Consider the following 115,343-nt stretch of genomic DNA (forward strand, 5'->3'; position numbering starts at 1 on the left):
GGGCGTAGGTGGGCGTCACGTTGACGACGTCGACGCGCTCCCTGTCGCAGTAGGCGACCAGGGCCTCGGCGTCGCGCCGCAGGTGCTCGTCACAGACGTGGACCTCGTGCCCCTCGACCAGCCACAGCAGTTCCTCCCACGACATGTCGAAGGCGAAGGAGACCGTGTGCGCGATGCGCAGCCGCCGCCCCCCACCGGCGGCGATCGCCGGCTCGAAGATGGCTTCGCGGTGGTTGAACTGCATGTTCGTCAGGCCCCTGTACGGCGTGACGACGCCCTTCGGCCGGCCGGTGGACCCCGAGGTGAAGATCACGTAGGCGGGGTGCTCGAGCCGGTGCGGCAGGTCGCGGGCGAAGCGGGGCCGCTCGGCGTCGGTCAGCTCGCCCCGCGGCAGCTCCGCCAGCCGCGCGGAGGTGGCGGGATCGTCGAGAACGAGGCGGGGCACGCCGGTCTCCGGCAGGGCCACGGACCCGGTGGTCACCACGCACGCGGGCGAGGTGTCCTCCAACATGAACGACAGCCGCTCCGCCGGGTACTCCAGGTCCAGTGGAAGGTAGGCGGCGCCGGTCTGGAGCACGGCGAACAGCGCCACGACCATGTCGGCCGAGCGGGGCAGCGCGAGCGCGACCACCCTCTCGGGCGCCGCGCCGTACTCGATCAGCAGCCTGGCCATCCGGTTGATCCGGGCGTCGAGCTCGGCGTAGGTCAGCCGCTCCTCGCCGAAGACCAGCGCCACCTCCGCCGGCGTGCGGGCCGCCTGCTCGGCGAGCAGTTCGGCCACCGTCGCCCGCGGCAGCGGCCTGGGCGGGTCCGCTTCCCCGCGCTCGCCTTCCAGCAGCAGGTCCATGGTGCCGACCGGGGCGTGCGGCGCCGCGACCATGCGGGCGAGCACGGCGGCGAAGCGGTCGACCACCCTGCCCGCCTCCTGTCCGCCGAACACGTCGGGCCGGTACGACAGCGTCACCCGCAGGCGGGCGCCCTGCGTCACGATGAGCGTGAGCGGGTAGTGGGTGGCGTCGACGGCCGTCACGTTCACGATGCCGTGACGGCCGGTGAACTCGGCCATCCGCTCCTCTCCGCCTGCCTCGCGCAGCACGAAGAGGGTGTCGAAGAGCCGCCGGTGACCGCTCTCCCTCTGCAACTCGCCGAGTCCCACATGCTCGTACGGCATCAGCGCCACACGCTCGTCCTGCATCCGCCCGGCCAGCTCGAGCACCGACTCGCGGGGGTCGAAGGCGATCCGCACGGGCACCGTGTTGAGGAACATCCCGACGATGCTCTCCACCTCGGCGACCGCGACCGGCCTGCCGGCCACGGCGGCGCCGAACACCACGTCGTCGCGGCCGACCGTGGCCGTGAGCACGAGCCCCCACGCCGCGTTGAGCAGCGTGTTGAGCGTCAGCCCCGTCTCGCGCGCCATCGCGCGGAGGCCGTCGCCCAGCTCGGCGGGCAGCACGACGTCCAGGTCGACGGGGATGGCCGGCCGCAGGCCGTCGTCGGCCGGCCGGACGAGCGTCGGCTCGTCCAGTCCCGACAGGGCCGTGCGCCACGCGGCGAGCGCCTCGCCGTCCGGCTGCGTGGCCAGCCACGCGAGGTAGTCGCGGTAGGTGCCGGGGGCGGGGAGGGCGGCCGCGTCGCCGAGGAGTTGTTCGAGCACCAGCCAGCCCGACCAGCCGTCCCACAGGATGAGGTGGTGGCTGAGCACCAGCAGGTCGCGGTCGCCGCACCGGATCAGCAGCAGCCGCATGAGCGGAGGGCGGGCCAGGTCGAACCGTGTGGTCCTGTCCTCGGCCAGCAGTTCGGCCACGGTCCTGTCGCGCTCGTCGCGCGGCATGCCGGACAGGTCGACCTCGCGCAGCGGGACCTCCACCTCGGCTGCGACGAACTGCACGGGACGCGACAGCCCTTCGGCGGTGAAACCCGCCCTCATGCTCGTGTTGCGCGCCAGCATCGCCGCGCAGGCCGCGCGCAGCCGGTCGGCATCGACGGGCCGCTCGAACGCGAAGACGTCCTGCGAGGTGTAGACGTCGACGGCGTCGGCGTCGTAGCTGGAGTGGAAGTGGATCCCCTCCTGCAGCGGGGACAGCGGCCAGACGTCCTCGACGGCGACGTCGACGGCGCGTCGTACGCGCTCGCTCTCCTCGTCGGTCAGCGCGACGAGGTCGGCCGTGGCCGTCGGCTCGGTCGCCTCGGCCGTCGCCGCCGCCAGCGCCGCGGGGGTGCGGCGGGCGAAGACGTCACGGGGGCTGAGCGCCAGACCCGCCCTGCGGGCCCGGCCCGAGACCGCGATCGAGGCGATGCTGTCGCCGCCGAGCGAAAAGAAGTCGTCGTCCACGCCGACCTCGGCGCCGAGCACCTCGGCGAAGATGTCGCAGAACAGCCGCTCGCGCTCGGTCCGCGGCGCGCGCACGCTCCTGGGCCCCGTCTCAGGGACGGGCAGGGCCTCGCGGTCCAGCTTGCCGTTGATGGTCAGCGGCAACCTGTCCAGCGTCACGACCGCGCTCGGCACCATCGGCGCGGGAAGCGCCGCGGCGAGCGCGGCGCGCAACTCCGCGCCGTCGACCCCCGCCCCGTTCTCGGGGACGGCGTAGCCGATCAGGCGCGTGGCGCCGCCGTGGTCGCGGGCGACGACCACGGCCTCCGCGACGCCTTCGAGGGCCGCCAGCCGCGTCTCGATCTCGCCGAGTTCGACGCGGTTACCATGGATCTTGACCTGGTGGTCGGTCCTGCCGACGTACTCGAGCGCGCCGTCGGGGCGCAGCCGTACCAGGTCGCCGGTGCGGTACATGCGCGTGCCCGGCGGGCCGAACGGATCGGCGACGAACCGCTCGGCGGTGAGCGGGAGCCTGCCGTGGTAGCCGAGGGCCAGTTGCTCGCCCGAGACGTAGAGCTCGCCCTCCGCCGCGGGGCGCAGGCACACGTCCAGAACGTAGAGCCCGGTGTTCCAGACGGGTCCGCCGATCGGCACCGCCTCGCCGCCGTCGTCCTCCCCGTCCCACCAGGTGACCTGGACGGTCGCCTCGGTGGGGCCGTAGGCGTTGTCGACGGGCACGCCGGTCAGCTCCCGCCAGCGGCGCGCCAGCTCGCCGGTCAGCGCCTCGGCCCCGCCGAAGACCCTGCGCAGGCTCGCCGCCCAGCCGGGATCCCGTGTGACCTCGTCGGTGACCAGGAATGCCCTGATCATCGAGGGCACGATGTCGAGGACGCTCACCCGCCTGTCCCTGATGAGCCCCGCCAGATAGGCGGGGTCGGCGTGCCCGCCCGGCTCGGCGAGCACGACGGCGGCGCCCGAGCACAGCGGCCAGAAGATCTGCCAGACGGAGGCGTCGAAGCTCGCCGAGGCCTGCTGCAGCATCCTGTCGCTGGCGTCCATGGCGAACAGGTCCTGCGCCCACGCCAGGTGGCCGACGATCGACCGGTGCGTGACGACCACGCCCTTGGGCAGGCCGGTCGAGCCCGAGGTGTAGATCAGGTAGGCGGGGTCGCCCTGCCCCGCCGGGCGCGGAGCGGCCACCGTCCGGTCGGCCACCGTCCGGTCGGGCGCCGTCCGGTCGGGTTCGCCGACGACGAGGCGCTCCACCCCCTCGTGCTCGGGGAAGGAGGCCACGGTGACCACCACGCGGGCGCCGCAGTCGCCGAGCATGTACGTCAGCCGCTCGGCCGGATGGTCGGGGTCGAGCGGCACGTAAGCCGCGCCGGCCTTGAGCACCCCGAGGATGGCGACGAGCAGATCGGGCGAGCGCGGCAGCGCCACCGCCACGAACTGGCCAGGGCCGACCCCTCGCCCCGCCAGCCGTACGGCCAGGGCCCCCGCCCTGCGGTCCAGTTCGGCGTAGGAGATCTCGTCGGCGCCGAAGAACACGGCAGGCGCGTCCGGCGTCCTGGCGGCCTGGGCCGTGAACGCGCTCGCCAGCGTCGTGGCCGGCGCCTCACGCGGGCCTCCCACCAGGCGCGCCGCGTCGAGGTCCATCAGGTCCAGGCGGCCCACCGGACGGTCGGCGTCGGCGATCATCCCTTCCAGCAGGCGCTTCAGCCCTTCGGCCACACGGGCGGCGGCCGTCTCGCCGATGGCGTGGTCGAGCCTGAACGCGACCCGCCGCCCCGGCACGACGGTGAGCGACAGCGGGTAGTGGGAGCCGTCGCGGACGTCGACGCCCGAGATCGCTCCCGTCCCGCCCTCGACGGGATAGTTCTCGACTGCCACCAGCGTGTCGAAAAGGGTGGCGAACCCGCTGATCCGCTGGATCTCGGCCAGCCCGAGGTGCTGGTGGTCGAGCAGTTCGGCCTGCGCGTCCTGGAGCCGGGACAGCAGGTCGGCGGGCCGATCCTCTGGGCGCCATGCCAGCCGTACGGGGACGGTGTTGACCAGGAGGCCGACCATCGACTCGACGCCCTCGACGTCGGCCTGCCTGCCGGAGACCGTGCTGCCGAAGACCACGTCGCGGCGTCCGGTCAGCCTGCCGAGCAGCAGTCCCCAGGCTCCCTGCACGACCGTGCTCAGCGTCAGCCCGCGCGCCCGCGACCACGCGGCCAGGTCCGCGCCGATCTCGAAGGAGATCCGGCCCGCCGGGCCCGTCTCGCTCGGCGCGCCGAGCAGCGTCGGCTCGTCGAGCCCTGCCATGGCCCGCCGCCACGCCTGCCTCGCCGCCTCGTCGTCACGGCTCAGCAGCCAGGTGAAGTAGTCGCGGTAGGGCGTGACGTCACCGAGGCGCTCGCCCGCCAGCTCACGCAGCATGATCGGCACCGACCAGCCGTCGGCGACCAGGTGGTGCAGCGTCAGGACGAGCGTCCGCCCGTTGACCAGGGCGGCTCTGAGCAGGGGCGGCGCGGCGAGGTCGAAGGGACGCGCGCGCTCGCGTTCGGCGACCTCCTCGACGTCGGCGGAGGAGACCTCCTCCCACGGGACGACGGCGTGGCGGACGACGTGCTGCGCCACCCTGCCGTCGGCGCGGTGCAGGAAGCCCGCGCGCAGCGGCGCGTGCCGGTCCACCAGACGCTGCACCGCGCCGCGCAGCCTGGCGGGGTCGACGTCCCCCGCGAGTTCGATGACCTGCTGGACGGTGTAGACGTCGGGGTCGGACAGCGAGTGGAAGAACAGGCCCTGCTGGAGCGGCGTCACGGGAAGGACGTCTTCGAGATCGCGCGGGAGCGCGTCGATCTCCTCCTGGCCGAGCGTCACCATGGGGAAGTCGGACGGCGTGTGCCCGCCCGTGGAAGGCTCCGCCACGTGGGCGGTGATCCCGCGCAGCGCCTCCAGCCACGCGTCGGCCAGCCCGGCGACGTCGCCGGGATCGAGGACCCCTTCGGGCCACGACCAGGTCGCGCTCAGCTCGGGCCCCCACGCGCCGTCCCTGACGATGGCGTTGATCTCCAGAGAGTGCGTCAGCGGCATCCCGGGGTCGCGCCCCGCCGACAGCGGGTCGGCGTCGCCCACGGGTTCCCAGTCGGCGTCGCCTCCCGCCCTGAAACGCCCGAGGTAGTTGAAGAGCAGCTCCGGCGCGGGCAGGTCGCCGAGCACCGGGCGCAGCAGGCCGAAGCCGAGGCCCGACGAGGGGACGGCGCGCAACTGCTCCTTGACCCGCTTGAGCGCGTCGCCCACCCCTGGGCCGCCCGAGCGGAACTCCTCCCAGGCCAGGTCGCCTGCCTCGATCCGCACGGGGAACAGGCTGGTGAACCAGCCGACCGTGCGGGTCACGTCCGCCTCGCCCGCCACCTGGTCCTGCTCGCGACCATGTCCCTCCAGGTCGGCCAGCAGCCCTCCGGGACCGCGGCGGCGGAAGAAGGCGGCGGCGAGCGCGGTCAGCAGGACGTCGTTGATGTTGCCGTGGTAGGCGGCGGGGGCATCGGTCAGCAGCGGGGCCGTCTGCTCGACGGGCAGGGCGACCGTCAGCCTGCGCTCGCGCGCGGCCGTGTCGGCCGAGGGGTCGAGGGGCCGTGATCCGAGGGGCTCGGCGGGCTCGGCGAGCGTCGGCCGCCATCGCTCCAGCTCGGCCTGCCGGGACGGGGACAGCGCCTCCTCGCCCAGCAGCCGCGACCACCGCGCGAACGAGGTGGCGACCGGAGGCAGCTCGACCGGTTCGCCCGCGGCGAGCGCCTGCGCCGCCTGCGCCAGGTCGGCCAGCAGGATGCGCCAGGAGACGCCGTCGACGACGAGATGGTGGGCCACCAGCGACAGCCGCCGCCCGGCCGGCGACCACACCGCCTGCAGCATCACGCCCGACGCGGGATCCAGCCGCGCCACGGCGGCGTCGGTGTCGGTCTCGCTGTCGGAGCCGGCAAGGGTCAGGAGGCCGGCGGCCCGTACGGCACCGGGCGGCGGCACCTCCATGCGCCAGCCGTCCTCGCCGCGCAGCAGCCGGGCGCGCAGCATGCCGTGGTGGTCGAGGACGGCCTGCAGCGCCCCGGTGAGCACACCCTCGCCGAGATCGGCGGGCACGCGGACCGTCACCGACTGGTGGAAGCCGTCGATCGGCCCGCCCGCCTCGCGCAGCAGGCCGACGATCGGCGTCTCCTCCACGAGGCCGACCCCAGGATCGTGGGCCCGCTCGGGCAGGGCCCCTTCCCTGCCCTGCGCCAGCGCGGCCACGGTCCTGTGCTGGAAGACCTCGCGGGGCGTGATCGCCAGACCCGCCCGCCTTGCCTTGTTGACCAGCTGGATCGCGACGATGCTGTCGCCGCCGAGCTCGAAGAAGCTGTCGTGCACGCCCACCGAGGGCAGGCCGAGCACCTCGGCGAACAGCCCGGCGAGCGTCCGCTCCGCCGGGGTGGCGGGCGCGGCGCCGCCCGGCTGGGCCGTCCACGCGGGCTGGGGAAGCGCCCGCCTGTCCAGCTTGCCGTTCGGCGTCAGCGGCAGCGGCCCGTCCAGCACGACGATCGTGCCGGGCACCATGTACTCGGGCAGCGCGCTCGCCGCCAGCCGCCGCAGCGGCGCGGGGTCGATGTCGCCCTCGCCGCTCACGTAGCCGACCAGCCGCTTGACGCCCCTGTGGTCCTCGACGGCGGTGACCGCCGCCTGGGCGACCGAGGGGTAGCTCATCAGGACGCTCTCGACCTCGCCGGGCTCGATGCGGTAGCCGCGGATCTTGAGCTGGCCGTCCTCGCGGCCGAGGAAGTCGATGGTGCCGTCGGCACGCCGGCGGGCCCTGTCGCCCGTGCGGTACATGCGGGCGCCAGGCTCGCCGAACGGGTCGGCGACGAACCGCTCGGCGGTCAGCGCCTGCCTGCCCAGGTAGCCCCTGGCCAGGCCGCGCCCGCCGACGTACAGCTCGCCGGTGACGCCAGGCGCGACGGGGCGCAGGGCGGAGTCGAGGATGTGGCAGCGCGTGCCGGGGTCGGGCACGCCGATCGGCACAGGGCCCGTCCAGTCGCGCTCGGCGAGCCAGAGCGTGGAGTTGACCGTCGCCTCGGTCAGGCCGTAGGCGACCACGACCCGCATCCGGTCGCCCCAGCGGGCCACCAGCTCGGCGGGGACGGTCTCGGTGCCAACGACGAGCACGCCGCCCTCCGGCAGCTCGCACTCGGCGGGCAGCGCGGCCACCAGTGACGGCGGCAGGATCATGTGGGTGACCTGGTGCTCGGTGAGGTAGCCGGTCAGCTCCACGCCCGCCACCCGCCGCTCGGACGGCACGACGACGACCGTCCCTCCCACGCACAGCGACATGACGAGATCCCACACGGCCACGTCGAAGCCCACGGAGGCGAACTGCGCGACCCTGCTGGAGGCATCGACCCCCAACCGTTCCGCGGCGGTGGCGATGAGGGCGCCGACACCGTCATGGGAGATCACGACGCCCTTGGGACGGCCCGTCGAGCCCGAGGTGTAGATGACGTAGGCGGCCCTGTCCAGCTCTCCTTCGGGCAGGTCGCCCTCCTGCCCCCGCGGCAGGTCGTCCATGAGCAGGCGGGGCAGCGGCAGGTCGACGGCCTCGCCGGTCACCGTCACGAGCAGGCGCGCCCCCGCGTCGTCCACCATGTACGCCAGCCGGTCGGCCGGGTGGTCGGCGTCCAGCGGCAGGTAGGCGGCGCCCGCCTTCATGACGCCGAGCAGCGCGGCGACCATGTCCGCCGAGCGGGGCACGGCCACCGCGACGACGTCCTCGGCACCGACGCCTTCGGCGCGCAGCGCGTGGGCGAGCCTGTCGGCCCTGGCGTCCAGCTCGCCGTAGGTCAGCCGCTCCGACTCGCAGATCACCGCGACCTTGCCGGGCGTGAGCGCGGCCCGCCGCCGGAAGGCCGCCGTCCACGAGACCTCCCGCAGATCGGGCAGAGCCGCGAACGGCGGGACCGGCGCCAGGTCGATGACGCCCAGCGGCAGGTCGGGCCGCTCGGCCATCGACTCCAGCACGTGGAGGAAGCGGCGCTCGTGCTCGGCGAGCTCGCCGGGCCCGCAGACGGCGGCGTCCGCGTCGAAGTCGATCCGCAACCCCTGCCCCGCGGGCCGGTCGTAGACCGCCACGGACAGGTCGCTGACGGGTCCGAGCGAGAGGTAGCCGATGGAGCAGCCGCCGTCACCGAACCTGATCTCCTCGTGGTACGGCATGACGTTCACGGTGGGCCCGATGAGCGAGCGCAGCCCCTCGGCCCTGCCGAGTTCCCTGGCCAGGTCCTCGCCCCGGTAGCGGGCGTGCGCGGCCACCCGCCTGACCTCCTCGGCCACCGCCGCCACCAGCTCGGCCCCCGTGGTCCACGGGCCCACGGCGAGCCTGAGCGGCAGCACGTTGGACATCAGCGCGGGGGAGTCCTCACCTCGGAGCCTGCCGGTGACGGGAAGGCCGAGGACCACGTCGCGCTCGCCGCTCGCCCTGTGCAGGTAGGCGGCGACGGCGGCGATGGCCAGCCGCGACAGGCGGGAGCCCAGCGCGGCGGCCGACGCCCTCAACCGGTCGGAGCGCTCCGACGACAGGTGCACGGTGCGCCGGAGGGAGCCGACCGCCTGGGCGGGTGGGCACTCCACCAGCCTGGCGGGCTCGTCGGGCAGGCCCTTCAGCCTGTCGTGCCAGAAGTCGGCGTCCGCCGCGTGCTCGGCCGAGGCGCGGTGGTCCACGTCGGCCGCGACCAGCCTGGGAAACGACCAGTCGACGTCGGCGTGGGGGCCGTCGCCGTACAGGTGGGCCACGCGCTGGATGAGGCGCAGTACGCCGGTGCCGTCGGTGACCAGGTGGTGGTAGCGCTGATACCACCACACCCGGCCGTCGCCGAGCCTCAGCAGCACGTGGGCGAACATCGGGCCGCGGGCGAGGTCGACGGGCCGCGCCAGGTCGGCCGTCATCCACGCGCGGGCGGCCGCCTCCGTCAGGTCGAGCACGGGAAGCGGCCACTGGCCCGCGGGCCTGGTCATCTGGACGGGGCGTCCCTCGTCCTGGGCGAACACCACGTGCAGGCTCTCCGCCTCGCTCACGGCTCGCCTGATCGCGTCGGCGAGCCGTGACGTGTCGGCCGACAGCTCCACGTAGCAGCCGATGGTGTAGGCCGGGCTGTCCGGCTCTATCTGCTGGGCCAGCCAGATTCCGGTCTGGGCTCCGGTCAGCGGAAGTACGGACATCTGGCTGCCTTTCACGTCACTTCTTGAGAAGCGGGACGACCTGGTCGATGGCGTAGGGGATGCTGAGCACCGTGTTGAAGGACAGCGCCGCGCCGACCGGCGGGTCCTGGTAGGTCAGGAAGAGGTCGCGGCCCTGCTTGGCGACCTTCAACTCCTTGTAGACGCTGTCGTTCCTGATTCGCTCCCACGGCTCCTTGCCGGTGGTGAGCCAGACGAGGCGGTCGACTTCGAGCAGGTTCAGGCCCTCGGAGCCGAACTCGGCGACGTTGGACTTGCCCGCCTGCTCGGTGATCCGCTCGGGGATGGTGAAGCCGAGCTCTGCCAGGAAGGCCGATTTGGGATCGCCCTTCTGGAAGGCCGAGTACTGCCCCGCCTTGAAACTGTCGGCGGCGACCGCCGTCAGCCCCTTCCACTGCGGGTTGTCCGCGCGGACCTTCGCGAACCTGTCGGCGATGCCGGCGATGAGCTCCTGCGCCCTGGCCTCCTCGCCCAGCGCGCGGCCCGCCAGCAGCGTCATCTCCTGCCACGGGGCGGCGTAGGGGTCGTAGCCCTTCGGCTGGGCGACGACGGGAGCGATCTGCGACAGCTTGTCGTAGTGCTCCTTCTGGATGCCCGAGTACATGGCGAAGATCAGGTCGGGCTTGAGCGCGACCAGCTTCTCGAACTTGACGCCGTCCTCGCGCAGGCCGAGCACGGTGGGCTCGGTGCCGCCCCACATGGCCTTGGCCCACGGCCAGTCGGAGAAGGGGCTGCGCTGGAACCAGTCCACGACGCCGATCGGCTTGAAGCCCAGCGCCAGAACGGGCTCGTGGTCGCTGAGGCCGATGGTGACGATCCGCTCGGGCCTCTTGGCGATCTCGGTCGTGCCGTAGATGTGCTCGACCTTCACGGGGAAGGCCGCTCCCGACGGCGGGGCGGCCGTGGCCGTTGCGGGTGCGGACGCCGCCGTACCCGGCGGGGGGCTCGAGGTGCCGCAGCCGGCGGCGGCGGTCAGCGCCAGGGCGGCGAGCACCGCCGAGAGACGTTTGAACATGGATTCCTCTTCCGGATCTGGAGTGTCACCGGAACGCAGACTAAGGTAAGCCTTACCTATCTTCAATCGCCGGAAAAGTCTTGCGCGAGGCGCTTGAGTGAGGTATGCCTTACCTAAATGCGCAGCCAGATCGGATCTTCGTGACACAGCAGAAAACCGCCGCGGCACGGCGTCCGCTTCTCATCGCGGCGAGTGCGGGGGTCCTGGTCGCGCTCTGCGCGCTGTCCCTCGCCGTGGGCAGCAGGCCGCTGCCGCTCGACCAGGTCTGGACGGCCCTCGTCCACCCCGCGGGCGTCGACCCCGAGGTCGCGGCCATCGTCGCAGGGACCAGGATGATCCGCACCCTGGTCGCCGTCATGGCGGGCGCGGCCCTCGGCCTCGCCGGAGCGCTCATGCAGGGCCTGACCCGCAACCCGCTGGCCGACCCAGGGCTCCTCGGCGTCAGCGCGGGCGCCGCGTTCGGCATCGTGGTCGCCGCGGCCGCGCTAGGCGTGAGCGGTCTGGGGTCAGCGGTCTGGTTCGCCTTCGGCGGCGCCGCGCTCGCCGGCGCCGTGGTCTATCTGCTCGGCAGCAGGGGCAGGGGCGGGGCCTCTCCGGTCAAGCTCGCGCTGGCCGGCGTCGCCGTGACCTACCTGCTCGACTCCCTGACCGGCGGGATCGCGCTGACCGACCCCGAGGCGCTCGACCGCTACAGATACTGGTCGGCGGGCTCGCTCACCGGTCACGACGGCACGACGCTGCTGGCGGTGCTGCCGTTCCTGGCCGTCGGCGCGCTGCTGGCGCTGAGCACCGCGCCCGCGCTCAACAGCCTCTCCCTCGGCGACGACGTCGCCACCGCGCTGGGCCGCCGCCTGATCCTGGTACGGCTGCGCGGCGCGCTCGCCGTCACCGTGCTGACCGGGGCGACGGTGGCCGTCACGGGGCCGATCGTCTTCGTCGGGCTCGTCGTCCCGCACGTGGTGAGAATGATCACAGGCCCGGACCACCGCTGGCTGCTACCCGCCTCCATGACGCTCGCGCCGTGCCTGCTGCTCGTGGCCGACATCCTCGGCCGCGTCGTCGTGCGCCCCACCGAGCTCGACGTGAGCCTGGTGGCCGCCTTCCTCGGCGCCCCCTTCTTCATCGCCCTGGTCCGCCGCCGCAGGCTCGCGGAGCTGTAGCCGATGTCCGGACTCCACCTGACCCGCTCTCGCGGACGCCTGGCCTTCCGCGTGGACAGGCCCGCCGTCTCCGGCGTGCTGCGGCCGCGGCTCGTGCTGACCTGGCTCGTGCTCGCCTTCGTCGTGTTCGCCGCGCTCTGCCTGACCGTCGGAGTGGGCGCGGGCGACTACGCGATCTCGCCTGCCGCTGTCGTGCGCGCCCTGGGGGGAGAGGGCGAGCGCGCCGACCTGTTCGTCGTCCGGGAGCTGCGCCTGCCGAGGGCGGTCGTGGGCCTGCTGGCGGGCGCCGCCTTCGGCCTGTCGGGCGCCATCTTCCAGGCGATCACCCGCAACCCCCTGGCCAGCCCTGACATGCTCGGCATCACCCAGGGGGCCGGTGCGGCCGTCGCCGCGGGCATCGTGCTCGGCCTCGGCGCGGGTCTCGGACTGCAGGGCCTCGGGTTCGCCGGAGCCGTCGCCACCGGGCTGCTGATCTACCTGCTGGCCTGGAAGCGCGGCACCACCGGCTACCGGATCGTCCTGGTGGGCATCGGCGTCAGCTGGATGTGCGTCAGCCTCACCTCCTACCTGCTGAGCAGGGCCGAGCTCTACCAGGCGCACAAGGTCCTGGGCTGGCTGGTCGGCAACCTCAACGACAGGGGATGGGCGCACGCGGGACCCCTCGCCGTGGCGCTGGCCGTCCTGCTCCCCGTGGTGCTCCTGCTCGTACGGCTGCAGCGCACGCTCCGCCTGGGCGACGAGGTCGCCGGAGGGCTCGGCACCCCCGTGCAGCGCACCCGCCTGGCCCTCCTGCTGTGCGGCGCGGCCTTCGCCGCCTTCGCCACCGCCGCCGCGGGACCGATTCTTTTCGTCTCGCTGGCCGCGCCCCAGATCGCCCAGCGCATGGCCCGCACGGCCGCCCCGCCCGCCACCGCCGCGGCACTCACAGGGGCGGCGATCGTCCTCGTCGGCGACCTGATCAGCCAGCGGCTCATGGCCGACTCCGTCCTGCCCGTGGGGGTGGTGACAGGTGTGCTCGGCGCGCCTTTCCTGTTGTGGCAACTCGCCCGCGCCAACCGCATGGGCACTGGAGGATGAACACGTGACGCACCCGTCGCTGCGGGCCGCCGGGCTCAAGCTCGCCTATGACGACCGCGTCGTGGTCGACGGCCTGGACCTGGAGGTGCCGCCCGGCAGGATCAGCGCCATCATCGGCGCGAACGCCTGCGGCAAGTCCACGCTGCTGCGTGCCATGGCCAGGCTGCTGTCGCCTCGGGAAGGCGCCGTGCACCTCGACGGCCGCGCCGTTCACACCATGCCGACCCGCCAGGTCGCCCAGCGCCTCGGCATCCTGCCGCAGTCACCCGTCGCGCCCGAGGGGCTGACCGTCACCGACCTGGTCGGGCAGGGCAGGTCGCCGCACCAGACCTGGTGGCGGCAATGGTCGTCCCAGGACCAGGACGCGGTCACCGAGGCCCTGACGGCCACCGGCATGCTCGAACACGCCGACCGGCCGCTCGACGAGCTGTCGGGCGGTCAGCGGCAGCGGGCCTGGATCGCCATGGCGGTCGCGCAGGGCACGCCCGTGCTGCTGCTCGACGAGCCGACCACGTTCCTCGACCTGGCGCACCAGATCGACGTCCTCGACCTGGTCGTCGACCTCAACCGCACCCGGAACCGGACCATCGTCATGGTGCTGCACGACCTCAACCAGGCCTGCAGGTACGCCGACCAGCTGATCGTGATGAAGGCCGGCCGGATCGTCGCCGAGGGCCCGCCCGCCGAGGTGATCGACGCGGAGCTGGTGGAGCACGTCTTCGGCATGCGCTGCCAGGTGGCGGCGGACCCGGTCAGCGGAACCCCGCTGATCATCCCGATCGGCCGCCACCACACCGGCTCCGTCAGCGCCGGCCCGCGTACGAACGCTCGCGGGTGATCGAGCTCACGATCTCGCCCACCCGTACGGCGGTGTTCGACAGCAGGGTCGAGGTGATGCCGTGCGTGTGCTCGGTGGCTCCCTGCACGTAGATGCCGCAGCGCATCGCCTCCGTGGTGGCCAGTCGGTAGTCACGCTCGACGCGCAGGCCGCCGTCCGGCAGCCGCAGGCAGTGCTCGCCCGCCTCGCCCAGCAGCGTCAGCGGATCGCCGGGCCGGTAGCCGGTGGCGTACACGAGGAGGTCGGCGTCCAGCACCGTGCGCTCTCCCGTCGGCAGGAACTCGACCGTGACCCGAGGCCCCTCCGCGACCTCGGCCACCCGGGAGGCGTTGAAGATCCGCAACCGCTCCACGCCGCGCACCTTCTCCTGGTAGTGCCGCCGGTAGAGCTCGTCGATGAGCTCCAGGTCGACCACCGAGTAGTTCGTGGAGGCGTGGTAGTCCAGCAGCCGCCGTTTCACCGCGTCGGGGGCGGTGTAGAAGTGGTCGACGGCGGCGGGGTCGAAGATCCGGTTGGCGAAGGAGCTGTCGTCGGCCGGGGTGTAACCGTACTTGGCGAAGACCGCGCACACCTCCGTGTCGGGGAAGGTGGCGTGCAGGTGGTCGGTCACCTCGGCCGCGCTCTGCCCCGCACCGACCACGACCACCCGGCGCGGGTCGCGCAGCGCGGGCAGCCGGTCGAGCAGTTCCTCGCTGTGCCAGACGCGCTCGCCGCTCACCACACCGGGCGGCAGGACGGGCTCCAGACCCGCCGCGATCACCACGTTCCTGGTCCTTCTGGTCGTCAGCTCGTCGGAGCAGCCGCCCTGTCGTACGACCACGTCGAGGTACTCGATCACGCCGTCGACGCTCACCGGGGTGACCGCGACGACCTCGGACCTGTACTCCACCTGGTCGGTGAAGGAGGCCGCCGCCCACTCGAGATAGTCGTGGAACTCCAGCCGCGAGGGGAACATCGTCTTGTGGTTGATGAAGTCGACGAGCCTGTCCTTCTCGCGCAGGTAGCTCAGGAAGCTGAACTCGCTGCCCGGGTTGCGCATGGTGACCAGGTCCTTCAGGAAGGACACCTGCATCGTCGTGCCGTCCATCAGCATGCCGCGATGCCATCCGAAGGCCGGCTGCTTCTCGAGGAAGACCGCGTCGAGCGGAGCGTGCTCTCGTAAGGCGATCGCCAGCGCGAGGTTGGAGGGACCGAAACCGATGCCCACGAGATCGTGGACGTGCTGCTCCGACGGGGGCATTGATGACCTTCCAGGGTTAGGTTAGCCTGACCTAATTAAGGGGAGCCTAACTCGTTCCGATCGCCCCTACAAGGAGACGCCATGCGGGTCGTGATGTTCGGCTACCAGACCTGGGGCCACCGCACGCTGCGAGCGCTGCTGGACTCAGGTCACGAGGTGGCCCTCGTCGTGACGCATCCCAAGAGCGAGCACGCGTACGAACGGATCTGGAGCGATTCGGTCGCCGACCTCGCCGAGGAGCACGGTGTCCCCGTGCTGATCCGTAACAGGCCCGACGACGAGGAGTTGATGGTCAGGCTCAAGGCGGCCGACCCCGACCTCATCGTCGCCAACAACTGGCGCACCTGGATCCCGCCGGAGATCTTCGCTCTGCCCCGCCACGGAACCCTCAACGTGCACGACTCGCTGCTGCCCGCCTACGCCGGGTTCTCGCCGATCATCTGGGCGCTCATCAACGGCGAGAAGGAGGTCGGCGTCACCGCGCACATGATGGACGCCGAACTCGACGCGGGCGACATCGTGCTCCAGCGGGCCGTACCCGTCGGTCCCGACGACACCGCCACCGACCTGTTCCACCGCACCGTCGACCTGATCGGGCCCATCGTCGCCGAATCGCTGGAGCTCATCGCCTCGGGGCGCAAGGACTGGACGCCCCAGGACCGATCAAAGGCCAGCTTCTTCCACAAGCGGGCGATCGAGGACAGCCGGATCGACTGGACGTGGACCGCCGAGGAGATCGCCCGGCTGGTCCGCGCCCAGTCCGACCCGTATCCCAACGCGTTCACCCACTATGACGGCGAGCGGATCAGGGTGCTGAAGGCGTCGGTCTCCCGGGGCAGGTACGGCGGCACGCCCGGCAGGGTGTTCATCCGCGAGGGCGACGGCGTGGTCATCGTCGCGGGATCCGACGCCCGCCGGGGCCGCAGCCACGGCCTGGTGATCGAGCGGGTCCGCACGGAGGACGGCCGCGACCTGCCCGCCACCGAGGTCTTCACGACGATGGGCGGCTACCTCCGTTAGCCGTGCCTGGACCGCTGTCCGGGCAACCCGTTCTCGGACGGCGGTCCAGACGCCACCCGAGGGAGAGGCTCTGGGGGTTCTCGCCCCACGTCCCTCGCCTCGGGCTTCAGGTCAGGGCCGGCACGACGGCGCTGACCCCGCCGGCGAACAGCACGCCGCCTTCTGGGGGTGCCCTCGAGTTCGGTGGGATGGAGCCATGGCGACTGGAGCAAGGCCGTTGCGGGCCGACGCCGCGCGCAACCGAGACAAGCTGCTGGTCACCGCCACCCAGCTGTTCGGCGAGCGCGGCCTTGACGTGCCGTTGGAAGAGATCGCCCGCAGGGCCGGTGTCAGCATCGGCACGCTCTACAACCACTTCCCCACGAGGGAGGCGTTCTTCGACGCGATCTTCCCTGAGCGGCTGACGGCCCTTGACCGGATCGCCGAGGCCGCGCTGGCCCATCCTGATCCGTGGGACGGGTTCGCCGGCTTCCTCGAAGGGCTCTTCGCATTGCAGGCCGAGGACCAGGGGCTCAACGACGCGCTGGCCCGGCGGTTCCCCGTGCCCGCCGAGGTGACCGACGCCTGCCACCGCGGGTTGCGGCACGTGGATCGGATCATCGCGCGGGCGAAGGACGCGGGGCGGCTGCGTGGGCAACTGGACGAAGTGATCCAGAGGTCGGCGAACCGTCCCTGAGGCGGCCGGGCGCGGAACCCGGCCGCCTCGTGGCGGAACGCGACGCTGGAAGGTGAACGGCGGGTCCTCGGCGGGTGCCCGTGCCGTCAGACCAGGGCCTTCGCGCTGAGCTTCCTGGCGTGGTCGCGGGCGGCGGCGTGCGCGGCGGCCTGCGAGGCGGCCGCGGCCTCGCGCAGGGGCGCCATCGCGGGGACGGAGTCGGCCAGCGTCAGCTCGGCGGTGATCACGTGCAGGTCGAGACCGAACACCTCGGTCAGAATCTTGCGCAGGTAGGGGTCGGCGAAGTCCCAGCCCTCCCTCGGCGTGCCGGGGCCGTACGCGCCGCCCCGCGACAGGACGAGTGTCGCGGGCCGTCCCGCGATGGGGCTCTCGGCCGGCGTCATCCCGAACGTCCTTCCGGCGATCATGACCTGGTCCAGCCACGCCTTGAACGTCGAGGGGGCGCCGTAGTTGTACATCGGCACCGCGAACAGGTACGCGTCGGCCTCCTCCAGTTCCCTGGCGAGCCCGTCCTGCAGGAACGCGGCCGTCGCCTGCTCGGCGTCGTGGTCCGCGGCGGCCGCGAAGCGGGCGCTGATGCCCGCGGCGGTGAGGTGCGGGATCGGTCGCGCGCCCAGGTCGCGGTAGGTGACGGTGCCTTCCCACGCGTCCCTGAACGTCCCGGCCACGCCACGCGAGATCGATCCGCTCGGTACGGCGGACGCGTCGATGTGAAGCAGGTGGGGCATGATGATCCTCTCATCGGTGAGGCAGATAATCTGTAAAACAGATTGTCTGTTCGACCGCTTATCTGTCAAGTGAAGTAGAATCCGACCATGAAGACTGAGCGCGAGCTGCCGACCGGACTCGACGACTCGATGGGCTGGCTCCTCGGTCAGGTCTTCCACGCCCATCTGACGTGCTCGCAGGAGGCGCTCGCCGACTTCCCCGGCACGCAGCGCGGCTACATGGTGGTCAACGCGGCCGCCAACGGCTGCGCGCGCAACCAGATCGACATGGCCAACCAGCTCCGCCTCGACCGCACGGTGATGGTCTACCTGGTCGACCAGCTCGTGGCCGCGGGCCTGGTCGAGCGCGTGCCCGACCCCAACGACAGGCGCAGCAGGATCATCGTCGCCACGGACGACGGCAGGGCCAGACTGGCCGAGGCGACGCAGAAACTGCGCCGCGTCGACGACCACGTGTTCGGCGCGCTCGGCGCCGAGGAGCGCCGGCGCTTCCGCGACATGCTCCAGCGCGTCACCGCCCACCACCTGGCCGGTGGAGGCGACGCGCACGAGGCCTGCGCGGTCGCGGCGGCCGCCATGGACAATTAGGGATATTTCCCTACAGCTCGCGCGAGGCTCACGGGTACGCTCATGACCTCGTGAAGAGCACCCCCGTGGGCCGCTGGCTGCCCGCCTTCCTCCTGCTCGCCCTCATCTGGGGCAACAGCTTCTTCTTCATCAAGGTGGCCGTCAGCGCGCTGCACCCCCTCCAGGTCTCGTTCGGCCGGATGGCCATCGGCGCGGCCACCCTGCTGGTCGCGCTGGCCGTCACCCGCAAGGCGCTGCCCCGCGATCCCCGCCTGTGGGGCCACTTCCAGGTGGCCTCCGTGGTGCTCACGACGGTGCCCTTCACCCTCTTCGCGTACGGCGAGCAGTACGTCTCCTCTGTCGTGGCCGCCATCTGGAACGCCACCACCCCGCTGTGCACGCTCGCCTTCACGCTGCTGCTGCGCGCGGAGAAGGCGAACGCGAGCAGGGTGGCGGGGCTCGGAATCGGATTCGCGGGCGTGATGGTGGTCCTCGGGGTGTGGCAGCCCATGGACGGCGGCCGGCTCGGCGGCAGCCTGGCCTGCTTCGGCGCCGCGCTCTGCTACGGCATCGGCGGCTCCTACCTCGGCCGCTTCGTCACGGGCCGCCGCACGGAGGCGCCCGTCGTCCTCGCCGCGGGACAACTGTTGAGCGGCACGCTCCAGCTCGCGATCATCACCCCGCTGGCGGGGGTGGCACTGGTCGACCTCTCGGCGCCGCCCGCCGTCTGGTGGAGCATGCTCGGCCTCGGCGCTCTCGGCACCGGCATCGCCTACCTGCTGCTGTACGGCGTGCAGGCCCGGGCGGGGGTGACCACCACCTCGACGGTGACCTACCTGCTGCCGGTGGTCGCCGCCGCGTCAGGGGTGATCGTGCTGGGGGAGAGCATCACCTGGAACCAGCCGGTGGGCGCGCTGGTGATCCTGATGGCCATCGCGATGACCCAGGGCCTGGTCCGTCTGAGCCGCGCCCCTTCGGCCGCCGTCCCCCAGGGCGAGCCCACCAGAACCTGACAACGGGCCCGATCGCCCCGCCTCCAGAACCCGACAGCGGGCGCCCGGCCCGCCTCACCAGAACCGACAGCCGATGGGGCCGCGTCCCCTGTCTCACTCGGCCGGGTCGGCGGGCTTTCTCGACCGGCCGCGCCCGCCCCTGGCGGTGCTCGTGGCCTTCCTGCCCGCCACGAGCGTGTCGCCCGGCAGCGGCGGCTCCGACGTCTCCTCCGCCGAGGCGCGCGGCCGCGGGTGCGGCGCCGTGTCCTCGCCGGGCCCGCCGTCACTCTCGTCCGCCGCGGGCGGGGCACCGGCGGCGGGCGCTCGCGATGCCGGCCGGGCGGGGGCGGGTTCGCCCGTGCCGTGCTCGTGGAAGGATTCGGGGTCGCGCAGGGACTCCGGGTCGCGGAAGGACTCGGGGTCGCGCAAAGAGGCGATGACGGTGTCGGCCTCGTTGTCCGAGGCGAACTCGTCGGCCGCCTGGGCCTCCCTGCGCCTGATCACCACCATGTGGTCCACCGAGATCCGTCCGGCGGCGGTCACGGCCAGCAGTACCGAGGCCGCTCCCAGCGCCACGATCAGGTTGGTGTCGATCGGGTTCAGCGGCCTGGCGACCAGGAAAACCGCCAGCGTCTCGGCGAACAGCACCAGTCCCATCACGGGGGTGAACAGGCCGGCCACCAGTAACGCGCCGCCGATCAGCTCGGTGAGCATGGTGACCGCGGCCCACGCGCCGGGCGCAGGCGCGCCCTGCGCGGCGAACTGGGCGCCGGTGGCGGTGAGGCCGACTTCGAGCTTGTGCCAGCCGTTGGCGAAGAACAGCCCGCCGACCCCTACCCGGGCGGCGAGCGTGGCGAGATCGTGGAGGGTCCGTCTCACGGTATTCCTGTGACCTGATCGGGTCATTCCAAACCTCAGTCGCGTCGGATGAGCACGGCCACGGCGGCCGCGGTGGCTGCGAGCAGCACGACGCTGACGACGATCGTCGTGTGGAGCGCGTGAACGAACGCCCACCGTGCCGCCTCGAGCAGCGCGGCCCCCGCCTCGCCGCCCGTCTGCCGCGCCACGTGCGCGGCGCCTGCCATCGACTGCCGCGCCTGCTCCATCCCCTGCGCGGGCACCCCGCTCACGGAGGGGACGCCCGGCGCGTAGACGACCGCGGTGATCGTGCCGAGGACCGCGACCCCGAGCCCGGCGCCGAGCTCGTAGGCGGTCTCCTCGATCGCGGCCGCGCCGCCCGCCCTGGACTCCGGCGCGGCCGACATGATCGTGTCGGAGGCGGCCAGCAGTGCCACCTGCAGCCCGAAGCCGATGCCGACGAAGCAGATCGCCAGCATGAACGAGTGGGGCTCCACCCCCCACGCCAGCGGCGGCGTCAGTGACACCGCGACCAGCGCCAGCCCGCCGCTCATCGTGGCGCGCATGCCGATCCTGCGCAGCACGGACGCCGCCGCGAGGCCTCCCGCGATCGCCGACAGCACCAGAGGCAGCATCCTCAGCGCGGCGCCCAGCGGGCTGTCGCCGAGGACGAGCTGGAGGTACTGGGCGAGCATGAGCTGCAGGCCGACCAGGGAGAAGACGCCGAACAGCACGCCTGCCACGCCGGTGGCGAAGGCCCTGTCCTTGAAGAGGCCGACGTCGAGCAGGGGGTGGGGCAGGCGCCGTTGCCGCCGTACGAACCAGCAGAGCAGGCCGGCGCCCACCAGCAGGACGAGCAGGGCGGCCGGATGGCCCGCGCCGGCCTCCTTGAGTCCGAAGACGACGGCCAGGATGCCGAGCACCGACAGGACGGCGCTGGTCCCGTCCCACGGACGGCTCGTGCCCTGCCTCGACTCGGGCAGCAGCCGACGGGCGGCGGGGAGCAGCCCCAGCAGGATCGGCACGTTGATGAGGAAGACGGCGCCCCACCAGAGGTGCTCGACCAGCAGCCCGCCGACGAGCGGGCCGACGGCCGCGCCCGCGGCGGCCACCGCGCTCCAGACCCCGAGCGCGATCGCCCGCTCGCGCCGGTCGGTGAAGACCTGGCGGATGATCGACAGGGTGGCCGGCATGATCATCGCGCCGCCCACCCCGAGCAGGCCCCTGGCCAGGATCAGCGTCAGCGGTGTCGGCGCGAAGGCGGCGCCCGCCGAGGCCAGTCCGAACACGACGAAACCCCACAGGACCAGGCGTTTTCGGCCGTAGCGATCGCCAAGCGTGCCGAACATGATCAGAAGAGGCGCGACGACCAGCGAATAGGCGTCTATGATCCACAACAGCTCGACGGAGGACGGCTCCAGCGCCGCCGTCAGCGCGGGGACGGCGATGTGCAGGACCGTGGCATCGACGGTGATGAGGAGCAGGCTGAGGCAGAGCAGGACCAGAATTGACCAGCGGTTGGCCCCGCGTACGCCCTCGGCCCGCCGCACACCTGGCGCGCTTTGCAGGATCGTCATGCGGCGTCCATGACGGGCTTGGCTCGGTCATGGAACATGCGTGGCAGCTTAGGCGATGTCCGGCACGTCGCACACCCGTATCGACTGATCACATGGCGTGCTCCCACCTCTCTAGAGAGATACAGCAATATGTCCTGATCTATCGCGACAACGTGGGCGAACGGATCATGGAGTGGTGGGGAGCGACGGCGAGGACCCGGATTCCGCTGCCGGATTGTGTGCCGTCGCTCTCACCCACCTGTCCGCCGACCGGCCGGAGGCCGCGCTGACCGCCGCCCGGCGGGCCGTCGCCCTCGACCCTTCCCGCGAATGGGCCCACCGCCTGGCCAGCCTCGCGCTCGAACGTCTCGGCAGCGACGCCGAGGCCGTGCGGGAGGCGGAGGAGGCCGCGCGGCTCGCCCCGGGCTCCTGGCAGGCGCGGCTGCGGCTCGGCGCCGCGCTGCGTCGCGTGCCGGGACGCTGGAGGGAGGCCGCCGACAGCATCGCGGCCGCGGCCAGGTTCGCCCCCGAGGAGCCTGAGCCGCACGCCATGTCCGGTGACCTGGCCCTCCTGCGCGGCGAGCACCGGCCCGCCGAGGCCGCCTACCTGGCCGCCCTGCGCAGGAACGGCGGGCACACGCCCGCGCGCGTCAACTACGGGCTGGCCCTGCTGCGGTGGGACCCGCCCCGCGCCCACCACGACCCCGCCTGGAGCATCGACCCGCGCGAGACGGGCAGGGCGCGGCGCGCGCTCGAGGTCTGGTCGCGCCAGGCCCGCCTGCTCCCCGCCGTCGCCACCGCGGTCTCGGGCGCGCTGGTGGTCACGGGCCCCGTCCCCGACGTGCCGCTGGGCCTGGCAGGGGCCATCGCCCTGGTCCTGGTGGGCACGGCGACGGTCCGCCAGGCGCGCAGGGTGCGGATCTGGTCCACGGTCCCCGTCATGCTCGGCCGCGACCGGTGGCTCGGCCTGTCGGTCGCGACGGCGTGCATCGCCGTCGTCGCCTACACCGCCTCCCTGCTCGTCCCCCTCGCCGACCCGATCTGGGCGGGGCTCGCCGGGATCGTGCTGCTCAACGCCCCCGCTCTGGCCGTCCTGCGCGTGCTGACGGAGGCGTGGCGCGGCAGGCCGGTGCTCGCGCTGGCCCAGCTGTCGACGGCGTACGGCGAGCGCGCGGCCCGCCGCGACCTCGGCGTCACGCTCTGGATCGTGCTGGCGAGGGCGTGGTCGGGGCTGGCGGCGCTCGCGGTCACCGCCATCGTGGCGCATCCCGTCGTGGGGCTGGGCGCTCTCGCCGTGCCGTACCTGCTGGTCAGGGTCTGGGGCAGGGGAGGGCTGGCGGGCCTCGGGGCGCTGCGCGCCGACAGGTGGCTGGCCGTGGCCGCGGGGCTCGCGCTCACCGCCGCGCTCGCCTGCGTCGCCGCCGCCGTGTCGAGCCTGGTGGCGGCGTTCGCCGGCGGGGGAGAGCCGGTGGGCGTGTGGGCGTGGCGGGTCGCGTTCGGCGCGACGGGGGCCGTGGCCGCCGTCTTCGCGCTGCGCGCCCTGCGCGCATGGTGGCGCGGCGCGCCAGGCCCGTGGCGAGCCTCCCTGATCATGGCGGAGCCGGTCATGGACGGGGTGCGGGAGCCGGTGACGCTCACCCCGGAGATAATGAAAGCCTTCACTTTCTCCCGCGAGGTCGTGCTCGCCTGCGCCGACCCGCTCGGCCCCCGCGCGCTGGCCGTGGGGGCCGTCGTCTCCGTCACCCCCTCGGGCGAGCTGCGCCTGATCGCCGGAGCCGAGGCGTGGGAGGCGGCCGAGCGCGACCCCCGCGTCGCCCTGTTCGCCGCCGATCCGCTCCACCGGCGCTTCTGGGCGGAGGTGCGGGGCGTGGCGCTTCCCGACCCCGAAACCGACGTCCTGCGCGTGACGCCCAAACAGGTTCTGGTGGGGGAGTTCCCCGGACGGCACCAGCGCCGATAGCGACTCCCCCAATCGCCGCATTCACGCGCGCCGTATAGCGCGTCGCCCGCGCCCGTGCGGTATAACCGGGGGCGAACCGGGGAGGCGTGATGCGGGACTCCGACAGGACTCGCTCTGCGGGGCGGGCCGCGGCGCGAGATCTGTTTGAACAGGTACGGCTGCGCTATTTCCACCTTCCCCCCGCCATACGCAGGGTGATGCACGTCGGGATCCTGGTCGGAGCCGTCGGACTGGCGGCCGCGATGGGCTGGGACCTGTTCAAGACCTTCCTGGTCACGCTCGTCCTGCTCGGCTTCGTCTCGCTCACCCTGCGCTTCCCCCGCGCCGCGGCCACCGCGCTCGTGCTGCTGGGGTGGGCGTGCCTGCTTCCGGTGTTCATGGCGCTGTTCCCCGAGCGGTCGATGTCGCCCACCTTCATGATGGTGCTCGCGCTGCCCGTCGCCGCGGGCGCGCACCTGATCCGCTGGGTGACGCCGTGGGTGACCACGCTGATGGCGCTCGTGCCCGCCGGGGCGCTGGCGGCCGCGCTGTCACCCGTCTCCGAGGGCACCGCCGTCTGGGCGGCGTACGGCGCGGCCGCCGCCATCCTCGTCTACCGGTTCGTCCAGGCCCGAAGGGCCCGCGCCGACCTGGTGGAGGAGGAGCCCGTCAGGGTGCGCGCGCGGGAGTTCCAGCAGGGCCACCAGCAGCAGGCCGACAGGACCGCGCCGCCCCCGCCGATCTCGGTGGAGGACGCGCTCGCCGAACTGGAGGGCATGGTCGGCCTGGCGCCCGTGAAGGAGCAGGTCCGCTCCATCGCCGCCTCCATCGAGGCCTCCAGGCTGCGCGCCGAGGCCGGCTACCCTGCTGACCGGCCGACCAGGCACTTCGTGTTCGTCGGGCCGCCCGGCACCGGCAAGACCAGCGTCGCCCGCTCGGTGGCCAAGATCTTCTACGCCTTCGGCCTCCTCGAGACGCCCTACGTGGTCGAGGCGCAGCGGGCCGACCTGGTGGGGGAGTTCCTCGGCGCGACCGCGATCAAGACCAACGAGCTGGTCGACAGGGCGCTGGGCGGCGTGCTGTTCATCGACGAGGCCTACAGCCTCATCAACTCCTCCGAAGGACAGCCCGACAGGTTCGGTTCGGAGGCCGTCCAGACGCTGCTGAAGCGAGCGGAGGACGACCGCGAGCACCTGATCATCATCCTGGCGGGATACGAGCAGGAGATGACCTCCTTCCTGGCCTCCAACCCGGGGCTGTCGTCCAGGTTCGCCACCAGGGTCCGCTTTCCCAGCTACTCGCCCGCCGAGCTGCTGGAGATCACCGATCTGCTGCAGAAGCGGCGCGGCGACCGGCTCGCCCCCGAGGCAAGGCCCGCGCTGCTCGGCCTGTTCGAGGACGTCCAGCGCCGCGGCCTGGTCGACGAGCTCGGCAACGCGCGCTTCGTGCGCAGCCTGGTCGAGGCCGCCGCGCAGGCCCGCGACGTGCGGGTGGTGGGAGCGGGAGGCACGCCGACGACCGAGGACCTCACGACCACGACGGTCGCCGACGTCACCAAGGCCTTCAACGAGCTGACCGCCCGCTTCCGCGGCTACGCCGCCACGCCCACGCTGGAGGAGGCGCTGGCCGACCTCGACCGCATGGCGGGGCTCGAACCCGTCAAGCGGCAGGTTCACGCCATCGCAGCCCAACTCCAGGTGGCTCGCATGCGGCAGGAGCGGGGGCTGCCCACGCCGCCACAGATGCGGCACTTCGTCTTCGTCGGCCCGCCCGGCACAGGCAAGACCACCGTCGCCCGCGTCATCGGCCGCATCTTCGCCGCGCTCGGCCTGCTGGCCAGGCCCGACGTGGTCGAGGCGCAGCGCGCCGACCTGGTCGGCCAGCACCTCGGCGCGACCGCGATCAAGACCAACGAGCTGGTCGACAGGGCCCTGGGCGGCGTGCTGTTCGTCGACGAGGCCTACAGCCTGGTCAACCCCGGCTACGCCGGCGGTGACGCCTTCGGCGCCGAGGCGGTGCAGACGCTGCTCAAGCGCGCCGAGGACGACCGCGACAGGCTCGTCGTCATCCTGGCCGGATACGAGCGGGAGATGGACAGGTTCCTGTCCACCAATCCGGGCCTGGCCAGCCGCTTCAACCAGAAGGTCGCCTTCCCCAGTTACGCGCCGCGCGAGCTGGCCGAGATCGCCGTCCTGCTGGCCGAGCGCTCGGGAGACCGCTTCGACGAGGCCGCCCGCACCGACCTGGACGAGGTGTTCACCTGGGTGTGCGGCGAACGGCTCATCGACGGATTGGGCAACGGGCGCTTCGCCCGCTCCCTGTTCGAACGGGCGGCCATGCGCAGGGACGTACGGCTGGCCGCGCTGGGCGACACGGCCAGCGAGTCCGAGCTGACCACCATCACCAGCGACGACGTCCGCGCCGCCGTGGACGAGCTTTCCGGCCGCTGAACGTACCTGTCTTCGACGCTTCGCCGCCACACTCCGATCACATGGTGTAGCAATACGGCTACGATCAGTGGGCATCGGGAGGGGGGACGATGGCGCTGTTCCTGCTGCGCAGGCTGCTCAACTACGTGGTGCTCGTCGTCGTCGCCACCAGCCTGGCCTACATGCTGGCGGCCGGCGCTCTCGACCCGCGCGCCAACTACGAGGGCCGCAACCCGCCGCTGCCGCCCGCCGTGATCGACGCCAGGCTGGACGAGCTCAACCTCAACCCGGCCACCCCGCTGTTCGAGCGCTACCTCACCTGGGCGGCAGGCGTCCTCCACGGCGACTTCGGCAAGACCGTCGACGGCGACGCGGTCAACCGCGATCTCGCACGGCGCGCGGGCGTCACCTTCCGGCTGATCATCCTCGGCGTCGTCTTCGGCAGCCTGCTCGGCGTGGCCGTGGGCGCCTTCGCGGCCGTCAGGCAGTACGGCTGGTTCGACAGGATCACCACCACGCTCGCGTTCGTCGCGCTGGCCGTGCCGGTCGTCGTGCTGGCCAACATCCTCATCCTGGCGGGTGTGGCGTTCAACGACGCGGTCGTGCGCGTCTTCGAGGTGAGCGGCGAGTACACCCCCGGCCTCGAGGGCGGCTTCCTCGACCATGCCGTCGACAGGGTGAAACACCTGCTTCTGCCGACGATCTCGCTGTCGCTCCCGCTGATCGCCACCTTCAGCCGCTACCAGCGCAACATGATGCTCGACGTGCTGGGCGCCGACTTCGTCCGCACCGCGATGGCCAAGGGCCTGTCCAGGCGGGCCGCGCTCACCAGGCACGCGCTGCGCACGGCCCTCATCCCCGCCGCCACCTACTTCGCCTTCACCTTCGGCTCGCTGCTGGTGGGCGCCACGATCACCGAGACGATCTTCGGCTGGCACGGCCTCGGCGAGCAGCTCATCGGCTCCATCAACAGGAGCGACGTCAACACCGTCGCCGCGATCGCGTGCCTGACCGCCCTGTCGGTGCTGGCCGCCTCGCTCCTGTCCGACGTGCTGACGGCCGCGCTGGACCCGCGGGTGAGGGTGGCCTGACGGTGAGCATCGCGGACGAGGAGCAGGCCGAGCAGGCCGGCAGGATCAGGGCGCCCTCCAGGGGCAGGGTCGTGGCAGGGCGCTTCTTCCGGATGCGGCAGGGGCGGCTCGGCTTCGCGCTGCTCGCGCTCATGTTCGTGCTGGCCTTCGCGGGGCCCCACCTGACCCGCTGGACCTACACCGACAAGGACTTCACCGCCTTCCTCCAGCCGCCGTCGGCCCTCCACTACTGGGGGACGCTGCAAACGGGCGCCGACGTCTTCGCCGTGACGCTGCGCGGCATGCAGAAGTCACTGATCGTCGGCCTGCTGGTGGCGGCCGTCGCCACCGCGCTGGCCGCCATCGTCGGCGCGTTCGCCGGTTACTTCCTCGGCTGGACGGACAGGGTGCTGATGTGGGCGGTCGACCTGCTGCTCGTCCTGCCGAGCTTCCTCATCCTGGCGATCATGTCGCCGCTGTTCGCCGGTGGCGCGTGGCTGCTGTTCGTCCTCATGCTCGCGCTGTTCCTGTGGATGATCACCTCGAAGGTCGTGCGCGGGATGACGGTGTCGCTCAAGGAGCGCGAGTTCGTCAGCGCCGCCAGGTTCATGGGGGTGCCCGCGCCCACGATCATCTTCCGGCACATCATCCCCAACCTGTCGTCGCTGCTGATCGTCGACGCCACGCTCAACGTCAGCGCGGCGATCCTCACCGAGACCACGCTGTCCTACTTCGGCTTCGGCATCCAGCCGCCCGACGTCTCCCTCGGCAGCCTGATCGCCGACGGCTCCAAGACGGCCGTGTTCGCGCCGTGGACGTTCTGGTTCGCCGCCGGTCTGCTGACGGTGACCGTCCTCGCGGTCAACCTCATCGGCGACTCGCTGCGCGACGCCTTCGACCCGACCGCCGCGAGGGCCTCATGACCTCGCCCGTGCTCCAGGTCGGCGACCTGCACGTGCGCTTCGGCGACCTGCACGCGGTGCGCGGCGTCGGCTTCGAGGTCGGCGCGGGGGAGGTGCTCGGCATCGTCGGTGAGTCGGGCTCGGGCAAGTCGGTGACCTCGCTGGCCGTGATGGGCCTGCTACCGGCGCACGCGCGGGTGTCCGGGTCGGTCAGGGTGCACGGCACCGAGCTCCTCGGCGCCAAGGAGCGGACCCTCACCCGCCTGCGCGGCCGGACGATCTCCATGGTCTTCCAGGACCCGCTGTCGGCCCTGACCCCCGTCTACCGGGTGGGCGACCAGATCGCCGAGGCGGTCAGGATCCACCAGAAGGTCACCAGGGAACAGGCCGCCTCCAGGGCGGTCGAGCTGCTCGACCTGGTCGGCATACCCAGCCCGCGCCAGCGGGCCAAGGCCTTCCCGCACGAGTTCTCCGGCGGCATGCGGCAGCGCGCGATGATCGCCATGGCGATCGCCAACGACCCCGACGTCATCATCTGCGACGAGCCGACGACCGCGCTCGACGTCACCATCCAGGCGCAGGTGCTCGACGTGCTGAGGACCGCGCGGAGGGAGACCGGCGCGGCGATCGTGATGATCACCCACGACCTGGGGGTGGTGGCGGGGCTGGCCGACCGGGTGCTGGTGATGTACGCGGGGCGGGTGGTCGAGACGGGCCCGGTCGACGACGTCTACTACCGCACGCGCATGCCGTACACGATGGGGTTGCTCGCCTCCATCCCGCGCCTCGACGAGGGCGGACGGCAGGCGCTCGTTCCGATCAAGGGGCAGCCGCCCTCGCCGGCCGCGCTCCCACCGGGCTGCCCCTTCCATCCGCGCTGCCCGCACGCGGTCGAGGCGTGTGTGAAGGCGGAGCCCGCGCTGGAGCCCGTCGACACGCCACGACACCTGGCCGCCTGCATCAGGGCGGCCGAGCTCTCCGCGCCCGAACCCGAACTCGCCGAACCCGAACCCGCCGCGGCCGAACCAGCCGCGCCCGAACCTGCGGCGGCCGAGCCTCGACCCGCCGCGCCCGCGCCCGTGTCCGAGGCCGTGCCGGCCGGGCCCGCAGTGCCGCGGGGCGGTCGCGAGGTCGTGCTCGCGGTCGACGGCCTGGTCAGGCACTACCCGCTGATGAAGGGCGCGGTGTTCAGGCGCAGGATAGGAACCGTCCACGCGGTCGACGGGGTCACATTCGACCTGCGCGAAGGCGAGACGCTCGGCCTGGTGGGGGAGTCGGGCTCGGGCAAGACGACCGCGCTCATGCAGATCCTGGAGCTCACGAGGCCGCAGCGGGGCCGGATCGTGGTGCTCGGCCGCGACGTGGCGGACATCGGCGGCCGCGAACGGGCCGCGATGCGACGCCACCTGCAGGTCGTCTTCCAGGACCCGCTGGCCTCGCTCGACCCCAGGATGACCGTCTACGACATCCTGGCCGAACCGCTGCGCACCCACGGCAGGCGCGACCAGGGGCGGCGGGTGCTCGAGCTGCTCGACCTCGTCGGCCTCGACCCCACGCACGCCTCCCGCCATCCGCAGGACTTCTCCGGCGGCCAGCGCCAGCGCATCGGCATCGCCAGGGCGCTGGCGCTCGAACCGAGGCTCGTCGTGCTCGACGAGCCCGTCTCCGCCCTGGACGTGTCGATCCAGGCGGGCGTGATCAACCTGCTGCGCGACCTCAGGCGCAGGCTCGGGCTGTCCTACCTGTTCGTCGCCCACGACCTGGCCGTCGTCCGGCACATCGCCGACAGGGTGGCCGTGATGTACCTCGGCAGGATCGCCGAGATCGGCGGCGTCGAGCAGGTCTACACGACGCCCCTGCACCCCTACACCCAGGCCCTGCTGTCGGCCGTGCCGCTGCCCGACCCGAGGAAGGAACGTTCCAGGCGGCGGATCCTGCTCGAGGGCGACCTGCCGAGTCCGGCCCATCCCCCGTCGGGATGCCGCTTCCGCACCCGATGCCCCCTGTTCATGACCCTCACGGAGGCCGAACGCATCCCTTGCGTGACGGTCGAGCCCGAGATCAGGCAGCTCGGCGCGGACCATGGCGTGGCCTGCCACTACGCCGCCCAACCCGACTAGGAGGAACACGTGAGAACATCCAGGCTCATCGCGGTCATGGCCGTGGCAGGTGCGATGGCCATGACGGGCTGCGGAGGCGGCGACAGGGGCGCCGCCGTCAGCGGGCCACAGTCACAGGGGGCCGCGGTCAGGGCCTTCGACATCCACGCCGTCGGCCGTGCTCAAGTCAAGGACGGCGGCACGCTGCGCTGGGGGATCAACCAGTATCCCACCCAGTGGAACCTCAACCACGTCGACGGCAACCTCGCCTACGTCAAGAGCGTCGTCGACGCGCTCCTTCCCTCGCCTTTCCGCAGCGACGAGAAGGCGGTCATCAGCGCCAATCCCGACTATCTCGTCGACGGCAAGGTCACCGCCCGCGACCCCAAGCAGGTCGTCACGCTGACGCTCAACCCCAAGGCCAGATGGTCGGACGGCAAGCCCGTCACCTGGCGGGACTACGAGGCGCAGTGGAAGGCGATGAACGGGAAGAACACCGACTTCCGTGTCAGCTCGACCACCGGCTACCAGGACATCGCGTCCGTCGCCAGGGGCAAGGGCGACTACGAGGTGGTCATCACCTTCAAGAACGACTTCGGGGACTGGCAGTCGCTGTTCGCCCCGCTCTATCCCAAGGCCACCAACGACACGGCGGCGACGTTCAACAACGCGTGGCTGAACAAGATCCCGGTCAGCGCGGGGCCGTTCAGGTTCAAGGCCTTCGACCAGACCGCCAAGACCATCACCCTCGTCCGCGACCCGGCGTGGTGGGGTGAGCCCGCCAAGCTCGACCAGATCATCTTCCGGGCGATGGAGAGCGACTCGCTCGTCGGCGCCTTCAGCAACGGCGAGATCGACACCTTCGACATCGGCCCCTCCGCTCCGGACTACGCCAGGGCGAAGGCCACCCAGGGGGCCGTCGTCCGGCAGGCGGCAGGTCCCGACTTCCGGCACATCACGATGAACGGCGAGAGCGCCATCCTGTCCGACGTCAACGTGCGCAGGGCGCTCGCGACGGCGATCAACAGGCAGGCGATCGCCCAGTCGGACCTGCAGGGCCTCGACTGGCCGATCACGCTGCTGGGCAACCACTTCTTCATGAACACCCAGGAGGGCTACCAGGACAACGCGGGCGCGCTGGGCAGCTATGACCCGGAGCGGGCCAAGGCGGCGCTCGACGCGGCGGGCTGGAAGCTGAGCGGGCAGACGCGCGCCAAGGGCGGAAAGGAGATGAACCTGCGGTTCGTCATGCCGTCGGGGCTGCAGCTGACCAAGTCGGAGGGCGAGCTGGTGCAGAACATGCTGATCCAGCTCGGGGTGAAGGTGACGCTGCAGGCGGTGCCGGCCGACGACTACTTCACGAAGTACATCATTCCCGGCAATTACGACCTAACGTCCTTTTCCTATGTCGGCACCCCCTATCCGGTTTCGAGCGGGTACGGCATCTACGCCAACGCGACGACCGACGCCAAGGGCGTGCGGCAGTGGAACGCGAACCTGGGACGCATCGGATCGCCCGAGATCGACCTGGCGATGCAGCGGGCAACGGCGGAGCTGGACGTCGCCAAGGCGCGCGAGGCGACCAACCAGGCCGACAAGCTGATCTGGGACGCCGTCAACGTCCTGCCCCTCTACCAGCGGCCGCAGAACGTCGCGGTGAAGGCGACGCTGGCCAACCTGGGGGCACGCGGGTTCTACGACCTCCGATACCAGGACATCGGCTTCACCGGCTGACCCTCTTGCCTGCGCCCCGCCGCCACGGGGCGCAGGCAAGCCCTGGGCCCGCAGGAGTCGCCCCGCGCTCCCGGAGTGGCCGCGAGCGCGGGCCGTACCGCGTGGCGCAGATGTCGGTGGCGCGGTGTAGAAGTGACCTGTGAATCTCACCTGGCCCCACGTTCTCGCCTGGCGGCTGCGCCGCCAGTTCGTCACCGCCGCCGACGGGCCCGGCGCGGTGGAGATCGCCCGCAGGCTCTGCGGCCTGCAGAACCAGGTCGCCTCCAGCACCAGGCAGGCCGTCGCCGTCCGCAGCGCCGCCCCCGATCCCGGCGAGCTCGACCGCGCCCTCTGGCAGGACCGCACCCTGGTGAAGACCTGGCTCATGCGCGGCACCCTCCACCTGGTCCCCTCCGAGGAGTTGGCGAGCTACTGCGCGGCGCTCGGCACGCTGCGCTTCTGGGAGAAGGGCTCGTGGCAGCGCGGCCACGGCGTCACCGCCGCCGAGACCGAGGCGATCATCGACGCCGTCCCCAAGGTGCTCGAAGGCGCCCACCTGACCCGCGAGGAGCTGGTGGAGGCCGTCGTCGAGCTCACCGGCGACGACCACCTCAGGCAGGCCCTCACCTCGGGCTGGGGCGTGCTGCTCAAGCCGCTGGCCCGGCTCGGCGAGCTCTGCTACGGCCCGCCCAGGGACGGCAAGGTGACCTTCACCTCCCCCCGCGCATGGGTGCCGTCGTGGCCCGCCGAGCCGCCGCGCCCCGAGGAGGCCGGGGTACGGCTGGCCCGCGCCTTCCTCGCCGCCCACGGTCCCGCCACGCCCGAGGCGTTCGACACCTGGCTGTTCGGCGGTGTGGCGAGGAAGGCCGTGCTCAAGGGCTGGTTCCGCGACCTGGCCCCTGAACTCACCGAGGTCGACGTGGACGGCACCCCGCTGCTCGCCCTCACCGAGCACCTCGACGACCTCGCCGCCACCGAGCCCTCCCAGGACGTCCACCTGCTGCCCGGCTTCGATCAGTACATCCTGGGCGCTCCCCGCAACCTGGAGCCGCTCATCCCCTCCGCGGTCAAGGCGAAGGTGAGCAGGGCCGCGGGCTGGATCTCGCCCGTCGTCATCTACCAGGGCCGCGTGGCCGGCGTGTGGGAGGCCAAGGACGGCGAGCCCGCTCTGGAGCTCTTCGAGGCGGTCCCCGAGCGGCCGCTCGCCGACGCCGTCGCCAGGCTGCGGGCCGCGACCGCGCCCGGCTCCGTCGGCTGAAGCAGGCCGGGCTCCGTCGGTTGACGCACGCGGGCCCCTTCGGCCGACGCGGCGGGACTTTAGCGGTTGACGCCGGCTGGGCGGGGCGCGGGTCAGCGCCTGACGAGCCTGAAGGACAGGCGGTCGCCCGGACGCGCCTGGGCGGCGACCGGCAGATCGGCGGCGAGCACGACGCCGATCACCGGGTAGCCGCCGGTCGGCGGGTGGTCGGCGAGGAAGACGATCGGCTGCCCGTTCGGCGGCACCTGCACGGCGCCCGTCACCATACCCTCGCTCGGCAGCTCGCCCTGGCGCGCCCACGCCAGCGTGGTGCCGCGCAGCCGTACGCCGACCCTGTTGCTGTCCTGGCTGACCTCGTACGGCCGCGCGCACAGCCCGGCCGACGCGTCATCGGCGAACCAGTCGTCACGCGGCCCCGCGAGTACCCGCAGCACCGGCGGCGCGGGCGGGAGCGGGGGCGCCTGGTCCGCGCAGATCGCGGGTAGCGAGCCCGTGGCGCCGACGGGCAGCGTCGTGCCCGCCCGCAGGGGAGGAGGTCCGAGCCCCGACAGCGAGTCGGTCGACCGGCTGCCGAGCACGGGCTCCACGTCGATCCCGCCGCGGACGGCCACGTACGTGCGCAGGCCCGCCGCGGGCGTGCCGACCCTCAGCTCGGCGCCGCGCGGCATCCAGAAGGGCGCCCCCATGCCCTGCGCGCCCGCCTCGGACGAGGCCGTCAGCGGGCAGGGCGCCCCGGTGACCGCGATCCACGTCCCCGCCAGGAAGCGCAGCCTGGCGCCGCCGAACGTCAGCTCCAGCCCCGCGCTTCCCTCGGGGTTGCCGACCAGGCGGTTGGCCAGCCGCAGGCTCGCGGCGTCGGCGGCTCCCGAGCGGGGCACCCCCAGGTGCGCGTAGCCGGGACGGCCCAGGTCCTGAACCGTCGCATAGGGACCGGGGACGAGCACTTCGATCATGTCGCCTCGAAGCGTACGCGGGTGCCGGGCGGCAGCAGCGACGGCGGGTCGGCCCGCACATCCCACACCCGCAGCGACGTGCGCCCCAGCAGCCGCCATCCGCCGGGTGAGGCCGTGGGATAGACCGCCGCGTACGGCCCGGCGATCGCCACCGAGCCGGCGGCCACCGAGGTGCGCGGCGTGCTCAGGCGCGGCACGCGCAGCGCCGGGTCCAGCCCTGTGAGGTAGGCGAAGCCGGGCGCGAACCCCAGCCAGCCCACCACCAGCTCCGTGCCCGTGTGCCTGGCGATCACCTCGGACACCGTCATCCCCGCCTCGTCGGCGACCGAGGCCAGATCCGCCCCGTCATAGACGACGGGAATCGTCACGACCCTCTCCGACGGCGCGGGGGAATCGCCGGCCGCCGACGCCAGGTCGGCCAGCGCCGCCAGATGCGCGCGCAGCCTCGCCTGGTCGCCGCCCCTTGCCACCACCAGGACCGTCTCGGGCCCCGGCACGACCTCCTCGACCCCCGCGGGCCGTTCGGCCCTCAGCAGCGCGTCCAGCCGATGGGAGGCCGCCAGCGACCCCGTCTCCACCAGCAGCCCGTGCTCTCCCGCGTCTCTGATCACACTCATGCGAAGGACTGGATGGCCACCCCGGCCTCCAGCAGCCCATCGCGTACGGCGCGGGCCAGCCGTACCGCGTCGGGGGTGTCACCGTGGACGCACATCGACCTGGCCCCGACGGAGACCTCCGACCCGTCGACCGCGATCACCGTGCCCTCCACGGCCATGCGCACCGCCCGCGCGGCCACCTGGCCGGGGTCGTGGATGACCGCCCCCTCCTCGCGCCGCGACACCAGCGTCCCTGACGGCGTGTAGGCCCGGTCGGCGAACGCCTCGGTGACGGTGGAGATCCCCGCCTCGGCCGCCGCCGCGTGCACGGCGGAGCCGGGCAGGGTCAGCACGGGCAGGGTGGCGTCGTAGTCGAGGACCGCGTCGACGAGCGCGGCCGCCTGCACGGGATCGCGCACCACCCGGTTGTACAGGGCGCCGTGCGGCTTGACGTAGGCGACCCTGCCACCCATCGCCCGCGCGATGCCGTCGACGGCGGCCAGCTGGTAGAGCACCTCGGCGCACAGCTCCTCGGGCTCGACGTCCATCTCCCTGCGCCCGAAGCCCGCCAGGTCCCTGTAGGACACCTGGGCCCCGATCGTCACGCCCCTGTCGACGGCGGCGGCGCAGGTGCGCCTGATCGTCACGGGGTCGCCCGCGTGGAAACCGCACGCGACGTTGGCGGAGGTGACGATGTCGAGCAGCGCGAGATCGTCGCCGAGCCGCCAGATCCCGAAGCCTTCTCCGAGGTCAGCGTTGAGGTCGATCACCATAGGTCATGACGCTACAGCCCGTCGGGGATGTCCGCGATGTCATCCAGCGCGGACGCGAGTTCCTCCGGATCGGCGCCGATGCGCTCGACGATCTCGATGAGCACATGGAGCACCTCGTGCCGGTCGTGGCCCAGGTCGAGCAGCCGCTGCGCCGCCTCCCACAGCTGCGGGGGATCGCCCTCCCAGAGCCTCGTGGCGATCTCCTCGTGCCAGGCCAGGTGCTGCTCGTCGATCTCGCCGACGTGGTCGATCTCCAGCAGGATGCGCCGGTCGGCCTCGTCGGCGGGATTGAGCGTGTCGAGGTCGACGTCGCCGTGCCTGCCCTGCAGGAAGGGGAACGCGAACACCCGTCTGGCCAGCGCCGACAGGTCGCCGTCCGGCAGCAGCCGCTCCATCAGCGCCATGTCGAGCCCGAAGGAGGCGGGATCGCGGTAGGCCTCGGGGAAGCGGGCCGTGGCCTCCCACACCCCGTCGAGGGTGGCGGTGATCCCCGGCTCCGGCAGCCCGGTACGGCGGGCGGCGAACCGTACCCACGCCGCCAGCACGTGCGGCATCGCCTCCTGTTCGGCGTGGCTCAGCATGACCTTGCGCGGCAGCCACTCCAGCAGGAACGTCTCGCACTTGGTGGGGCTGACCCGCAGCGGCCGGTCGAAGTCCTGCTCGCAGCCGTAGTCGATGATGTGGTCGGCGCACCGCGAGGCCGCCGAAGGATCGGACAGGTGCTCGGCGGCGTCGGAGGAGAGGAACTCGGCGGCCAGCATCGCCCTGCGCTCCCTGCTGTAGGGCGCCTCGCTGTGCAGCGGGGCCGGCCGCTTGCGCCCCGGCGGCAGCGCCTTCAGCCTGGACCTGGCGAAGGCGTGGTAGGCGCTGTAGCTGTCGCTCACGGGCGGCGGGTTCTTCGGCTCGCGGGTGGCCCGCATCGCCGACTCCAGCAGCGCTCTGGCCTGCTGCGGCTCGACCTCCTCGAACAGCAGCATCGGGTTGGCGTCCGCCTCCGCGCGGGCCTCCTCGACCAGCTTGTCGACATGGGAGGACACCCACGCGTCGCGCGCCATGCCCGACATGTTGTAGTCGACCACCATGACCAGAGCGTGCCTGTCCTGGGCGGCGGCCGCGTGCGCGCCCTCCGACCGCTCCTCGCTCCATCGGTAGCCGAAGGTGCAGATCACCGTGTCCTGGTCGCCGTAGGCGTCGCGCGAGACGTAGCAGCCCGTCGGCTTCACCGCGCCCACCCTGTCGGCCCAGCCGGGCCTCGCCACGCCCGACTCCATCATCGCCAGCGCGGCGCCCTCGGCCTTGGCGCCCTGGCGGGCGGTGCCCAGATAGGCCAGGCAGATCAGCAGCGTCAGCGACGCGGGCGTGCCCGCCTTCGCCGCGTAGTCGACCAGCCCCTCGCCCAGGACCTGCTCGACGTCACCACCTCGCACCCTGCGGCCCCACCAGGCGCCGACCATGTCGGAGACCATCAGCTCGGCGTCGAGAGGACTGCGCACGGCCAGCAGCTCACGGGCCGCCTGCACCATCTCGGCGAACACGTCGTCCGGCGGAGTGCTCTCCCTTGGTTCTCGTCGGTGTCGGCGCACGCCCTCCACTCTCTCGCATTCCAGGCGGAAACGGTGCGTTTACCAATGAGAAACCGCGCTTGACCGGCCTCCGTCCCGCCGGGCGAACGGGGGCCGAGGCCCCGATGCTATCGGGGAGGGCGCGGCGGCGGCGCGGAGTTGACGATGGCGAGCAGGTGCTCGCGGGCGATGCGCTCGACGATGTCAGGCGTCGCCTCGATGCCGAGATGCTCGGCGCAGGCGAGAGCGTCGGCCACACAACGGTCGACGGTCTCGATCGGGACGGTCAGGAATTCGGAGGCCAAGCGGAGGCTCACCGGTTCCCGTATGAGTCGAGTGGCCAGTGCGAGCATAGGAGTGAGATTCCTCTGAAGCCACGGGGCAAAACCCCAAGAACGGTCAAGCTGGGGAGTGCGTTCCCATTCCATCGGTTCTCGGGCAGCTGTCAAGCCTCCGAGCCGCCTGTGTTCGCTTCTCGGGAGAGCCATTCGTGCGAAGCTGGTCTCATGCGCATCCAGCTCGCCCAGCGGACGGAGGCCGACGAGCTGCTCGGCCGCAGCCCGCTCGCCCTGCTCGTCGGCATGCTGCTCGATCAGCAGATCCCGATGGAGTGGGCCTTCTCAGGTCCTCACACCATCTCGGAGAGATTGGGTCATGACCTGACGGCCGAGGAGGTGGCGGCCTATGATCCGGAGGCGTTCGCGGCGTTGCTCGCCGAGAAGCCCGCCGTTCACCGCTACCCCAAGTCCATGGCCGAGCGGGTGCAGCGACTGGCCGCCTACCTCGTCGAGCACTACGACGGCAGGCCCGAGCAGGTGTGGGCGGGCGTCACCGACGGCAGGGAGCTGTTCAGGCGGCTGCAGGACCTGCCCGGGTACGGCAGGCAGAAGGCCCAGATCTTCCTGGCCCTACTGGGCAAGCAGCTCGGCGTCCAGCCCGATGGCTGGCGCGAGGCGGCAGGACTCTACGGTGAGGAGGGGTCGTTCCGCTCCGTGGCCGACGTCGTCGACGCCGAGAGCCTGGAGAAGGTGCGGGCCACCAAACAGGAGGCCAAAAAGGCGGCCAAGGGCAAGTAGCCTGATCTTGCTGCGCACAGTGGAGCGACTTTGACAGGATGCGTTGACCGTATGGCGGCCGGGGCTTCCGTCCGTGCATGCCCATCGCCGATGATGTACAGCAGAATCCGGTCGCCCGGAGCTGCGCTACACCGATACACAGTTATGGAGATGTGCCGCGTGGGAGACCCTGGCACGCGACGGAGGTGCCGACCATGAGCGCCGAGACCTCCGTGCCCCGTCCCCGGGAGTCGGGTGTGGACATCTCAGACTCCGGCCTGTTCAAGGGTCTGATGTCGGAGGCGGAGTTCGCTTTCGCCTTCTTCGACCCCGAGGGTCGCTTCGAGCGGGCCAATGAGGTGTTCAGCGATGTCGTCGGTGTGCCTGCGGACCGGCTCGCCGGCCGTACCCCCGCCGAGACCCTCACCGCCGACCTCAGTCAGCTGATCACGCACGCCGTGCAGGGCGTGGTGGAGAGCGACGGCCCCGTCACCGAGGGCCGCGTGCGGGTGCGCACCACCGAGGGCGACACCAGGCACTGGTCGCTGTCGTTCTCGCCGGTCCACGACGACCAGGGCGAGCTGCGCGCCGTCGCGCTCGTCGGCGCGGACGTCACCGAGAGCCGCCAGACCGAGGAGGACCTGCGGCGCAGCGAGGAGCGCTACCGCTCGCTCGTCGAGGCGCAGTCGCAGCTCGTGTGGATCACCTCGCCCACCGGGGCGGTCGTCGAGGACGCGCCGCAGTGGCGCGCCATCACCGGCCAGGGCCTGGAGGAGTACCTCGCCCACGGCTGGCTCGAGGCCGTTCACCCCGACGAGCGCCAGCACACCGAGGAGGTGTGGAAGGAGGCGCTGCGCGGACGCACCATGTTCGAGTGGAACTATCGGGTCCGCACCAGGGCCAGCGGCTTCCGCCACTTCGAGGTGCGGGCCGTCCCGATCATCAGGCACGGGCGCGTGGTCGAGTGGGTCGGCGCCAACACCGACGTCACGCCGCAGCGCGAGGCCGAGGAGATGCGCGGCAGGCTGACCGACCAGCTCGGCGCGGCCGCGCTGCGCACGGCCAGGCTCCAGGGCGCCACCGCGATGCTCGCCGAGGCGCTGACGGTCGAGCAGGTGGTGCAGGTCATCATCGACGTCGGCCGTACGGCCCTGGCCGCCGACCGGTCGGCGGTCGCGCTGCTCGACCTCGACAGGGCGGTGCTCAAGCTGGTCAACGGCGGCGGCGTGCCCGAGGCGCCGGGCGCCACGGGCGAGGAGGTGCCGCTGTCGCACTCCAGCGTCCTCACCATGGCGGTCAACAGCCGCCGCCCCGTCTTCGCCGAGTCGCCAGAGAGCCTCAAGGCCCAGCTGCTGGACGCCGGAGGCGACGAGGACGTCCTGACGGCCTTCCTGGCCCACAGCGACGAGCGGGCGTGGGTGGGCCTGCCCCTGCTGGCCGCCGGGCGCGCCCTGGGCGCACTGCGCTTCTCCTTTACCAGGCCGCAGAAGATCTCGCAGGAGGACGGCGTCTTCCTGGAGGCGCTGGCAGGGCAGTGCGCGCTGGCCGTCGAGCGGGCCACGCTGTTCGAGCGCGAGCACCGCACCGCCGAGACGCTCCAGCGCAGCCTGCTGCCGGACCGGCTGCCCGTCGTCAAGGGGCTGGTGCTGGCCCAGCGCTTCCGTTCGGGAAGCCGTCACGTGCAGGTCGGCGGCGACTGGTACGACGCGTTCGTGCTGCAGGACGGCAGGGTCGCCGCGGTCGTCGGCGACGTCATGGGCAAGGGCGTCAAGGCCGCGGCGGGCATGGGCCGCATCCGCAACGCCATGCGCGCCCTCGCGCTGACCAACCCGCCTCCCGCGGCCGTGCTGACAGGGCTCGACAGGGTCTTCGACGCCACCGAGGAGGAGGAGCAGGTCACCACGCTGGCGTACATGGTCGTGGAGCCCGGCACCGGCGAGGGCACGCTCGCGCTGGCAGGGCACCCGCCACCCGTGCTCGTCTCACCGCAGGGCACGGCGATCCTGTGCGACGCCGAGCCCGGCACGCCGCTCGGCTGGCCGACCTCGCGCCGGCAGTTCAGGTTCGTGGTGCCGCCCGGGCACACGGCCGTGCTGTACTCCGACGGCTTGGTCGAGAACCGCAAACGAGGCCTGGACGCGGGACTCGCGGAACTTTGCGCGGTTGTGACCGAAGCGCCACCTGAGGTCGTGAACAATCCGCACATGCTCCTAGATTTCCTCGTAGATCGCATGTTGTCCGGTTATGAGCAGGACGATGACGTCACCGCGCTCGCAATTCACGTTCCTCCGGCCACGAAGAGTGACTGAATGAAACAGTCATAAGGGTTGCTTTCGGGTATCAGTGCACCGCTTCCGTACGCACTACTGTTCCGGTCGGCCTAGGGTGGAGGTCAACCGCCGGGAGGTGGCCGTATGGAGTGCCGGGTCGTGCCAGAATGCTGGATGGTCCGTTTGCGCTCCGCACGGCCGCACAGACCTACTAGAGAGGCATAGCCCCCCAGCGGGCATCTGGGTCCATTGTCGCCACGCGTTCGTTCGAGAGGTGTTCGTGTCGCCTGCAAGTTCGACTCGCTCGAAGCCATCAGAGCTGAACGAGCCCGTCATTCAGCGACTGCTCGAGCGTGGGCGCTCGCAGGGGTTCCTCGAGTCCGAGGATGTCCGTCAGGCCTTTGAGGAGGCGGACATCCCCATGTCGCAAGCCGCGGGGGTCCTGCGGACGCTCAGCAAAGAGGGCGTCGTCGTCCGGCTGACCGCCGCTGACTCGGCGGCTCCGAAGAAGTCTCGTGGTCCAGCAAAGCGCCGTACCGCTGCCCCCGTCAAGACGAGAACCGCAGCGGCCGCAAAGGAGCAGCAGCCGGAGACCGTGACCGCGGTCGTCGCCGCTGAGGCAGCCTCCGCAGAGGGGCCCGCCGCGAAGAAGGCCGAGCCCGCCAGGAAGGCCGCCCCGGCGGCCAAGAAGGCGGCAGCGCCTGCCAAGAAGGAAGCCAAGCCCGAGGCGTCCGCCAACGGGCCCGCACCGACCAAGCCCAAGTCGCCCGAAGGCGTCGACGAGGACGACATCGACCTCGAGGGCGACGTCGAGCTCGAGGACCTCGACGACCTGGAAGAGGTCGAGGTCGAGGTAGAGGCCGAGGCGGAGGCCGAAACCGAGACCGAGGAAGAGCCCGACGAGGAGCCCAAGCCCGAGGTCGTCGTCGCCAGCGACGACGAGGTGCTGATCCTCTCCGACGACGACGATGACGCCCCCGTGGCGCAGGTCGCCGCCGCGGGCGCCACCGCCGACCCGGTCAAGGACTACCTCAAGCAGATCGGCAAGGTCCCCCTGCTCAACGCCGAGCAGGAGGTCGAGCTGGCCAAGCGCATCGAGGCGGGCCTGTTCGCCGAGGAGCAGCTCGGCGGCGGCGAGGTCGACAAGCTGCCCGTCGACGTCAGGGCAGAGCTCGAGTGGATCGCCGAGGACGGTCGCAGGGCCAAGAACCACCTGCTGGAGGCCAACCTCCGACTGGTGGTCTCGCTGGCCAAGCGCTACACCGGTCGCGGCATGCTGTTCCTGGATCTGATCCAGGAGGGCAACCTCGGTCTGATCCGCGCGGTGGAGAAGTTCGACTACACCAAGGGCTACAAGTTCTCCACCTACGCCACGTGGTGGATCCGCCAGGCGATCACCCGCGCCATGGCCGACCAGGCGAGGACCATCCGTATCCCCGTCCACATGGTCGAAGTGATCAACAAGCTGGCCAGGGTTCAGCGGCAGATGCTGCAGGACCTCGGCCGCGAGCCCACGCCCGAGGAGCTGGCCCGCGAGCTGGACATGACGCCCGAGAAGGTCGTCGAGGTCCAGAAGTACGGCCGCGAGCCCATCTCGCTGCACACCCCCCTCGGTGAGGAGGGCGACAGCGAGTTCGGCGACCTCATCGAAGACTCCGAGGCCATCGTTCCGGCCGACGCCGTCAGCTTCACGCTGCTCCAGGAGCAGCTCCACTCCGTTCTCGACACGCTGTCGGAGCGGGAGGCGGGCGTCGTGTCGATGCGGTTCGGCCTCACCGACGGGCAGCCGAAGACACTGGACGAGATCGGCAAGGTCTACGGGGTGACGCGCGAGCGCATCCGGCAGATCGAGTCGAAGACGATGTCCAAGCTTCGTCACCCGTCGCGTTCTCAGGTTCTGCGCGACTACCTCGACTAGGTGTCGCGACGGAACAGGGGTGCGGTCCGCTCGGGCCGCACCCCTGTTTCTTTGTCCGCGCTTCCTGGCCCGTGTTTCCTGGCCCGTGCTTCGTGGTCCGCACGGGCGCTCCGCCCGGCCGTCCTCAGGCCGTCCTGCGGCCACGGCGGCGTCGTCCTCGGGGTTATCAGGTCTTGCGGTGCCTCATGGGTGTCCCGCGTGCCGGCGGCTCAGGTGACGTCCACGTCGATCCGGCCGGGAGCGAGCCGTACGGCGTAGCCCAGGTCGTCCAGCACCTTCGCCAGCTCGTCGGGCGTCGCGGGATCGGCGGCGCTCTCCAGCAGCCTCCGAGCGATCTCACCACGGGTCGCCTTCGCCATGTGGCTGACCACCTTGCCGTCCTTCAGCACCCGCACCGCCACACCGCGCGCCCCCGCCTTCCACGCGCCCGCGTACGTGGACGAACGCATGTCGACGGCCAGCCCGGGGACCCGGTCCAGCTCCCTGGTCACCAGCGGCCGCCAGAACGCCGCCAGACCGCCCAGCGGCGGCAGGCTGACCCCCATGGACAGCCGATACGGCGGCACGCGGTCGGTGACCCGCAGCACGCCCCACAGCCCCGAGAAGATCACAACGGACTCCTCCGCCCTGGCCCTGGCCAGGTCGTCCAGCGTGGCCAGGCCGAGGTTGTCGTAGAGGACGCCGGTGTAGAGCTCGGCGGCGGGCAGCGTCGCGGCCGTCTTGAGCGCCTGGTTCTTGTCCAGCTCGGCGGCCTGGCCCTGGCTGAGGCCGAGCACGTCGAGGGCGTCGCGGCGCTTGGAGGCCTTGACGAGGGCGCTCAGCACGCGGGTGCGGGGCCTGGCGAGGGTGGGGAAGGACAGGTCGCCGACAGCGGGACCGGTGCCGAGGTCGGCCTTGCCTTCGGACGGCGGGAGCAGAATGAGCACGGGTACGGGTTTACCACCTGGGCGGCTGACGTGCGACGTTGCGGGCCTCAGCCGGAGTCCTGCTGGAGTGGCGTGCCTGGACGGGCCGGTGGCGGTGACCGCGGTGGGCTGGGGCTCGCGTGCGGTACCCGAAGATCGGGACGCTAGGCTGCACCGATGGATTTCGACCGCCTTGTGGACGAGGCCTGGCCGGCGCTCGAACGCGTCGAGCTCGACGGGTGGACGCTTCGCCACGCCGAAGGGGTGACCAAACGGGCCAACTCCGTGCTGGTCACGGGTACACCGGCCGATCTCGGCGGCGCCATCGAGTCCGCCGAGGCGTTCTACGCCGACAGGGGTCTGCCGGCGGTCTTCTCGCTGGGGTCCCGCGCGGCGGCTCTCGACCCCGTGCTGGAGGAACGCGGCTACCGCCTGGTCGACCCCGTGCTGGTCATGGTGGCGTCCTCGAGCCCCGGCCCTGCCGCCCACGAGGTGCGCATCGAGGACGCCCCCTGGCAGGGCTGGCTGGAGTCGTGGTGGGCGGTCGACGGCCGCTACGGCGAGGGCATGGAGGCGGCGGAGAAGATCTGCACAGGAGTGCCCGCCTGGTACGCGGCGGTGGAGGAGGACGGCGTGGCGCTCGCCGTCGGCAGAGGCGTTCCCCAGGGTGACACGCTGGGCGTCTACTGCATGGCGACGCTCCCGCAGGCGCGCCGCCGCGGCCTGGCCCGCAGCGTCCTGCGAGCGCTGGTACGGCACGCGGGCCTGGCCTCGTCCTATCTGGTGACGAAGGCCGACAACGCGGCCGGCGTGGAGTTCTACCGCGGCGAGGGCTTCGCCGACGCCGGCGGCTACCACTACCGGGTCGCATGACAGCGCAGGCGACGGACCGGGAACACCGGGCCGCCGCCTGCGTTTGATGCCATATGGGGTTATGTCTTAAGACGAGCGCTTGATCAGCGTTCGTCGGGTCGTGCGTTTGTAGGGGTTTCGCTGAGCCGAGCCGACTCGTCCAGGATTTCGGCGCCCTTCTCGCGCAACACGGCCACGTGCTGACGCCCATGGTGGGCGCAGAACAGCAGCTCCCCGCCCACGGGCAGGGTCGCGCGAATGTAGGCCTGGGCGCCGCAACGGTCGCAACGGTCGAGGGCCGTCAGCGGCTTAACGGGGGCGAGAGCTCCAGTCACGTATCGCCTTTCGGGTCACCCCCGCCGAAGCGAGGATCTGGCGTCAGTCACTTGAGACAACATCTAACCGGACCTGGACGTTCCCAATCACCGCCGCGCTACGCCGAGAGCGGAATATGGCGGAAGGTAACGTCGGACGCGCCGTTGGTAACGCCAAACGTGACCTGATGGCAAGCTTGTACGCGCACGGACGGGAAGAACGGTAAGCTACGCACACGTGTTCGATGCTTGACCAGAGGAGCTGGAGTGACGGTAGTGGAGGCGGGTTACACAGCTCGTCACCTGTCGGTGCTTGAGGGCCTCGAGGCGGTCCGCAAGCGCCCTGGGATGTACATCGGGTCCACCGACAGCCGCGGGCTCATGCATTGCCTCTGGGAGATCGTGGACAACGGCGTCGACGAGGCGCTGGCGGGCCACTGCACGCGCATCGAGGTCGAGCTGCACGCCGACGGCTCGATCGAGGTGCGCGACGACGGCCGCGGCATCCCGGTCGACATCGAACCCAAGTCCGGCCTCGCGGGCGTCGAGCTCGTCTACACCAAGCTCCACGCGGGCGGAAAGTTCGGCGGCGGCTCCTACGCCGCCTCCGGCGGCCTTCACGGCGTCGGCGCCTCCGTGGTCAACGCGCTGTCCTCCCGCCTCGACGTCGAGGTCGACCGCGACGGCCAGGTCCACCTGATCAGCTTCAGGCGCGGCGTGCCCGGCGTGTTCGACGGCGAGGGCCCCACGGCCAAGTTCAAGAAGAAGTCGGGCCTGCGCGACGGCGGCAAGCTGCGCAAGAACGTCACGGGCACCCGCGTCAGGTTCTGGGCCGACAAGCAGATCTTCCTGCCCGACGCCGAGGTCTCCATCGACGAGATCCACGTCCGGCTGCGCCAGACGGCCTTCCTCGTACCGGGGCTCACGCTCGCCCTCATCCACGAGGGCAGGACCGAGGAGTTCCGCTTCGACGGCGGCATCTCCGAGTTCACCGAGTTCCTCGCCCGCGACGAGGCGGTCTGCGAGGTCCTGCGCATGCAGGGCGTCGGCCATTTCCACGAGACCGTGCCCGTCCTCGACGACCAGGGCCACATGACGCCCACGGAGGTGCAGCGCGAGCTCACCGTCGACGTGGCGATCCGCTGGGGCAAGGGCTACGACTCGACCGTCCGCTCCTTCGTCAACGTCATCGCCACGCCCAAGGGCGGCACCCACGTCACGGGGTTCGAGCGAGGTCTGGTCCGCACGCTCAACGAGCTGCTGCGCGAGACCAGGCTGCTGAAGAACGGCGACGACCCCGTCACCAAGGAGGACATCCTCGAGGGCCTGACCGGTGTGGTGACCGTCCGCGTGCCGGAGCCGCAGTTCGAGGGCCAGACCAAGGAGGTCCTCGGCACCTCGGCGGCCACCCGCATCGTCTCCCACGTCGTCTCGCGCGAGCTCAGGGAGCTGTTCGCCAACCCGCCGCGCGGCTTCAAGCAGCAGCTGCGCGCCGTACTCGAGAAGATCGTCGCGGCCGCCAAGGCGCGCATCGCGGCCCGCGAGCACCGCGACAACCAGCGGCGCAAGAGCGTGCTGGAGAACTCCGCGCTGCCCGCCAAGCTCGTCGACTGCCGCAGCGACGACGTCGACCGCAGCGAGCTGTTCATCGTCGAGGGAGACTCCGCGCTCGGCACCGCCAAGCTGGCGCGCGACTCGGAGTTCCAGGCGCTGCTGCCGATCCGCGGCAAGATTCTCAACGTTCAGAAGGCCTCCGTGGCCGACATGCTGAAGAACGCCGAGTGCGCCGCGATCATCCAGGTGGTGGGCGCGGGCTCGGGGCGCAGCTTCGACCTCGACGCGGCCCGCTACGGCAAGATCATCCTGATGGCCGACGCCGACGTCGACGGCGCGCACATCCGCTGCCTGCTGCTGACCCTCTTCCACCGCTACATGCGGCCGATGGTCGAGGCGGGGCGCGTCTTCGCCGCCGTGCCGCCGCTGCACCGCATCGAGCTGACCAACCCGGGGCGGGGGCAGGAGAAGTACATCTACTGCTACTCCGACGCCGAGCTGCACAAGGTGCTGCGGGATCTCGAACGGCGCGGCAAGCGCTGGAAGGACCCGGTGCAGCGCTACAAGGGTCTGGGCGAGATGGACGCCGACCAGCTGGCCGAGACCACCATGGACCCCCGCCACCGCATCCTGCGCCGCGTGCGCATCGAGGACGCCGAGGCGGGCGAGCGCATCTTCGACCTGCTGATGGGCAGCGACGTGGCACCGCGCAGGGAGTTCATCGTGAGCAGCGCGGCCGAGGTCGACCGGGATCACATCGACGCGTAAAGGCCCGGCCCTCGCCGCCCGCGGCTCGGGCCGGCCTCTCGGGGAACCTGACTCCCCCCGAGCAGGTGACCTCCCCACCGCTGGAGTGGCCTGCAGGCCATCTGGCGATGGCCTGCCCGCGTACTCCTTGACGGCCGCCTGCTCGCCTCCTTGATGGCGGCCTCCCCGCCGTTTTGGCGGTGGCCTGCCCGTCTCCTTGCCGGTGGCCTGTCAGACCTCTCGACGGTGGCCTTGCCGGACCTTTCGGCGGTGGCCAGCCGGTCGCCTCTTCTGCGGTCCGCCGGTCCCCCACCCCGGTCGTGTGGGCGGCTGCGGGGCTTACCTCGGCGGCTCGCTGCGCTCCGGCAGGGGATCCACGAGAGGCGGGAACACTCGCTCGGCGCGGCCGACCATGCTGGGGGTTGCGGTGAGCCGTCATGTGTCGCGACCGGCGACATCGAGCGGATGAGCCGTTACGCCGTCTCGCGCACGATTCCGTTGAAGGCCTGACTCACTCGAACCTCCAGCGTGTCGCGGTCAGGCCGTCCACGCCATAGCCGAAGGCGCGCGTGGGCGTGATCCGGTAGAAGCCGTACTCGGGCGAGCCGGGAAGCGCGTCCTCATGGACGGAGCCGTCGCGCACCGCGAGGTCCCACTCGTACTTCGCCTTGAAGGCGGCGGCCACCCGCAGGAGCTCGGCTTCGTCCCACGCTCGTACGGCCTTGCCTTCGACCACGAGGTCGAGGGCCTCGCTTCCCACAGTGACGACGCAATTGGCGTTTCCTGCGAGGTTCCTGCCCTTGCGGGACGTCGGTCGGGTCGTGATCCAGGGGGCGTCGTCGACCCACACCAGCAACACGGGCATGGCGTGCGCGCGACCGTCGGGCCGGACCGTCGACAACCACGCCTTCGGCGCGGCCTCGAGGCAGGTGCGCGCGTCGTCCCACGACTTCACCGTCGCCTCGTTCGTGCTGATCGGCGTCGCGTCGGCTTCGCCGAAGAGGAGTTCGGCAGTGGGTGTCGCTCTGGTCATTTTGAGGTCTCCTTCGCGGGTCTCGGCTCTGCGCCAGGCGCCGATCACCGTCGGGTGATCGGCGCTACGTAGCCGCTCTTCCTCTGCTGAGGCTGGGAGGGCGCCTAGCGCATTCCCTCAAGGAACTGACAGGGGAGACGCTAACAGAGACCATTCCTTAAGGGAACCCTCTCGCCTAGACTGGCGTCATGCAACGAACCCCGTTCGGCGACATGGCCTGTTCGATCGCCCGCACACTGGACGTCATCGGCGAGCCGTGGTCGCCGCTGATCCTGCGGAACGTCTTCGTCGGCATCACCCGTTTCGAGCGGCTCCAGCAGAATCTGGGCATCTCGCGCAAGGTGCTCGCGGAGCGGCTCAAGTGGCTGGTCGAGAACGGCGTGCTGGAACGGCAGGAGTACTCGAGCCGGCCGCCGCGCCACGAGTACACGCTCACCACCAAGGGCATGGAACTGTGCGACCTGCTCTTGGTGATGGTGCGCTGGGGCGACCGCTGGACGGCGGGCGAGGCCGGGCCGCCCGTGCTCTACCGGCACCACGCCTGCGGCGAGATCAGCCACGTCGAACTGCACTGCGCGGTATGCGACCGGCCCATGCGCGCGTCCGACATCGACGTCCTGCCCGGACCGGGGGCGGAGGTCCCGACCGCCTCAGCCTGAAGCCCCTGAGACCGGCCACGCATCACTCCATGTGTCCTGGAGGGACGGGATGGGTACGGCGGGGCCGAAGGCGGGCCCCCGCCGTACGCGTGCGTCAGGGAATCTCCACCGGCATCAGCTTGCCGGTGTGGACGTCGTAGATCGCGCCCGCGATCGGCATGCCGGGCGGCAGGAAGGGGCTGGTCCGGATCCGGGTCAGGTCGTGCCGGAGCGCCGCGTCCTGGTCGGGCACGGTGTGGAACTCCAGGCTCCTGGTGTCCACCCCGCGTTCCTGTGTCAGCGCGTGCACGTCGGGGTCGGTGACCTTGGCCATGCCGCAGTCGGTGTGCGGCATGACGAGCACCCGCTCGACGCCAAGCAGGTACACGGCCAGCACGAGCGTGCGCAGGACGTCGTCGGTGACCCTGGCGCCCGCGTTGCGCAGGATCTTGGCGTCGCCCGCGCGCAGGCCGAGCAGGCCCAGTGGGTCGATGCGGGAGTCCATGCACGTCACCACAGCCAGGCCACGCGCCGCCTTGCCGGTGAGACCGGAGTAGGCGAACGTCCGCGCGTAGGTCTCGTTGGCCGCGAGCAGGTCGTCGAACGCAGTCATGCCTCGATAATTCCGCATGACCGTTTCGTAATGGTTTCCGGGGTGCGAGTTGGCGAGCAAGTTGGCGAACGCCACACGATCATTACTCACTTTGCGTGATGATGTTGTAGCCCAACGTGTGTGATCTAAGAGGATGACGTGAGTAGGACCGAATCACTCGGCGCGTACCTGCGCGCTCAGGGACGTCGCCGGTTGGACCGGGTCGAGGTCTCCGACAACGGGCGCAACGCCCGGTGCGCGCTTGCGTTGCTCGACGCCGCGGCCTACGCCGAGGGTCTTCCTGAGGACGATCCGCTCGTCGAGATGCTGGAGCAGGCGGGATGTTTCGGGCCGCTGGGGTTCGACGAGTTCTCGCCTGGCGAGGAGGCCGCTCGCTTCATCCGCGAGTGGACGGGCAGCGAGCCGTACGAGCTCCTGCTCGCCCTTCCCGCTGTCTCCGCGTCCGCCTGACACCGGGGCTGAGGGTCGCGATTCACCCGCGCACGGGTCGGTACGGGCACCCCTCCATCACGCCCATGCCGTCCGCCCTCAGCTCCGGGCCCTTCACCCCAGTTCCGGCGCGTCCCTGCCCGCAGGCTCCACGAACGTCATCGCAGCTTCGGCGACCTGGCGCCCGCGGGTCCCGCGAACGCACCGCCGCATCGGCCCGTTCCTGCTCTCAGGCTTCGGGAACGTCGTCGCGGCGTCGGCCCGTTCCTGCTCTCGGGTTTCGGGAACGTCGTCGCGGCGTCGGCCTGTCCCTGTCTGCAGGCTCCAGGAACGTCGTCGCAGGTTCGACACGTCCTGATGCCCGCTGGTCCCGCTAACGCGCGTATGAGGCCCCGCCTGGGGGGAAGGGAAGCCTCATGGCAGGAATCGCGCGGATGCGCTCGACGGTCATCGACTGCGCCGACCCCCAGAGCCTGGCCAGGTTCTACGCCGAGTTGATCGGCTGGGACGTCACCTCCGACGAGGGGGACTGGGTCGTCGTCAGCGACGGCGGGCGTTTCCCGCGTCTCGCCTTCCAGCAGGTCGACGATCACCGGCCGCCGGTCTGGCCGAGCGCCGAGATGCCGCAGCAGTTCCATCTCGACGTCACCGTGGACGACATGGACAAGGCCGAGGCGCGGGTTCTCGCGCTGGGGGCGACCAAGCACGAGTACCAGCCGAGCGAGGATGACGACTTCCGCGTCTTCCTCGACCCGGCGGGGCACACGTTCTGCCTGTGCATCGGCGAAGACGGCTGACCCGCGCCGGTTTGTGTCCGGGTGCCGAGGGCGGCTGCCTCGCACCGGTTCGTGCCTGGGCGCCGAGGGCGGCTGGCCCGCGCCGCATCGTGCCTGTGCCGAGGGCGGCTGGCCCGGTTCGTGCCTGGGCGGGCGCCGAGGGCGACTGACCGAGGGTGGCTGACCGAGGGCGGGTGACCCGCGTCGGTTCGGGCCCCGGAGCGAGGGCGGGTGCCTCCACCAGCCGGCCCTGCGCGGGATTCGGCCTGGCCGCCCAGGAGCCGAGAGTGGTTGCTCCGGAGTTCGAGGCAGCTACCGGCAGGGGGCCGCACCCGGCTCAGGGGTCGGGTCTGAGCCGGGTGCGGGCGCGGTCGGTCAGCGGGCCGCCTGGGCCAGCAGGTCGACCGCCTTCCTGAGATTGCCTGACGCCAGCTCGTGGTCGGCCAGCGCCTGCAGATCGGTACGGCGTCCCGCGGCCTGGGCGATGTCCCTGGCCACCGACACCACCGCGTCGTCCTGCGCGAACGTGTCGCTGTTCGACCGTTCGAGCAGGGCCGCCGCCACGCCGAGCGCCGTCAGCACGACGCGGGTGTCCCGTGCCGTCCCGTCGGCGTTCCAGTTGCGCGAGGCCAGCGCCACGCTCAGCGCCGCCGCGGCTCCCCTGGAGGCCGCGTCACCCTTGGCCAGCGTGTCCCGCGTCGCCTTCAACCTGGAACGGCCCTGGTCGGTGCGCAGTCCCCAGCCGTAGGGGTAGAGCGGGTCGTAGGCGGCGTCGCCGACGTTGATCGGCAGCTGCTCCGGGGTGCGGAACCAGGTGAAGGGCAGCCTCCCGGTGTACGGCACGGCCCCGAACAGCGGGTCGCTCACGCCCGCCCCCTCGGAGCCGGGCAGCCATGACGCGACGACCGCCTCGACGCCGGACAGGTCGCCCAGTGACAGTGGCCGTCCCGACACCACGAGCACGACGCACTTGAGCGCCCCGCACACCTTGTCGACGGCCGCGCGGTCGGCCGGTGACAGCTCGAGCGTGCGGCCCTGGCGGCCGACGTCGCCGAACCCTTCGGCGTACGGGCGCTCGCCCACGACGACCACGCCCACGTCGTGCCCGGCCGTCGGCGCGGAGGCGTCGGCGGAGTGGGTGACGGAGGCCGCGCGGGAGCGGATGCCCTGCAGGATCGTGGTGCCCTCGGTGATGGGCCCCGGCGAGCCCTGCCAGCTGATCGTCCAGCCGCCCATCTGGTTGCCGAGGTCGTCGGCGTTGGAGCCCGCGACGTAGACCTTCGCCGAGGGCCGCAGCGGGAGCAGCCCGCCGTCGTTCTTGAGCAGCACCTGCGACTTGGCGGCGGCGGTGCGGGCCACGGCGCGGTGCGCGGCCGAGCCGACGTCGGGCAGGTCGCTCCGGTCGGCGAAGGGGTGCTCGAACAGGCCGAGCGCGAACTTCTGGGTGAGGATGCGGGAGACCGCGTCGTCGATCCGTGCCTGCGTGACCCGCCCGGCGCCGACCTCGGCGGTCAGCGCCCCGATGAAGCCCGTGTAGGCGTAGGGCACCATGATCATGTCGAGTCCCGCGTTGATCGAGGTGCGCACGTCGCCGGCGTAGTCGCCGGGGATCTGGTCGATGGCCTGCCAGTCGCTGATCACGAAGCCCTTGAAGCCGAGCCGCTCCTTGAGCACTCCGGTGATCAGTTCCTGGTGGGCGTGCATCTTGGTGTCGCCGACGCTGGAGAAGGACGGCATGACGGTGCCGACGCCGCGCTTGACGGCCTCGACGAACGGCGCGAGGTGGACGGCCTCGAGCTCGGCCCTGTCACCGGTGTAGACGCCCTGGTCGATGGTGTAGTCGCCGGTGGTGGACGAGCCGTAGGCGGTGCCGCCGTCGGCCACGTAGTGCTTGGCCGTGGCCAGCACGCCGTTCTTCTGCAGCCCCGTCACGATGGTGGCCATACGCGAGACCAGCGCAGGGTCCTCGCCGAAGGACTCGTAGGCCCTGCCCCAGCGGTCGTCGCGGGAGACGCACAGGCACGGGGCGAAGTCCCACGGGATGCCGGTCGCCTTGACCTCCGTGGCCGTGGTCCTGCCCGCCTGCTCGACGAGGGCGGGGTCGCGGGTGGCGCCCAGCCCCACGTTGTGCGGGAAGATCGTCGCGCCGACCACGTTGTTGTGGCCGTGGACGGCGTCGACACCGTAGATCAGCGGGATCTGCAGCCTGGTCTGCCGGGCGCGCAGCTGGTAGCCGTCGACCATGTCCGCCCAGCCCTTGGGCGTGTTGGTGGCGGGCGCGGAGCCGCCGCCCGACAGCAGGGAGCCCAGCAGGTAGGTGGCGATGTCGTCCTGCTTGGCCAGCGCGCCGCGCTCGGCCTGCGTCATCTGGCCGACCTTCTCGGCCAGGGTCATCCGCCCCAGGAGGTCGGCGACTCGCTGTTTCACGGGCCTGCGGGCGTCGAGGTACGGCAGGCCGTGCGCGTCGATCACCACGACCGCGTCGTCGGCGGGCGGGGTGACGCCCTCTCCCGACAGCACGACCGGGATGGTCTCGGCGACCTCGGCCTCGGAGTCGCCCCTGGTGGCGACGGTGAAGGTCTTCACCGTCCCGGCGGGCGAGCCCGCGGGAAACACCAGCGTCCCCTCGGTGGGCGTGTAGTCGGCGCCCGCGGTCGCGGTGCCCGATCCGGTCGCGTAGTGGACGGTCAGATCGGTGGGTGGCACGGCGGAGATGGCCACGCCGACCTGCGCCGAGCCCTTCTCCTTGACCGGGTAGACGGGCGCGGTCGTGGTCAGGCGCACGGGGCGGGGCGGCGCGGTGCCGTACACCTGGACGTCGTCCCAGAGCAGGGTGCCCGACGCCCCGGACGGCAGGCGCATCGAGTAGCCCCACATCGTCTCCAGGTCGAGCTGCCCGTCGGTCGGGGCGCCGCCCGGCTGGTAGTCGCCGCGCCTGACGAAGTCGGCGAACTTCACCTCGATCCGCCGCCAGCCCGCCTCGGTGTCGGTGAACGACGACTCGAACAGCTCCGAGCTGCCGGGCCCGCCGCCCCCGTCCTTGACCTCGAAGAAGATCTTCTGGCCTGACCCTGTTCCCTTCACCGAGAACGCGAAGCCCTCGTAGGGCGTCCAGTCCTGGGCGGCAGGGAGGTCGTGTGACCAGCCGCCCCACTGGCTGACGTTGTAGACGGTCTTCAGCACGCGGCTGGTGTCGGTCTCGATGGTGAGGGTGGGGGTGGACGCGCCGTCGTTGCCCCACGCGACGACGCCGGGCGGCAGCGTGTCGCTCTCGAAGTCCGTGATGGTCAACGGGGCGGCCGCGTGCGCGGCGGGGGCGAGACAGGTGGATAAGAGCAGCGCGATCGCGCTGAGGGCGCCGATACGTCGGGGGGTCACTGCGCCTCCTGGCCGAAGAGAGCGCTCTCTTGAGCGCACCATCCTGAATTCAAGGGGTGAGGGAATCTCACGTCAAGGCGTTCTTTCTGATCACGTCGCGCAGCCAGAGCGCGCTCTCCTTCGGGGTGCGGCGCTGCGTCGCGTAGTCCACGTGCACGATGCCGAACCTGGGCTCGTAGCCCCACGCCCACTCGAAGTTGTCCAGGAACGACCACACCAGGTAGCCGGTCAGCGGGGCGCCCTGGGCGATCGCCGCGTGGGCGGCGGCCAGATGGTCGCGCAGGAAGATCAGCCGGTCGGCGTCGTCCTCGAAGGCGGCGCCGTTCTCGGTGATCATCAAGGGGGTGCCCGGATAGTCGCGGTGCAGCCGGACCAGCAGGTCGGTCAGGCCATGGGGGGCGATCGCCCAGTCCATCGCGGTGCGTGGCAGGTCGGGCTCGGTGAAGTCCACGCCCTCGCTGCCGGGAAAGGCGGCGTTGGGCGGCCGGCCGATCGTGGTGCTCACCCAGGTCGGGCGGTAGTAGTTGACGCCGAGCAGGTCGATGGGCGCGGCGATGACGGCGGGGTCGCCCTGCCGTACGTGATCGAGGCCCGCGAACCTGTCGATCACCGGCAGCAGGTCCTCCGGGTAGGAGCCGCGCAGGATCGGGTCGAGGAACAGCCGGTTGTGCAGGCCGTCGATCCTGCGGGCCGCCTCGCCATCGCCGACGACGGGGGAGAGGTTGAGCGTGATCGACAGCTCGCGCGCGCCCGCCTCCCGCAGTGCCTGAACGGCCAGACCGTGCGCCAGCAGCAGGTGGTGCGCGGCCACGAACGCCGCTCCAGGTTCGGTACGGCCGGGCGCGTGCGCCCCGCTGGCGTAGCCGAGGAAGGCCGAGCACCATGGCTCGTTCAGCGTCGTCCATGTCCTGGCCCTGTCGCCGAGGCGGGCGTGCACGGCCGAGGCCAGGTCGGCGAAGTGGAAGGCGGTGTCGCGCAGCGTCCAGCCGCCCAGATCCTCCAGCGTCTGCGGCAGGTCCCAGTGATAGAGCGTGACCATCGGCTCCACGCCGGCGGCCAGCAACTCGTCGACCAGCCGGTCGTAGAAGTCCAGGCCGCGCGGGTTGACGGGGCCGCCGCCGTCCGGCTTGATCCGCGGCCAGGAGATCGAGAAGCGGTAGGTCGGCAGGCCGAGCTCGGACATCAGCGCGACGTCCTCGCGATAGCGGTGGTAGTGGTCGCAGGCGACGTCGCCGGTGTGTCCGAGGTGGACGCGGCCCGGGGTGCGGGCGAAGACGTCCCAGATGGAGGGGCCGCGGCCGTCCTCTGTGGCGGCTCCCTCGATCTGGTAGGCCGCGGTGGCGGCCCCCCAACGGAATCCGTCGGGAAAGCGTCGTTCCTGGGTCATCCCTTGAGGGCTCCTTGCATGATTCCTGCGATGATCTGCTTGCCGAACAGCACCGCAACGATGAGCAGCGGGATCGTGGCGACGGTCGTGGCCGCGAGCGTGAAGGAGTAGTCGACGGAGTAGCCGCTGGAGATCGACGACAGGCTCACCTGGACGGTCGGGTTCTCGGGGGTGAGGACCACCAGGGGCCAGAAGAAGTCGTTCCAGGCGTTCATGAAGGTCAACATGCCGAGCACCGCGGCCGCGGGCCGCGCCAGTGGCAGCACCACGCGCCAGAACAGGCCGAACGTCGTGCACCCGTCGACCCTGCCCGCCTCCAGCAGCTCGGTGGGGATGGCGGCCGACAGGTACTGTGCCATGAAGAACACGCCGAACGCGCTGATCAGGTTGGGCGCGATGACCGCGTACAGGGTGTCGATCCAGCCGATGTCGGCCATCAGCATGTACAGCGGGATGATCCCGAGCTGCGTCGGCACCATCATGGTCGCCACGACCGCCAGGTAGAGCCCGTTGCGGCCGCGGAAGCGCAGCTTGGCGAACGCGAACCCGGCCAGCGTCGACAGCAGCACCACGCTCACCGTGATCGACGTGGCGACGATCGCAGAGTTGAGGAGCGCGGTGGCGAAGGAGACGTTCGTGAAGACGCGCTCGATGTTGGCGATCAGGTTGCCGCCCGGCAGGAACGGCGGGGGCACCTGGCCGAGCGCCGAGTTGTCCAGCGAGCCGACGACCGCGCTGTAGTAGAGCGGGAACGCGGAGAAGAACGCGATGGCGGTCAGCGTGAGATAGGTCAGGCGGCCGGGCCTGGGCAGTCCCCTGCGCCTGACCTGGACGAGGGTCTGGGTGAGTGTCGCCATCAACTGCTCCGGATCCTGCGGACGAACAGGTAGTTGATCCCGGCAGCGATGACGATCACGATGAACATCAGCCAGGCGGTCGCCGAGGCGTAGCCGAAGTCGAACCTGCCGAACCCCGCCTCGAACAGGTAGAGGGTCAGTGTCTGGAACTGGTGGTCGTTGCCGCCCGTCGGCATGCCCCCGCCGAACAGCAGCGGCTCGGCCAGCATCTGCATGCCGCCGATCGTCGAGACGATGACGGTGAAGATGATCGTCGGTCTGATCGCCGGGATGGTGATCTTCCAGAGGCGCTGCATCGAGGTGGCCCCGTCGATGATCGCCGCCTCGTGCAGCGACTGGGGAACGGCCTGCATCGCCGCCAGGTAGATCAGGGCGTTGTAGCCGGTCCAGCGCCAGATGACCATGGTCGCGATGGCGATGTGCGAGGTCGCGGTGCCCGCCGCCCAGTCGATCTGGCCCGCGCCGAAAAGGCCGAGGATCCAGTTGACGACGCCGTAGTCGCGGCCGAACAGCTGGCCGAAGATGATCGCGACGGCGACCACGCTGGTGATGTTGGGCAGCAGCACGCTGACCCGCCAGAACGTCTGGCCGCGCAGCCTGCCGTTCAGCACGTGGGCCAGGACCAGGGCCATGAGCAGTTGCGGCACGGTGGACAGGATGAGGATGGAGATGGTGTTGAACAGCGCGTTCCAGAAGTAGGAGTCGCCGAGCAGCGTGAGGTAGTTCTCCAGGCCGAGGAAGGTGTGCCGGTCCTCCAGCAGGCTCCAGTCGTGCAGTGAGACCCAGCCGGTGTAGAGGATGGGAAAGGCGCCGAGGGCGGCGAAGAGCACGAAGAACGGCAGGATGTAGGCGTAGGGGGACGCCTTTACGTCGATACGGTACAGCCACGAACGGATCACGAAATTTCCTCCCAAACGTGGGCGGCCTCGTGTGGCCGCCGTCGCCGGGTGTTTTCCGGGGGAACGGGTCGGGCCGGGTGTGTCCCGTACGGCGGGACACACCCGCCGGGCGGCGTCAGAGGATCTTCTTGACCTCCACCATCGCCTGGCTCCACGCGTCGCCGGGGGACTGCTTGCCCTGCTCGACCCGTCCCAGCGCGTTGTTGATCGCCGTGTTGATGTCACCGGCCTTCGGGCCGAGGTACTGCGCCTTCATCGTCGCCACGGACTCGGAGAAGATCTTGCCGACCGGCGCGTTGTTGAAGAACGGGTTCTTGAAGTCGGTGATGACAGGGTCGCTGTAGAGGGCACTGGTGGAGGGGAAGTTGCCCTTGTTCCTGAAGACCTTCGCCTGCTGCTCGGGCGCGGTCAGCCAGCTCGCCAGCTCGAACGCCTTCTGCTGGTTCTTGCCCTGCTTCGGCATGGTCAGGAAGGACCCGCCCCAGTTGCCGGTGCCGCCGGGGATCTTGGCGATGTCCCACTTGCCCGCGGCGTTCTTGGCCTGCTCCTGGATGAACCCCATCATCCACGAGGGGCAGGCGATGGTCGCGAACGAGCCGCGCTGGAAGCCGGCGTTCCAGTTGGCCGACCACGCGGTGATCTTCGCGGACAGGCCCGCGTTGATGGCCTCGATCGTCTTGTCGTAGGCGGCGCGCACCGCGGGGTTGGTCTCGACGACCACAGTGTCGTTGTTGTCGTACAGGCCGACGTCGGCCTGGCCCAGGATCGACCGGTACATGACGACCGGCCCGTCGAAGAAGGCGGTCTTGGGCAGCTTGGCGGCGGCGAACTTCTTGCCGGTCTCGATGTAGCCGTCCCATGTCGGCCACAGGGCGGAGACCTCGTCACGGTCGGTCGGCAGTCCCGCCTGCTTGAACAGGTCGGTCCGGTAGCACATGGCCATGCCGCCCACGTCGGTGCCGAGCCCGATCTGCTTGCCGTCCTTGGACAGGGAGGTCTGCCACTTCCAGTCGGGCCAGCGGCTCTTGAGCTTGTCCGCGCCCAGGTCGAGAAGGTTGGCGAACCTGTCGGGCTGGGCCTTGAACTGGCCGATCCAGCCCTCCTCGATCGCCTCGATGTCGGCCGCGCCCTTGCCCGTCGCCAGATTGGTGGCGATCCGCCGGTGGTGGTCCTCGGCCGCGGTGACGCGCTCGACGATGTCGACGTCCGGGTGAAGCTTCTCGTACTCCTGGTAGAGGCTCTGGTAACCGAACTCGCCGAACGTGGCGACCACGAGCTTGGTCTTGGCGGTTCCCTGGCTGGTGGCCGGACCGCCACCGCCGCCGCAGGCGGCGAGGGTGGCGACGAGCAAGGCGGTGACGGCTGGAGCGATCATTCCACGCATCGCGCAGCACCTCCGAAGTCGGGGGGAAATTGCCCAGACCATACGGCGGCTTAGATCGGACTTCAATATAAGACGTAAAAAAAGCCGGGTAACGCTGCTGTAACGAGCTCTCCGGCGTCAGCGCAGGAAGCTCTCCACCACGAGCGTCGCCGCGCCGAGCGCCACCGCGTCGGGACCGAGCTCGCCCAGCTCGATCGTGGTCTGCCCGAACGGCAGGGCCAGCGCGTGGCGCCCGGCCGCCTCGCGGAGCGCGGGCAGGTGCCTGCGTCCCAGCAGCAGCCCCGCCCATCCGCCGACCACGATCCGCTCGGGGTTGAACAGGTTGATCAGGTTGCCCAGGCCCGCGCCAAGGAAGGTGACGGTCTCCTCGACCACCCGCCGGGCCGCGGGGGAGTCGTCCTCCAGCAGCGCGGCCAGCGCGGTCTGCTCGTCGCCCGTGGCGATGGCGCCGCCGGCCTCCACATGGCGGCCGAGGATGCCCTCGGCGCCGACATAGGCCTCCAGGCAACCGAGCGAGCCGCACCTGCACCTGCGCCCGCCGACGGCGACGGTCGTGTGGCCCCACTCGCCCGCGCTGCCCGTCGCGCCCCTGTAGGTGTCGGAGTCGGTGACGATGTTGGCGCCCACGCCCGAGCCCACCAGTGCCACGACCGCGTGCCTGGCGCCCCTTCCCGCGCCGAACCACAGCTCGGCCTGGCCCATGGTCTTGGCCCCGTTGTCGATGAACAGCGGAAGGTCCGTGCCCTGGCGTAGGAGCGCTCCCAGCGGAACCGACTCCCACCCGAAGGTCTGGGCGTGGATGACCGACTCGGGGCCCTGCTCGACGATGCCGGGCACGCCGATGCCGACGCCGAGCACGCGCTCGCGCCCCACCCCCGCCTCGGCGAGCACGACGTCGATGCCGGCCAGGATGTGCCTGGCCACCAGCTCCGCCTCGTGCCTCGCAGGGCGCAGCGCGTAGTCGGCCTTGGCGCGCTCGGTCATCGCCAGGTCGAACAGCTCGACCCGCACGTGCGTCTCCCCGACGTCCACGCCGATCGCGTAGCCGTGCTCGGGGTTGACCCGCAGCAGCACGCGGGGACGGCCGCCGTCGGACTCCACCTGGCCCGCCTCGACGATCACGCCCTCGGCCAGCAGATCGCCGGTCACGTTGCTGACCGTGGCGGCGCTGAGCCCCGTCGAGCCGGTGAGCTCCTGCCGGGAGGCGGGTCCGCCGAAGTAGAGCGCGCGCAGCAGCACGGCCCTGTTGCCCCGTCTGAGGTCTCTGACGGTCCTGCGCTGTGGTCCCGACATCATGGCCGCCATCCTCCCCGATCGCTGCGGCCATCTTAGGTCACGATGTGAATTAAGTCAGCGCGAGGTGTAGCGAGTTACTGCGAGATGTGAAATAAGTGCCGCTATGAGCATTGAGGTTCGCGAGGGTGTGGTCGTGGTCGACGGCACGCCCAGAGTGCTGGTGACCGCTGACTACCCCTATTACAGGGACCGGCCCTCGGACTGGGCCGGCAGGTTGCGGGCGCTCCGCGACGATCTGGGCGTGGAAGTGATCACGAGCTACATCCCGTGGCGGCACCACCAGCCCGATCCCGATGTGGCTCCCGACTTCACCGACGTGATCGCCTTCTTCGGGCTCTGCCATGAGCTGGGGCTGAAGGTGATCGCCAAGCCCGGCCCCTTCATCCACGCGGAGACCAACTACGGCGGGCTGCCCGACTGGGTCGCCTCCTACGAGCCCGTGCTGGACTCCGCAGGGGAGCCGTTGCGCTGGGGCGGCCTGCCGCTGCCCGCGCCGCTGGGCGCCGCCTTCTTCGACAGGACCGCGCAGTGGCTCGCGGCGGTCGGCAAGGAGGTACTGGACGCCGCCACCCACCCCGACGGCCCTGTGATCATGATGCAGATCGCCAACGAGGGCCTGTACACCAACGGCGCGCTGCCCCTGACCTCCTACGACTACAGCGACTCCGGCCTGGCGTTCTTCCGGTCCAGACTCCAGCACTGGTACGGCACGCCGCAGGAGTACAACCGCCTGCACGACGCCACGATCACCTCATGGGAACAGGTCCCGCCCACCGGCGCCGACTGGGGCCGCTTCCACGCCGACTACCTCGCCGAGGTCTACCGGCGATGGGCCGACGCGGTCGGCTGCCGCGTGCCGGTGGTCGTCAACCTCAACCCGCCGACGGTCGCGCACCTGGACGACTGGCTGGCCAGGGTACGCCCCGCCACCTGGGACGACATCCACTACGGCTTCACCAACTGGATGGGCGTGGTCTCCGCCGACGCCGACGCGCACGCCCGCTACGTGATCGCCGCCAAGCTCGCCCCCGGTCCCAACATGGAGGAGAACTGGGGCTTCTCCGAGCTCTACGACCGCGCCTACGCCGACGCGACGACGAGCTTCCACCAGACGCTGCTGGCGATGGCGGCAGGGGCCACCGGGTTCAACGTCTACACCGGCGTGAACACCTCGTGGTGGACGGATGAGCTGGACGCCGGGCACGCTCCGCCGTACCCGGACTGCGCCCCCATCGCCGCGGACGGGACCGCCACGGAGAAGGCGCCGGTGGTCAAGGCCCTGGCGGACTTCTTCGGCAGGCACGGGGCGGAGTTCCTGGAGTGCGTGCCGGCCACAGGCGGCGCCTTCGGGCTCTACCTGCCGTACGCGGGGACCGGGGCGTGCGGGGCGGCGCTGCGGGCCTACCACGACAGGATGCGCGCGGCAGGGCTGGACTACGCGCTGCTCGACCTGCAGCACACCACGGCCGAGCGGCTGGCGGCGCACGGAACGGTGACGGTGCCGGGCGGGAGGCGCATGCACCGGGCCGTCCAGCGACTGCTGGCCGACCACGCCGCCGGTGGCGGGCGGGTGCTGGTCGACGGCGAGGTCCCGGTCGAGGACGAGGACGCGCGGCCGTGCGCGGTGCTGGCCGGCGCGCTGTCAGGTGAGGCGCAGCCCTTGCCCGTCCCTGCCGCGCGAGTGGTGCGCGGCAGGGCCGACGTCTACCTCAGGGCGCATCCGTCGAGCGGCGTCCGCTACCTCACGGTCCTCGCGCACAGCGACAACGACGAGCCGATCGGGGTGGAGGTGGGTGGCGACAGGCTGGAGGTCGTCACCTGCCGCGGTGGCGCGGCCGTGGCCAGGCTGGCCGGAGGGAGGCTCGACGATCACCTGGTCAAGGGGGTCAACAGCTTCCTCGACTCCGCCGTTTCCGCCGCCATCGCGTTCGGGGGCACGCGGTTCGCCGCGGTCGAGGCGGGCGACCTCTACTCCCTGTGACGTTCCCTGCGACCCTGGCCCCCGCTCGAAAGCGGGGGCCAGGGCCGGCGCTCAGGCGGGCTGGGGCTCCTCGGGCGCGGCCGGCGGCTCCTCGCCCCCGACCGCTCGCAGCGCTCCGCCGATCGCGGCGATCGTGTGGGTCAGGCGCAGCCCCGACCCGTCGCGCCTGCCGATCTCCTCGGGCAGCGGCACCGGCTTGCCCACCGCCGACACCGCCTTCGCCGGCCCGGGGCCCGCCCACGCCAGCAGCAGCACGTCCTCACCCTTGAGGAAGCGCTGCGCCCGCACGCCTCCCGTCGCCCTGCCCTTCGGCGGGAACTCCGCGTAGTCGGACACCTTGCCGCCGCCCACCTGCGTGCCGGGCAACGCCGTCGCCGATCCGGCGATCGTCACCACCTGTGAGGGCTGGGCGGGGTCGACCGCGCCGAACCAGACGACCGTGGCCCCGCCGTCGAGCCTGATGCCGGCCATGCCGCCCGCCGGGCGGCCCTGCGGGCGCACCACCGAGGCCTGGTAGCGCAGCAGCTGCGCGTCGGAGGTGATGAACACCAGGTCGTGCTCCTCCGATTCCAGCTCCACCGCGCCGACGACCACGTCGCCGTCCTTCAGCCCGATGACCTCGAAGTCGTCGCGGTTGCCCGGGTAGTCGGGCACGACCCGCTTCACCACGCCCTGCGCGGTGCCCAGCGCGAGCCCTGGACTGTCGGGATCGAGCGAGCCCAGGCCGACCACGACCTCGTCGGGGTTGAGCGAGACGTACTCGGCGATCGGATGGCCGCCCGACAGCGAGGGCGGATTCGCCGAGGGCGGCAGAGTCGGCAGGTCGACCACGTTGACGCGGATCATCCGGCCATGGGAGGTCACCACGCCCACGTCGCCTCTGACGGAGCTGCGCACCGCCGAGACCAGCACGTCATGGGCCGACCGCTCGGCGCCACCGGCCAGCGGCGAGGCGTCGCTGGTGCGGGCCAGCAGCCCCGTCGACGACAGCAGCACCAGGCAGGGGTCGTCGGCGACCTCCAGCGTCACCGCGGCGCTGCGCGTCACGCCCGACGACTCCAGCAGCACGGTACGGCGCGGCGTGCCGTACTTCTTGGCCACGTCGGCCAGCTCGCCGGAGACCACCTGGCGCAGCCGGGCATCGGAGGACAGGATGTCGCTCAGATCGGCGATCTCCTCCGACAGCGTCTGCTTCTCCCTGTCGAGCTCCAGCTTGTCGAAGCGGGTCAGGCGGCGCAGCGGCGTGTCGAGGATGTAGGCGGCCTGGATCTCCGACAGGTCGAAGACCTCCATCAGGCGGGCGCGCGCCTGCGCGGAGTCGTCGCTGGAGCGGATGACCTGGATGACCTCGTCGATGTTGAGCAGCGCGATGATCAGGCCGTCGACCAGGTGCAGGCGCTCCTCGCGCTTGCGCTTGCGGTGCTCGGAGCGGCGCCGCACGACCTCGAGCCGGTGCTCGACGTAGACCTTCAGCAGCTCGCGCAGGCCCAGCGTGCGCGGCTCGCCGTCGACCAGCGCGACGTTGTTGATGCCGAAGGACTCCTCCATCGGCGTCAGCCGGTAGAGCTCCTCCAGCACGGCCTCGGGGATGAAGCCGTTCTTGATCTCGATGACCAGGCGCAGGCCCTTGTGCCGGTCGGTGAGGTCCTTCAGGTCGGCGATGCCCTGGAGCTTCTTGGCGTTGACCAGCTCCTTGATCTTGCCGATCACGCGCTCGGGGCCGACGTTGAACGGCAGTTCGGTGACGACGATGCCCTTGCGGCGCGGGGTCGTCTGCTCCACGGCGCACTTGGCGCGCATGCGGAAGGTGCCGCGCCCGCTCTCGTAGGCGTCGCGGACCCCCTGCAGCCCGATGATCGTGCCGCCCGTCGGCAGGTCGGGCCCCGGCACGTACTTCATCAGCTCGTCGAGCGTCGCGTCGGGCTTCTTGATCAGATGGCGGGCGGCCGCGACGACCTCGACGAGGTTGTGCGGCGCCATGTTGGTCGCCATGCCGACCGCGATGCCGGTCGTGCCGTTGACCAGCAGGTTCGGGAAGGCCGACGGCAGGACGGTCGGCTCGGTCTCCTGGCCGTCGTAGTTGGGCTTGAAGTCGACGGTGTCCTCGTCGATCGACTGCACCATCAGCATGGCGGCGGGCGCCAGCCTGGCCTCGGTGTACCGCATGGCGGCCGGCAGGTCGTCGGGCGAGCCGAAGTTGCCGTGGCCGTCGACCAGCGGGATGCGCATGGAGAACGGCTGGGCGCACCGCACCAGCGCGTCGTAGATGGCGCTGTCGCCATGGGGGTGGAGCTTGCCCATGACGTCGCCGACGACGCGCGAGGACTTCACGTGCCCGCGGTCGGGGCGCAGGCCCATCTCGCTCATCGAGTAGAGGATGCGCCGCTGGACGGGCTTGAGCCCGTCGCGCGCGTCGGGCAGCGCGCGCTGGTAGATCACCGAGTAGGCGTACTCGAGGAAGCTCGTGCGCATCTCAGCGGAAACGTCGATGTCGACGATCCGCTCCTCGAAGTCCTCGTCAGGTGGGGGTGTGGTCGTCCGTCGGGCCATGTCGAACATTGTGCCGAAGAATCTTGGGTGCACGCGACTCAGCCACGTGTTTGCCCGGCTCGCGGTCGAAAGTGCCCCTGCGCGTCAGGATGGTCGGTGTGCGCCGGGCCACGGTCCCGGGGTCTCGCCCTCGTCCACGTCGCCGGGCTCGTTCAGCCGCTCGTCGTACACCTGGAAGCCGCGTGCCAGGTAGTTCGCCAGAGCGGCAGGCCCGTCGAGCGAGCAGGTGTGCAGCCACACGCGTTCGGTGGCGGGAAGCCCTGGCCAGCGTGAGGCCAGGTCCCATGCGCGTGCCGTACCGACCGAGAGCAGGTGGCCGCCCACGCCCCCGCCCATCGCGAACGGCAGCAGCCCGAAGTAGGCGATCTCCACCTGCGCGCCCTGCTGCGGCTCCAGTTCGACGTAGCCGGCGGGGGTGCCCCTGTGCCAGGCGACCCAGGTCTCGATGCCGGGCCTGGTCAGGTACTCCATCCACTGGTCGTAGGTCCAGGTGAGGCGTCCCGTCCACTGCCAGTCGCCGCCGACGGCCGTGTACAGGAACCGGCTGAACTCGGGAGAGGGCACCTCGGCCCGCACCACCTCGACCGGCAGCCGAGGTGGTTTGGCCGGGATCAGCGCGTCGGGCGAGCGTTGCTCGAGATACGAGGTGATGACATCCACGCCCGATATTTCAGCACGTGGTCCCCTTGGCAGGGACGACCAGGTCCGTCAGGTAGCGGTTGACGTGGTCCCTGGCGCAGGCGTTGCTCGGGTAGAGCGTGTGACCCGGCCCCTCGTGCCGTACCAGGCCGCTGCCCGGCACCTGCGCCAGCACCCGCGCCACGGCGTCCGACTCGCCCCAGGCGCCCGCGCCGAGCAGCGGCGGCAGCCCCTTCGGCAGCGGGCTCGGCGGGTTGGTCACCTTCACCGGCCACCCCACGCAGGTGAGGGTGGCCGTCGCCAGCGTGTTCGCGGTGCCGGCGCTCGGCGCGATCGCGTTCAGCCTGGCCACCGTCGCGGCCATCTCCTTGCGCGTGCCGAAGCGCGGCCAGTCGACGCACTCGGTGACGCCCGTCGCGACGTCCGGGTAGCGCAGGCCGCGCGGCGGCACGAAGCCCGACGCGTCGCCGCGTGCGGCCTTCTCGATCGCCGCGGTCAGCGTCTTCCAGCCCTCCGGTCCCTGCCGGACGAACCCCATCGCCAGCCCCTGCAGGTCGCGGCCGTCGTAGGCGACGCTCGCCCCGGCGGGGACGGGGGAGCGGTCGGCCCTGGCGACGAGCCGGCGCCAGAAGGACGGCTTGCACGCCGCCGCCTCGCACGAGGCGAAGTATCGGCCCATGGCCTGCTCGTTCTGCCGCGCGGTGTCCTCCAGCTCCCGGGTCCAGTCGGCGGTGGCGTGGTTCCATGTGCCGTCCAGGACCATCGCCCGGACCTTGCCGGGGAACAGCCTGGCGTAGGCCTGGCCGTAGAAGCCGGCGTAGGAGGCGCCGTAGAAGGTGAGCTTCGGCTCGCCGAGGGCCTTCCTGATCGCCTCCATGTCCCTGGCGTGGTCGGCCGAGCTCATGTTCGCGAACAGTTCGGGGTCGCGGTTGCGGCAGGCCTCGGCGATGCCCCTGTTGGTGTCGGTCATCCTGGCGAACTCGGCGTCGTCGCGCGGGAAGGCGGGGATCGGAACGCGCGTCCAGACGCACGGCAGTCCCGTGCTGGTGCCCTGGAACTGCTCGCCGTAGCCGCGGGTGTCCCAGGTGACGATGTCCATCCGCTTGCGCAGGTCGGCCCACATCTGGGGCATGGACTCCGTCAGCCTGATCCCTGGGGCGCCGGGCCCGCCGTACGCGATGAGGACCGACCCGGCCGACCGGCCCGTGGCGCGCAGCCTGCCGACCTTGAGAGTGAGGCTGCGCCCTTCGGGCTTGGACCAGTCGACGGGGACGGTGACCTCCAGCCTCTCCATCCGTTCGGCGGGCACGGAGGCCGAGGCGGAGGGGGCGGGAGAGGGATCGAGGGCGGCCGAGGGCATGGGCCCCAGCAGCGCAAGAGTCAGAACGGCGTGTGCGATCATGCCGGACACGCTGCCGAATCCCCTGGTTCCCGCACATCAGACCACGGTCTGACATCACTCACCCGCCGTTGTCTTGACCAAGCAATTGCTTGGCAAGTACGGTCCCGGAGAGGAGATCCCCTGGAGGCGTCATGATCGAGTTCCATCCGGTGACCAAGCACATCGGCGCCGAGGTGACCGGCGTCGACCTGCGCAAACCGCTATCGCCGGAAGAGGTCGCCACCATCAGGCAAGGCTGGCTCACCCACCTCGTGCTCTTCTTCCGCGACCAGCACATCGACGACGAGCAGCACCTGCAGTTCGCGCTGAACTTCGGCACGCTGAACCATCCCGCCTTCAAGAAGGACGGCGCCAGCCCCATCCACGTGCTCGACCAGACCGACCCCAAAGGCGAGGGCGGCGACGAGTGGCACAGCGACAACACCTTCGAGCCGACCCCGCCGATGGGTTCCCTGCTGCGCTGCGTCCAACTGCCCAGCGTCGGGGGCGACACGCTCTGGGCCAACACCTACCTCGCCTACGAGACCCTCTCGCCACCTCTGCAACGCCTGTGCGACGAGCTGACAGCCGTGCACGACATCACGGCCTCCATGAAGAAGGCCATCTCGAAGGGGCACCCCTTCGACCTGGCCGAAGTCCAGGCCAAGTGGCCGCCGCTGGTACGCCCCGTGGTCCGCACCCACGCCGAGACGGGACGCAAGGCGCTGTTCGTCAACCGGTCGTCCACGACCCGCCTGGTCGGCCTCTCTGACAGGGAGAACGAGGCGCTGCTCCCGCTGCTGATCGACCACATCCGCTCCGCCGAGTACCAGGTGCGGCTGAGATGGCGTCCCGGCACGCTCGCCTTCTGGGACAACCGCTCCACCCAGCACTACGCCGTCGCCGACTACACCGAGCGGCGTCGCATGCACCGCGTCACCGTCAACGCCTTCCCCGAGCACGCCGACCCCGCCTGATCCGCCTCGCCGGGCCGCGGGCGGGCGCGGCCCGGAGAGCGCCGGTCCTGTCCTGGAACACCGCTCGCGGGAGAATTCGTCGGCGGGACCTGGTAACAAGGAGCACATGACTGAAGCGGTCGCGATGATGCGGGAAGAAGCCGAAGCCCATCTCCGCGCTCTGGCGGGTGATCACGCGCGGCTGCGTGACGACCAGTGGTCGGCGATCGAGGCGCTCGTCGTCGACCGGCGCAGGGTCCTAGTCGTGCAGCGCACCGGCTGGGGCAAGTCGGCCGTCTACTTCGTCGCCACCGCGCTGCTCAGGGAGCTGGGCGAGGGGCCGACCGTCATCGTCTCCCCGCTGCTGGCGCTGATGCGCAACCAGATCGCCGCCGCCGAGCGCGCCGGCATCCGCGCCGTCACCATCAACTCGGCCAACCCCGAGGAGTGGGAGGAGATCTACGGGCGCGTCGCCGAGGGCATGGTCGACGTGCTCCTGGTCAGCCCCGAGCGGCTCAACAATCCCGACTTCCGCGACAACGTCCTGCCCGAGCTGGCCGAGAGCGCGGGGCTCGTGGTCGTCGACGAGGCCCACTGCATCTCCGACTGGGGCCACGACTTCCGCCCCGACTACCGCAGGCTGGCGACCCTGTTCGAGGACCTGCCGCCCGGCATCCCCGTGCTCGCCACCACCGCCACCGCCAACGCGCGCGTCACCCGCGACGTGGCCGAGCAACTGGGCGGCGACGACGCGCTGGTCCTGCGCGGGCCGCTCGAGCGCGACAGCCTCCACCTGTCCGTCGTACGGCTGGCCGGCGCCGAGCAGCGCCTGGCCTGGCTCGCCCAGACCCTCAACGAGCTGCCGGGGTCCGGCATCGTCTACACCCTCACCGTCGCGGCCGCCCACGAGATCGCCGGCCACCTGCGCGACCAGGGTCACGAGGTGGCCGCCTACTCCGGCCAGACCGAGCCCGCCGAGCGCCTGGCCGCCGAGGAGGCCCTGCTCAACAACAAGATCAAGGCGCTGGTGGCGACCAGCGCGCTCGGCATGGGCTTCGACAAGCCCGACCTGGGCTTCGTCATCCACGTCGGCGCTCCGCAGTCGCCCGTGGCCTACTACCAGCAGGTCGGCCGTGCGGGCCGCGGCGTGGAGCGAGCCGAGGTCATCCTGCTGCCCGGCACCGAGGACCGCGACATCTGGGCGTACTTCACCTCGCTCGCCTTCCCGCCCGAGCCGGTCGTCCGGGCCACGCTCCAGGCGCTGGAGCAGAACGGCGGTGTGATGTCCACCCAGGCCCTCGAGACGGTCGTCGACCTCAGCCGCAGCCGCCTGGAGATGATGCTGAAGGTCCTCGACGTCGACGGTGCGGTCCGCAGGGTCAAGGGCGGCTGGACGGCGACCGGCGAGGAGTGGGCCTACGACGCCGAGCGGTACGCCAGGATCGCCGCCGAACGCCGGTCCGAGCAGGAGGCCATGCTCGGTTACCTGACCACGACCGAGTGCAGGGAGGAGTACCTGCGCAGGCGGCTCGACGACGAGGCGGCCACGCCGTGCGGGCGGTGCGACAACTGCACGGGCGCGCACCGCTCGCCGGAGATCGCCGCGGTGGCCGTGGAGAGCGCCAGGCAGGCGCTGAGCAGGCCGGGCGTCGAGGTCGAGGCGCGCAGGCAGTGGCCGACAGGGCTGGCCGACCTGTCCGGGCGCATCAAGCCGGAGCTGGGCGCCGAACCCGGCAGGGCGCTCGGCAGGCTGACCGACATCGGGTGGGGCAACAGGCTGCGCGAGCTGTTCAACGCGCCCGACGCGCCCATGGCCGACGACATGTTCAAGGCGGTCGTCCACGTGCTGGCCGCCTGGGAGTGGAAGCAGCGGCCCGTCGCGGTGGTGAACGTGCCGTCGGCGTCGCGCCCGCTGCTGGTCAGGGGATTCGCCGAACGCCTGGCACAGGTGGGCAGGCTCACCTACCTCGGCGAGCTGGGCTACCGGGCGGGCTCGCCCGGCCAGCAGTTCAACAGTGCCAAGCGGGTGCAGGCGATCAGAGGGACGCTGGCGATGCCCAAGGAGCTGGGAGCGGCGATCGCGCAGTGCGGCGGGCCTGTGCTGCTGATCGACGACCGGGTCGACACCGGGTGGACGATGACGCTCGCCGCGGCGCTGGTCCGGCACGCGGGCGCGCCCGCCGTCCTGCCCCTGGCCCTGGCCACCACCTCCTGACCGACGGGCGTCAGGGGGCGACGCCCATCGTCGTGACGTCGTAGTCGTGGTAGACGGCGCTGACGTGCACGTTCGTCGCCCCCTTCCCCCTGATCAACCCTCCCTTGATCCACAGCAGCGGCAGCACCAGTCCCTCCTCCAGCACCAGCCGCTCGGCCTGCCGCCACGTCCGAGCCCTGGCCTCCGGGTCGAGCGTCCTGCGCGACTGGTCGATCAGGCGGTCCACCTGGGTCAGCCGCACTCCCAGGTTGGTGGAGAACCCGCTTTCGACGATCTCCCTGCTGTCGATCAGCGGCGACAGCATCGGGTCGGCGTCCGGCCAGTCCGGGGACCACCGCCGCATCACCAGCCCGACCTTCTGCTTGGTGTGCGCCGCCGGGTTGCCGAGCGTGTCGATCTCCTCCAGCAGCGGCACGTTCTTGACCGTGACCTCGATACCCGCGGCCGCGAGGTTGTCACGGATCACGTTGCCCGCCGAGACGTCCGTCTCGCCGTCCCTGGTCAGCAGCGTGAACGAGACCTTCCCGCACGACTCGGGCGGCCGGGCCGCCGACGCCAGGGGGCGCGGGTCGTCCAGCTCGCCCCGTCCCGGCATCGACGGCGGCTGCAGGCGGGTGGCGATCTCGGTGCCGAAGGGGCCGTCGCCGTACACCCGGTGCAGCGCCGCCCTGTCGACGGCGGCCAGGACCGCCTTGCGGCACTCGGCCCTGTCCAACGGCGCGAGGCGCGTGTTGACGGCGAGGAAACGCAGGAAGTTCATCGACGGCGCGTCGCTCCGGACGTTGAGCGCCGGATCGGCCCTGACCTTGTCGAGGGTGGCGCTCGCCGGTGTCGACATCACCTCCAGCTCGCCCGAGAGGAGCTTCCTGCCGGCCTCCTCGGCGTTCATGTTCCAGGTGAGCTCGACCCGGTCAGGCAACGCCGTCCTGTGAGGGTCGCCGGCGCCGCTCCAGTGGGCGTTGCGGACCAGCGTGACGGAGGTGCCGCTCCTCGCCCCCACCTTGTAGGGGCCGGAGGAGAGCGGCTTCGTGGAGCCCATGCGCACCGGCATGGTGACGGGCAGCGTCGCGAGCTGGTTGAAGCTGGACATCGGGTGCTTCAGCCTGAAGACGACGGTCCTGGCGTCAGGGGTGCTGATCGCCTTGCCCGCGTCGGCGGCGGTGTAGGCACCGGGCATGTCGAGCAGCCGCACGATCGCATCGGTGCCGTTGGGCATGAGCTCCCTGTCCGCCGACCGCATGACCGCGTACTTCACGTCCGCCGAGGTGATCGGCGTGCCGTCCTCGAACAGCAGCCCGTCCCTGAGGGTGAACGTCCAGGTCCTGCCGTCGTCGGAGGTCTCGCCCAGCTTCTCGGCCAGGTCGGGGACCACCTCGGTGCCCGCGGCTCCCGGTGCGGGCCTGTACATGGTCAGCGACCGCCCGTAGAGGCGGCCGTAGTTCCACAGCTCGGTGTTGAAGCTGTTGGCGGGGTCGATGTCGTCCAGGGCGGCGGTGGTGCCGATGCGCAGCGTGCCGCCCTTCCTGGTGGACGGGGCGACCACCCCGGTCAGCGCCGCGTTGAAGGCCGCCGGCCGATGCGTCGGGGCGGACTGGGGTGTCACCTGGCCGCCACCGTCCGCGTTCGTGCGCGGCCACGCCCACACCGCGACCCCCAGCAGGACGGTCATCGCCGCCGCCCCGATCGGCACCAGCACCTTCGGCCACCGGCCCGGCTTCTCCGCCACCGCCCCCGACACCGGATACCTGGCGGGAGGCAGAGGGGCGGGCGGGCCGTGCGGGTACCGCGGAGCGGTCGCCGGCGTCACCCCGTGCGGCAGCGGGGGGTAGGGCGGCGCGGGGACCGGTGCCTGGGCGCCCGAGCCGAACCCGATCAGCGCCCGCACCAGCTGCTCGGCCGTCGGCCGCGCCGCGGGGTCCTTGGCCAGCGACGCCCACAGCAGCTCCCGCAGCGGCTCTCCCACGCCCGACAAGTCGGGCTCCAGCGCCAGGATCCGATGCATCACCACCGGCAGCGACCCGAACCCGAAGGCCCCGCGCCCCGTGGCCGCGTAGGCCATCGTCCCCGCCCACGAGAAGACGTCGCCCGCGGGTGTGGTGTCGCCGTGGAACTGCTCGGGCGCCATGTAGGCGGGCGTCCCCACCACGCTCGTCGTCAGGCTCTGGCTCATGTCCAGCGCCCGCGCGATGCCGAAGTCGATCACCCTGGGGCCGTCGGCGGCCAGCAGCACGTTGCTCGGCTTGAAGTCGCGGTGGACGACCCCCGCCCGGTGGATCGCCGCCAGCGCGGTGGCCGTCGTGACCGCCAGCCGTACCAGAGAGGCGCCCGTCAGCGGCCCCGACTCGGCAACCTGCCGCTGCAGCGAAGGGCCGTCGACGAACTCGCTGACGATGTACGGCTGGTCGTCGAGCGCGCCGACCTCCAGCACCTTGGCCGTGCAGAACTCCGCGACCCTGCGCGCCGCCTCGGCCTCGCGCCTGAAGCGCCGCACCGCCGAGGCGTCGTCGGCGAACCTGGCGTGCAGCATCTTGATCGCGACCGGTTCGCCCGAGGGGGCGAGACCGAGGTAGACGCTGCCCTGGCCGCCCTCACCGAGGAACCCGGTGACCTGGTAGGCGCCGACCATGTGCGGATCGCCCGGCCGTAACGCACGCACGCGGGTTCTTCACTCCCTTGTCGCGACATCAGGAGTATCCACCATAGGTGGCGCTAGAGGCGGGGGCGAGCCCCGAGGTGAGAGATCGCCTTCGAGGCCAGGCGGCAGCCCGCCGCCAGCGCCTCGGCGGGCGGCTTACCGGCCAGCCACTCGGGCAGGAACCCCGCGGCGAACGCGTCGCCCGCGCCGGTGCCGTCGACCACCCGGTCCACCGGCTCGGCGGCGACCTTGACCGGCTCCGGCCTGCCGTTGGTGTACCAGAGGGCGCCGTCGACGTTCATCTTGATGACGACCTGCGGGAACCACGCGGTGAGCACCTTGACGGCCGCCTCGGGGTCGTCGCGCCCGGTGAGCACCTTGGCCTGGTCGGCGTTGGCGAACAGCAGCTTGGCGCCGTTGGTCCACTCGAGGAACGGCTCGGCGCCCGTGCGCTCCAGCGGCGCGGAGGAGGAGCAGTCGACCGAGATCGACATGCCGGACCTGCGGGCCATCTCGAGGGCGGCCAGACCGGCCTCGCGGGAGCCCTCGTTGATCAGCGTGTAACCGGACAGATGGAGGTGGCCACCCGAGTTGAACAGGTCGCGCGGCAGGTCCTCCGGCGACAATGCGGCGTTGGCGCCAGGATCGGACAGCATGGTGCGCTCGCCCTTGTGCGTGACGAGCACCACGCAGGTGCCCGTGGGACGCTCGGGATCCATCACGAGCCTGGCGTCGACGCCGTAGCCCATGAGCTCCATGTCGCGGTTGCGTCCGGTGATGTCGGCGCCTCGGCGGCCGATGAAAGCGACCTCCGCACCCTCGACCGCAAGCCACGAGGCGATGTTGGCCCCCGAGCCGCCACCATGCATGGTGACGATCGCCGGGGTGTCGCTCGCCCTGGCCAGCGCGTAGCGGGCGCGCGCGACCGCATCGGTCATGAGATCGCCCACCACCACGACCCGCGTCATGATGTCACCGCCTTGCTGCAATCCTTCGCGCCTGACGCCGAAAAACTTAACAGCTTCAGGCCTGCTCGTGGGGCAGACACCGGACACGCGTTCATAGTCGATGCACAAGCGTTGCCCAACGGGCGCCGCACCTGGGGCGCAGGTCTACGCTCGGGACTGTGGAGGCAACCCAGTATCCGGCCCATTGGGAGGCGGACGTCGTCCTGGCCGACGGGGGCACCGCGCACGTGCGCCCGATCAGGCCCGCCGACGGCGACCGGCTCCGCGCGTTCTACTCCAGGCTGTCGGCCGAGTCGATCTACTTCCGCTACTTCGGGCCGCGGCCCAGGCTGTCGGACAGGGAAGTGACCTTCTTCACCAACGTCGACTACGTCGACAGGGTCGCGCTCATCGCCACCATCGGCACCGAGATGGTGGCCGTCGTCCGCTACGACAGGGTCAGCCCCGCCGAGGCCGAGGTCGCCTTCCTCGTCGAGGACGCCCACCAGGGCAGAGGCGTGGCCTCCGTCATGCTGGAACACCTGGCCGCCACCGCCCGCGAGCGCGGCATCGAGACCTTCATCGCCGACGTCCTGCCCGCCAACATGCGGATGATGGGCGTCCTGCGCCAGGTGGGCTACACCGCGCAGAGCCGCTTCGCCGACGGCGTGGTCCGCATGACGCTCGACCTGACTCCCACCGAGACCTCGGCCGAGGTCACCGCCTCGCGCGAGCACCGCGCTGAGGCCCGCTCGATCGCCAGGCTCCTGACGCCGGGCTCTGTCGCGGTCATCGGCGCCTCACGCGAGCCGGGCGGCGTCGGCCAGACCGTGCTGCGCAACCTGCTGGCCGCCGACTTCACAGGACCCGTCTACCCCGTCCACCGCGAGGTGCGGGCGGTGGCGGGCGTGCGGGCCTATCCGAGCGTCAAGGACATCGACGGCGAGGTCGACCTGGCCGTGCTCGCCGTACCCGCCGACAGCGTGATCGACGTGGTCAAAGAATGCGCGGAGAAGGGGGTGCGCGGGCTGGTCGTGGTCTCGTCGGGCTTCGGCGAGACGGGGCCGAAGGGGCGGGCGCGCCAGGACGAGCTCGCCAGCATCGCCCGCGCGTACGGCCTGCGCGTGGTCGGGCCCAACTGCCTCGGCATCGCCAACACCGATCCCTCCGTACGGCTGAACGCCACGCTCGCCGCGACCGTCCCCGGCAGGGGCAGGGTCGGCTTCTTCAGCCAGTCGGGCGCGCTCGGCACCGCCCTGCTGCAGCGGGTGGCCCAGCGCGGCATCGGCATCTCCAGCTTCGTCTCCGCGGGCAACAGGGCCGACGTGTCGGGCAACGACCTGCTGCAGTACTGGGAGGAGGACGAGGCGACCGAGGTCATCCTGCTCTACCTGGAGTCGCTGGGTAACCCGCGCAAGTTCACCCGCCTGGCCAGGCGCATCTCCCGCAGCAAGCCCATCGTGGTGGTCAAGAGCGGCGGCACCACCCAGGGCGTGCCCATCGGCCACTCCGCCTCCGCGCTGCGCCTGCAGGACAGCGCGCTCAGCTCGCTGTTCGAGCAGGCGGGGGTGATCAGGGTCGACGACCTCATCCAGCTGTTCGACGTCGGCCAGCTCCTCGCCTGCCAGCCGCTGCCCGCCGGGCCGCGCGTCGGGCTGGTCAGCAACTCCGACGCGCTCGGCCTGCTGGCCGTCGACGCCTGCGTCAGCGCCGAGCTGGAGCCGAGGCCGCCGGTGAACCTGGGCGCGACCGCGGGGGCCGCCGAGTTCGGCACGGCTCTCGCGGGCGTCCTCGCCGACCCCGACGTGGACGCGGCCGTCGTGATCTACATGCCGCCCATCCCGGGCGACGCCAGGTCCGTGGCGGCCGAACTGGTACGGGTGTCGCGGCAGGCGGGCAAGCCCGTGCTCGCGACGTTCGAGGGGCAGCTCGGGATGCCGCCGGAGCTGCGCACCGACCCGTCCGCGCTGCCCGAGCGCGGTTCCGTGCCGTCGTACGCGGCGCCGGAGGAGGCGGTGAGGGCACTGGCCCACGTCGTCAGGTACGCGCTCTGGCGCAAGCAGCCGCCTGGAGCGCCGCCCGAGCTGGACCGCCTCGACACCGAGACCGCCCGCGAGATCGTCGCGTCGGCCCTCACCACCGCCGCCACCGACCACCAGGCCGCCACCGACCACCAGCCCGCCACCGACCACCAGCCCGCCACCGACCACCAGCCCGCCTCGGAGCCCCGCCCCGCGCACCACACCAGCGTCACACAGGAGACCAGCGCCGCCCCGGACACCAGCGCCGCCCCGGATCCGAGTGCCGCGCAGGAGCCCATCGCCGGACAGGAGCCCGGCGCCGCCGAGGTGATCTCACCCGGGGCCGCCTCATCCGACGGTGAGCGGCAGGGCGGGGAGACCGGAACGGGTCCCGTCGAGATCGACGCGAGCGAGCTGCTCGCCTGCTACGGCCTGACCGTCTGGCCCTCCGAGGTCGTCGCCACTCCGGAGGAGGCGGTCGGGGCCGCCGAACGCCTCGGCTGGCCCGTCGTGCTCAAGGCGGCCGACCCCGAGGCGGCCAAGCGTGCCGGCACCGTACGCCTGGGGCTCACCTCGGCCGGAGCCGTCCGCCACGCCTACGCCGACCTCGCGGGCCAGCTCGGCGCCGACGTGGTGCTCGCCGTGCAGCGGATGGCGCCCCAGCCCGCGGTCCCGACCGTGGTGAACGTGCTGGAGGATCCCGCGTTCGGGCCGGTCGTCTCCTTCGGGCTCGGCGAGGTGACCGCCAGGCTGCTGCGCGACCGCGGCTTCCGGCTCGCCCCGCTGTCCGGCGAGGACGCTGCGGGCCTGGTGCGTTCGGTGCGGGCGGCGCCGCTGCTGTTCGGCGAGTACGGCTACCCGCCCGTCGCGGTCGGCGCGCTGGAGGAACTGCTCGTCAGGGTCGGCCGCCTGGCCAACGACCTGCCGGAGGTGTCACGGCTCGACCTGGATCCCGTGCTCGTGGGGGAGTCGGAGGTGCTCGTGCTGGGCGCGCGTGCCGTCCTCAGGAGCCCCGAGGGTCCGCGGCGCGACGGCGGCCCCCGTCGCCTGGCCTGAGCTCCACCTCGTTGCTCCGATCAATGGCGGTAATTACATTCCCCCATTCACCACAAAGTTTGCCCTCAAATTGCAATAAAGGTAATTATCAGGATATGTGGTGGTTTGTCGCGCGAGTGTGAGCGGTGCCCGGGGGCTGGCAGGATGGATGCCATGAGGGAAACCCGAGTCTCAGCCGCGGGCCTGCGTGAAGCGATCGAGCGCAGCGGCTACTATCCCGACCTCGTCACCGATGCGGTCGAATCCGCGCTGGGCAAGGAGGCGGTGACCGCCTACGTGGTGCACCACGAAGCCACGTTCGACCCGGCCATGGAGGTGCGCAGGCACGTCACGGTCCTGGTCCTGACGGGCACCCGGCTGCTGGTCTGCCACACCGACGAGCACCCGCCCGCCGAGGGGGTCTCGGCCTCGCACGCCTCCACCACCACCGAGGCGGTACGGCTGGCCCGCGTCCAGTCGGTCGCGGTGACCAGGGTCGTGCCCGACCCGGCGTCCTACGTTCCCGGCGTACCGCCGACCGAGGTGACGCTCACCATCGGATGGGGCGCCATCTCTCACGTCGACCTCGAGCCCGCCACGTGCGGCGACGAGAACTGCGAGGCCGACCACGGCTACACCGGCGCGATCACCGCCGACGACCTGTCGCTGCGCGTCAGCGAGGCGGCCGACGGCCCCGAGGCGGTGGGCCACGTCCTCGCCTTCGCCAAGGCCCTGTCCGAGGCCACGGCCCGCGCCGCCACCTGACCCACCCGCTCTTCCACCCCCTCACCCGCACCCTCCACCCCATCCGAACCGCGACCCCCATGCGGACCGCGACCCCCACGCGGCCCCATGCGGGGACCGGCGACCCCCATGCGGGACCGCGAATCCCTGTCCAGGACCGCGACGCCTGCCAAGGGCGGGCGCATCCCACCTGGGATGGCGCATCCGCCGGGGGTGGAGGATCCCGCCAGGGACCATCAACCCCTACACAGGACCGCGAATCCCGTTCCGGGAGCGCGACCCTCGCCAAGCGTGGGCGCATCCGCTTGGGGTGGAGCATCCGCTTGGGGTGGAGCATCCCGCGCGGGGCCATCAACTCCTACGCAGGACCGCGAATCCCGTTCCGGGAGCGCGACCCTCGCCAAGCGTGGGCACATCCCCCGGGGCGGCGCATCCCCCCGGGATTGAGCATCCCGCCCGGGGCCGTGAACTCCCACGCGGGACCGCGAACTCCTGTCCGGGACCTTGACCTCCACCAAGGACGGGCGCATCCCGCCCGGGGTCGCGTATCCCGCCCGGGGTCGCGTATCCCGCCCGGGGTCGCGTATCCCGCCCGGGGTCGCGTATCCCGCCCGGGGTCGCGTATCCCGCCCGGGGTCGCGTATCCCGCCCGGGGTCGCGTATCCCGCCCGGGATCGCGCGTCCCGCCTGGAGTGGCGCGTCCCGTCTGGAATGGGCGCGTCCCGCCCGAGGTCACGTATCCCGCCCGGGACGCGTGTCTCGAGCCTTCAGCGGTCCGCCGCGTTCCGCGCCGCTCCTGGCAGGACCACCGGTCGTCGACAGGCCGGGCGGCACGGTTGGCGAAAGGCCGGGCGCGTGGACGCGGAAGGGGTGGGCGCGTGGCTCTCGAAGGCTCAGGCGGGTGGCTCCCGATGGCTCGGGTGCAGGGCTCTCGAAGGCTCGGGGTGCAGGGCTGCGGATGGGTCGGGTGCGTGGGGCCGATGGGTCGGGTGCAGGGCTGCCGATGGTCGGGTGCGTGGGGCCGATGGGTTGCGTGCGTGGATGCCGAAGGGTCGGGTGCGCGGTGCCGAAAGGGCGGGCGGCAGGCCGGAGTCGGGGCGCCTGGTGCGCGTCGGGCGGGCGAGCCGTCCTGATCGGTCGAGCCCGCCCCCTACCGCGGGGCGGGCGGGCCCGCTAGAACGGTTCCAGACATCCACGCGAGCGAGGTGCCTGATGGACGACAACCCGGCCGCGGCCGTACAGCGTCACGACCGGGCCCCCCTGGTCCCCGCCTACGGCGGCGCTTCCCTCGCCGACCTGCCGGGCTCCCTCCTGGCCGCGCTCGGCGCCGCCCCCGCCGACGCCAACGTGCTGGGGCTCGAGCCCGTCGACCGGGTGTGCGTCTTCGTGGTCGACGGCCTCGGCGCCAGGCTGCTGGACGCGCACGCCGACCGCGCCCCCTTCCTCGCCTCCACCAGGGCGCGAGCCCTGACCGCCGGGTTCCCCGCCACCACGGTGACCAGCCTGTGCACGCTCGGCACGGGACTGCCGCCCGGCGAGCACGGCATGCTGGGCCTGACGCTGGCCGTTCCAGGACGGAACCACCTGTTCAACTGCCTGCGCTGGACCCTGCCCAGGGGCATGCCGCCCATGGACCCGCGCACCTGGCAGCCGGCCGAGACCGTCTACCAGCGCGCCGCGAGGGCCGGCATCGTGGCCAGCTACGTGGCGCCCGCCGCTTTCGAGGGGACGGGCCTGACCGACGCCGTCTACCGTGGCGTCCGCTACGTGCCCGCCGACACGGTGGACGAGCGGGTGGCCGGAGTACGGGCCGCGCTGCGCGATTCCCCGCGCGCCCACGTCACCGTCTACTACGGCGACCTCGACGCCACGGGCCACATGGTGGGCTGGGGCGCCCCGCAGTGGCTCGACCAGCTCGAGATCGTCGACAGGATGGCCGAGCGGCTGGCCGGGGCACTGCCGCCCGGCGCCGCCCTGTATGTCACGGCCGACCACGGCATGATCAACGCCGAGGAGAAGATCGACGCCCAGACCACGCCAGGGCTGAGCGCGGGCGTGGCGATGTTCGGAGGGGAGGCCAGGGCCAGACACGTCTACACCGAGCCCGGCGCCGCCCCTGCCGTGCTGGAGGCCTGGCGTGAGCTGCTGGAGGGCAAGGCGTGGGTCGTGTCCAGGCAGGAAGCGGTTGATTCGGGCTGGTTCGGCCCAGGTGTGCGCAGCGAATGGCTGGGCAGGATCGGCGACGTCGTCGCCGTGCCGTACACCGACTGTGCCATCCTCGCCTCTGAGACCCATCCGGTCGAGGCGGTATTCACCGGCTACCACGGCTCGCTCACCGCCGCCGAGCAGCACATCCCACTACTGGAGGTATCCACCCGATGACCCTGATCAACCCGGCGGAGCTGGCCGCGATGGAGGGAGCCAGCGTGCTCGACGTCCGCTACCGGCGGGGCGGCCCGTCCGGGCGCGAGTTGTACGCCGAGGGGCACGTGCCCGGCGCCGTCTACTGCGACCTCGACGCCGACCTGGCCGGGCCGCCGAACGGGGGCGGCCGTCACCCGCTGCCCTCGGCGGAGGCTTTCACGGCCTCGATGCGCAGGCTCGGTGTGAGCAGCTCCCGTCCCGTGGTCGTCTACGACGACGCCGACTCCATGGCGGCCGCCAGGGCGTGGTGGACGCTGCGCTACTTCGGGCACGAGGACGTCAGGGTCCTGGACGGCGGATTCCGCGCGTGGGCCGAGGCGGGCCTGCCGGTCTCCAAGGAGGAGCCGGACGTGTCGGGCGACTTCACCGCCAGGCCGGGCGGCATGCCCATGCTGACCGCCGAGCAGGCGGGCGAGCTCGCGGGCTCCGGCGTGCTGATGGACGCCCGCGCGGCCGAGCGCTACCGCGGCGAGGTCGAGCCGATCGACCCGGTGGCGGGGCGCATCCCCGGCGCGGTGAGCGCGCCCACCGACCAGAACGTCGGACCTGACGGCCGCTTCCTCGAACCCGCTGCTCTGCGCGCCCGGTTCGACGCCGTCGGCGCGGTGGAGGGGGCCGACGTAGGCGCCTACTGCGGGTCGGGCGTGACGGCCGCGCACGAAGTGCTCGCACTGGAGCTGGCGGGCGTCCACGCGGCGCTCTACGTCGGCTCCTGGTCCCACTGGATCAGCGACCCCGCCAGGCCCGTCGCCACCGGCTGACCCGCCCTGGTCGGCCGGTGGTCACCAAGCTGACCAGCTGCGGCCGGGCCCGTCGCCACCGGCTGACGCGCTCCGGCCGGGCTCGTCGTCACCTGCCGGCTTGCCCAGGCGCCCGCCGTCACCGGTTGGCCTTCACCCGACCGTCCTCCACGGTGACGACGGGGTGCCCGCCCGCGCCGAAGCAGGCGAACCCGAGCACTCCCGTCTTGCACGAGGCCTCCGCCAGCGCCGCCGAGGGAGCCCCACCCTCGGCGAGCAGGCCGTGGAAGACCGTCATCAGCGCCAGCGCCTCCTCGTCGGGCACCGGGATCAGACCCGCGACCACGCAGGAGGCGCCCTGCGAGAGGAACGTCCCCGCGAGGCCGAGCGGCGCCCCCTCGGCGGGCACCCTGGCCATCCCCGAGTCGCACGCCGACAGCACGACCAGGCTCGGCGTCATGGTCAGGGGCAGCAGGTCGTAGGCCATGAGCGGCCCGTCCTCCAGCTCGATGCTCGACAGCAGCGGGCTGCGGGAGTGGAAGGTGCCGTGGGCGGCCAGGTGCAGCACGTCGGCCCTGCCGAGCGCGGAGGCCACGTCGGCGGTGCGGGCGGGCACCCGCTCGGCACGCCGGTGGGCGGCCAGTACCCGTCGCACCTCCTCCTCGGCGTGCTCCAGTCCTGGCCCTGACGCCGCCACCACGAGCGGCTCGCCACCGCCGAGCGAGCCGCCGGCCCCGAGCCGCGCCTCGTGGCGGTCGCGGGCCGACAGCCAGGCGGCCGCGCTCGGGGCGACGCTCAGCGGGAGAGCGCGCAGGAGCGGCAGCGTCGACCACGGCAGCGTGTGCAGCGGACCGGCGGGGACGATCACCAGCGGGCGGCCCTCGACCAGGTCGGCGATCGGCCCGAGCAGGACCCGCTCCAGCCATGAGGCCTCGGCCGCCACCGGATCCCCATGATCGCCCGCGCCGTCGCCGAAGCTGGCTCGGCGCAGGCCGTACCGCAGCCTGATGACCGCCTCGGCCACGTTCGTGATGTCGGCGACGTTGCGCAGCTCGCATCCCGACGGGGTGATCACCACGGCCAGCAGCTCGCCGTCGTGGCACAGGAACTCCACCAGCGCGGCCCCGTCGAGCGCCGCCGTCACGGCGCCGAGCGAGGGCGCGGAGGGCCGGCCGCCGGAGACGGCCCGCCAGCGTTCGGCCCACCCGAACACCGCCTCGGGACCGCCTCGCGAGATCGCCAGGCCCAGCCCGAACGAGGCCAGCCGCCCGCCCGCTCGCACCCGGTGTGCCCTGAGCGAGGGATCGTCGAACCGTTCGGCGTCGGCCCCGAGGTCGGACAGGCCGCGCAGCACCGCCGCGAAGGCATCCGTGTGGTCGCCGTCGACCCCGGCGAGCAGCGCCGCCGCGTGCCAGCGCACCAGCGACGGCACCTCGTCGGGCCCGTCGTCGTCATCGGCCAGATGCTCGGCCTGCTGCGCGGAGGCCAGCCTGGTGAGCCGCCGCATGGCCAGGGTGGGCGCGTCGATGAGGGGCGCGAGGCGGCGCGCCTCCCGCGCGGCCGCGCCCGTCGAGGAGGCCGAGCGGGGGTCGAGGCGGGCCAGTTGCGCTGTGGCCGTCTCCGTGTCGCCCATGGCCAGCGCCAGCTCCGCCGCCGCCAGCCGCAAGGCGGCCGCGCCCGCCGGGTAGGAGCAGGCGGCCAGCTCGTCGGCGCAGGCCAGTAGCTCGGTGGTCAGGCCGGTCGAGCGCGGTTCGAGCACGAGCCTGGCGCGCAGCGCGACCTCGGCGGCCAGCGGCGCGGCGCTCTCGCGGCCGTGGGCGCGCAGCTCGGCCTCGGCCCTGCGGGCGACGGCCAGCGCCTGGCGGGCGTCGCCGGTCAGCAGCTCCACCTGGGCGAGCAGCAGCCTGGCATCGGCCAGCGCCGCGTGCGCGCCGGCCGCTTCGAGTTCCGGTACGGCGAGGCTGAGCATGGCCCTCGCCTCGCCCGGCAGCTGCGCAGCCAGCAGGGCTCCGGCGAAGTCGGCGCGCATCGTGGCCAGGCGTTCGGGAAAGCCGAACAGCGTGTCCTCGCAGGCCCGGTAGTGGGCGAAGGCCGTGGGGACGTCGCCCTGCCGTACCGCGAGGAAGGGCAGGTTGGCGGCGGCGAGGCGGGCCAGATGGGCCAGCCCCGCGCTCTGGGACAGCCGCAGGCACGCGGCGATGTCGTCGGTGGCCTGTGACCAGCGGCTCTGGTAGGCGTGCACCAGGCCCCTGTTGAGCAGCCCGCCGGCCAGGAAGCGCTGGTCGTCGATGGTGCCGGGCGCCTGGGTGAGGACGGCGATCGCGCGGTCGCAGGAGGCCACGGCCTCCTGGTAGCGGCCCAGGTGGGCCAGCGCCACCGCCCGCTGGGTGTCGAGCTTGGCCCGGTCGAGAGGTGACAGGTAGGCCCAGGCCATCGCGGCGATGCGGAGCGCCTGGAGCGGGTGACCGCGCTGGGTGCGGACCGTCACCAGGGACAACCTGGCCTGGGCCAGGCGATCGGCGGGTGCGCCTCCCGTGGCGATCGCCTGGCGCAGATGTCGTTCGCTGGCCTCCAGGTCGCCAAGCTCCCTGGAGGCCAGCGCCATGGCGCGTAGAGCGACGACGGCTGGTTCGACGGCGCCTATCCCCTCGGCGGCGGCGTGAACGGCGCGGGCGTCTGCGAGTGCCCGCGCGGGGTCGACACCGGATTGGAGGATCGCGTCCTCCGCCATCGCGACCAGCCTGTTCGTCACGGACGGATCCGCACCCAACCGGTGGCCACAGGGGTGAGCCCCGGCCGGTGGCAGACCACGCTGAACCAGCCCGGCGGCAAGCCCGTCGCCGCGAACTGGCCGGACTCCCGCAGGTCGCGAGAGACCGTGAGATGTGGTGTGCGGATGTCTATCGTGGCCCCGTCACCAGGATGAGGTGACACCCGCCCTGCCACATCGATGAGACCGTCCCCGATGGTCACCTCCAGATCGAAGGAGAGGTCCGCCGTGGCGAACCTGACCATACGCGGCCCGTCCGCGTCACGAGTGCCCCTCGTGGCCACGCACTCCACGGGCCCGGCGGTGACCACCTGGGCCAGCCGGAGGGAGTACGCGTCACGGGCGGCGGCCGAGACGTGGGCGGGAATCGGGTCGTGCCCCGCGGCGATGCGGAGCGCGGCCAGGAGATACTCGTCGCCACTCATGGCACCGCTTCCTCTAGTGAGATTCGGGTGCGCAACTTCTGCAGGCAGCGAAGGCGGGTCGGGCCCACGCTGCCGACCGGCACGCCCAGCCGAACCGCCATCTGGTGCGTCCCCGCGTCGGGAACGGTGGCCATCAGGCGGAGCAGGGTCCGGCATGGTTCGTGCAGATCAGACACCGCCTGCCAGAGCAGACGTCCCTCATCGGCCTCGAGGACGGCCGACGCCGGGTCGGGATCGATGGGACCGCCTTCGGGAAGGCAGAGGTAAGGGTGATTCCCCATCCCTTTCCTCTTGATCTGGAGCGCCTCGCGTCTGGCGGCCGTGGCCAGCCAGGCGCCGACGCTCGCCGGATCCCTGATCGAGTGAAGGTGCTCAAGAAGCCGCAACCATGCGCCCTGCACGGCGTCGGCGGTGTCGGCCTCGTTCAACCCGCACGCGCGAGCGACCGACCACATCCGCTGCCCGAACCGGTCCTCGAGGCCGGTCCAGGCGGAGTGGTCGCCGTCGGCAGCCGCTGTCAGCAGCTCCTCCGGGAGACGGGCGTCGCTCACGTTGTTGCCTCCTCGTAATGAGACGAGGACTGAGCGTAAACTCTACAGACTCGCGGGGACGAGAACTCCGAGATCAGGAATTTCCCGTGAACCTCGGAGGTCGGCTGCCTCTCGCGCCGACGGCTCGGCGGCGAACGCGCCCGACACCAGCGCGGCGGCGAAGGACGTTCCGCTCCACCGCGCGTAGCCGGCGAACTCGCCCCACTCGAGGAAGGCGCTGGCCAGCCACTCGCCTCTGGCCCACGCGTCCACCCATGGGCCGAACCCGGAGTACGGCGTCGCGCTCTCCTCGGTGACGCCGAGCGCGCCCACGCCGACGACGCCGGGCAGCGCGGCGGGCCAGAACGGCCGGTCGGAGGCGGTGTTGCCGGCGCAGGCCACCGTGATGGTGTCCGGCAGCGCGCCCAGAGCGCTGGCCACCAGGCTGCTGGGCTCGTCGTCGAAGGTGTGGCAGCCGAGCGAGAGGTTGAGCACCTGCGGCGGATCGTCGCGCAGCCGGTGCAGCGCGCGCAGCAGGCCCGCCTCGTCGCCGACGCCGTCCGCGCCCAGCACCCTGCCCACCCGCAGCACGCTGGCGGGGGCGCGGCGCTGGATCAGCCCGGCGACGAACGTGCCGTGCCCGGCCTGCCGGGCGAGCCCGCCGTTGCCGTTCCCGTTGTTGCCGTCGGTGGGCCGGTCGGCGGCCTCGGGGCCGAGCCGGCCGTACCAGTCGCTCTCGGCCCACCAGGGATGGGCGGCCACTCCCGTGTCGAGCACGCCGACCGTCACCTGCGGGCCCTTGCCGGAGGGCCGGTCCACCGGCGGGGAGGGGAAGGGCCTGGAGGCGGGGCCGCCGAACCACAGCGGCTGCCCGGTGAGCACGTGGTTGGGAGAGGCGCGAAACCCCTCCTCCCGCAGGCGCAGCGCGATCTCGCATGGATCCACGCCCGGCGTCAGCATGATGCGGAAGACACCCTCGGCCTCGGCCACCGCCTGCGTCCACTGCTCGGCCGCGGACGTGGCGCCGCGCTCGGTGAGGATCTGGCCTGGTCGGATGAGCGCCGCGCCGACGGCTTGGATGTCCATGGCCCGATATCTTCCCTGCCGGACCAGGCGTCACGTGCCCCAGCCGCAACATCTTGGTATAGCCCCCCACTAGCACCGGGCGGCGACCGACGGTAGTCTCTCCCTAGTCACTTGTGATCATCCCAGGACGAGGCCGTTGGGGAAGGCGCACCTCGTACCGAAACGGGAGGTCCGGTGTCTGCTCGTGGCGTGCTGTACGTCCACTCGGCTCAGCCCGCGCTGTGCCCTCATATCGAATGGGCAGTCGCGGGTGTCCTTGGCGTGCCCGTAGACCTGACGTGGACGCCCCAACCGGCCGCGCCGAACGTCGTGCGCGCACAGGCCGAGTGGGAAGGACGAGCGGGTATCGCCGCGGCCATCACCTCCTCGCTCATGGGGTGGCAGCGGATCCGCTTCGAGATCACCGAGGACGGCTCGCCCGGTGTCGACGGCTCCAGGCACGCCTACACGCCGACGCTCGGGGCCTTCACCGCGGTGATCGGGGCGGCGGGTGACATCATGATCCCCGAGGACCGCCTGCGCGCGGTCATGCTCATGGCCGCCCAGGGGCGGTGCGTCCTGGAGGACGAGTTGGACAAGATGCTCGGCAAGCCGTGGGACGAGGAGCTCGAGCCCTTCCGCTACGCCGGCGACGGCGCCCCCGTCCGCTGGCTGCACGCCGCCGTCTGACCTCTCGCCTCCCCCTGCCCGTGAGCCGGTCCCAGGCTCACGGGCTGTTTTGCGTGGGCGGAGGAGAGCCGGGGGTGGCGTCAGGCAGGACCGGGGCCGAAGGGCGAGATGATGTCGCCCCCTTGGACCAGGCGCTCCATCGTCTTCTTGATCGCTTCGGAGTCGTTGAGGTGCGGGAAGGGCTCGCCGGAGGGCACGGCGACGTCCAGGAACCGGCACAGCGGCTCCCAGCCCTCGCGCACGTCGAAGACGAGAAGCCGGTCGGCGGGCAGGCTCTCCTTGACGGCGGCGACATGGCGGTGGAAGGCCGCGACGGCGACCTCCTCCTCGGGCATGCCTGTCCTGAAGCTGTAGCCCTCGCCGAAGGTGGAGGCGACGATCAGCTCCATGACGGGGGCGAGGCGCCGCATCGACCCGAACACGGTGGCGGCGGGCTCGGGCAGGTCGTCGGGCAGGTCCCTGCCAGGCCCGTTGGCGATCAGCTGCCGCATGCTGAGATACCAGCCATGCGGATCCCGCACGGTCAGGACGACCTTCGCCCCAGGGTAGGCCGCCGCCTGCTCGCGCCAGAAGTGGCTGGCCGGCCAGTCCTGGGTGGACCGGTAGCCGTCGAGGACCTCGTCCCAGTCCACGGGCTCGCCGGACAGGACGGGCAGCCACCTGTCGACGTGGTCGGGCTTGGTGAGGATCTCGAACATGTGGTAGCAGGGGCCGACACCCAGCCGCTCGAGCGCGGCCTTCATCGAACTGGTTCCGGTGCGCGGGAGTCCCGCGCCGATCACGTGCAACACGTCGAACCTCCGGTCGGGGTGTAGCCGGATGCCCGCGCGCCTGGCTCTCGCGCCGGTTCGTTCACATCCTGAGAGCTCTGGCGGCGGCGCGGTGTGACATGGCCGGTCAAGAACTGTCACACCGAGACGTTTCCTGTCGCTCTCAGGATGCACGGAGAGATCGCGAGAGCCAAGCCCCGGCGCCGGAGGCCAGGTTCAGGAGCGCTTCGGCTCGTAGTGCAGCGCGGTGATCCCGCAGTCGAACGCCTGGGCGGAGACGAGGCGAAGTCGCTGGTTGTCGCCGATGTTGGCGAAGACGGGCATGCCGGCGCCGATCGCGGTCGGGTTGACGAACAGGTGCAGCTCGTCGAGCAGCTCCTTGGCGATCAGGTCCGCCACGAGCGTGCCGCCTCCGTAGGCGATGATGTCGCCGCCCGGCTGGGACTTGAGCTTGTTCACGGTCTCGGCGAGGTCACCGCCGGCGACGACGGCGTTGTCCCAGGGCGACTCGGTGAGGGAGTTGGAGATCACGACCTTGGGCGTGTTGTTCATCCAGTCGATGGACTCCTGGGTCTCGCCCTCAGGCCCGGCCGCCCACGTCGGGATGAACCCCTCGGCGAGCTTGCGGCCCAGCACGATGCAGTCGACCGGTGCGGTGAGCGCGTCGATGTAGGCGCTGATGTCGTCGGTCCACGGGAACGTCATCCAGTCCATCTCGCCGTTCGGTCCGGACATGTAGCCATCGACGGTGGTCTGGACCTGGAGCTTGAACGTGCGCATGAGGTGCTTCCCTTCGAGGTTCGGGGTGGTGCGGGAGTGGCGGGTCCTTCAGGCCCCGCTGTTTCCTCTGTGCCTTCAGCCTGGCGGAACCCGCTTACGGATCGTTTAAGGCATCCCTACCGCCCCCATAAGGGGGAGAGCGTGAGCGCACACGACAGTGCCCCTCCACCCTTGTGCTGGGTGGAGGGGCACCGGTCGTCGATCGGCTACAACGGGATGTTGCCGTGGGCGCCCCTGGCGGGGGTCGCCGCGGCCAGCACCTTGGCGATGGCGCCGCGGGTGCCGGCGGGGTCGATGACCTCGTCGATCACGCCCAGTTCCTGGGCCCTGTGCAGCCCGCCGGCCAGCTTCTCGTGCTCCTCGGCCAGGCGCTGCTCCAGCTCGGCGCGCTCCTCCTCGGGAGCGGCCGCGAGCTCGCGCCGCTTGAGGATGCGCACGGCCGCGACGGCGCCCATGACGGCGACCTCGGTCGTCGGCCACGCGAAGACCTTGGTCGCGCCGAGCGAGCGGGAGTTCATCGCGATGTACGCGCCGCCGTACGCCTTCCTCGTCACGAGCGTGACGCGCGGCACGGAGGCCTCGGCGAAGGCGTGCAGGAGCTTGGCGCCGCGGCGGACCACCCCGTCGTGCTCCTGGCCGACGCCCGGCAGGTAACCGGGAACGTCCACGAGGACAACCAGCGGGACGCCGAACGCGTCACACATACGAACGAAGCGAGCGGCCTTCTCGGCGGACGTGGCGTCGAGGCAGCCGCCCAGCCGCATCGGGTTGTTGGCGATGACGCCGACGGTCCTGCCGCCCAGGCGGCCGAGCGTGGTGACGATGTTGGGCGCCCACTTGGGGTGCAGCTCGATGCCCTTCTCGTCCAGCAGGCCGTTGACGAGCGGCTTGACGTCGTAGGCGCGCCTGGCCGACTCCGGAAGGAGCGTGGAGAAGTCCATCTCCTCGACCGAGGAGGTGCGCACCCTGCCCTGGTGGCCGAGCAGGACGGCCAGCTGACGCGCCTTGAGCAGCGCCTCGGCCTCGGTCTTGGTGACGACGTGGACGACGCCGCTGCGCTTGCTGTGCGGCTCGGGACCGCCGAGCGCGGCGCTGTCGACGTCCTCGCCGGTGACGCTGCGCACGACGTCGGGCCCCGTCACGAAGATGCGGCCCTGGTCGGCGAGGATCACGATGTCGGTGAGAGCGGGGCCGTAGGCGGCGCCGCCCGCGGCCGGGCCGACGACCACGGACAGCTGCGGCACGACGCCGGACGCCTTGGTCATCGCGGCGAAGACCCGGCCGACGGCGTGCAGCGACTCGACGCCTTCGGCGAGTCGCGCACCACCGGAGTGCCAGACACCGATGACCGGCACCCGCTCACGGACGGCCACGTCGTAGGCGTGCACGATGTGCTCGCAGCCTTCGCTGCCCATCGCGCCGCCCTGGAAGCGGGCGTCACTGCAGAACGCGACGACGGGAACGCCCTCGACGCGGCCCGTGGCGGCGAGGACGCCGCTCTTGTCCTCGGGAGTGATCAGCCTCAGCGAGCCCTCGTCGAGCAGCGCGGCCAGGCGGACGATCGGATCGCGGGGATCGGCGGGCGTCTCATCAGAGGCGCCCGTCACCACCCCGTTGTCGAGCACGGTCATCTGTGGCTCCCTCAGTGCGTGGTGAAGACGACGGTCACGTTGTGACCGCCGAACCCGAACGAGTTGTTGACCGCGGCGATGTCGCCCTGCGGCAGCCTGCGGGACTCGCCGTGGACCAGGTCCACCTCGATGCCGTCGTCCGGGTTGACCAGGTTGATGGTCGCCGGCACGACACGGTCCTCGAGTGCCTTGACGGTGAAGACCGACTCGATGCCGCCCGCGCCGCCCAGCAGGTGGCCCGTCATGGACTTGGTGGAGGTGACCAGCGGGTGGGTGCCGATGGCCTTGGCCACCGACTGCACCTCGATGACGTCACCGGCCGGGGTGGAGGTGCCGTGTGCGTTGATGTGCTTGACGTCCTGGCCCGTCACGCCCGCGTCGGTGAGCGCCTGGGTCATCGCCATGATGATGCCTCTGCCCTCGGGCTCGGGCTGGGTGATGTGGTGGGAGTCGGCGGAGTATCCGACGCCGGCGGCGTAGGCGAAGATCTTCGCGCCGCGCGCCTTGGCGTGCTCCTCCGACTCCAGCACGACGATGCCCGCGCCCTCGCCGAGCACGAACCCGTCGCGGTCGCGGTCCCACGGGCGCGAGGCGCCCTGCGGGTCGTCGTTGCGGGTCGACATGGCCCGCGCGGCCGCGAAGGCGGCGATGTTGAGCGGGTGGATGGCCGCCTCGGTGCCGCCGGCCACGACGACGTCGGCGCGGCCGGACCTGATCATGTCCATCGCGTAGCCGATCGCCTCGGCGCCGGAGGCGCAGGCGGAGACGGTCGCGTGGACCCCGGCCATCGCGCCCAGGTCGAGCCCGATCCACGCGGCGGGACCGTTGGGCATGAGCATCGGGACGGTGAAGGGCGAAAGGCGGTTCCAGCCCTTCTCCTTGAACGTGTCGTAGGCCGAGAGCGTCGTGGTGATGCCGCCGATGCCGCTGGAGACGACCACGCCGAGCCGCTCGGGCGCCACCTGCGGCGCGCCCGCGTGCTGCCAGGCCTCCCGCGCCGCGACCAGGGCCAGCTGCTCGCTGCGGTCGAGACGGCGCGCCTCCGGTCGCGGCAGCACCTCGGACGGGTCGACGGCCGCGACGCCCGCGAACTTCACGGGGACGCTGTCGACCCAGTCCTCGGTGAGGGGCCGCACACCAGACTGACCGGCGAGGAGCGCCGACCAGGTCGAGGTGACGTCTCCACCGAGGGGCGTCGTCGCGCCAAGCCCGGTGACGACGACTCGTGCCCGGTTCGCACTCACGTGGTTACGCTCCTTGCTGATCAGAAGGGAAGGTTCAGGCCTGGATGAAGTTGAGGACGTCCTTGACCGTCTTCAGGTTCTTGAGCTGGTCGTCGGGGATCTCGACGCCGAACTCGTCCTGCGCGGCCACGGCGATCTCGACCATGGACAGGGAGTCGATGTCGAGGTCGTCCACGAAGCTCTTCTCCGGGGTGACCTCGGACGCCGGGATCCCGGTGATCTCGTTCACGATCTTGCCGAGGCCCTCGAGGATCTCCTGCTCGCTGACTGCCATGTCGGTAGTTCTCCTTTGGGTTTCTTCTTGGGTTTTGTACGGCAGGCCGCGTCGGCGGCGGCCACGCCGTACAAGCTATGGGATCTCGACGACCTGGCCGGCGTAGGTCAGACCGGCGCCGAAGCCGAGAAGGAGGGCCAGCTGGCCCGACTGCACCTCGCCCCGCTCGATCATGCGGGAGAGTGCCAGCGGGATGGACGCCGCGGAGGTGTTGCCCGCCAGCACGATGTCGCGCGCGATGATGGCGTTGTCGGCGCCGAGCTTGCGGGCGATGGCCTCGATGATGCGCAGGTTGGCCTGGTGGGGCACGAACGCCGCCAGATCGGCGGGGTCCACTCCCGCGCGCTCGCAGGCCTCCTTGGCCACGGGGTGAAGTGCCGTGGTGGCCCAGCGGAACACGGTCTGACCTTCCTGGTGCAGGAAGGAGTCACGGTCCTTGATGATGATCGCGTCGTACTTGTCGCCCGCGCTGCCCCACACCACGGGGCCGATGCCGGGCGTGTCGGAGGCCGTGACCACGGCCGCGCCCGCACCGTCGGCGAAGATGACGGCCGTCGCCCTGTCGGTCCAGTCGATCCACTGCGACAGCTTCTCCGTGCCGACGACCAGCACGTTGGTGGCCTGCCCCGACCGTACGGCGGCGCTGGCGGTGCCGAGCGCGTAGCAGAAGCCCGCGCATGCGGCGTTGACGTCGAAGGCGCCGGGAGCCTCGATGCCCAGCCGGGTGGCCACCCGCGCGGCGGCGTTGGGGATCTGCGACTCGAGCGTGCAGGAGGCCACGATGACCAGGTCGATGTCACCGGCGCCGAGACCGGAGCCCGCCAGCGCCTTGCCGCCCGCCTGGACGGCCATGTCGATCTCGGACTCGTTGGCGGGGGCGACCCTGCGCTCCTTGATGCCGACCCGGGACTGGATCCACTCGTCGTTGGTGTCCATGGTCTTGGCCAGGTCGTCGTTGGTGACGATGTTGGTCGGCTGGTAGTGGCCGAAGGCCAGGATCTTCGCTCCAGGGGCGACGTCGGGGATCCTCATGACTTGATCAGCTCCCTGGCCGCGTCGAGGTCGTCGGGGGTCTTCAGCGCGACGCTCTCCACGCCGCGCAGGGCGCGCTTGGCCAGACCGGTCAGGGTGCCGCCGGGCAGGAGCTCGACCATCCTGGTGACGCCGAGCGAGGCCATGGTCTCCATGCAGGAGTCCCAGCGGACGGGGTTGCTGACCTGGTTGACCAGGAGCCCGAGGAATTCGGCGCCGCTGTCGACGACCTTGCCGTGGGCGTTGGACAGCAGTTTGGTGTGCGGGTCGCCCGGCGTGACGCCGGCGGCCGCCTCGCGCAGGTGCTCGACCGCGGGGGCCATGTGGACGGTGTGGAACGCGCCGGCGACCTGCAGCGGGATGAGCCTCGCGCGGGCGGGCGGCTCCTGTTTGAAGGCGGCCAGCTGCTCCAGCGTGCCCGCCGCGACGATCTGTCCCGCGCCGTTGATGTTGGCGGGGGTCAGCCCGTGTTCGTCGATGGCGGCCAGCACGTCGGCCTCGACGCCGCCGAGCACGGCGGTCATGCCGGTCTCGGTGACCGCGGCGGCCTTGGCCATGGCCTGGCCGCGCTCGCGGATCAGCGCAAGCGACTGCTCGGGGGTCAGCACTCCGGCCAGCGCCGCGGCGGCGAACTCGCCGACGCTGTGGCCGGCCAGCAGGTCGGGGGTCGCGCCGAGCGCCTCGGCGGCGGCGAGCGAGGCGGCCACCAGCAACGGCTGGGCGACGGCGGTGTCCCGGATCTCGTCGGCGTCAGCGGTGGTGCCGTAGGCGATCAGGTCGAGCCCGGCGACCTCCGACCATGCCGAAAGCCTGTCTGCGAGGCCTGGTAGCTCTAGCCATGGCGACAGGAAGCCTGGGGTCTGGGCGCCTTGGCCCGGGGCGACGAGTACGAACACGGATTCCACCATGCCCTGTAGAAGTCCGACACGAGGATAGAGATCCGTACGAACTTTGTCCCAGGCATTTTGTAGGAACCATACAGTGGGGGTTTCGATGGTGTTACGTTAGTGCGCGCCAGGTCACGGCGCTCTCGGAGAGCCTGCCCAGAATCAGCCCGACCTGCAGGGTGAAGGCCGATCGGCCCTCCGTCGGCTGGTAGCCGGTCAGCTCGGTGATCTTCTTCAGCCGGTACCTGACCGTGTTCGGGTGCACGAACAGCAGCCTGGCCGTCGCCTCGAGCGAGGTGCCCTGCTCCAGGTAGGTGGCCAGCGTGTCGAGCAGCGGGGTGCCGGCCAGCGGCAGGTAGACGTTCTCCACCAGCTGCTCCCTGGCGTCCTCGTCGCCGTCGAGCGCCCGCTCGGCCAGCAGGTCCTCCGCGTGCACGGGCCTCGGCGCGTCGGGCCAGCCCGAGGACGCCTTGAGTCCGGCGATCGCCGCCCTGGCCGATCGCGCCGCCGCGTGCAGGTCGGGCACCTCGGGGCCGATGACGATCGGGCCGGGCCCGAAGCGCGGCACGACCTGCCTGGAGGCCTGGTCGACGCTCTGGGCGCCGCCCACGATCACGATCAGCCGGTCGGCCTGGACCCCTGCGAGCAGGTCCATGCCGATGCGCCTGCCCTTCTCGCGCAGGGAGTCGATGACCGCGCGCGGGTCGTCGTCGGGCGCGTGCCCCGCGAGCACCACGACGGGCGAGGAGGTCCAGCCGAGCGCGGCGGCCCACGAGTGCAGGCCGTCGTCGACCTCGCCGCGCACCAGTGCGTCGACGATCAGCGCCTCCAGCCTGGCGTCCCACGCTCCACGCGCCTCCGCCTCGCGGGCGTAGACCTGCGCGGCGGCGAAGGCCACGTCGCGGGTGTAGCGGAGCATCGCCTGCTCCAGCTGGTCGCCGCCGCCTGGCGCGGCCAGCTCGTCGGTCATCGTCTCGACGACCTCGACGACGATACGGACGATGTCGACCGTCTGCTGCAGGGAGATGGAGCGCTTCAGCTCGCGCGGCGCGGTGCCGAAGAACTCGATGCTCGGGGTGGGACGGCCCTCGCCGGCATGGGCGAACCACTCGACGAAGGCGGCGATGCCGGCCTGGGCGACGAGGCCGACCCAGGAGCGGTCCTCGGCCGAAAGGGCGCGGAACCACGGCAACCGCTCGTCCATGCGCGCCATGGCCGCGGTGCCCAGGGTGCCCATGTTGCGTTCGAGACGCCTGGTGGTGTCCTCACGCATACGGTCCTCGTGGTCTGTCACGCCTCTAGAGTGCCAGGTCCGCGAGAGTGCGCCGGTCCTGCCCGAAACGGGCCGCGCCATCAGGTCCGGAACGGCGAGCTCGCGGTGGACGTTCTCCAGGTGCTTGTCGACCGTGCGCCGGGAGATGCCGAGCCGTCTGGCCGTCGAGCGCCTGGACAGGCCCTTTGCGCACCAGGTCGAGCACCTCGCGCTCGCGCGGCCTCAGACCGTCGGGGACGGTGTTCCTGTGCGTGCGAGCTGTGGATGCGGCGCGGGGGCGACGAGGTGCGGATCCTGCCGAGGGGTGGGCAGACGGGTGTTCGAACGCACCGCCGTCGGGCGGACGTCTCGGCCGTCCTCGGCGAGGTGCCGTCCTCGGCGGCTAGATGACGGCCACGGCGGTGATGAGGCCGATCGCCAGGTGCGTCACGGCCAGCAGGCGGGCGCCGGGCTGCAGCTCGCTCTCCTTGATCAGCTCGCGCACCGAGATGCCCGCGACCAGGTCGAACACCAGCATGGCCACCGTCTGCACCGCGATGCCGACCAGACCGAAGACGGCGGTGGCGAGCAGGCCCTCGTGCAGGGCGCCGCCCGACGACCAGATCGAGGCGGCGACGATGAGCCCCACGGCGCCCAGCCCCGAGGAGGCCAGGAGGGTGGCGTTGGGGTTGCGCTCGTTCTTGATGACCGAGCTGAGCTTGCCGGGCGTGGCCAGGTCGATGACGTAGAAGCCGACGATCAGCAGGATCATGCCGAGGACGGCGTAGGCGGCGATGGCCAGGGCGCCGGAGGCCAGGTGGTCGATGAGGTTCACGGTGACTCTTTCTTCGCCGAAGAGAGGGACGCCTCGGCGACGGCGGGTGCGGGGGATGCCGCCGGCCCCTTCAGACCTGCGTCGGAGGAGGCAGGCGGGCCGGGGGGACGGGGGGAGGGGGTCACGGGGACTGCTCGATCCTGTGGGGGACGAAGGACGAGGTGTCGTCGGTGATCAGCCCCGAGGTCTCGCGGATGCCCAGCCCCGCGGACTCGTCGGCGACCACCCACGCGCCGAGCACCGGCCGCTGCCCCTCGAACGAGGGAAGCGCCTCGAAGCCCTGATGGACGAAGCCCTCCGCGCCGTAGGAGCCGGGCGTCTCGGCCACGCCGGAGGGGGTGACGATCCGCATGGAGGCGCCCTCCCTGCCGAGCAGCGGCTTGACGATGTAGGAGGTCAGCTCGCGCGGGCCGTCGAGGTAGGCGGGCAGCAGGTTGGGGTGGCCCGGATACAGCTCCCACAGCACCGCCAGCAGCGCCTTGTTCGACAGCAGCGCCTTCCACAGCGGCTCGATCCACGTGGTCGAGGCGGCGTGCCGTACGGCGTGCTCGCCGAAGCCGTCGGTCAGCATCCACTCCCACGGGTACAGCTTGAACGCCGAGCGGATCACCCTGCCACCGGTATCGACGAAGCGCCGGTTGAGCGGATCCCAGCCGATGTCCTCCATCGCGATGGCGATCGTGCCGAGACCCGCCTGGTCGGCGGTTTCCTGCAGGTAGGCGACGGTCATCGCCTCTTCGCCTGTCTCGTCCATGTTCGTCCAGGCGAAGTGGGTGGGGCCCGTCGGCAGGACCAGCGAGCGCCACCTGTCGATGAGGCGCTCGTGGATGGAGTTCCACTGGTCGTCGCCAGGGAAGCGGTCCTGCAGCCAGTACCACTGCACGACGCTCGACTCCACCAGGGAGGTGGGCGTGTCGGCGTTGTACTCCAGCATCTTGGGCGGGGAGACGCCGTCGTAGCGCAGGTCGAAGCGGCCGTAGACGTGCGGGTCGCGCCGCTCCCACGAGCGGGCGATCTCCTGCCAGGTCCACTCGGGCAGCGCGAAGTCGGCGAAGCGCCGCTCGGCGATGACGTGCTCGACCGCGGCCAGGCACATCCGGTGCAGTTCCTCCACCTGCTCCTCGAGCTCGAGCACCTGCTCCATGGTGAAGACGTAGTGGACGGACTCGTCCCAGTAGGGCCGGGGCAGGTGCGCGGCCTGCACGGAGCGGTGGAAGGCGAGGCCGTGGCCTTCGACGATCTTCTCCCAGCCTTCGCGGGGAGTGGCGTGCTCGCGTCGCATCAGGATCCCGTCGAGGTGCGGTTGCCGAAACCGTTCGTGGTGACCTTCCCCGAGCGGGTGATCTCGTCGCCGCTCCTGGTCACGACGTAGGAGTGGCGCGGCCGGTTGGTCGTGCCCTTGGAGACGCGATTCCTGACCTTGGTGCCGCCGTAGTACCAGAGGTAGGCGCCGTGCCTTCCCGCGCCGTCGCAGCGGTCGTCGTCCACGACCACGTAGCGGCCGTGGTCCTCGCTGTTCCGCCTGACGCACCGGGCGACGACCTCGTCGTCCGGCTCCTCCTCGTCCTCTTCGACTTCGTCTTCGACGTCTTCCTCGACGTCTTCTTCGACGAAGTCCTCTTCGGAGGAGGAGTCCATCACGACCTGGTCCGAGCCGGCGTACACGGAGTCGCCCGAGGCGCAGCCCGACAGGACGACGGACGAGACGGTCACCACGGCGCCGAGCCTCACCGCGTGCGAGGAGAGCCTGCGCGCCATCAGCTGCCGCCCCCGCCCCTGCCGCCGAACCCGCCGCGCTGGACGACGTGCCCGTTCCTGCTGCTGATGCGCGCCTCGGCGGGCCTCACGGTGGTGCCCTTCAGCACCCGCATGCCCGTCCTGACGCCGCCGTAGTACCAGCCGTAGGCGTGGTGGGAGGAGTGGGAGCCGCCGCCGTCGTCGTCATCGCAGTAGTCGTCGTCGACGACCTGGTAGGAGCCGTCGGGGAGCTGGGTGTTGAGGTCGACGCAGTCGGCCGCGACCTCTTCGTAGTCGTCCTGCGCCGAGCAGAAGCCGACCACCATCAACGAGATCACGCCGAGCGCCGTCAGCGTGATCACCTTGGTCGACTTGCGGGAGCGGGTTTCTGCCATGGGGCTCCAGAGCTTATCGGGGCTTTATAGCTGGAACAACGGGGGTGTGCAGAGCAGGGTTCCCTCTGGGTAGATATGTCGGCATGGAGCCGGTCCAGGCACTGCGTGACATCGCGTTCCTCCTGGAACGCGCGGGCGAGCCGACCTACCGGGTGCGAGCCTTCAGGCGGGCCGCCGCCGCGGTCGAGGACCTGCCGCAGGACGAGCTCGTACGGCTGGCGAGGGCCGACGCCCTGGCCGACCTGCCGGGCATCGGCAAGGTCACCGCGCTGGCCATCACCGAGGCGCTCGACGGGAAGACCCCGACCTACCTGCGCAGACTCCAGGCCACCGAGGGCGCCGACCTCGACGAGGAGAGCGCCGCGCTGCGGGCCGCGCTCAAGGGAGACCTGCACTCCCACTCCGACTGGTCGGACGGCGGCTCCCCGGTCGAGGAGATGGCCGCCTCGGCGAGGGCGCTCGGCCACGAGTACTGGGCGCTGACCGACCACTCTCCGCGGCTGACGATCGCCAACGGCCTGTCGGCCTCGCGGCTGCGCAGGCAGCTGGATCTGGTGGCGGGGCTGAACGAGAAGCTCGCGCCGTTCAGGATCCTCACCGGCATCGAGGTGGACATCAACCTCGACGGAACGCTCGACCAGGATCCCGCGCTGCTGGCCCGCCTGGACGTGGTGGTGGCGAGCGTCCACTCCAAGCTGCGCATGAACACCCACGAGATGACCCGCCGGATGGTGACCGCCGTCGCGAACCCCCACGTCGACGTGCTGGGTCACTGCACCGGCAGGATCGTCAAGGGCGGTGGCAGGCGGGGCGGCCTGCGACCCGAGTCCGACTTCGACGCCGAGCTGGTGTTCGAGGCGTGCCGCAGGTTCGGCGTCGCCGTGGAGATCAACTCCAGGCCCGACAGGCTCGACCCGCCGAAGCGGCTGCTGCGGCTGGCCTACGAGATGGGCTGCGTGTTCTCCGTCGACTCGGACGCCCACGCGCCCGGGCAGCTGGACTGGCAGCGGTTCGGCTGTGAGCGCGCGGCCCAGTGCGGGGTGGAGGCCGAGCGGGTCGTCAACACCTGGTCCGTGGAGCGGCTGCTGGACTGGACGGCCGGCTAGCGGCGACGAGCGTGAGGCGCCGGTTTCGGCATGCCTGCCGTACTGCCTGATTCTTTGAAAGTTTTCGCTTCAGTATTGCAAGCGATGGAAACGCGGAGGTAGCGTCTGGGCGCGTCAGGCCGTTCTCTGCACCCCCCTGGAGACCCCCATGGCCCACCTCGACCGCCGCCGTTTCCTTCAGCTCAGCGCCCTGGCCGCCACGGGAGGCGCGCTGAGCGCCTGTGGCGGCGGCACGTCAGGAACCTCGGCCGCAGGCAGCGGGAAGATCACGGTGTGGAGCTGGCAGGGCCCGGCCGCGATGATGAAGCAACTGGTCCCCGCCTTCGAGAAGCAGTTCCCCGCGATCAAGGTCGAGGTCCAGGACATCGGCAACCCCGCCATCTGGGACAAGATCACCGCAGGGCTCGCCGCGGGCGGTCAGGGGCTCGGCGACGTGCTCCACATCGGCGTGGACTACCTGCCGGCCTACGTCGAGAAGTTCCCCGACGGGCTGGCCGACCTGACGCCCCTGGGCGCGGGCAGGCACAAGACGGCCTTCGCGCAGGGCATGTGGGAGACCGTCAGCCGCGACGGCAAGGTCTACGCGCTGCCGTGGGAGGCCAACTCCGCGGGTTTCTACTACCGGGCCGACCTGTTCGAGAAGGCAGGCGTCGACGTCGAGGCGCTGCGAACCTGGGACGAGGTCATCGAGGCCGGCGTCATGCTCAAGGAGAAGACCGGCGTCCAGCTTCTCGGCATCGACAAGCCCGCCACCCAGGCCGACTCGGCCAACCTCTTCCAGATGCTGCTGCAACTGCAGGACAGCTTCTACTTCGACATGGCGGGCAACATCACGCTCGACACCCCGCAGGCCGTCACCGCGCTCACCATCATCAAGAAGCTCAACGACGCGGGCCTGGTCGCCGACATGGCGGGCGGCTGGAACACGATGATCACCTCGATCAAGAAGGGCTCGGTCGCGGTCCAGGCCATGCCGACCTGGTTCGGCGGCATCATCGAGGAGACCGTCCCAGGCGAGAAGGGCAAGTGGAAGGTACGGCTGCCGCCGGCCGTCGCCGCGGGCGGCAAGGTCTCGGCCACCGTCAACTCCACGCACCTGGCCGTCGCCAACACCAGCAAGGACAAGGCCGCCGCCTACGCCTTCGCCGAGTTCGTGCTGACCAGGCCCGAGAACCAGGTCGCGATCTACAAGGGCAAGGGCATCGCGCCCGCCCTGATGAAGGCCTACGACGACCCCGTCTTCCACGAGGCTTCGGCGTTCTTCAGCGGGCAGAAGAAGGGCGAGATCTTCCTCGACGCGCTCAGGCAGCCCTCCTACGTCACCAACTACTCGGCCGACTACCCGCGGGCGCTGAAGGCGGTGACGGACGCGCAGAGCAAGGTCCTGCTCAAGGGCGCCGACCCCGCCACGGCGCTCAAGGAGGCGGCCGAGCTCGTCGCCCAGCAGACCGGCAGGAAGGTGCTGCGGTGACGGCGCTGGCGTCGCGCGCCACCGCGGCGAGGGCGACGGCGGCGCGGCGGTTTCCCGCGATGAAGGCGGCCCCCTACTTGTGGGTGCTCCCCGCCGTCGCGCTGTTCGCGATCTTCAAGCTGTATCCGATCGCCTGGTCGTTCTGGCTCAGCCTGTTCAGGACCGACGGCGCGCTGCAGACCTTCGCGGGCGTGGCCAACTACCAGCGCCTGGCCGGCGACCCCCTGTTCTGGACGGCGTTGCGCAACACCGTGGTGATCCTCGTGGTCCAGGTGCCGCTGATGCTCGCCATCGCGGTCGCGCTCGCGGTGGCGTTCAACTCGCCGCTGCTGCGGTTCAAGGGCCTCATCAGGCTCGGGTTCTTCCTGCCGATGATCACCGGCCTGGTCGCGTACGGCCTGCTGTTCGCCGTCCTGCTCAACCCGCAGTCGGGGCTGGTCAACTGGGTGCTCGGCCTGGCCGGCATCCCCCCGGTGCCCTGGCTGACCGACACGGTGTGGGCCCGCATCGCCCTCGGCCTCGCCCTGACCTGGCACTACACCGGCTACAACGCGGTGATCTACCTGTCCAGGCTGCAGTCGCTGCCCAAGGACCTCTACGACGCGGCGGCCGTGGACGGCGCGGGCGCCTGGCGCCGCTTCGTGCACGTGACGCTGCCGGGACTGCGGCCGGTCATCCTGCTGACACTGGTGATGTCCACGATCGGCACGCTCCAGCTGTTCGACGAGCCCTACGTCCTGACGAACGGCGGACCCGACAACAGCACGCTGACGCTCGGCCTGTACCTGTACAACAACGGCTTCAAGTACCTCGACTTCGGCTACGCCTCGGCCATCGCCTACGCGCTCGCCGTCATCATCGGGATCCTCGGCATCGTGCAGTTCCGCGTGCTGGGAGACAAGCCGTGAGCCGAAGCATCATGCTGACCTCCACGCTGCTCGTCGCGGTCGCCGTGGTGCTGGTGCCGTTCTACTGGCTGGTCGTGGCCGGCACCCACAGCAGCGCCGAGGTCTTCGGCAGCCCGCCGCCGCTGCTGCCCGGCGGCCACCTGCTGGACAACCTGGCGGGCCTCGAGGTCAACGTCGGCTTCAGCCGGGTGGTCGGCAACTCCCTGCTCATCGCCACCGTTTACACACTGCTGGCCGGCCTGGTCTGCACGATGGCGGGCTACGGGTTCGCCAAGTACAGCTTCCGGGGAAAGGAGTTCCTGTTCGGGCTGCTCATGCTGGGCCTGGTCATCCCCAGCCAGGTCACGCTCGTGCCGCTGTTCAAGATGATGCTGGCACTCGACTGGCTCAACACCTACCAGGCGATCATCCTGCCCAACCTGGCGCTGCCGTTCGGCGTCTTCCTCATGCGCCAGTCGATGTCCGCCCTGCCGTCCGAGCTGCTGTCGGCGGGAAGGGTGGACGGCTGTGGCGAGCTGCAGCTGTTCGTGCGGGTGGTGCTGCCCCCGATCAGGCCCGCGCTGGCCGCGCTCGGCATCTACCTGTTCCTCTACCAGTGGAACGACTTCGTGTGGCCGTTGATCGCGCTGCGCACCAGGGACGCCTACACGATCCCGCTCGCGATCGCCGCACTTCAGGGTGCCACCGAGACCGACTACGGCCAGATCCTCGCGGGCACGGCCGTGGCCGCGCTCCCGATGGCGGTCCTGTTCCTTCTCCTCCAACGACACTTCGTGTCCGGACTTCTCGCTGGAGCGGTGAAAGAGTGAGCGTCACGACCGCGGGCCTCGCGCCCGCGCCCACCGAGCCCCTGCTCGACGACGTACGGCTGGCCGTCCTGACGGACGCAGGCACGGCCGCCTGGCGGCTGCTCGGTGACGTGCTGGAGATCGGCTCCCACGAGAGACTGGAGATCCGGCTGTCGGTGCCGCTCGGCGACGCCGTCGGCTTCTGGCACCCGGCCTGCGACTGGCACCGGGCGCTCGTCGCCGACTGGGCGGGCTACCAACGGACTTCGCTGGTCGACGGCGCGGCGGCCGGCTGCCTGTACGACAGCCAGGGCCGCACGCTGCTCGCCTTCGCGGCCGAGGACGCGGTGCCCGAGGTGACGATGCGGTTCGGGGTGTCGGAGGAGTCCAAGACCTTCGTCGTGCACCTAGCCGTGCCCGCGGGGCCGTACCGGATCCACTTCGCCAGGAGCGCGCCCTCGGTGGCGACGGCGATGCGCGCGCTGCGGCGCGCGCTGGCGCATGCGATGGGGCAGGGCGCGACCGAGCCCGCGGAGGGGGCTCGGGAGCCGGTCTACTCCACCTGGTACGGCTTCGCCCAGGACGTCTCGGCGGAGGGCGTCGAGGCGGAGGCGGCGCTGGCGGCGTCGGCCGGGTGCGGCGTGCTCATCCTCGACGACGGGTGGCAGGAGTTCGGAAACGGGCGTGGATACGGGGGAGTCGGCGACTGGGTGCCCGACCGCCGGAAATTTCCCGACTTCGCGGCGCACGTCGCGCGCGTGCGGGCGCTCGGGCTGCGCTATCTCGTGTGGGTCGCGCCCCTCCTGCTCGGGCCGGGTGCGGCCTGCTTCGACGAGCTGGAACCCTACGCGCCCGCCTCGGCCGGAGCGCCGGGCGCCAGGGTGCTCGACCCGCGGCGGCCCGAGGTCAGGCGGCACGTCGTCGCGCTGTGCGCCAGGCTGATGGAGCTCGGGGTCGACGGCCTCAAGATCGATTTCCTCAACGAGGCGATGGCCTACGCCGGCAGTCCCGCGCTCGACGCCGACGTCCACGACGTGGGCACGGCCATGCGGATGCTGCTCGTCGAGATTCGGCAGGCGGTGGGGGAGCGGGCGCTGCTGGAGTTCCGCCAGCCGTACGTGGGGCCAGGGACGGCAGGGCTCGCCGACCTGCTGCGAGCCGACGACTGCCCGGCTGACGTGACCGCGAACAGGGTCAGGACCATCGACATCGCCTTCCTCGCCGTCGCGGGCACCGTGCACGGCGACATGCTGATGTGGGATCCGCGGGCGGGCGCGCACAGTGCGGCCAGGCAGATCATCGGGTCGCTGCACGCCGTGCCGCAGATCTCGGCGCGCCTGGCGGGGCTGCCGGAGGAGCAGCGGCGGATGGTGACGTTCTGGCTGGGGGAGTGGCGGCGCGTGCGGCACGTCCTGCTCGACGGCCAGGTCGAGCCCGGCAGGCCGGACGAGCTGTACCCGGTGGTGATGGCCGCCCGCGGCGACGAGTGCGTGATCACGGTGGCCGCGGAGCGGGTGGTGGCGGTCGACACCGCGGCCCACCGATCCATCACGCTGGTCAACGGCACGGGCGCGGGGCGGCTCGTGCTCGAGGTGTCGGGGCCGGGCGCCGACGTGGCACGCCTGCACGGGCCTGACGGCTCTAGGATCGAGCCGGTGGTACGGCGGCTGGAGGCGGGGCTGGTCTCGCTGGCCGTACCCGCTTCGGGGCTGGTGGTCCTGGAGACCTCGGGTGCGGCGGTCGTGGAGGAGGAACGGTGAAGATCGGTATCACCGAGGTCGCCGCGCGGGCGGAGGTCAGCGAGGCCACGGTCAGCAGGGTGATCAACCGGCGGGCCGGCGTGTCGGCCAGGACCCGCGAGGCCGTCGAGCGGGCCATGGCCGAGCTCGGCTACGAGCGCTCCACCAGGGGCCAGATCGTCGCCGTGATCACGCCGTGGCTGTCCAACCCGTGGTTCGCCGACGTCGCCGAGCTGATCGAGGCGGCGCTGGCGCCGCACGGGCTGAAGGGTGTGCTGTGCCCCGCGCTGCCCGGCGGCATACAGGAGCGCGAGTTCGTCTCCGCGCTGGCCGAGCACGGCGTGGCCGCGGTGGTGTTCCTGTCGGCCAGCAACACCCTCGACGACCCCGACCCCGAGACGTGCAACATCCTGGCGGCACGGCGGATCCCGTTCGTCGGCGTCAACGGCGGGTTCGAGGGGCACTCGATGCCCGTGCTGTCCACCGACGACGTCATGGCGGCCGAGCTGGCCGTCGACCACCTGTGGCGGCTGGGCCACCGCGAGATCGGGATCGCCTCGGGACCCGTCGGCAACAGGCCGGCCGACAGGAGGGTGGAAGGGTTCATCGCCGCCATGGCACGGCGCGGGGTGCAGGACCCTGAGTCCCTGGTGATGCGGCAGTACTACACGATCGAGGGCGGGCAGTCGGCGACGGCCGCGCTGCTCGGACGGGGGGTCACGGCCGTCGTGGCGGCCAGTGACTTCATGGCGCTGGGGGCGGTCAGGGCGATCAGGCGCGAAGGCCTGGCGGTGCCCGGCGACGTCTCCGTGGTCGGCTACGACGGTTCGATGATCATGGAGTTCGTCGACCCGCCGCTGACGACCGTCAGGCAGCCGATCGACCGGCTGGCCAAGGAGGTGGCGCGCAGCGTCGTCGCCCTGGTGAGCGGGCGCGGCGTGCCGGCCGGCGAGCTCATGTTCAGCCCTGAGCTGGTCGTGCGGGCGTCCACGGCGGCGCCTCGCTGAGAGCCGGCGGGTGCACGGTGGTGCCCCGCTGAGACTCCGCATCCCACTGCCAACGGATTGTGCCCATTCGATTCATCCGATGATCGGGAGTATCCATGAGGATGTTACCTGTCCTGCTCAGCTCCGTCCTGGCCGCAGGGCCCGTCGTGGTCGTCAACCCCGGCTTCGAGAAGGACACCGAGGGGTGGACCTTCACCGCCGGCACCGGCGTGGCCACCAACATGCCCCATGGCGGGGCCAAGCTCATCTACCTCGACGCGGGCCCCGGCAGGAGCGTCAGCCAGACGATCACCGTGCCCGCCGCGGGCACCTACTCGGTGTCGGCGTGGATCGCGACCGGCGGCGCGGGCGGCACGTTCACCGTCCTGCGCGGCGGCACGCCCGTCCAGACCCTCACGCTGCCCTCTCGTTCCACCTACTCCCGCTACACGATCTCCGACGTCGCGGTGGGCGAGGGCGACCGGCTCGGCATCGTCTTCGGGTCAGGATCCGGCTGGGTGAACGTCGACGACGTCATGATCTCTCCGGGGGCGAAGGCCTCGCCCACGGTCAGCTCGTCCAACCCGAAGATCGTCGAGATGTTCGGCTGGGCCAAGGCCAAGGCGGGATCATGGGTGCACCAGGACGGCGTGCCCGGCCTGCTCGACGTGGACGAGCGCCAGCCCGGCGGCACCGGTGAGGGCGTCTACACGCCCTCCTACTGGGCCGGGTACGCCAACCGCAGCGGCTACTACTCGCGCGACTTCGCCCACCAGCTCGCCGGCGCCCACATCCTCGGGCTGGCCGCCGAGAACAAGAACATGCTGCGCTCCTTCGCCCGGTCGGCGAGCGAGGAGCACAAGTACTACCCGGTGTGGGCGCTGAACTTCGACGCCTCCACCTACCTGTCCATCGACTACCGCTCGCCCACGAACTTCGTCCGCGAGGTCCCCGCCACCTTCGAACTCGTCGAGAAGGCCAACCAGGCCTTCCGGTGGTCGGGCGACCGCGCCTACGTCGACGACCCCGTGTTCTGGGACTACTACAAGCACGCGACGAACGAGTTCGTCGCCCTGCACGACGGCCAGCTCCCCAACGGCGTCGCCGAGGGCACCGGCAGGGGCATCTTCCAGGGCGCCGCCAGCTACAACGAGGTCAGCGGCGAGCCCCTGGCCGAGGCGGGCGACGCGATCGGGTCGCAGTACCAGGCCCACAACGCCCTCGCCGCGCTCGCGCTCGACAAGGGCGACCTCGCGCTGGCCCACGCCCAGGCCAAGCGGGCCCGCGCGGTCAAGGAGTACTTCAACAAGACGTGGAGCGTGAAGCAGGGCGGCGAGGACCTCGTCAGGGCGTACACCGTGGACGGGACGCCGCTGACCGGATTCGGCAAGGAGAACAGCTGGTTCATGCCGATGAAGGGCATCATCGACGCGGGGCCGCGCAACGACGCCTACCTCGACTTCGTCGACGCCGAAGCCACGGGGGCGGGACGGCCGCGCAACGTCGAGGCGCTCACCTACCTGGCGGACACGTTCTTCCGGCACAACCGCGCGGGCACGGCGTGGAAGTGGATGCAGGACGTGTACGACCAGCGCGAGGCCAGGCACGTCAACTCCCGCCAGGGACTGAACGGCGACTACCCGGAGGTGCCGTTCACGCTGGTCAGCCAGACGGTGGAGGGGCTCATGGGCATCCAGCCCGACGCGCCCCGCAGGACCGTGGCCACGCAGTCCCGGCTGCCCGCGGACATCGGCTGGCTGGAGGTGGCCGACGTGCCGGTCGGCTCCGGCAAGGTCACCGTACGGCATGACGGGGCGGTTTCCAGCACGTTCACCAACAAGGGGTCGTCGCCGGTGTTCTGGGACGCGCGGTTCGCCGGCAAGCACCGGTGGCTGGAGGTCAACGGGCACCGTTTCCCCGGAATCCCGCAGGTGATCGACGGGGTGACGTACACCGTGGCCAAGGTCCCCGTGCGCGCCGGCGGGACCGCGACCGTCAAGATCGCCTCCTAGCCGTCCGGCCCGCCGTACCCCACCCCTCCGGGAGTACGGCGGGCCGCACCGCGTACCGGCCACCGACCGTGACGGGCGGGCGACACTCCTCTCACCAACTCCTGTCACGCCGGCGGAATTGTCGGCATCGGCGCGTACCGTGCCGATTGTGAACCGTACCGATCGGCTCTACGCGCTCGTCGAGGACCTGCGCGCGATCTCCCCCAGGTGCCGGTCAGCGCGCCAGCTCGCCAAACGCTTCGAGGTCAGCGTCAGGACCATCGAGCGCGACATCGCCGCCCTCCAGGAGTCCGGCGTGCCCATCTACGCGGAGCCGGGCCGCAGCGGCGGATACGCGATCGACAAGACGCACTCCCTCCCCCCGCTCAACTTCACCCCCGCCGAGGCCGTCGCCATCGCGATCGCGCTCAGCAGGGCCGGTGACCAGCCGTTCGCCCGACAGGCGCGCAGCGCGCTGCGCAAGGTCGTGGCCGCCATGCCCGGCTCGGAGGGGGAGCTGGCCAGGGAGCTGGCCAGCCGCGTGCAGCTCATCGCCCCCGTGGAGACCGGCGAGCAGATCCAGCCGCTCGGGCGCGCGGGCGTCTCCCGCACGATCGAGGACGCCCTGCTGCGCAGGCGTGTCCTCCACCTGGAGTACGCCGACAGGAAGGGCGCTCTCACCTCGCGCGACGTCGAGCCCGGCGTGTTCCTCGGCGGGCGGGGCGGGTTCTGGTACCTCGTCGCCTGGTGCCGGCTGCGCGACGACGTGCGCGTGTTCAGGCTCGACAGGATCGCGGGCGCTTCGGTGAGCGAGGAGCGCTGCCCCGACCGGCCGCTGGAGGGGTACGTCTCGGACGTCCCCGACATGATCGTCCATGGCACGGTTCTCGATTAGTCGATCGAAAACACCGACATAGGGTTGTCGCATCCGCGTCTTATCGTTGTCTTGTTCGAGAGACTTGACGACTTGGAGCGCACATGCTGAACACCGTGGCCTGGTTCGAGGTCGGCACCGACGACCCCGACGGAGCGCAGCGGTTCTACGGCGACCTTTTCGGCTGGACGTTCGCCTCCGACCCGAAGGCCCCGATGGACTACCGCTTGATCACCCAGGGTGAAGGCGACCGGCCCTCGGGCGGCGTGTACGGAAGCAAGGGCGAGTTCCCCAACTACGCCATCTTCTCCGTGCTCGTCGAGGACGTCGAGGCGACGTGCGCCAAGGTCGAAAGCCTGGGCGGCAAGGTCGTCCACAAGGTCATCAGCGCCGACGACACCAGCTTCGCCTACCTGAGGGACGTGGGGGACAACCTGTTCGGCGTCTTCACGCCGCCGGCCGGCTGACTCGCGTCACCCGTCCACTGACGGGCGCCGGGCCTTTCCCCCCGCCGCCCTGACAGGCGCCTTCCCCGCCATGGACGGGACGCGTGACGACCGCCTCCTGGGCGGTCCACCCTCCCTGGGCACGCCGCCAACCGCCGAGCGGCGGCGCGCCCAGGGCGTTCGCACCTCTGGCCGGTCCCTGCTCATCTCGCTCACCCGCCCGTCCCGGGCCGGTGCCCACCGGTTCAGGCAGGGCAGGATGCGTCCTTGTCCGGGACCTTGCCGTCGATCAGGTACGCGTTGACCGCGCCCTGGATGCACTTGCTGCCCGACAGGTAGGCACCGTGCCCCTCACCCTCGTAGGTGAGCAAGGTGGCGGTCTTCAGCTGCTCGGTCAGCTTCGGCCCCCACTGGTACGGCGTGGCAGGGTCGCCCTTGCCCGCCACCACCACGATCGGCCCCGAGCCGGTGGCGTTGATCTTCCTCGCCTCGTTGCTGCCCGGCACCGGCCACGGCGTGCAGAACGTGCCGGCGCCCGCGCTCCCGAACAGCGGGGAGATCTTCAGCGCCGCCTTCTCGGTCCGGGCCAGCTCCTCCCTGCCCGGCCGTTCCGCGGTGTCCACGCAGGTGATGGCGGGGAAACTGGACATCTCGGTCGTGTAGCTGCCGTCCGGCCTGCGGCCGGTATAGGTGTCGGCCAGATACATCAGCGCCCCGCCGTCCCCCTTCAGCCCCGACGACAGCGCGCTCTCCAGGAACGGCCAGCTCAGCTTGGAGTAGAGCGCGGCCGCGACCGCGGTGCTGGCCAGGCCCTGGGTCAGCGGGCGGTCGCCTACCTGCAGCGGAGAGACGACCATCTTGTTCAGGAAGGACTCGACCTTCTGGTTGGCCGCCTCGACGCTGCCGCCGAGCTCGCAGCCCTGGCTGACGCAGTCCTTCAGGAAGCTCTCGTAGGCCTGCTGGAAGCCTCTGCTCTGCGCCAGCGTCCGCTGCTCCAGGGTCACGCTCGGGTCGAGCGGCGCGTCGAGGACCATGCGGCCCACGTTCTTGGGGAACTTGGTGGCGTAGACGGCGCCGAGCTGCGTGCCGTACGACATGCCGAAGTAGTTGAGCTTGGCGTCGCCGAGGGCGGCGCGCATCCTGTCCATGTCCTGGGCCGCGTTGACGGTCCCGACGTACGGCAGGACCGGGCCGGAGTCCTTGTCGCACAGCCGCGTGAACTGCTCGGTGCCGGCCTGGACCTTGGCCCTGGTCTCCTCGTTGGAGGGCAGCGTGTTGAGCGAGACATAGGCGTCCATGTCCTTGCCGGTGCCGCAGACGACGCCGCGGCTGCGCTGGACACCGCGCGGGTCGAAGCTGATCAGGTCGTAGCGGGCGTTGAGAGCACCGAACGCCTTGACCGCCCGCGCCATCGTGTCCACGCCGGACGCGCCGGGGCCGCCGAAGTTGAACAGCAGCGACCCGAGCCGCTCGCCTGGACCCTTGGCCGGGATCCTGATCAGCGCCAGGTCGATGGTCTCGCCGTCCGGCTTGGCGTAGTCGAGCGGGACGGCCAGCTTGCCGCACTGCAGGCTGGCGTCGGGCGTGGCCGGCTGCCCGTCCGGCATGGTCAGGTCGGTGCAGGCGGCCCAGGTGATCTTCCCGGTCGCCCCCGCGTCGCCGGGTGCCGAGGCCGATCCGCCGGATGTCGGGCCGCCGGAGGCGTCGGTGGAGGTGCCGCAGGCGGCGAGCGAGATGGTCAGCCCTGCCGTCACGGCGACGGTGGTGAGTTCGCGGCGCATGGAATATCCCCCGATATCGAGTACCGGGGAAAATCCTTTCACATACCCAGCCTGGACGCCGAGCACGCCGCGCACGCCTCCCCTGGCGAGGCGGTCAGGGTGGGTAGAGGCGGCGTGCACCCCTCCAGAACACGCCGCCCCACGTATCAAAGACAGCTCGCGGGCCCGCCTATGACGCGGAAATCGAGGAAAAAAATGAACGAGCCCGCGCCGGCAGGGCGCGGGCTCGTTTTCTGCGACGGATCAGACGCCCATCGACTGGGTGTCGTTGCTCTCGGCGCCACCGGCCTCGGTGACCCCGTTCTTCAGGTGGTAGCGGGCGATCGCCTCGCGCAGCACCTCGCCGTCGAGCTCGCCCCGCTTGACCAGCTGGGTGAGCACCGCGAGCGTGATCGACGCGGCGTCGACGTGGAAGTGACGGCGCAACGCCGAACGGGTGTCGGACAGGCCGAACCCGTCGGTGCCCAGCGAGCTCCAGTCACCCGGCACCCACTGCGCGATCTGGTCCTGCACCGCCTTCATGTAGTCGCTGACGCCCACGAACGGCCCCTGCGCGCCCTGCAGGGCCCTGGTGACGTACGGCACGCGCTGCTCGGAGTCGGGGTTGAGCAGGTTGTGCTCCTCGCAGGCCAGCGCCTCGCGGCGCAGCTCCGACCAGGACGTCGCCGACCAGACGTCGGCCGAGACGCCCCACTCCTCCGCCAGCATGCGCTGGGCCTCCACCGCCCACGGGCCCGCGACGCCCGAGGAGAGGATGTTGGCCTTCGGCCCCTCGGTCCGGGGGGCGGCGGCGAACCTGTACAGGCCCTTCAGCAGGCCGTCCACGTCGAGGTCGGCGGGCTCGGCCGGCTGTACGTAGGGCTCGTTGTAGACGGTCAGGTAGTAGAAGACGTTCTCCGGCTGCTCGCCGTACATCCTCCTGAGGCCGTCCTTGACGATGTAGGCGGTCTCGAACGCCCATGAGGGGTCGTAGGAGACGGCCGCCGGGTTCGTCGAGGCGATCAGCGGGGTGTGGCCGTCCTCGTGCTGCAGGCCCTCGCCGTTCAGCGTCGTACGGCCGGCCGTCGCGCCGATCAGGAAGCCCCTGCCCATCTGGTCGCCGAGCTGCCACATCTGGTCGCCGGTCCGCTGCCACCCGAACATCGAGTAGAAGATGTAGATCGGGATCATGTGCTCGCCGTGCGTGGCGTAGGAGGTGCCCACCGCGGTCATCGAGGCCATGGAGCCCGCCTCGTTGATGCCCTCGTGCAGGATCTGGCCCTCGGTCGACTCCTTGTACGACAGCAGCAGATCCCTGTCGACGGCCTCGTAGGTCTGGCCGTGCGGGCTGTAGATCTTCGCCGTCGGGAACATCGCGTCAAGGCCGAAGGTGCGCGCCTCGTCGGGGATGATCGGCACGAACCTCTTGCCGATCTCCTTGTCGCGCATGAGGTCCTTGAGCAGACGCACGAAGGCCATCGTGGTGGCCACCTGCTGCTTGCCCGAGCCCTTGGAGAACTGCTTGTAGACCTCGTCGCCCGGCAGCTTGACCGCCTTGGCGCGGACCATGCGCCTGGGGAGCACGCCGCCCAGCGCGGCGCGGCGCTCCTTCATGTAGGCGATCTCTTCGTCGTTCTCGCCCGGGTGGAAGTACGGCGGCAGGTCGCCCTCGAGCGCGGAGTCGGGGATCGGCAGGTAGAGCCGGTCGCGGAACTCCTTCAGCTCGGTCTTGGTCATCTTCTTCATCTGGTGCGTCGCGTTGCGCGCCTCGAAGTCCTTGCCGAGCGTCCATCCCTTGATGGTCTGGGCGAGGATGACCGTCGGCTGGCCGACGTGCTCGCGGGCCGCCTTGAAGGCCGCGTAGACCTTGCGGTAGTCGTGGCCGCCGCGCGACAGCTTGCGGATGTCGTCGTCGTTCAGGTGCTCGACCATCTTGCGCAGGCGCGGGTCGCTGCCGAAGAAGTTGTCGCGGATGTAGGCACCCGACTCGACCGAGTAGGTCTGGAACTGGCCGTCAGGCGTGGTGTTCATCTGGTTGACCAGGACGCCGTCGACGTCGGCGGCCAGCAGCGGGTCCCAGTCGCGGCCCCATACCACCTTGATGACGTTCCAGCCGGCGCCGCGGAAGTACGACTCCAGCTCCTGGATGATCTTGCCGTTGCCGCGGACGGGGCCGTCGAGCCGCTGCAGGTTGCAGTTGATGACGAATGTGAGGTTGTCGAGCTCCTCGCGGGCGGCCAGGCCGATCGCGCCGAGCGACTCGGGCTCGTCCATCTCGCCGTCGCCGAGGAAGGCCCAGACGTGGCTCCTGGAGGTGTCCTTGATCTGGCGGTTCAGCAGGTAGCGGTTGAACCGGGCCTGGTAGATCGCGCTGATCGGGCCGAGGCCCATCGACACGGTCGGGAACTCCCAGAAGTCCGGCATGAGCCGCGGGTGGGGGTAGGAGGGCAGGCCGTGGAAGCCGTGCGACAGCTCCTGCCGGAAGGCGTCGAGCTGGGCCTCGTTGAGCCGGCCCTCGAGGAAGGCGCGGGCGTAGATGCCCGGCGCGGCGTGTCCCTGGAAGAAGACCTGGTCGCCCGACTCGCCGTGGTCCTTGCCGCGGAAGAAGTGGTTGAAGCCCACCTCGTACAGGGAGGCGGCGGAGGCGTACGTGGCGATGTGGCCGCCGACGTTCGTGCGCGCGTTGGCGCGCGAGACCATCACCGCGGCGTTCCACCTGATGTAGGCCCTGATGCGACGCTCGACGTGCTCGTCGCCGGGGAACCAGGGCTCGCGCTCCGGGGGGATGGTGTTGATGTAGTCGGTGCTGCGCAGGCCGGGCACGCCGACCTGGTGCTCACGGGCCCGCTCCAGCAGGCGAAGCATCAAGTAGCGGGCGCGCGTGCGACCCTCGGTCTTGATGACGTTGTCGAGGGACTCGAGCCACTCGTTGGTCTCGCTGGGGTCGACATCAGGCAGCTGGCTGGGTAGGCCGTCGCTGATGATCGAGAAACGCTGGCGTCCGGAAGCCACTGGGTCTCGCCTTCCGAGGATCGACTGATGTCTGGGTTGGGTCGCCTTCCATCCTGGTCGCTAACTCCGGAAAGTGCATCTCTACTGACCGGTAACCAGAACGTCCCTGCTGGCAGTGACGCTGATGGTGGCCTAGACCACCGATGGTAGGACGAATCGCCACCAAAGGTTACAGTGCAGGCCAGATTTATCAAGACTAGAAAAGATACGAAATTTCGCCCGGTGCTGTGGCCTCGGGGGCGGGTGCGACGGAGCGGCGCTCGCCACGCAGTATAGGAACGGTCTCGCGCACGCCTTTCGCCGGGACCACGCGTCGCTCACCACGGTCCCGCAAGCGCGGGAAGCCGGAGTTCACCGGTCGCCCGTCACGGTCTCGCGCGCGCCGGAGCATGGGTCGCGTGTCACGGGCTCGCTGGCGCGGGCCGTCGGATCGCGGGTCGCTTGCAATGGGCCCGCGCGCCGACCGTCGGATTGCGGGTCGCTCGTCGCGGTCTCGCACGCGTAGGCGGTCGGATTGCGGGTCGCTCGTCGCGGTCTCGCACGCGTAGGCGGTCGGATTGCGGGTCGCTCGTCGCGGTCTCGCACGCGTAGGCGGTCGGGTCGCGGGTCGCCGGTCGCGGTATTGCGCGCGGCGGCCGTCGCGTCGCGGGTTACGGTCTTGCGCGCGCCCGTCGCCGGAGCCCCGGGCGCTCGCAGGCATCGGTACGGCAGGCGGCCCCGCCGTACCAGCGTTCGGCGCTGGCAGGGCTCGGCTCGGTCGGGCTCGGCGCGGCTCGGTCGGGCTCGGATTCGCGTTCAGGCGGGGGCGGCGAGCTGTGTCGGCTTGCGATCGGGGCTCTGCGGTGTCGGCTCGCGATCAAGATCGCGGTATCGGCGTCGCGATCAGGCGGAGGCGGCGAGTTCGGCTCTGGCGGCCGCGACGACGGCGTCGCCCGCGACCTTCAGCGCCTCCGTGTCGCGCAGTGACCTGCACAGCACGAACGCCCCCTCCAAGCTTGTCACCAGGCAGATCGTGAGCCTGCGCGCCGCCTCGTGCGACAGCCCGAACCTGGCGAACCCCTCTGTGCCCGCGGCGATCCACGCGGTGAAGACGTCGGCGGTCGCCCTGCGCAGGGACTCGTTCGTGCCGGCCACCTCGAGGGCGACCGTGGCGATGGGGCAGGCGTCGGCGTAGCCGGTCTCGACCAGCGTGTCGGCCGCGGCGGAGAAGAACGTCTCGATCCCGCTGACGAGGTTGGGCGCGGGCGCGATGAGGACGTCGAAGAGCTGGACGTACGACATCCCCGCCGTGCGGATGACCTCCTCTCCCAGCTGCTCCTTGCCGCCGGGGAAGAAGTGGTAGAGCGACCCGAACGGCGCGTTGGCGGCGGCGACGATCTGCTTCAGGCCCGTGCCCGTGTAGCCGTTGCGGCGGAAGAGCTCGGCGCTCGCGTCCAGGATGCGTTCCTTCGTGTTGCCCACCATTCGACTCTACCCTACTCTCTCGCTAGAGCGATCTATCAAATCGGAGGCGATCGTGCCGGAGATCGAGCTGTCGGCAGGGACCATCGACTACGAGGACACCGGGGGCGAGGGGCCGGTCCTGGTGTTCCTGCACGGGGTCACGATCGACGGCTCCGTGTGGCGCGAGGTGGTGGCCGGCCTGCGCGACGGCCACCGGTGCGTGTGCCCGACGCTTCCTCTCGGCGCGCACCGCAGTCCGATGCGGCCCGACGCCGACCTGTCGCTCCAGGGCCTGGCCCTGCTGGTGGCGGAGTTCCTCGAGCGGCTCGACCTGCGCGACGTGACGCTCGTGCTGAACGACTGGGGCGGCGGGCAACTGCTCGTCCCGCTCGGAAGGGCCGAACGGGTCGGCAGGCTGGTCCTCACCGCATGCGAGGCCTTCGACAACTACCCTCCGGGGCTGCCCGGCCGCCTGATCGAACTCGCGGCCAGGACCCCTGGCGGGCTGTGGCTGACCGCTCGGATGCTCGGGCTCAGGTCCTTCCGCAGGGCGCCAGGCGGGTGGGGCTGGATGAGCAAGCGGCCCGTGCCCGACGAGGTGATGGACCGCTGGTTCGGGCCCGCCAGGGCCAGCCGGGCGATCAGGCGGGACCTGGCCAAGTACGCGGTGTCCGTGCCGCCGCGGCGGGTCCTGCTCGACTGGGCCGAGGGACTGCGGTCCTTCAAGGGGCCCGTCCTGGTGGCGTGGGCGGTGGAGGACAGGCTGATGCCACGGGATCACGGGCCGAGGCTCGTGGCGCTGTTCGAGGACGCGAGGCTGGTGGAGATCGAGGACAGCTACACGCTCATTCCCGAGGACCAGCCCGGGGTGCTCGCCCGCGCGATCGAGGAGTTCGTCGGCGAGACCGCCACGGACGGATCGCCCGCCTGACACCGCCCATCCGACCCGTCCCGCTGTGCTCCGACCCGTCCCGCTGTGCCCGGAGGAGGGGGTGGATCGCCCGGCCGGCAACGCCCGGTCGTGTCCGGGGAGGGGGTGGACCGCCCGCCTGGTAACGCCCCGCCGTACCAGGCGGAAGGGGGTGGATCGCCCGCCTGAACCCGCTCGGCGTGCGCGGCGGGGCCGGGGAGGACGTAAGGAGGGCCGGGCGGTTGGGGCCTTCTGGAAAGCGTGTGGGCGGAGCGTAACGTTTCGATTATCTTTTGCCCTTCTACCTCGGTGGAGGGGCTTTTCGGATCGGCTCCGCCGTACGAAGGTGGAGGTATGAACGCGACGGTAGGCGACCGGCTCCTTATGCACGGGAACACCGTTGGAGAAGGGGACCGGCGCGGGGAGATCATCGAGGTACGCGGCTCCGACGGGGGGCCTCCGTACATGGTCAGGTTCGAAGACGGTCACACCGGCCTGGTGTTTCCTGGCCCGGATGCGGTCGTCGAGCATGCGTAGGATTTCCATGTGAAATCCCAGATCATCTCGCTGACCACGGGGTCGCGCGAGACGGTACTCGACATCACGAGCGAGTGCGCGGACTTCGTGCGCTCGGTGGGCGGCGACGGCTTGCTGCACGTGTTCGTGCCGCATGCGACGGCGGGAGTGGCGCTGCTCGAGCTCGGCTCGGGCAGCGACGACGACCTCCTGGCCGCACTCGACGACCTGCTGCCTGCCGACGACAGGTGGCGACACGCCCACGGATCACGGGGTCACGGCCGGTCTCACGTGATGCCCGCCCTGATCCCGCCCTACGCCACCGTTCCCGTGCTGGGCGGGCGGCTGGAGCTGGGCACGTGGCAGTCGATCGCCATCGTCGACCTGAACGTCGACAACCGTGAACGGCAGGTTCGCTTGTCGTTTTTGTCTGATTAATTCGTGTGGAGTACGGCCGTCATCGTGGCGACCGTTGACGACTGAGGGTCACAGCGTGTGGACTGTCCCGAAGCGATGACCGCATATCAGGAGGGATACAAGTGAGCGCGACCGCGGGTCAGGCGCAGGGCGAGCGCGGCCTGGCCGAACGACTCGGCCTCAAGCCGGGTCAGGTGGTGCAGGAGATCGGTTGGGACGAGGACAGCGACGATGAGCTTCGCGAGTCCATCGAGAACCTGACCGGCACCGAGCTTCTAGACGAGGAAACCGACGAAGTAGCCGACGTGGTGCTGCTGTGGTGGCGCGACGGCGACGGCGACCTCTTCGACGCTCTCAGCGATGCGATGCGATCTCTGGCCGACGCGGGCCAGATCTGGCTCCTGACTCCCAAGGCCGGCAGAGACGGCCACGTGGAGCCGAGCGACATCGGGGAGGACGCCGCCACCGCGGGCCTCTCGCAGACCAGCAGCATCTCCGCAGCACCCGATTGGTCGGGGACCAGGCTCGTGGCGCCCAAGGGCCGTCGCTAGCTAGACGTGACGCCTGCCGTACGACCGAGGAGGTCGTACGGCAGGATGAATCGCATGGCTCCCGACTTCGAACTGCCCGACCAGCACGGCACCCCGGTCAGGCTGTCCAGCCTGCGGGGCAGGCGGGTGCTGTTGATCTTCTATCCGCTCGCGTTCAGCGGCGTGTGCCGCAGCGAACTCGGCCAGGTGCGCGACGAGCTCATCCCACGCCTGCCCGCCGACGTCCAGGTGCTGTCGGTCTCCGTCGACTCCATGTTCACCCATCGTGCGTGGGCGGAGCAGGAGGGGTACGAGTTTCCCCTGCTATCCGACTTCTGGCCACATGGACAGGTCGCTGAGGCGTACGGTGTGTTCGATGAGACGAAAGGGCTCGCCAAGCGCGGGACCTTCCTCATCGATGGCGAGGGCGTGATCAGGTGGTCGGTCGTCAACCCGATCTCCTCGGCGCGTGATGTCGCCGACTATCTCAAAGCATTGTCCTGACTGTCGTATCGGAGGACACCATGCCCTGCTACCGGTGCGGGGCCCGGCAGACCGACCCGGTTCGCGGCGCGAGTCCGTGGCGGCGTGGGGTGCGCGGCGAGGTCCAGGTGCTCATCTGCCCTGACTGCCAGCGTGCCCACGACCTCGAACTCGACCTGTGCGAATCCTGCGGCTCCACGTCGCTCATCTGCCGGCTCGGCGAAGTCGAGTGCCGCGACTGCGGCTCGGTACGGCTCGCGCGGCTCACCGAGCCCGCAGGATCGGAGCCGCCCCCCGGCCTGGCCGACGAGGTCGAGGCGGCCCTCAACAGAGTGCTGGGTCTTTCCCGACAATAGGGTGCGCTATCGTTCATAGCCGTTGACCTGCCACCCGCCTCCCAGGATGACCGCTATGAGTTCCTACGTTGTCGCGCTCGATGTCGGCGGCACGTCCATGAAGGGCGGCCTCGTCAGCGAGAACGGCCAGGTGCTGG

At 71.2% G+C, this 115,343-nt stretch carries 91 protein-coding genes and 1 pseudogene (2 of these 92 cut by a window edge); 46 read left to right on the plus strand and 46 right to left on the minus strand.

Features of this window, described 5'->3' with window-relative positions:
- Both AC3EO4_RS14960 and AC3EO4_RS14965 read right to left on the minus strand, forming a co-directional pair.
- Positions 1-9,541: the 5' portion of an amino acid adenylation domain-containing protein gene (locus AC3EO4_RS14960; protein ID WP_431896076.1), read on the minus strand. It extends 5,279 nt beyond the left edge of the window; only the first 9,541 of its 14,820 coding nucleotides appear in the window; the start codon lies at positions 9,539-9,541; its stop codon lies off the left edge, out of view.
- A gap of 16 nt (positions 9,542-9,557) precedes the next feature.
- A complete protein-coding gene (locus AC3EO4_RS14965; RefSeq protein WP_431896077.1) occupies positions 9,558-10,574 on the minus strand; it encodes an iron-siderophore ABC transporter substrate-binding protein in 1,017 nt (338 codons plus the stop codon).
- A 140-nt stretch (positions 10,575-10,714) separates the two neighbouring features.
- On the opposite strand from AC3EO4_RS14965, the gene AC3EO4_RS14970 reads away from it, so the two are divergent.
- From AC3EO4_RS14970 to AC3EO4_RS14980, 3 genes are read left to right on the plus strand one after another with little or no spacing between them, the layout of a single operon-like run.
- Positions 10,715-11,734 carry a FecCD family ABC transporter permease gene (locus tag AC3EO4_RS14970; protein ID WP_431896079.1) on the plus strand — a complete coding sequence of 340 codons (1,020 nt, stop codon included), beginning with the start codon at positions 10,715-10,717 and terminating at the stop codon, positions 11,732-11,734.
- Between the two features lie 3 nt (positions 11,735-11,737).
- Positions 11,738-12,811 carry a FecCD family ABC transporter permease gene (locus tag AC3EO4_RS14975; RefSeq protein WP_431896081.1) on the plus strand — a complete coding sequence of 358 codons (1,074 nt, stop codon included), beginning with the start codon at positions 11,738-11,740 and terminating at the stop codon, positions 12,809-12,811.
- A 4-nt stretch (positions 12,812-12,815) separates the two neighbouring features.
- Positions 12,816-13,649, plus strand: a complete 834-nt coding sequence (locus AC3EO4_RS14980; RefSeq protein ID WP_379573622.1) for an ABC transporter ATP-binding protein — start codon at positions 12,816-12,818, stop codon at positions 13,647-13,649.
- On the opposite strand, the gene AC3EO4_RS14985 is transcribed toward AC3EO4_RS14980, so the two are convergent.
- Positions 13,615-14,889, minus strand: a complete 1,275-nt coding sequence (locus AC3EO4_RS14985; RefSeq protein ID WP_431896083.1) for a lysine N(6)-hydroxylase/L-ornithine N(5)-oxygenase family protein — start codon at positions 14,887-14,889, stop codon at positions 13,615-13,617. The genes AC3EO4_RS14980 and AC3EO4_RS14985 overlap by 35 nt on opposite strands.
- Before the next feature lie 81 nt (positions 14,890-14,970).
- Here AC3EO4_RS14985 and AC3EO4_RS14990 point away from each other — a divergent pair, with 81 nt between their 5' ends.
- Positions 14,971-15,909, plus strand: coding sequence for a methionyl-tRNA formyltransferase (locus AC3EO4_RS14990; RefSeq protein WP_431896084.1), 939 nt, complete (start codon positions 14,971-14,973; stop codon positions 15,907-15,909).
- 196 nt (positions 15,910-16,105) lie between these two features.
- Entirely contained in the window at positions 16,106-16,585 is a 480-nt protein-coding gene (locus AC3EO4_RS14995) for a TetR/AcrR family transcriptional regulator (RefSeq protein WP_431896085.1), read from the plus strand.
- 86 nt (positions 16,586-16,671) lie between these two features.
- On the opposite strand, the gene AC3EO4_RS15000 is transcribed toward AC3EO4_RS14995, so the two are convergent.
- Positions 16,672-17,313, minus strand: a complete 642-nt coding sequence (locus tag AC3EO4_RS15000) for an FMN-dependent NADH-azoreductase (RefSeq protein WP_379573626.1) — start codon at positions 17,311-17,313, stop codon at positions 16,672-16,674.
- Positions 17,314-17,400: 87 nt separating this feature from the next.
- Here AC3EO4_RS15000 and AC3EO4_RS15005 point away from each other — a divergent pair, with 87 nt between their 5' ends.
- Together AC3EO4_RS15005 and AC3EO4_RS15010 are read left to right on the plus strand one after the other, a co-directional pair.
- Positions 17,401-17,901 (plus strand): MarR family winged helix-turn-helix transcriptional regulator, encoded by a 501-nt coding sequence (locus tag AC3EO4_RS15005; protein ID WP_379573627.1) that lies wholly within the window; start codon positions 17,401-17,403, stop codon positions 17,899-17,901.
- A gap of 50 nt (positions 17,902-17,951) precedes the next feature.
- Positions 17,952-18,893, plus strand: coding sequence for a DMT family transporter (locus AC3EO4_RS15010; RefSeq protein WP_379573628.1), 942 nt, complete (start codon positions 17,952-17,954; stop codon positions 18,891-18,893).
- Between the two features lie 93 nt (positions 18,894-18,986).
- Here AC3EO4_RS15010 and AC3EO4_RS15015 read toward each other — a convergent pair whose 3' ends face one another.
- Positions 18,987-19,751, minus strand: a complete 765-nt coding sequence (locus AC3EO4_RS15015; RefSeq protein ID WP_431896088.1) for a DoxX family protein — start codon at positions 19,749-19,751, stop codon at positions 18,987-18,989.
- Between the two features lie 35 nt (positions 19,752-19,786).
- Positions 19,787-21,307 (minus strand): MFS transporter, encoded by a 1,521-nt coding sequence (locus AC3EO4_RS15020; RefSeq protein WP_379573630.1) that lies wholly within the window; start codon positions 21,305-21,307, stop codon positions 19,787-19,789.
- 175 nt (positions 21,308-21,482) lie between these two features.
- Between AC3EO4_RS15020 and AC3EO4_RS15025 the strand changes: the two genes are divergently transcribed.
- The 7 genes from AC3EO4_RS15025 (at position 21,483) to AC3EO4_RS15055 (ending at position 32,696) form a co-directional block, all read left to right on the plus strand.
- The gene (locus AC3EO4_RS15025) at positions 21,483-23,246 is read left to right on the plus strand and encodes a tetratricopeptide repeat protein (protein ID WP_431896090.1); all 1,764 of its coding nucleotides are present in this window, start codon (positions 21,483-21,485) and stop codon (positions 23,244-23,246) included.
- Positions 23,247-23,443: 197 nt separating this feature from the next.
- Positions 23,444-25,675 (plus strand): AAA family ATPase, encoded by a 2,232-nt coding sequence (locus AC3EO4_RS15030; protein ID WP_379573632.1) that lies wholly within the window; start codon positions 23,444-23,446, stop codon positions 25,673-25,675.
- 89 nt (positions 25,676-25,764) lie between these two features.
- On the plus strand, positions 25,765-26,745 hold the full coding sequence (locus tag AC3EO4_RS15035; protein ID WP_379573633.1) for an ABC transporter permease: 981 nt from the start codon (positions 25,765-25,767) through the stop codon (positions 26,743-26,745).
- A gap of 2 nt (positions 26,746-26,747) precedes the next feature.
- On the plus strand, positions 26,748-27,647 hold the full coding sequence (locus AC3EO4_RS15040) for an ABC transporter permease (RefSeq protein WP_379573634.1): 900 nt from the start codon (positions 26,748-26,750) through the stop codon (positions 27,645-27,647).
- A complete protein-coding gene (locus AC3EO4_RS15045; protein WP_431896092.1) occupies positions 27,644-29,746 on the plus strand; it encodes a dipeptide ABC transporter ATP-binding protein in 2,103 nt (700 codons plus the stop codon). Before AC3EO4_RS15040 ends, AC3EO4_RS15045 begins: the two co-directional genes overlap by 4 nt.
- Positions 29,747-29,755: 9 nt before the next feature.
- Positions 29,756-31,459, plus strand: coding sequence for an ABC transporter family substrate-binding protein (locus tag AC3EO4_RS15050; RefSeq protein WP_431896094.1), 1,704 nt, complete (start codon positions 29,756-29,758; stop codon positions 31,457-31,459).
- A gap of 139 nt (positions 31,460-31,598) precedes the next feature.
- Complete coding sequence (locus AC3EO4_RS15055; protein ID WP_431896095.1) at positions 31,599-32,696, plus strand: winged helix DNA-binding domain-containing protein; 1,098 nt, start codon at positions 31,599-31,601, stop codon at positions 32,694-32,696.
- Between the two features lie 92 nt (positions 32,697-32,788).
- Here the strand turns inward: AC3EO4_RS15055 and AC3EO4_RS15060 are convergent, their stop codons facing one another.
- From AC3EO4_RS15060 to AC3EO4_RS15080, 5 genes are all read right to left on the minus strand, one after another.
- Positions 32,789-33,649, minus strand: coding sequence for a 5-oxoprolinase subunit C family protein (locus AC3EO4_RS15060; protein ID WP_431896097.1), 861 nt, complete (start codon positions 33,647-33,649; stop codon positions 32,789-32,791).
- Entirely contained in the window at positions 33,646-34,266 is a 621-nt protein-coding gene (locus AC3EO4_RS15065) for a 5-oxoprolinase subunit B family protein (RefSeq protein ID WP_379573639.1), read from the minus strand. The genes AC3EO4_RS15060 and AC3EO4_RS15065 overlap by 4 nt, the downstream gene beginning before the upstream one ends.
- Positions 34,263-35,018: a LamB/YcsF family protein gene (locus AC3EO4_RS15070; protein ID WP_379573640.1), complete on the minus strand. Its 756-nt coding sequence runs from the start codon at positions 35,016-35,018 to the stop codon at positions 34,263-34,265. Before AC3EO4_RS15070 ends, AC3EO4_RS15065 begins: the two co-directional genes overlap by 4 nt.
- 11 nt (positions 35,019-35,029) lie before the next feature.
- On the minus strand, positions 35,030-36,541 hold the full coding sequence (locus AC3EO4_RS15075) for a hypothetical protein (protein ID WP_379574556.1): 1,512 nt from the start codon (positions 36,539-36,541) through the stop codon (positions 35,030-35,032).
- 167 nt (positions 36,542-36,708) lie between these two features.
- Positions 36,709-36,897, minus strand: coding sequence for a hypothetical protein (locus tag AC3EO4_RS15080; protein WP_379573641.1), 189 nt, complete (start codon positions 36,895-36,897; stop codon positions 36,709-36,711).
- A 189-nt stretch (positions 36,898-37,086) separates the two neighbouring features.
- On the opposite strand from AC3EO4_RS15080, the gene AC3EO4_RS15085 reads away from it, so the two are divergent.
- The 3 genes from AC3EO4_RS15085 (at position 37,087) to AC3EO4_RS15095 (ending at position 41,823) form a co-directional block, all read left to right on the plus strand.
- Positions 37,087-37,656 carry an HhH-GPD-type base excision DNA repair protein gene (locus AC3EO4_RS15085; RefSeq protein WP_379573642.1) on the plus strand — a complete coding sequence of 190 codons (570 nt, stop codon included), beginning with the start codon at positions 37,087-37,089 and terminating at the stop codon, positions 37,654-37,656.
- Between the two features lie 194 nt (positions 37,657-37,850).
- Positions 37,851-39,944 (plus strand): SpoIIE family protein phosphatase, encoded by a 2,094-nt coding sequence (locus tag AC3EO4_RS15090; RefSeq protein WP_379573643.1) that lies wholly within the window; start codon positions 37,851-37,853, stop codon positions 39,942-39,944.
- A 241-nt stretch (positions 39,945-40,185) separates the two neighbouring features.
- Positions 40,186-41,823, plus strand: coding sequence for an RNA polymerase sigma factor (locus tag AC3EO4_RS15095; protein WP_431896101.1), 1,638 nt, complete (start codon positions 40,186-40,188; stop codon positions 41,821-41,823).
- A gap of 209 nt (positions 41,824-42,032) precedes the next feature.
- On the opposite strand, the gene AC3EO4_RS15100 is transcribed toward AC3EO4_RS15095, so the two are convergent.
- Entirely contained in the window at positions 42,033-42,749 is a 717-nt protein-coding gene (locus AC3EO4_RS15100) for a YaaA family protein (protein ID WP_379573645.1), read from the minus strand.
- Positions 42,750-42,905: 156 nt separating this feature from the next.
- Here AC3EO4_RS15100 and AC3EO4_RS15105 point away from each other — a divergent pair, with 156 nt between their 5' ends.
- Positions 42,906-43,601: a GNAT family N-acetyltransferase gene (locus AC3EO4_RS15105; RefSeq protein WP_431896103.1), complete on the plus strand. Its 696-nt coding sequence runs from the start codon at positions 42,906-42,908 to the stop codon at positions 43,599-43,601.
- Between the two features lie 83 nt (positions 43,602-43,684).
- Here the strand turns inward: AC3EO4_RS15105 and AC3EO4_RS15110 are convergent, their stop codons facing one another.
- Positions 43,685-43,915, minus strand: coding sequence for a DUF7455 domain-containing protein (locus AC3EO4_RS15110; RefSeq protein ID WP_379573647.1), 231 nt, complete (start codon positions 43,913-43,915; stop codon positions 43,685-43,687).
- A 228-nt stretch (positions 43,916-44,143) separates the two neighbouring features.
- Here AC3EO4_RS15110 and AC3EO4_RS15115 point away from each other — a divergent pair, with 228 nt between their 5' ends.
- Entirely contained in the window at positions 44,144-46,216 is a 2,073-nt protein-coding gene (locus AC3EO4_RS15115) for a DNA gyrase/topoisomerase IV subunit B (RefSeq protein ID WP_379573648.1), read from the plus strand.
- A 490-nt stretch (positions 46,217-46,706) separates the two neighbouring features.
- On the opposite strand, the gene AC3EO4_RS15120 is transcribed toward AC3EO4_RS15115, so the two are convergent.
- On the minus strand, positions 46,707-47,228 hold the full coding sequence (locus tag AC3EO4_RS15120) for a pyridoxamine 5'-phosphate oxidase family protein (protein ID WP_431896106.1): 522 nt from the start codon (positions 47,226-47,228) through the stop codon (positions 46,707-46,709).
- Between the two features lie 188 nt (positions 47,229-47,416).
- On the opposite strand from AC3EO4_RS15120, the gene AC3EO4_RS15125 reads away from it, so the two are divergent.
- Entirely contained in the window at positions 47,417-47,887 is a 471-nt protein-coding gene (locus tag AC3EO4_RS15125; protein ID WP_379573650.1) for a winged helix-turn-helix transcriptional regulator, read from the plus strand.
- A 94-nt stretch (positions 47,888-47,981) separates the two neighbouring features.
- Here AC3EO4_RS15125 and AC3EO4_RS15130 read toward each other — a convergent pair whose 3' ends face one another.
- Positions 47,982-48,479, minus strand: coding sequence for a beta-class carbonic anhydrase (locus tag AC3EO4_RS15130; protein WP_379573651.1), 498 nt, complete (start codon positions 48,477-48,479; stop codon positions 47,982-47,984).
- 138 nt (positions 48,480-48,617) lie between these two features.
- Between AC3EO4_RS15130 and AC3EO4_RS15135 the strand changes: the two genes are divergently transcribed.
- Positions 48,618-48,929 carry a hypothetical protein gene (locus AC3EO4_RS15135; RefSeq protein WP_379573652.1) on the plus strand — a complete coding sequence of 104 codons (312 nt, stop codon included), beginning with the start codon at positions 48,618-48,620 and terminating at the stop codon, positions 48,927-48,929.
- Positions 48,930-49,324: 395 nt separating this feature from the next.
- Positions 49,325-49,705 carry a VOC family protein gene (locus AC3EO4_RS15140; protein WP_379573653.1) on the plus strand — a complete coding sequence of 127 codons (381 nt, stop codon included), beginning with the start codon at positions 49,325-49,327 and terminating at the stop codon, positions 49,703-49,705.
- 354 nt (positions 49,706-50,059) lie between these two features.
- On the opposite strand, the gene AC3EO4_RS15145 is transcribed toward AC3EO4_RS15140, so the two are convergent.
- From AC3EO4_RS15145 to AC3EO4_RS15170, 6 genes are all read right to left on the minus strand, one after another.
- Positions 50,060-53,062 (minus strand): glycoside hydrolase family 3 N-terminal domain-containing protein, encoded by a 3,003-nt coding sequence (locus AC3EO4_RS15145; protein ID WP_431896110.1) that lies wholly within the window; start codon positions 53,060-53,062, stop codon positions 50,060-50,062.
- A 67-nt stretch (positions 53,063-53,129) separates the two neighbouring features.
- Positions 53,130-54,449, minus strand: a complete 1,320-nt coding sequence (locus tag AC3EO4_RS15150) for a GH1 family beta-glucosidase (protein WP_431896112.1) — start codon at positions 54,447-54,449, stop codon at positions 53,130-53,132.
- Positions 54,446-55,306, minus strand: coding sequence for a carbohydrate ABC transporter permease (locus AC3EO4_RS15155; protein ID WP_379573657.1), 861 nt, complete (start codon positions 55,304-55,306; stop codon positions 54,446-54,448). The genes AC3EO4_RS15150 and AC3EO4_RS15155 overlap by 4 nt, the downstream gene beginning before the upstream one ends.
- Positions 55,306-56,205, minus strand: a complete 900-nt coding sequence (locus AC3EO4_RS15160; protein ID WP_379573658.1) for a carbohydrate ABC transporter permease — start codon at positions 56,203-56,205, stop codon at positions 55,306-55,308. Before AC3EO4_RS15160 ends, AC3EO4_RS15155 begins: the two co-directional genes overlap by 1 nt.
- 115 nt (positions 56,206-56,320) lie before the next feature.
- Positions 56,321-57,589 (minus strand): ABC transporter substrate-binding protein, encoded by a 1,269-nt coding sequence (locus AC3EO4_RS15165; protein ID WP_431896114.1) that lies wholly within the window; start codon positions 57,587-57,589, stop codon positions 56,321-56,323.
- A 117-nt stretch (positions 57,590-57,706) separates the two neighbouring features.
- The gene (locus AC3EO4_RS15170; protein ID WP_379573660.1) at positions 57,707-58,885 is read right to left on the minus strand and encodes an ROK family protein; all 1,179 of its coding nucleotides are present in this window, start codon (positions 58,883-58,885) and stop codon (positions 57,707-57,709) included.
- Between the two features lie 103 nt (positions 58,886-58,988).
- On the opposite strand from AC3EO4_RS15170, the gene AC3EO4_RS15175 reads away from it, so the two are divergent.
- A complete protein-coding gene (locus AC3EO4_RS15175; protein WP_431896116.1) occupies positions 58,989-60,866 on the plus strand; it encodes a beta-galactosidase in 1,878 nt (625 codons plus the stop codon).
- Between the two features lie 51 nt (positions 60,867-60,917).
- On the opposite strand, the gene AC3EO4_RS15180 is transcribed toward AC3EO4_RS15175, so the two are convergent.
- The 3 genes from AC3EO4_RS15180 to AC3EO4_RS15190 form a co-directional block, all read right to left on the minus strand.
- Positions 60,918-63,416 (minus strand): DNA gyrase/topoisomerase IV subunit A, encoded by a 2,499-nt coding sequence (locus AC3EO4_RS15180; RefSeq protein ID WP_379573662.1) that lies wholly within the window; start codon positions 63,414-63,416, stop codon positions 60,918-60,920.
- An 84-nt stretch (positions 63,417-63,500) separates the two neighbouring features.
- Positions 63,501-64,076 (minus strand): GNAT family N-acetyltransferase, encoded by a 576-nt coding sequence (locus AC3EO4_RS15185; RefSeq protein WP_431896118.1) that lies wholly within the window; start codon positions 64,074-64,076, stop codon positions 63,501-63,503.
- A 10-nt stretch (positions 64,077-64,086) separates the two neighbouring features.
- On the minus strand, positions 64,087-65,457 hold the full coding sequence (locus tag AC3EO4_RS15190) for an alpha/beta fold hydrolase (protein ID WP_431896120.1): 1,371 nt from the start codon (positions 65,455-65,457) through the stop codon (positions 64,087-64,089).
- Positions 65,458-65,588: 131 nt separating this feature from the next.
- On the opposite strand from AC3EO4_RS15190, the gene AC3EO4_RS15195 reads away from it, so the two are divergent.
- Both AC3EO4_RS15195 and AC3EO4_RS15200 read left to right on the plus strand, forming a co-directional pair.
- Entirely contained in the window at positions 65,589-66,413 is an 825-nt protein-coding gene (locus tag AC3EO4_RS15195; protein ID WP_379573665.1) for a TauD/TfdA dioxygenase family protein, read from the plus strand.
- Positions 66,414-66,519: 106 nt separating this feature from the next.
- Positions 66,520-68,607 (plus strand): RecQ family ATP-dependent DNA helicase, encoded by a 2,088-nt coding sequence (locus tag AC3EO4_RS15200; RefSeq protein WP_379573666.1) that lies wholly within the window; start codon positions 66,520-66,522, stop codon positions 68,605-68,607.
- 10 nt (positions 68,608-68,617) lie between these two features.
- Here AC3EO4_RS15200 and AC3EO4_RS15205 read toward each other — a convergent pair whose 3' ends face one another.
- Complete coding sequence (locus AC3EO4_RS15205; RefSeq protein ID WP_431896122.1) at positions 68,618-71,263, minus strand: ABC transporter substrate-binding protein; 2,646 nt, start codon at positions 71,261-71,263, stop codon at positions 68,618-68,620.
- Between the two features lie 53 nt (positions 71,264-71,316).
- Positions 71,317-72,210: a carbohydrate kinase family protein gene (locus tag AC3EO4_RS15210; protein WP_379573668.1), complete on the minus strand. Its 894-nt coding sequence runs from the start codon at positions 72,208-72,210 to the stop codon at positions 71,317-71,319.
- A 158-nt stretch (positions 72,211-72,368) separates the two neighbouring features.
- Between AC3EO4_RS15210 and AC3EO4_RS15215 the strand changes: the two genes are divergently transcribed.
- The 4 genes from AC3EO4_RS15215 to AC3EO4_RS15230 all read left to right on the plus strand — a co-directional run bounded on the left by AC3EO4_RS15215 (position 72,369) and on the right by AC3EO4_RS15230 (position 79,174).
- Positions 72,369-75,266, plus strand: a complete 2,898-nt coding sequence (locus AC3EO4_RS15215) for a bifunctional acetate--CoA ligase family protein/GNAT family N-acetyltransferase (RefSeq protein WP_431896124.1) — start codon at positions 72,369-72,371, stop codon at positions 75,264-75,266.
- 153 nt (positions 75,267-75,419) lie between these two features.
- A complete protein-coding gene (locus AC3EO4_RS15220; RefSeq protein ID WP_379573670.1) occupies positions 75,420-76,010 on the plus strand; it encodes a DUF5998 family protein in 591 nt (196 codons plus the stop codon).
- Positions 76,011-77,201: 1,191 nt separating this feature from the next.
- On the plus strand, positions 77,202-78,371 hold the full coding sequence (locus AC3EO4_RS15225; protein WP_431896126.1) for an alkaline phosphatase family protein: 1,170 nt from the start codon (positions 77,202-77,204) through the stop codon (positions 78,369-78,371).
- Complete coding sequence (locus AC3EO4_RS15230; RefSeq protein WP_379573672.1) at positions 78,368-79,174, plus strand: sulfurtransferase; 807 nt, start codon at positions 78,368-78,370, stop codon at positions 79,172-79,174. The genes AC3EO4_RS15225 and AC3EO4_RS15230 overlap by 4 nt, the downstream gene beginning before the upstream one ends.
- Positions 79,175-79,292: 118 nt before the next feature.
- Here the strand turns inward: AC3EO4_RS15230 and AC3EO4_RS15235 are convergent, their stop codons facing one another.
- From AC3EO4_RS15235 to AC3EO4_RS15250, 4 genes are read right to left on the minus strand one after another with little or no spacing between them, the layout of a single operon-like run.
- Positions 79,293-81,905: a CHAT domain-containing protein gene (locus AC3EO4_RS15235; RefSeq protein ID WP_379573673.1), complete on the minus strand. Its 2,613-nt coding sequence runs from the start codon at positions 81,903-81,905 to the stop codon at positions 79,293-79,295.
- Complete coding sequence (locus tag AC3EO4_RS15240; protein ID WP_379573674.1) at positions 81,902-82,348, minus strand: hypothetical protein; 447 nt, start codon at positions 82,346-82,348, stop codon at positions 81,902-81,904. Before AC3EO4_RS15240 ends, AC3EO4_RS15235 begins: the two co-directional genes overlap by 4 nt.
- A complete protein-coding gene (locus AC3EO4_RS15245) occupies positions 82,345-82,899 on the minus strand; it encodes an RNA polymerase sigma factor (protein WP_379573675.1) in 555 nt (184 codons plus the stop codon). The genes AC3EO4_RS15240 and AC3EO4_RS15245 overlap by 4 nt, the downstream gene beginning before the upstream one ends.
- Before the next feature lie 42 nt (positions 82,900-82,941).
- Complete coding sequence (locus AC3EO4_RS15250) at positions 82,942-83,964, minus strand: S8 family peptidase (protein ID WP_431896128.1); 1,023 nt, start codon at positions 83,962-83,964, stop codon at positions 82,942-82,944.
- A gap of 174 nt (positions 83,965-84,138) precedes the next feature.
- Between AC3EO4_RS15250 and AC3EO4_RS15255 the strand changes: the two genes are divergently transcribed.
- Positions 84,139-84,633, plus strand: coding sequence for a DUF3145 domain-containing protein (locus tag AC3EO4_RS15255; protein ID WP_379573677.1), 495 nt, complete (start codon positions 84,139-84,141; stop codon positions 84,631-84,633).
- Positions 84,634-84,713: 80 nt separating this feature from the next.
- Here the strand turns inward: AC3EO4_RS15255 and AC3EO4_RS15260 are convergent, their stop codons facing one another.
- The 13 genes and pseudogenes from AC3EO4_RS15260 to AC3EO4_RS15320 all read right to left on the minus strand — a co-directional run bounded on the left by AC3EO4_RS15260 (position 84,714) and on the right by AC3EO4_RS15320 (position 95,470).
- Positions 84,714-85,424 carry a sulfotransferase family protein gene (locus AC3EO4_RS15260; protein ID WP_431896130.1) on the minus strand — a complete coding sequence of 237 codons (711 nt, stop codon included), beginning with the start codon at positions 85,422-85,424 and terminating at the stop codon, positions 84,714-84,716.
- A 195-nt stretch (positions 85,425-85,619) separates the two neighbouring features.
- Complete coding sequence (locus AC3EO4_RS15265) at positions 85,620-86,183, minus strand: dihydrofolate reductase family protein (protein ID WP_379573679.1); 564 nt, start codon at positions 86,181-86,183, stop codon at positions 85,620-85,622.
- 206 nt (positions 86,184-86,389) lie between these two features.
- Positions 86,390-87,814: a carboxyl transferase domain-containing protein gene (locus tag AC3EO4_RS15270; RefSeq protein ID WP_379573680.1), complete on the minus strand. Its 1,425-nt coding sequence runs from the start codon at positions 87,812-87,814 to the stop codon at positions 86,390-86,392.
- A gap of 11 nt (positions 87,815-87,825) precedes the next feature.
- Positions 87,826-89,058, minus strand: coding sequence for a beta-ketoacyl-ACP synthase II (gene fabF, locus AC3EO4_RS15275; protein WP_379573681.1), 1,233 nt, complete (start codon positions 89,056-89,058; stop codon positions 87,826-87,828).
- Positions 89,059-89,092: 34 nt separating this feature from the next.
- Positions 89,093-89,332: an acyl carrier protein gene (locus AC3EO4_RS15280; RefSeq protein WP_183646883.1), complete on the minus strand. Its 240-nt coding sequence runs from the start codon at positions 89,330-89,332 to the stop codon at positions 89,093-89,095.
- Positions 89,333-89,407: 75 nt separating this feature from the next.
- Positions 89,408-90,364 (minus strand): beta-ketoacyl-ACP synthase III, encoded by a 957-nt coding sequence (locus AC3EO4_RS15285; protein ID WP_379573682.1) that lies wholly within the window; start codon positions 90,362-90,364, stop codon positions 89,408-89,410.
- Positions 90,361-91,260 (minus strand): ACP S-malonyltransferase, encoded by a 900-nt coding sequence (locus tag AC3EO4_RS15290; protein WP_431896133.1) that lies wholly within the window; start codon positions 91,258-91,260, stop codon positions 90,361-90,363. Before AC3EO4_RS15290 ends, AC3EO4_RS15285 begins: the two co-directional genes overlap by 4 nt.
- 103 nt (positions 91,261-91,363) lie before the next feature.
- Positions 91,364-92,524, minus strand: a complete 1,161-nt coding sequence (locus AC3EO4_RS15295; RefSeq protein ID WP_379574557.1) for a PucR family transcriptional regulator — start codon at positions 92,522-92,524, stop codon at positions 91,364-91,366.
- Positions 92,525-92,617: 93 nt separating this feature from the next.
- Positions 92,618-92,710: pseudogene (locus tag AC3EO4_RS15300) on the minus strand (hypothetical protein); the annotation flags it as partial.
- Positions 92,711-92,906: 196 nt separating this feature from the next.
- On the minus strand, positions 92,907-93,338 hold the full coding sequence (locus tag AC3EO4_RS15305) for a DUF350 domain-containing protein (RefSeq protein WP_379573684.1): 432 nt from the start codon (positions 93,336-93,338) through the stop codon (positions 92,907-92,909).
- Between the two features lie 121 nt (positions 93,339-93,459).
- Positions 93,460-94,620, minus strand: a complete 1,161-nt coding sequence (locus AC3EO4_RS15310) for a glutathionylspermidine synthase family protein (protein WP_379573685.1) — start codon at positions 94,618-94,620, stop codon at positions 93,460-93,462.
- Positions 94,620-95,096 (minus strand): hypothetical protein, encoded by a 477-nt coding sequence (locus tag AC3EO4_RS15315; protein ID WP_431896136.1) that lies wholly within the window; start codon positions 95,094-95,096, stop codon positions 94,620-94,622. The genes AC3EO4_RS15310 and AC3EO4_RS15315 overlap by 1 nt, the downstream gene beginning before the upstream one ends.
- Entirely contained in the window at positions 95,096-95,470 is a 375-nt protein-coding gene (locus AC3EO4_RS15320; protein WP_431896138.1) for a hypothetical protein, read from the minus strand. Before AC3EO4_RS15320 ends, AC3EO4_RS15315 begins: the two co-directional genes overlap by 1 nt.
- Positions 95,471-95,553: 83 nt before the next feature.
- Between AC3EO4_RS15320 and AC3EO4_RS15325 the strand changes: the two genes are divergently transcribed.
- From AC3EO4_RS15325 to AC3EO4_RS15365, 9 genes are all read left to right on the plus strand, one after another.
- On the plus strand, positions 95,554-96,576 hold the full coding sequence (locus AC3EO4_RS15325; RefSeq protein WP_379573688.1) for a PHP domain-containing protein: 1,023 nt from the start codon (positions 95,554-95,556) through the stop codon (positions 96,574-96,576).
- Between the two features lie 148 nt (positions 96,577-96,724).
- On the plus strand, positions 96,725-98,047 hold the full coding sequence (locus AC3EO4_RS15330) for an ABC transporter substrate-binding protein (protein WP_431896140.1): 1,323 nt from the start codon (positions 96,725-96,727) through the stop codon (positions 98,045-98,047).
- Complete coding sequence (locus AC3EO4_RS15335) at positions 98,044-98,955, plus strand: carbohydrate ABC transporter permease (protein WP_431896142.1); 912 nt, start codon at positions 98,044-98,046, stop codon at positions 98,953-98,955. The genes AC3EO4_RS15330 and AC3EO4_RS15335 overlap by 4 nt, the downstream gene beginning before the upstream one ends.
- A complete protein-coding gene (locus AC3EO4_RS15340; RefSeq protein WP_431896144.1) occupies positions 98,952-99,764 on the plus strand; it encodes a carbohydrate ABC transporter permease in 813 nt (270 codons plus the stop codon). Before AC3EO4_RS15335 ends, AC3EO4_RS15340 begins: the two co-directional genes overlap by 4 nt.
- Positions 99,761-101,503, plus strand: a complete 1,743-nt coding sequence (locus AC3EO4_RS15345) for a glycoside hydrolase family 36 protein (RefSeq protein WP_431896146.1) — start codon at positions 99,761-99,763, stop codon at positions 101,501-101,503. The genes AC3EO4_RS15340 and AC3EO4_RS15345 overlap by 4 nt, the downstream gene beginning before the upstream one ends.
- The gene (locus AC3EO4_RS15350) at positions 101,500-102,489 is read left to right on the plus strand and encodes a LacI family DNA-binding transcriptional regulator (protein WP_379573693.1); all 990 of its coding nucleotides are present in this window, start codon (positions 101,500-101,502) and stop codon (positions 102,487-102,489) included. The genes AC3EO4_RS15345 and AC3EO4_RS15350 overlap by 4 nt, the downstream gene beginning before the upstream one ends.
- A gap of 95 nt (positions 102,490-102,584) precedes the next feature.
- Positions 102,585-104,480, plus strand: a complete 1,896-nt coding sequence (locus tag AC3EO4_RS15355) for a carbohydrate-binding protein (protein WP_431896149.1) — start codon at positions 102,585-102,587, stop codon at positions 104,478-104,480.
- A 148-nt stretch (positions 104,481-104,628) separates the two neighbouring features.
- On the plus strand, positions 104,629-105,354 hold the full coding sequence (locus AC3EO4_RS15360) for a helix-turn-helix transcriptional regulator (protein WP_379573695.1): 726 nt from the start codon (positions 104,629-104,631) through the stop codon (positions 105,352-105,354).
- An 83-nt stretch (positions 105,355-105,437) separates the two neighbouring features.
- Positions 105,438-105,800: a VOC family protein gene (locus AC3EO4_RS15365; protein ID WP_379573696.1), complete on the plus strand. Its 363-nt coding sequence runs from the start codon at positions 105,438-105,440 to the stop codon at positions 105,798-105,800.
- A 224-nt stretch (positions 105,801-106,024) separates the two neighbouring features.
- Here the strand turns inward: AC3EO4_RS15365 and AC3EO4_RS15370 are convergent, their stop codons facing one another.
- From AC3EO4_RS15370 to AC3EO4_RS15380, 3 genes are all read right to left on the minus strand, one after another.
- Entirely contained in the window at positions 106,025-107,560 is a 1,536-nt protein-coding gene (locus AC3EO4_RS15370; RefSeq protein WP_431896152.1) for an alpha/beta hydrolase, read from the minus strand.
- A gap of 243 nt (positions 107,561-107,803) precedes the next feature.
- The gene (gene aceE / locus AC3EO4_RS15375; protein WP_379573698.1) at positions 107,804-110,551 is read right to left on the minus strand and encodes a pyruvate dehydrogenase (acetyl-transferring), homodimeric type; all 2,748 of its coding nucleotides are present in this window, start codon (positions 110,549-110,551) and stop codon (positions 107,804-107,806) included.
- 882 nt (positions 110,552-111,433) lie between these two features.
- The gene (locus AC3EO4_RS15380; protein WP_431896154.1) at positions 111,434-112,015 is read right to left on the minus strand and encodes a TetR/AcrR family transcriptional regulator; all 582 of its coding nucleotides are present in this window, start codon (positions 112,013-112,015) and stop codon (positions 111,434-111,436) included.
- 52 nt (positions 112,016-112,067) lie between these two features.
- Here AC3EO4_RS15380 and AC3EO4_RS15385 point away from each other — a divergent pair, with 52 nt between their 5' ends.
- The 7 genes from AC3EO4_RS15385 to AC3EO4_RS15415 all read left to right on the plus strand — a co-directional run.
- Positions 112,068-112,925, plus strand: a complete 858-nt coding sequence (locus AC3EO4_RS15385) for an alpha/beta fold hydrolase (RefSeq protein WP_431896156.1) — start codon at positions 112,068-112,070, stop codon at positions 112,923-112,925.
- Between the two features lie 333 nt (positions 112,926-113,258).
- On the plus strand, positions 113,259-113,441 hold the full coding sequence (locus AC3EO4_RS15390) for a DUF1918 domain-containing protein (RefSeq protein ID WP_379573702.1): 183 nt from the start codon (positions 113,259-113,261) through the stop codon (positions 113,439-113,441).
- A 9-nt stretch (positions 113,442-113,450) separates the two neighbouring features.
- The gene (locus AC3EO4_RS15395; protein WP_379573703.1) at positions 113,451-113,858 is read left to right on the plus strand and encodes a secondary thiamine-phosphate synthase enzyme YjbQ; all 408 of its coding nucleotides are present in this window, start codon (positions 113,451-113,453) and stop codon (positions 113,856-113,858) included.
- A gap of 101 nt (positions 113,859-113,959) precedes the next feature.
- Entirely contained in the window at positions 113,960-114,388 is a 429-nt protein-coding gene (locus AC3EO4_RS15400; protein WP_379573704.1) for a DUF3052 domain-containing protein, read from the plus strand.
- 45 nt (positions 114,389-114,433) lie between these two features.
- Positions 114,434-114,871, plus strand: a complete 438-nt coding sequence (locus tag AC3EO4_RS15405; protein WP_379573705.1) for a peroxiredoxin — start codon at positions 114,434-114,436, stop codon at positions 114,869-114,871.
- Between the two features lie 20 nt (positions 114,872-114,891).
- Complete coding sequence (locus tag AC3EO4_RS15410) at positions 114,892-115,206, plus strand: hypothetical protein (protein ID WP_379573706.1); 315 nt, start codon at positions 114,892-114,894, stop codon at positions 115,204-115,206.
- Between the two features lie 55 nt (positions 115,207-115,261).
- On the plus strand, positions 115,262-115,343 hold the start of the coding sequence (locus AC3EO4_RS15415) for an ROK family protein (RefSeq protein WP_379573707.1). Its footprint extends 860 nt past the window's final position; 82 of the gene's 942 nt are visible here — the first part of the coding sequence; its start codon is at positions 115,262-115,264; its stop codon lies beyond the right edge, outside the window.

This window comes from Nonomuraea sp. bgisy101 (assembly GCF_057708945.1).

Excerpts from the sequence above, each read along its gene's own strand:
- AC3EO4_RS15170 (WP_379573660.1), bottom strand. The coding sequence starts at position 58,885 with ATGATGTCGGGACCACAGCGCAGGACCGTCAGAGACCTCAGACGGGGC.
- AC3EO4_RS15325 (WP_379573688.1), top strand. The coding sequence starts at position 95,554 with ATGGAGCCGGTCCAGGCACTGCGTGACATCGCGTTCCTCCTGGAACGC.
- AC3EO4_RS15355 (WP_431896149.1), top strand. The coding sequence starts at position 102,585 with ATGAGGATGTTACCTGTCCTGCTCAGCTCCGTCCTGGCCGCAGGGCCC.
- AC3EO4_RS15265 (WP_379573679.1), bottom strand. The coding sequence starts at position 86,183 with ATGCGCACGTTCAAGCTCCAGGTCCAGACCACCGTCGATGGCTACATG.
- AC3EO4_RS15190 (WP_431896120.1), bottom strand. The coding sequence starts at position 65,457 with ATGATCGCACACGCCGTTCTGACTCTTGCGCTGCTGGGGCCCATGCCC.
- AC3EO4_RS15410 (WP_379573706.1), top strand. The coding sequence starts at position 114,892 with ATGCCCTGCTACCGGTGCGGGGCCCGGCAGACCGACCCGGTTCGCGGC.
- AC3EO4_RS15030 (WP_379573632.1), top strand. The coding sequence starts at position 23,444 with ATGCACGTCGGGATCCTGGTCGGAGCCGTCGGACTGGCGGCCGCGATG.
- AC3EO4_RS14990 (WP_431896084.1), top strand. The coding sequence starts at position 14,971 with ATGCGGGTCGTGATGTTCGGCTACCAGACCTGGGGCCACCGCACGCTG.
- AC3EO4_RS15070 (WP_379573640.1), bottom strand. The coding sequence starts at position 35,018 with ATGGTGATCGACCTCAACGCTGACCTCGGAGAAGGCTTCGGGATCTGG.
- AC3EO4_RS15320 (WP_431896138.1), bottom strand. The coding sequence starts at position 95,470 with ATGGCAGAAACCCGCTCCCGCAAGTCGACCAAGGTGATCACGCTGACG.
- AC3EO4_RS15120 (WP_431896106.1), bottom strand. The coding sequence starts at position 47,228 with ATGACCAGAGCGACACCCACTGCCGAACTCCTCTTCGGCGAAGCCGAC.
- AC3EO4_RS14985 (WP_431896083.1), bottom strand. The coding sequence starts at position 14,889 with ATGCCCCCGTCGGAGCAGCACGTCCACGATCTCGTGGGCATCGGTTTC.
- AC3EO4_RS15365 (WP_379573696.1), top strand. The coding sequence starts at position 105,438 with ATGCTGAACACCGTGGCCTGGTTCGAGGTCGGCACCGACGACCCCGAC.
- AC3EO4_RS15200 (WP_379573666.1), top strand. The coding sequence starts at position 66,520 with ATGACTGAAGCGGTCGCGATGATGCGGGAAGAAGCCGAAGCCCATCTC.
- AC3EO4_RS15075 (WP_379574556.1), bottom strand. The coding sequence starts at position 36,541 with ATGGTGCAGGCGGCCCGTGAGCTGCTGGCCGTGCGCAGTCCTCTCGAC.
- AC3EO4_RS15390 (WP_379573702.1), top strand. The coding sequence starts at position 113,259 with ATGAACGCGACGGTAGGCGACCGGCTCCTTATGCACGGGAACACCGTT.
- AC3EO4_RS15210 (WP_379573668.1), bottom strand. The coding sequence starts at position 72,210 with ATGACGCGGGTCGTGGTGGTGGGCGATCTCATGACCGATGCGGTCGCG.
- AC3EO4_RS14975 (WP_431896081.1), top strand. The coding sequence starts at position 11,738 with ATGTCCGGACTCCACCTGACCCGCTCTCGCGGACGCCTGGCCTTCCGC.
- AC3EO4_RS15220 (WP_379573670.1), top strand. The coding sequence starts at position 75,420 with ATGAGGGAAACCCGAGTCTCAGCCGCGGGCCTGCGTGAAGCGATCGAG.
- AC3EO4_RS15315 (WP_431896136.1), bottom strand. The coding sequence starts at position 95,096 with ATGGCGCGCAGGCTCTCCTCGCACGCGGTGAGGCTCGGCGCCGTGGTG.
- AC3EO4_RS15380 (WP_431896154.1), bottom strand. The coding sequence starts at position 112,015 with ATGGTGGGCAACACGAAGGAACGCATCCTGGACGCGAGCGCCGAGCTC.
- AC3EO4_RS15045 (WP_431896092.1), top strand. The coding sequence starts at position 27,644 with ATGACCTCGCCCGTGCTCCAGGTCGGCGACCTGCACGTGCGCTTCGGC.
- AC3EO4_RS15230 (WP_379573672.1), top strand. The coding sequence starts at position 78,368 with ATGACCCTGATCAACCCGGCGGAGCTGGCCGCGATGGAGGGAGCCAGC.
- AC3EO4_RS15330 (WP_431896140.1), top strand. The coding sequence starts at position 96,725 with ATGGCCCACCTCGACCGCCGCCGTTTCCTTCAGCTCAGCGCCCTGGCC.
- AC3EO4_RS15165 (WP_431896114.1), bottom strand. The coding sequence starts at position 57,589 with ATGCGTGGAATGATCGCTCCAGCCGTCACCGCCTTGCTCGTCGCCACC.
- AC3EO4_RS15105 (WP_431896103.1), top strand. The coding sequence starts at position 42,906 with ATGGATTTCGACCGCCTTGTGGACGAGGCCTGGCCGGCGCTCGAACGC.
- AC3EO4_RS15250 (WP_431896128.1), bottom strand. The coding sequence starts at position 83,964 with ATGGACATCCAAGCCGTCGGCGCGGCGCTCATCCGACCAGGCCAGATC.
- AC3EO4_RS15180 (WP_379573662.1), bottom strand. The coding sequence starts at position 63,416 with ATGGCCCGACGGACGACCACACCCCCACCTGACGAGGACTTCGAGGAG.
- AC3EO4_RS15295 (WP_379574557.1), bottom strand. The coding sequence starts at position 92,524 with ATGCGTGAGGACACCACCAGGCGTCTCGAACGCAACATGGGCACCCTG.
- AC3EO4_RS15020 (WP_379573630.1), bottom strand. The coding sequence starts at position 21,307 with ATGACGATCCTGCAAAGCGCGCCAGGTGTGCGGCGGGCCGAGGGCGTA.
- AC3EO4_RS15195 (WP_379573665.1), top strand. The coding sequence starts at position 65,589 with ATGATCGAGTTCCATCCGGTGACCAAGCACATCGGCGCCGAGGTGACC.
- AC3EO4_RS15065 (WP_379573639.1), bottom strand. The coding sequence starts at position 34,266 with ATGAGTGTGATCAGAGACGCGGGAGAGCACGGGCTGCTGGTGGAGACG.
- AC3EO4_RS15150 (WP_431896112.1), bottom strand. The coding sequence starts at position 54,449 with ATGACCCAGGAACGACGCTTTCCCGACGGATTCCGTTGGGGGGCCGCC.
- AC3EO4_RS15090 (WP_379573643.1), top strand. The coding sequence starts at position 37,851 with ATGAGCGCCGAGACCTCCGTGCCCCGTCCCCGGGAGTCGGGTGTGGAC.
- AC3EO4_RS15085 (WP_379573642.1), top strand. The coding sequence starts at position 37,087 with ATGCGCATCCAGCTCGCCCAGCGGACGGAGGCCGACGAGCTGCTCGGC.
- AC3EO4_RS15270 (WP_379573680.1), bottom strand. The coding sequence starts at position 87,814 with ATGACCGTGCTCGACAACGGGGTGGTGACGGGCGCCTCTGATGAGACG.
- AC3EO4_RS15125 (WP_379573650.1), top strand. The coding sequence starts at position 47,417 with ATGCAACGAACCCCGTTCGGCGACATGGCCTGTTCGATCGCCCGCACA.
- AC3EO4_RS15405 (WP_379573705.1), top strand. The coding sequence starts at position 114,434 with ATGAATCGCATGGCTCCCGACTTCGAACTGCCCGACCAGCACGGCACC.
- AC3EO4_RS14995 (WP_431896085.1), top strand. The coding sequence starts at position 16,106 with ATGGCGACTGGAGCAAGGCCGTTGCGGGCCGACGCCGCGCGCAACCGA.
- AC3EO4_RS15175 (WP_431896116.1), top strand. The coding sequence starts at position 58,989 with ATGAGCATTGAGGTTCGCGAGGGTGTGGTCGTGGTCGACGGCACGCCC.
- AC3EO4_RS15005 (WP_379573627.1), top strand. The coding sequence starts at position 17,401 with ATGAAGACTGAGCGCGAGCTGCCGACCGGACTCGACGACTCGATGGGC.
- AC3EO4_RS15280 (WP_183646883.1), bottom strand. The coding sequence starts at position 89,332 with ATGGCAGTCAGCGAGCAGGAGATCCTCGAGGGCCTCGGCAAGATCGTG.
- AC3EO4_RS15140 (WP_379573653.1), top strand. The coding sequence starts at position 49,325 with ATGGCAGGAATCGCGCGGATGCGCTCGACGGTCATCGACTGCGCCGAC.
- AC3EO4_RS15240 (WP_379573674.1), bottom strand. The coding sequence starts at position 82,348 with ATGAGTGGCGACGAGTATCTCCTGGCCGCGCTCCGCATCGCCGCGGGG.
- AC3EO4_RS15155 (WP_379573657.1), bottom strand. The coding sequence starts at position 55,306 with ATGGCGACACTCACCCAGACCCTCGTCCAGGTCAGGCGCAGGGGACTG.
- AC3EO4_RS15035 (WP_379573633.1), top strand. The coding sequence starts at position 25,765 with ATGGCGCTGTTCCTGCTGCGCAGGCTGCTCAACTACGTGGTGCTCGTC.
- AC3EO4_RS15130 (WP_379573651.1), bottom strand. The coding sequence starts at position 48,479 with ATGACTGCGTTCGACGACCTGCTCGCGGCCAACGAGACCTACGCGCGG.
- AC3EO4_RS14965 (WP_431896077.1), bottom strand. The coding sequence starts at position 10,574 with ATGTTCAAACGTCTCTCGGCGGTGCTCGCCGCCCTGGCGCTGACCGCC.
- AC3EO4_RS15285 (WP_379573682.1), bottom strand. The coding sequence starts at position 90,364 with ATGAGGATCCCCGACGTCGCCCCTGGAGCGAAGATCCTGGCCTTCGGC.
- AC3EO4_RS15370 (WP_431896152.1), bottom strand. The coding sequence starts at position 107,560 with ATGCGCCGCGAACTCACCACCGTCGCCGTGACGGCAGGGCTGACCATC.
- AC3EO4_RS15000 (WP_379573626.1), bottom strand. The coding sequence starts at position 17,313 with ATGCCCCACCTGCTTCACATCGACGCGTCCGCCGTACCGAGCGGATCG.
- AC3EO4_RS15060 (WP_431896097.1), bottom strand. The coding sequence starts at position 33,649 with ATGATCGAAGTGCTCGTCCCCGGTCCCTATGCGACGGTTCAGGACCTG.
- AC3EO4_RS15310 (WP_379573685.1), bottom strand. The coding sequence starts at position 94,620 with ATGCGACGCGAGCACGCCACTCCCCGCGAAGGCTGGGAGAAGATCGTC.
- AC3EO4_RS15225 (WP_431896126.1), top strand. The coding sequence starts at position 77,202 with ATGGACGACAACCCGGCCGCGGCCGTACAGCGTCACGACCGGGCCCCC.